The sequence below is a fragment of the Aliikangiella sp. G2MR2-5 genome (assembly GCF_015687155.1).
Classification (GTDB): Bacteria; Pseudomonadota; Gammaproteobacteria; order Enterobacterales; family Kangiellaceae; genus Aliikangiella.
The window spans coordinates 57,672-173,014 of sequence record NZ_JADPQF010000001.1 but is presented as its reverse complement, the minus strand read 5'-3'; the positions used below and the strand labels follow the sequence as shown (position 1 = coordinate 173,014).

Genomic DNA, 115,343 nt, shown 5'->3' with positions numbered 1-115,343 from the left:
GAACTCTTCCTGATGATGGCGGCGAACAGCGACGATGAGTTCATCGGGCATGTGCCAGTTGTGCATTAACCAGGCACCAATTTCTTCATGAGTGACACCCAGAGTATAAAATTCAATATCCTCTATAGAGAGATGGGGATTCGCTTCAATTGTGCGATTGACGATTTCAAATTGAGGCCGAAATATATGACCAAGCAGTAAATGCCCAAAATTATGGAGTAAACCACTAAGGTATATGAGTCCTCGTTCAGGTCTTTGTTTTATCGGCATGGCACGGCATAGCTTTTCTGATAAATTGGCGGAGTATATTGCCTGTTTCCAGAATTGCCTGATGCCTAAGGGTCCTTCTGCTGGAACTTTAAGTGACTTTCCTATCGAAATCCCCAAAGCCAGGTTCATAACGAGCTCAAAGCCAAGAACCCTGGCTATGGCCGTTTCAACCGAATCAACTTTTCCCTGATAACCATAATAGGGAGAACTAGCCCAACTAATGACTTGCGCCGCGAGCGATGGATCACGGCAAACTATTTCAGCCAATTTATGGGCATCCGCACTCGGATCAACTCGTAACTTCATTATATCCTGAGCAATTTCAGGCATAGCTGGAAGGTCAAAAGTTTCATCAACTCTTTGCTTCAAGCGAATAGGCGTAAAACTGGTATCCAGGTCTTTCTCTTTACACTCAACATTTCTTCCAGAATAGAGGCGCTCCGATGGCACCGAAAACTCTCCTCTATCAATCTCAGCAAATAGTTTCAGCAGGTTTTCGGGATCGAGGTGAAGAAGCGCTTCAGCGCCTGAATGAATCAACGCATGGGGCAGTTCAAAAATACTCTTATCTACTATAAGCCGACAATCGTAGACTTCAGGGAAAGTTGGTTCATAACCGGCTTTGCATCCCTTGAATAACTTATCCCGATCGGCTTCAGACATGTTTTCAAACTGTTGTTGAATCAACTTCTCGAACTCTGTCACATCAAGCAAAGAATCAAATGGTAAAACGGCAACAACAGGCCCCTCTCCAGTTTTCATAGGTACAGCTCTCAATAGACGACTTGATTCAGCGCCTAACTGGCGAGCAAGCTCGACTATCGTCAAGTTGGACTCGATTGCTTGTTCTGTATAGGAAACTTCTTTACTTTCAAGGACTTTTGAAATTGATTCTAAAATAGCCAATGGATTTACCTGCTCAGTAGTTGGAAGCCCGTAACTATTCTTTCGCCTTGAACCTTTTACCTACAAAGCAAACATACAGCAAAAGACAGTTTTAACTCCGCGGATTTAAGCCGAACCGAGGTGAAACCTCAGGCGGTACCACTCCATTAACTATAGTCAAATATTGGCTGTTAAGAGAACAAATAAGAGCAAAATGTGAGCTAATTCCAAAACATCGATTTTATATAACGCACTGAGATAAATAGATTTTTATCTGTTATCACATTAAATATCAAAGACTTCCCGGCATCCTACAATAGGAAAAAGAAACCAGCGAAAAATTGATGGCTTTGCAGTTACCAGGCAAGATTAGTTTTATGATGGTTCAGGCAGGTTAAGGGCAGCCATTTCTTCTTCTTCCCCCAGCTCAACCCTTTCAATTTTACTAAACCTTGAAGAAATTTTGCGTGCGGAAGTATGAACTTGCTCAACGTCCTTAGTTACCTGTCCAATATGTTTAGACAAATTATTCATTCTGGACTCAAATCGCACGAAATCTTTACCCAGGGCCGATAGGTGCTCTTTGATAATATGGACCTGTTGACGAGTTTGTTCATCCTTAATTACCGCTGATGCAGTAGTTAAGATTGCCATCAGTGTAGTCGGCGAAACCATCCAAACTTTGCGTTGATAGGCAAACTCGACTAGTTCCGGATTATGTCCATGTATTTCTGCGAAAACACTTTCAGCCGGAATGAACATCACAGCACCATCACTCGTTTCTGGCGGTAGTACATATTTGTCAGCAATATCATTAATGTGTTTCTTGATATCTTTCGAAAACTGTCGCGAAGCCTCTTTTCGGTCAGATTCACCTAATGATACATCCATCATGCGCTTATAACTTTCTAGTGGGAATTTAGCGTCAATAGCGATTTTACCCGTCGGCTCAGGCAACTCCAGCACGCAGTCCGCCACCTTGTCGTTGCTAAATCGATACTGCATTTTGTAATGGCTATCAGGCATTACATTACTTACCAAAGATTGAAGCTGAACTTCTCCAAATGCTCCACGGGAGCGCTTATCATTTAGTATCTCCTGCAAGCTAACAACATTGCTCGACAGTTCTGTTATTTTCTTTTGTGCGTCATCAATCAGCGCAAGCCGTTTGAGCACATCATTAAATGTTTTAGTAGTTTTCTCAAAGCCTTCACTCAGTCGCTTTTCAACCTGCCCACTAATATCCTTCAATCGATTATCGGTAGACTCGGTTAAACCCTGGATTGATTTTTCCACTGTTTCAGTCTGTAGTTTAAGGCTTCGATCCAAATCGGCTCTTAGGTCAGAAATGCCTTTTCGAATATTATCAGTGATTAGATCCCTTGTCTGTTTTTGGTAATTTTCAAGTGAGGATGAAATTTTCTCTGCAAACTCATTAACCGTGTTAGATACTCGTTGCTGGCCATCACCTAAAGACAATGCGGTAGCTCTTTGAAGGGTCTCAAATTTTTCCACCATCTGAGACTTAAATTCCTGAACATTATTGGAAAGAGTTGAGCCGGAATCAGCAAACCTTTTCTCAAGCTCGACTCGCAGTTCAGCGAGAGATTTAAGCTGGCGATCACGATCTCTCATTATCGTATCGATAATCTGTTGCTGGTCACGAGAAATCTTTTCATCCATTTGCTTCTGTCTTTCTAGCAACAGCGCTTCTTGTCTTTCCAGCTTTAGATTAAGTTCTGATAAATGAGTAAGGTAGGATTTTTGCTGAGCCGAGCGCCAACTCAAAAAGATCAATAAAAGTAAACTTAAAGATGCAATTGCAATCAAAATAAGATTAATTTCTGACTCGGAAATCCCCATTTACCACCTGCTTGCCATTTAGCTAACCTAATTAAATAATCTGATTAGGCTTAAATAATATTGTTTTTTTTGATACCTGCTCCCTCATGATATACCCGTAAACATGTGGTGCAAATGCACAAACAGTTACGCCTATGAAGAATATGCAAGTCCAACCTTTGCTGATTAGAGTTTGCGACATCATATCATCTAGAGGCTAAACAGAGTTAAAAATAATTAGACCTGTAAAAAGGTCAAAATGAAGTTGGTCCCGCTGAAAACAAAGAAAGTTTGTCAACACGGCAAGTTTGAGCATCCTGCCATCACGCCCCTGTGAATTTGTAGACCAGATAACTAAGCGGAGCCTTCCGGCGACGATAATCTTTTCTGTGGAGAAAATACCGGAGAAGCGGCTTTGGGCAGCAAACCCCTGCTACCAATGTCACTTCCTTTTGCCTAGATATCCTGTTAATCAATGTTACCAGCGGGGACAGATATACTAGCAACATCAATACTACTCAGTCAAGTAGTTATCAATATTAAATTCTACACATCCATTGCCCGACCAGTAATGACTAAACGCACTTTTCTTCGATCTTCTCCTGAGCGCCGATCTATACCACTACGCATATCTGGAACGGTAATCATGCGACCGCTCAGCTGACGACGATCAACACCTGAGCGCCGATCTTTTCCGCTTCTCGCTTTTTTGCGGGAAGTCCAAAGTACTTCATCTTCTAACGAGTCAATACTCATGTCGTCTTTAGCCATAGTTGTTTATCTATCCGTGTAGTGCCCTCGCCCAAAATCCCGCTTTAACAAGATATCTTACTGGACAGCATGGTGAACGTTTAATCTCAATTCAAAATGTTACGACTACCATAACCTATATCCTTAAAGTAAGTATAGATATGAATCATCCGATATCTCTTTTTTATTTGCTGTCATAGATTTTCGATATAAAAAATAGATTTTTTCTGGTTATTCAGTTTTAACTCAAAGTAGCCAGTCAATTAAGAAAGGTATTCGCACTGAAAATATTACGAATTTGTGCCAAACTCATTCAAAGTGCCTATTTCTGCGTTTTATAAAATGACAAAAAAGAAGTCCAGAAAACACCACTGGCCGGATAAACAAGAAGAGACTTTGGCTAGTGAAGAAACTGCATCCTTAATGGAGGATAACAGGGATCCGGTTACAACTATTGGACCCGAAGCAAATAGTGCGAAAACTCATAACCTGTTATTGCAAAGAACACTGAATCAACTCCTCGACAGTGCCCACAAGAATCAACAGACTCAGGAAAAATTTTTTCAGTTAGAACTCTATTTTCTCCAGGCTCTGTCATTCGAACAATTAATGTCCCGACTGTTACAAGACTTTAAGAGTCAGTTTAAAGTAGACCAGCTGGAATTATATCTGTTCGATCCAGACAATGACATTAGGCAGCTAATCAATGAAATATATGGTCAATTACCGCACATTAATTTGCACTATTGTGATTCTCTAAGCATAATACAAAGCTTTTATTCTACAGAACGAAATAGTCTGACTAACACTGACACTCAGCTTAAAACAACCTTGACGCAAAAAAGGGATATTATTAATCATCTGTTCACGCCAACAGCTTCAATTACTGACAGCACACAAATCCAACAGAGTGAGATTCAAGCCAGCAAAAGTGTTGCATTACTTCCACTAAAACGAGGCAAAATATTCACCGGCAGCTTACATCTGGGAAGTAAAGATCTGAATCGTTTTTCTCCTAACCTCGCCACCAATTTTCTAGACCACCTTGCCTCGATAATCAGCGTATGTATTGATAATTCAGTAAGTCAGGAAAGATTCAAGCATCTCAGCCTTGTAGATATGCTTACTCGAACCAAAAATCGTCGCTACTTTTTTCAGATTCTTGGCAAAGAAATCTCGAGAGCTAGTCGCTCCGCACAATCAGTCAGCTGCCTTTTTCTGGACATAGACCACTTCAAAAAGATAAACGACCGATATGGGCATGCAGCCGGAGACAGGGCGCTAAAAAGCGTTGCACGAACGATTCAGGCTCAGCTACGTCAATCTGACACACTCGCCAGATTTGGCGGAGAAGAGTTCACAGTATTACTTCCCAACACAGATATTCAGGGTGCCCGAGAAATTGCAGAAAGAATCCGGGGTAAAGTCGAACAACAACCGGTCGAATATGAAAAAGCAAAGTATCTAAATCTAACTCTTTCTATTGGTGTAAGCTGCTGGACGCCGGATAAAACTCAATCAGCAAAAAACGATATTTTGGAAAGTAGTACAAGCGAAATAAAAGATCTGCTGGTTAATCAAGCAGACAAGGCCCTCTACCATGCAAAAGAGAATGGCCGCAATCAAATTGCTCTGTTTTCAAACAGCCCCAACTTGCCAGGCACGCGATGAATCAAGCAGGAGCTTTGCTTCAGAAGTATGACAACTATCGGAAGTCCTCAGTATCCAGCCGGAATAATCTCTTCGCGGCAAACCGTTAGACTGAAGACCAAACTCCTGAACATAGTTTCGTCTTAAACTATCAAAAAAATGACCGAGATGTTTTTCTTGTGAAGTTTTATTGCTAACAAAATGCTTTAAGTGACTGCTATCCTTGACAATATCATACACGAGGAGAATGTTATCGAGTGTACGCCCAGCGGCCAGCAATACTTCATTTTTAGCAGGTAACAACTCATCCAGCGTAACCGTGCAAGGCAAGTCAAAATACTCACAAAAGCGCTGATATATCATCCAGCTACCGCGCGACTTTCCTTCTATAGTGTGACCGGCTATGTGCGGTGTAGCTAACAAACATCCTTCAACAAGCACTTGATCAATCTCGGGCTCGTTCTCAAAAACATCGAGTACAAATTGAGCAGAATTCCCTCTTTTCAAATAATCAGACAAAGCACAATTATCTATCACTGCGCCGCGAGAAGCATTAATAACCAACTGTTTATCAGTAAGAGTGCCGAGCCAGTTTTTGTCAACTAAATGATAGGTAGGATAGTTACCTTTGTGGGACATAGGCACGTGAAAAGTAACAACATCACAACCAGATACCTCGTCAAAACTCACAAAGCTTCTTGGGTCGCCCAGGCATTCTAATAAAGGATCACACAGCAGGTATTTAACACCGAACCAGCCCAGACAACGAGATAAGCTGGTACCCACATTACCGGCGCCAACGATTCCAACGCAAATATCTTCTAACCGTCTATTTTCATTTATCAGCCAATGAGCGATTGCACTCATAACATACTGTGCGACCGCGTCGGCATTGCAACCAGCGGCATTTGTCCAGCAAATTTGATTGTTGTCCATCCATTCTGTGTCCAGATGATCAGTGCCTATTGTTGCAGATCCTACAAACTTTACCGTTGAACTCTGCAATAAGCGGGCATTGATATCGGTAATAGAACGGCAAAGCAAGGCATCCGCATGCCTGACATCTTGGGCAGAAATCTGACGACCAGGCCTAAAAGAGATCTCAGCGTAATCGCCGAAAAGCGAGTCGATATGCGGCATATTTTCGTCTGCAACAATTTTTAACTTATTACTCAACTGATTATCCTTGGTCGATGAGGGAGGCATCGTTATGTTTCAGCAATAAGAATCTGAAAACTTGTCAGGTTATATCCATCTCAAGCGCGATTCAGATTCTATAGATAAGTACTAATCCAGTTATTGTAACGCCTTATCAGTGGATATGTTAATATCCGCTTCTTATGTACTTTGTCGCTCTCGCTGAAGAGTATAATAAGTGACGGGCTTTTTCGTTAACGGATCCTTTTAGCTTGCTTGACCTTACTCTACTTTCATTATTTATCCCCACTTTTATGCTGGTATCAGCTACCCCGGGTATGTGTATGACACTAGCCTTGACGCTAGGGATCACTCTGGGAGTACGAAAAACATTCTGGATGATGTGGGGTGAGCTCGTTGGCGTAGCAACTGTGTCCGTACTTGCCGTTATCGGCGTCGCTTCCATCATGTTGAACTTCCCTCTGACTTTTTTAGTCCTTAAATATTGCGGCGGAGCCTACCTGATTTACCTCGGCGTTCAGATGTGGTTGTCAAAGGGGAAGATGGCGATTAATCTGGACACGAAACAAACGACTCAAATCAGCGAAAAGCAGCTAATGACCCAGGGCTTTGTTACAGCAATTGCCAATCCAAAAGGTTGGGCATTTACCGTTTCCCTTTTACCCCCTTTTATAAACCCTGAACTTTCCATGGCTCCACAACTGGCGGCACTGGTTGCTATCATTCTAATTACAGAGTTTGTCTTCCTTACGCTATACGCTACTGGAGGCCGAACATTAGGAAAATTACTGCAAAACACCAGCAATGTTCAATTACTGAACAGACTTTCAGGTAGCCTGATGGTGGGCGTCGGACTTTGGCTTGCACTTGGCTAGAAGCGCAGGCTCATCTACAATAGTGGCCAAAAGCGCGCTTCGGAGAAAGAACTCAGTTTAAACTCCTGGCGCAGAGTAACAACTCAAGAGAAATCCAATGATTGACAAACTTACTGAAAACTATCAAAACATTTTGACTGCACTGGGCGAAGACATAAATCGAGATGGCTTACTCGATACTCCCAAACGGGCAGCTAAAGCCATGCAGTTTCTTACTCGTGGATACCATCAGGACCTCGATGAAGTTGTCAACGGCGCGATTTTTGAGTCAGACAATGATGAAATGGTTATCGTTAAAGATATTGAGCTTTACTCTTTGTGTGAACACCATATGCTGCCATTCATCGGCAAGTGTCATGTAGCCTACTTACCCACGGGTAAAGTTATCGGGCTTTCAAAAATTGCTCGTATCGTAGATATGTTCGCTCGCCGCTTGCAGATACAGGAAAACATGACCAAACAAATTGCAGAAGCAATTATGAAAGTTACCTGTGCTTCTGGCGTTGGCGTTATCATCGAAGCCAAACATATGTGCATGATGATGCGCGGTGTCGAAAAACAGAATTCCACTATGAAAACCTCGGTAATGCTTGGTACTTTCCGTTCAAAACCAGCAACACGAGCAGAGTTTCTAACCCTGGTAAAAGACTAGTCCTCGATTTCCTGCTTTTTCGTTTCAGATAAAAGAGAAAATAAGTCAATGAGCAGCGGATTCTTACGCCAATTCGATTCTGTTAAACCCGCAGACATCGAGTGGCGTAATGATGTTCCTTTTAGCCGAGAATTTGACGATATCTACTTTAACCCTGAAGATGGTCTGGCTGAATCTCGCTATGTATTTTTAGAAGGAAACCAGCTTCCCGATGACTGGAAGGTGACAAATCAGTCTTACTTTACTGTAGCGGAACTTGGATTTGGCAGCGGGCTCAACTTTTTAATGACAGCCGATTGCTGGCGTGACTTCATACAAGATCAAAGTGACAATAACGTTCGGCATCTTCATTACATTTCGATTGAGAAACGACCATTTCGCTCAAAGGACTTTTTAAGAGCGACTAAACACTGGTCAGAATTTAATGAGATTGCCGCTCAACTTTATCAAAACTATCCGTCATTAACCTTTGGTCGTCACCGCATTGAATTTCCCGAACTTAAACTATCACTGACGCTTTTTCTAATGCCGGTTGAAGATGCGCTAGAAGATTTAAATGAAGAGTTCAGCCACCAGCCTGATAAAAATAAAATAGATCACTGGTTCTTCGACGGTTTTGCGCCAGCAAAAAATGAAAGTATGTGGGGAGAATCTATTTGTAAACAGGTCGCTAAAATTTCAAAAAAAGGAACCCGCCTATCAACATTTAGTGTTGCCGCCGCAGTTAAAAAGCCACTGATAAACGCGGGCTTTACAATTTGTAAGCGTAAGGGGTATGGAAGAAAACGAGAGATGCTGACAGCAGTCTTCGCCCCGAATGAAGACAGCGACCATTTACCAAAATTTGTCAACTTAAAATACGAGAGTCCCTGGTTAACAATAAAAAACTCTCGACTAATGGTCGCAAAAACCAGGGTAGCAATCATTGGAGCAGGACTGGCAGGTTGTGCCACTGCCTATAAACTTGTTGAAAAGGGATTTAACGTCGACTTATATGAAAAAGAAAATACTATAGCTTGTGCTGCATCAGGCGCTGCAGCTGGTATTTATCATCCCCAGTTAACTTCCGATATGAACCTGAACAGTCAGTTTAACTGGCTAGCCTATTTATATTTGCTGCAATTCATCAATAGTTTGGAACCATCGAGAAAAGAGGGCTTGTTTTTAAGCGACGGACTCATTCGCCTTTTACCGGATGAAAAAAGCCAGCATCAATTACTGTCTCTCGCACAAAAATTGGGCTTGTCTGACTGGATAAAACCAGAAGAGTACTTCAACAATAAACGAGCTGTTCGCTTCCCACATTCGGCGGCATTGTCTATTCCAGAATACTGCAATACTCTGCTCTCTCTTTGCGATGACAAACTAGCTTTAAAAGTTAATCACACGATTGATTCAGTTATCAATCATGATAGCAAATGGATTTTGAATATTTCATTAAACAACTTGGATGAAGTAACACAGACCGAGTACTACGATCATGTCATTTTAGCAGGTGGCGCAAACTGTAAGTTGCTGGATCAATACCTCCACTACCCGACCAATATGAGTCGCGGGCAAACAGTTTTTATTTCTCACAAAAATCTTTCGCCAAATTTAAAAGAAGCTATTTGCGAAAAAGCTTACCTGATCAATCGCCCGGACAAAACTCTTCATATAGGCACTACATTTGAAAATTTTTTGAACGATGAGCTCGACCGCAATAGTCAGAATGATATTCTTAAGAATGCCATCGCTTTAACTCGAGAATTGGGAATTGAATTTATTGGAGAGGAAGAAGTTGAAGCCATTCCTCTTAGAGGCACACTGGGCTATCGCCGGCATGCAATTGATCGATTACCGATTATCGGAGCTGCAATCAACTTGGAAAAGCTCAGCTCTGACTTCGCAAATTTAGGTCAATCCAGATTAAGACGAGAGAATCTTAGCTATTATAACTTGCCTGGGCTCTGGCTCAACACAGCCTATGGTTCTCACGGTCTGGTTTATTCGCTATTAGGCAGTGAGTTTCTGGCCAGTCAGATTGCCGGCCAGATAAGTCCGATAGCAAGTACTCTTGCCAAAGTATTATTCCCGGGAAGATATGTCATTCAACAAATGAAACGCAGGTCTTCTGGAGCGGGAACAATATAGAAGCTACTTGCACTTTTTGTTAGCTAGCATTTCTTTCGCTTTATTTACATAGACTTTTGCAAACCTGGCTTCCATTTCATCTTTGCTGTTAACTTTTTTTTGAGCCTTTCGCATTTCACCTTTAATATAGCTACAAGATTGCATGTTGCCATAGTTTTTAGATGAGGAGCTCGATCTTGATGAGCTTGAAGTATTACTATTGCTCGTTTGAATAGGCTTTATTTTCGCTTTAACCGTTTTTGTTGTAGGAATTTCCTTGACTTCAACTTCCTGAGCTTTTTCACTTTGTGGTTTATCGGAATAGTGGACCTTCCCATCCTTATCAACCCATTTATAAACCTTCGCATAGGCATCTACCTGAGCCAACAGAATAACCAATCCCATTAAACCTTTTATAATAAGCTTCATTGCTTCTCCTTTTTCATCGGTAATAATATCCTGTAAAGCAGGATACGATTTACAGGCATCATACGCTAAGTTAGTTGAAATATCACCAAACAGGATAATTTCCCAATCTCACTCTTAGTTAAATATCTCTTCACTTTATTTTTACCCATTCTCTTTAAGTCTTCTTATTACTTTAAAGAATATGTCATATAAATCGCCTAAATTTTGAAGCTCTCATTCATTATACCAAGAGCCAGAAACATGCTATTTAAACGGATAATAATCGGACTGTTATTCCTGAGTCTCTCTAATCCAACGTTTGCCTACAAACAGGAAACTCACAAACGAATTGTCCTCGATGCAATCGCCTACATGAAAGCCCATCCAGAAACAACGGCATATAACAAATTGAAAGCAGTCGCACTAGCAGCAGGGATAACCGTTGAGGAACTTGCGCAAAGACTCGGTCAGGGAGCTTACGATGTAGACGATTTTGCGGATACTTTCATATGCGGCGCTGTTACCGGTGACTGTGTGAATGCACCGCTATGGGGAATCGCTGAAAGCATTGTTAATTATACCTCTTATTGGCACTTTCAGAATCATACCCAAGGAGTCGATGTTCACGGCAATGACATTGGTGGTTACAACTATGACAAGCTAACTGTTTGGGGAGATGTCGACAATATGGCAGCAACCTGGCTACGAGGAGACCATCTTGATGACGGTAGAGGAGGTCAAAAAGGCTGGTTTGGTGAAGATTCAGAATATGAATCTTACCAGATTACTGAAAGCAATTATCGTATTGATAGCTATTCAAACTACAGCATGTATAAAGATTTTGAGACCATCCCTTTCCAGCCTCTCGACAATCTGGCGCAATACTGGTATTCGAAGTTTTGGAATCAACCTAACATTCAATCACTGGGGTTCGTAATGCATGCGACAGATTTACTACAACCTCATCACACCTGGACAACCTCAGCTTTAAACCATTCTGGCTGGGAAGGATGGGTTAAAGACTATTATGAGTCGGAAAGACTAAACGACTTTGAGAAAGTAACAACTGCACTGGAAAGTTTTACCGTACTCGATCCTTCAAGTTCAGATATTCGCCCAATTCTCACCGAAGGAGGTGCTTTTTCCTATGCCAATGGAGGCGCAGTCCTTCATTCCACATCTCATGCCGATCGTCTGGTAGTAGCCCGAGAGGTCGTGCCTCACGCAATTGCAATGGTGGTTCATATCCTTAACCATGCAATGACTCGCTTTTAGATTGTTATGAAAGTCTTGAAAATAGCAAGTTACCTATCGTTGGGTTGGCTGCTGCTTGCAGTCTACCCACTCCACGCCTTTAACGGCAAGTACGCGATTAAGATTGGCAATCATTATATCGATCGGCTAACTTTTGACTGGCTCTATTCTCATTGGATACCAAACAAAGAGATCGACAAAACACGTTTTTCGGAAGAGCTGGTGGATAACAGGTTAATCTATCAGTACACGTTAGAAACGCAGCCACAACTGTTAAAGTTAAGTGAAGTTGATTACTCTCTAAGCTGGCATATTAATAGGCAGATAATTAACTTCTGTCATTCACAGTTTCCGCAAAACATACTAAGTTCGGAAGATGAAAATCCATCCAGGAAATTTACTCTACCTCAGTTAAAAAAACTGGTTGGTAATTTCAAACTGACATCGAGACTTGGATATGTATTATCCGACGAACAAAAGCACTCACTCGATAAAGTTATTCTTTTACCGCTCGATAAATATAAAAGATTTAGCCTGCTAACATTGTTTAATAATTTAAACATTCAAGATAAGCAAAGACTATTTGAAGGCGACCACCAAATTATTTCTCGAGAAATCGGCTTTCAAATCTCCTACAAAAAATACTGTAAGAACAAATCAGAGAGCGAACTTTCAATGGCAAAGGCTATTTTCAAATCCTTACATTTTAGAAATGTGTTACGAGACCATTACGGAATATCACTCAATCAACACGGCAATAACGATTCATTGAGAACTTTCAAGAAGCAGGTTACCAGCAAAGATATTGAAGATTTTTATAACGCTCATAGAGAGTCTTTCAAATTCAAGCAGAAGGTCAAATATGCTGCTTGGGAGTTTTCTTCCAGACGATTGAGCGAAACGTTTAAAGACCAGTTAGATAATGGTCAAGTAGAAAAAAAAACGCAATGGCATCTCAAAAATAATGAGTGGTTGAATAATTTAGCATTTAGTCTGCCTGTAAATAAAGTTAGCGAACCGATACTCTCTCCTGTCAAAACATGGACATTGGTTTCTGTAGTCGATGTCAAATATGACTACTATCCGCTTGAAAGCGAAACAGTACGATATATCGCGTCATTGGAAATTGCAAAAAAACATGCCAGAAAACGCTACGAATTTCTACTAAGAAAACTAAAAAAACAAATACGGATCACAATCAATGTATAAATTTTTGCTTAGTCTTTTTTTCGTTATAGCTAGCACATGTCTCTACTTGTTCACAAATGGTAAAAGTCCAGACCCAATTCCGCTAGACAGAGAAAATTTTTCAGCGAAGGATCCTAACATTTCCAATATTGCGAAACAAACAAGCGATAAAAATCTACCCAATTTCAAATCTGAATTGGAACTAGTCATCAAAGAAAAACAATTGGGAAATCAGATCAAACTTGACAATCAAGCGATTGCCAGCCTTGCACGTTCTATCAATGTCCCACCAGCCGACCTCCCCCAATTATCAGGTAGTTTCACTAACAATCGGGCATCTAAACAACAGATCGCCGATCATGAGCTATATGCTCAATATGAACAAGAATCCAGGATTCAACTCAAACGATCTTATATCATTGCTGCAAGAGAAAAAGTAGCAGAGCTCGACAGATTTATCGAACTAGGCAAGCAACGAGGTATCGAGCAAAGCTTGATAAATGAAGCAGTTCAAAAGCGTGAAGGTATAAAAAAACTAGCGCTGAAGTTTGAAAAAGAACTAAAGTGATCGGACAGATTTCTTTATAAGTTTCCTTTACAAGCATCCTCTTAACCAGAGCGTTTTTATGCAAAATTAAAATCTCAGTTTAAACAGGATGTTGATTATGCAGGTTGAATTTTTTTATTTTAAATCATCACTATTGTTTTTATTACTCAATTTTTAATCGACATACTTTTCTGAAGAATACTTATTGCAAAGCACAATAATCAAAACGGATTATATTGCATACAATGAACAACAAAGGTAATGCTATTAATCGAGTTAGCGATTGAGTTAGGAAGGAAATATAAGTTAATATGCGCCATATGAACAATATGAAACCTACATATGAAATTGCAGATCCTCTGATTAAACAGTTTGTGCAACCTCTATCAGCTGGAGACTTAGCCAAACCATTTGAATCACGAGATGAAGACGGCCGTATATTAAACCTGGCAGACGATCACCTGTCGGGCAGGCATTTAATATTAATATTTCTGAATAACACCAGAGAATCGACAGCGCTCGAAATTTTACGGTCATTTGCTGAAAACAATCAACGGCTAACCAATAGCAATGCCAGCGTACTAGCAATACACTCAAACAGTGACGCGTCTATTAATAAGAAGCTTAAAGAAGACTCGAGATTTGCTAACCCGGTACTTTCTGACTCTGGAGGTACAATACATGCTACTTACGGTCTTCATAAAAATCATGGACATCAAGTCAGAATTGTCTTACTTACCAGGCTTCGACAAATTCGCTCCTGGTTTGACGATCCTCAAGATATCAATGTAACAATTAGAGATATTATGGAACAAATTACACCTCCACAGCAAAGCGAGAATGAAAAGTGGTACCCATTTCATGCTCCCGTCCTGACAATTCCCAATGTATTTACACGTGATGAGTGCAAGATGCTTATTGACTCATTCGAAACCCAGGGAAACTTTTTTGTATCTGGAAGCCAAACGGCAGGTTTTACTACAGATTTTAAGATGCCTATTTACGAACATAACCGGCAAGATAGAGTTGATCAGGTAATTAGAGATAAAAAGTTGACTCAATTTATCGACCAAAGAACTCATCAACGAGTCAATCCCATGATTAAAAAAGCGTTTGCGTTTGATGTTACCCGACGTGAAGACCTGCATATTGCGAGATATGTCGGTAAACGCGGAGGCAATGAGATGGGACACAGAGATAATACCAACCCAAAAGTCGCGTACAGGCGCTTTGCGTTTTCAATGAACTTGAATGATGACTATCAAGGAGGGGGTGTTGTTTTTAAAGAATTTAGCGATCATCCCTATAGAGCAGAGCCTGGAACTGTAATGATTTTCTCTAGCTCACTACTACACGAAGTACAGGAGACGACTAGTGGAACTCGCTACAATTTAATCACTCATCTATTTAATGACTCGGCAATACAACAACCACAAAGAAGACAACCTGAATACTAAATTTACCGGATAAGAATTCGTGCAAGTTCGCGCTTTTATTTCGCGCGAACAATTAACCCAGGCGAATAGCAAAACAGCAGTACCATTCGAGCGCTTATAATCACTTCCCTACCACAGAATTATAAATATCCGTTAGCTGAATTAACCTGCTTTTTCTCAATCCAGCCTCGAAACATCGATATAAATCTAAAACTTTTTCCTTACTATTCAAATAGTTAATTTTATTTTGAATTTTTTGTGATTTTTTTGGCCGGATTTTCTGTGGTTCCTGTTATCTCCAGTTAGAGGAGTTCAATTTCCTCACTACTAACTAACATGGAGATAGAGTAATGAATAAAACGTTAATTTCTTTTACAGGGATACTACTCAGCTTAACAGCAGTATTTGCTGTCCCTGCTCAAGCAGGAAGCTCAAGTACAACAGATACAACTTTTACTACCACTACTATTGGCGGAATCGACGGCTGCCCGGAAGGCTTCTATCCGATACCTTCTGGCTTGGCCTGTGCAGCGGAAAACTTAACCATAGAACCCACCGCCGAAGCCCCCCCAGGAGAAGACTGTCCTCCCGGTTTTGAGCGTGTTCCCGGCGTGAGGTTCTGTGTAGCAACAAACCTGCAAATTCAAATTCCTGATAATATGATGCTTCTGGAAGGTGTTATCGGAGGTGATTGTCCTCCAGGATTTTCCCGTCCTGTAGGTTCTACCATTTGTGTAGCGGATAACCTGGTATTGGATACAATCGAGCGAGAAGTAAAGCTAGTCAAATTTGAGCCAGGTTGTCCTGAGGGCTTTCACCAACCGGTAGGGGTGCGTTTTTGTGTGCCTGAAAACTTTCTGGCTACCCAGCTACCGCTTCCTAATGCTTCAGATTGCCCACCTGGCTTCTACCGTCCACCAGGTGTACGCTTTTGTGTTGCATCAACAGTTGTCGAAGGTGGTAACGAACTAATTAACCCTCTAGCCGTTCCTGAAGGCGAGTGTCCAAAGGGCTGGTATAAAGGAGTAAATGGTTTTTGTATGCCTGAAAACAAAACCACAGCGTGCCACGATGAGTGTGGGAATCTGGATCCCAGTTTAACCAAGGTAGAAAACATCTTGAAATCTCGGGAATCCAGAACTTGCGCTAGCGATGAATACCAACTATGGTGGGACATGCCGGTATTCGACAAATCAGGAAAAATTGTCGGCTTTGTTAATACTCAAAGTTGCGCAGCCAAAACGGTTACCTATATGCCCAATGGCGTTAACTAATACTGGGAAAGGAAAAATTGCGCTCCATAAACGAGCGCAATTTGTTGTTACAAGGACGTTTAGAAAGGAGCAAATCATGAATTCACCCGGAGCACAACTCTGTACCTTCAACGCAATCATTCTTAGAGTTTTAATTCCATTTTGTGTCAGCCTGACGGTCAACTCAGAAACGAGTGAGAATTTGAGTACTTTTAACACAACTTCAGATTCTACTTATGATTCGACGAACTTGTCCGACTGCCCACAAGGTTTCAGGCAAAGCGCCGTCGCTAACGTTTGTATCGCGAATGAGTTAGCATCCTTGGTAGTATCAAACCTGTCTCGTGATGGCAAATGTGAAAAAAACTATGAACAGATTATCGGCACTCTATTCTGTACGGAAAAAAAACATTTTGTATCAGCAAGAGAAACAACCTATCTGATCGCAGGAAAATTCGAAAGCTACTGTCCAGAAAACCACTCTCGACCACAAGACTCTGATATTTGTCTTGATATAAAGCTCTCATTAATTAAACAGGACCAAATGCTAAAGCTTATCAATCCGGATGGAGGGGGAACCAGCGTGCCTCCTGATGAAGCTGTTGGTCTCTTTGCCGCACCGCCTATCGAGTGTGAGCCAGGTTTTATTAAACCTCCAGGTTTTCATTTTTGTATCGCAAACAACCTGGCACTAGTAGCAGAGCCGCAAGAAGAAGATTTTGAAATACCCCGCGGTGAGTGTCCGCTGAACTGGAGTAGAAAAATCGATGGCGGATTTTGTTTGCCGGACTACAACCTGCACATATGTGGAAGAGATTTTAACTGTGAGCAAATGCCTGGTGATAATTTTCGCATTTCTAAAGAACCACTGAGCTGTCCAGAAGGTTATTTAAAGAAACAGGTTAATATTCCTAGCTTCGATACTTCTAATCCGGATAACTTTACTACAATTCCCGCTTACGCCTGCGTACCACCCGATAAATTCGATCACTAGTTCATTGTCATTTATCGCCAGTCAAGTAGGGATAAAGCTATTTTTTCCCTACTTGCCTACTTTTCGATAATTTCTCGAGCCAGATCTAACAATAGTCGCCGATGACCATATTGATAGACTGAAAGCTTACTAAGTTGCTTATAAGTTTCTACGATGGATTTACTATTGTGCTTATCAGGGACTCTAGTTTCTTCAGCCTGTTTTCTAATTGAAAGATGCTGATTCAATAATCCATTTGTCAGTTTGGCTTCGGCAATTAAAGAATGACTGGCAGGTAACTTCTGCATCAGAATAGTCATTGCATTGGTTACCATTTCCTGTGCTTCGCTCAGTGCCTGCTTTGTAGAAACGAAATTAGTAGTTTTTGCAATGGAGTCATCTTGCTTTGCGGATAAATACAGAATCAACTGTGCGTAACCTAACTGACTAATGGCAAAATAGATACCATTATCAGGAAGACTTTCGATTGCATTTTGATAATAACTTCGAGCTTTCGACAGCTCTCCATTTAGTAGAGCGAGCTTAGCTAGCAGATGTAAACTTCTAGATACAACCCTCTCTCCAGCAGCAACATCCTGATAAACATTAAGCATCTTCTGGTAATAGTCGTCAGCAATTTCTAACGCTCCCAAGTCCTGTGAAACCTGTCCAAGCCTTGCGTAGAGGACAGCACGAATAAAGTTATTTTTTGAACTTGATTTCAGATTATTATCCAGAGCTTCTAAAAAATACTCCCTTGCCTTTGACAACTCTCCTCGCGCATGAGAAATCTTCCCCAAAGAACGTAAAGGCGCTGAAAAATAAGGATGATTGTTTGGCAAAATATTTTGTTGTATCTGATAAGCGCGTTTGCTATGAACTAGCGCTTCATCGAATCGCTCCATACTTATAAGGAGAATACTCAGGTTATTCAAATAGATTGTAAAATAGGTGTGCTCTGATCCCAGGACTTTTTCATGTATTCGAATTGCCTTTTTCATATTTTCCAAAGCAGCATTAAACTCACCGCGATCTTGCTGAATGCTCGCCAGGCCATTTAGCGCTACCGCCATTTGTTCATGCTCCTCTTCACCGACTTGGTTAATGGTATCGATAGCTTTTTGGTAAAGCTGAAGGGATTCTTTGGTATTTCCCTGTTTTCTTTTGAGCTGAGCGAGTGCTATATGAGCCTCGGCATACTCAATAGTCAGTTTATTTTCACCGTCATCAAGTAATGCTTGATGAAGCCTCAGGCTTTCATCAAATAAATTTTGAGCTTCTGACAATTTGTTGCTATTAACATAGCTAACGCCAAGATTGGTCAATGTATGCGCAAGCGTAAATGAGTCAGGCCTACTCTGTAGCCTTTGCTTTTCTAACGCTTCTTCTAGCAACTTTGTACTCTTGTCCAACTCTCCCTGACTGAAATATATCTCGCCCAAGTTAGTCAACATATGGGCTTGAATTAGTGGTGCAGAGTCTAGTTCATTGAGAATTTTCTGGTGTCCTTTTTGCAATAACTCATCGGCTGTTATTTTGTTAAGACCGGAGATATTGGGATCTGCCGCTTTAAAAATATCTAGCATGAAATCTGAAATTTTTTGGGCTTTATTTTTCTCAAGATTACTTTGTGCTAGCGCGGCTTGAATCTTTTCTGATTGAATTTTTAGCGTTGTTGTGTAGGCTGCTAGCATCGCAACAAATAATACCAGCGAGCCCACTCCTTTCCAGTGACGTTTTAGATATTTTTTTGACTGATAAACAAAAGTCAACTGTTGAGCGCTGATGGGGCGATTTTCAAAGTATGCTTCAATATCAGAACGCAATGCTGTCATCGACGAATATCTATCTTGAACTTTCGCATTGAGTGATTTAAGAATAATTGCATCTAAATCACCTTGCAGCGTATTTTTTAATTGAGTGGGTGTGGCCTGACGCGATTGAAAAATTTTGCTGTTTTCGCATATCCCAACCTTTTCATTGATGACGCTTGGTTTTGTAGGTGGTTCAGAGCACATAATTTGTGCCACTTCCAGCAAAGAGCCAGCAAGATCTTGAAATGCCTGTCGTCCAGTCAAAAGCTGATAGGTGACGAGACCTAACAAATAAGTATCAGTCGCGGTAGTAATCGGTTGGTCCAGCAATTGTTCTGGTGCAGCATAACCCGGCGTTAAAATCTGATTTCCAGTTTGAGTTAGTTGCTGCTCTTTTTCTTCGTCTATTAACTTAGCGATCCCAAAATCAACTAACCGAACCTTTCCTTCGCTAGTTACTAATATGTTCGAAGGCTTAATATCTCGATGGACGACCAGGTTTTTGTGGGCATAATCTAGCGCATCAACAATCTGTAAGATCAAGCGCAGACGAGACTTGATACTCAATTGGTTATTATCACAATAACTATCGATGGGCTCTCCTTCGATATATTCCATTACGAAAAATGGAGTTTGGTCACAAGAAATACCGCCATCAAGCAACCTTGCGATATTGGGATGTTCAAGCCTGGCCAAAAGCTTTTGTTCTTTTTCGAATCGCTGAACCAGGTGTTCACTTGATTTTCCGGTAGTCAAAATTTTTATAGCTACCAGTTTTTCAAATGAATCACTCAGAAGTCTAGCTTTGTAAACCTTTCCCATTCCACCACAGCCAACTTCTTCAACAATCTGGTACTTTTTACCCAGGTTTGGAAATCTTTGAGTTGCAGTAACTATTGCTGACTGTTCCTCCAGGGTTAAGGCTGACTCTTTTTCAGGCTCACCAGTCTTTTCACGATTTGATTCAACACTGATTGATTCTTGATTAAATAGATCTAACGCAGATTCTTCCAGTAGGTTTAACTGAGAAAGGTCTTCATCAAGCAACTGCTTCAACTCAAGATACAACGACATATCGTCACGATATTTTTCTATGTAGTTTAGTTGTTCTGATTGAGGTTGCTCTAGCACGTCGTCCAGAGCAGTTTGGATTTCTAGCCACCGAGATTTGGAAATTCCTATTGCCATTGTACTTTCCTTAACAGTTAGTGCCCAATAAAACAGGAACTTGTTTTAAACCTGACGATATTCATTACCGGTCAGAAAGGAAGATCTAATGTTGGTTCTGGGTTTACCTAACTAGTTCCGGCTACATCTAGTCAGTTCCCTTGTGTTGAATTTGATCCACTTAGCTCCATGCAGTCCCCCTCATCTAGGTGGATAGAGCTCGCGCCAACAATGCTTTTGCTTTTTGCCAGTTTCGCCGTACACTGCGTTCGCTTATATTCAGTATTTTTGCTGTTTCCTGCTCATTCAAGCCTGCAAAAAACCTTAACTCAACCAGTTTGACCAAATCAGGATCTAACGACTCCAACTCCCTTAAGGCTTCATCAATACTGATTATCTGCTCCAGCTTGCTATTTACAGACAATTCATCAATACTGGCAGTCGCTTGCCATTCTAATCCTCGCTTCAAGGTCTGCTTTTGTTTGGAATAGTTAATGAGAATTTGGCGCATGGCTTTTGCTGCTATCGCAAAAAAGTGACTACGATCGTTACTCTCAAGCTTTTTACTTCCCACTAACTTCAGGTAGGCCTCATTGACCAGTACGGTAGTACAAATGGTGTCAACCGACCAGACTTTACCAAGTTGTCTGTGAGCAATCTGTCTTAACTCCTTGTAAATGGCAGGAAACAGACTTTCCATTGCCTTTTCATCGCCTTTATTAACATCTGATAGAAGCTGAGTAATATTTTCGATCATATTATTTTTATTAAGAAGCGACTAAATTTAACTGCAATAGCCGAAAGATTATAGTTGGTTGTATTGTCGACTATAGTCTAGTTAGCTGTACTTGCCAATCATGCGATACTCAAAGCGAGATTTTGATATTATTATAAACAATACATCACCTTTCTTTTGTCATAAAATAAACATCATCGATAAAATATGCAAATTCGCCTGAATCAACAACTCTATGGTTGATCCCCACTGTCACACCTTGCGCGCCAGAGGCAGCTTCGATATCACCAACAGACAAGTTTTGCCAGCCATTAGTGAATTCAACCCTGTCTTCGACAAATCAGGCCTGGCTTCGACCACAGTCAACAAATGAAGAGATGATTTTATACATCTTAAAGATGATGCCTATCGTCATTATCAGGATGAAATACAAAAACAGTCGATATAGCTTATGTACTAAATTGCGGTATAAAAAAGCCGACGGTTAGTCGGCCTTTTTAATGGTTAGAGAGTCTATCTACTTTTGATACTTCATTTCCTTGTGGAATTTCTCAAAATCTTTAACTTCCCTCTCCCCCTTTATCGACGCAAACGGCTTGTCTTTAAACTTGCTTCCTCTTAACTGAATTGAGAGCCTTGCGTTAGATTGATTATTAATGGTTTCTTGATAAAAAGTCTTGATATCGTCAAGTGAAACTTTTTCGACTTCAGCAATTAACTTTTGTCGAGAATTAAAGTCCCATTTTTCCTGATACCAGTCATTCAACATAGGAGCCTGTTCTTCTCTTAGATTTTTAGGTTTCTCATTAAGCTCAACCAACACACTCGCTTTAAGTTTTTCAAACTCATCAGGAGTAATGGCATTCAATTTCGCTACATATTCCTTCTTAAAATCATCAAAGCGCGCCTGCATATCCACTACATTTTTCACAGGTGTCTGAATCGCAAATCCAATTCCAGTGTAATCCTTAACTTGAGTCGCCATTGCAGTAACTGCATAAGCTAGTTGTTCTTCCGTACGCAGCGTTTCAAAAGTCTGCGTTCTCAAGTGTGATCTTAACACTCGTCCACGAGCTTCCTGCGTCAGTGTAGGCTCCGGATGAAAGTGTGCATCGTAAATAGCGACATCAGCAACATCCAGATTCTGCTTCAACGAGATAACTTCCCCTTGCGAAGGTTTCCAGTGCTGAGTTCTTGTATACTCTGTAATCTTGCGTCCTTCAGGCAGACGTTCATTGATCTTTTTCGCAAAAAACTCTATGTCACTTTGATCATAGTTTCCGAAAGCAAAAGCACGGATCTGGTTGTTTTTCATCACTTTGCGCATAAAGTTTTTCAGATCTTCTGCTTTAAGATTTTCAGCCGCATTTATCAACTTATCATCGGAGTAACCTGCTTTGGTTGTTAATGCAGTCACTTTGCCAAAAAGCTGATAAATTGGAAACTGTTTGCCCTGATTCTTAATATTACGGATAAAACGGTCGACAGCTTGAGTAAACGCTTTATCATCAAAATCAAATATCATTGCAGCCAGTCCTTTTTCAAGTAAAAGGGCCTGTTTATCGGTAAATCCGCTGACCAGGAGTTCAAGTCCATTTGCATCATTCAGGTAGAGTCCCATTCCAGCAATCGAAGCTTCCGTCGCTAAAGCACTCTGACGCAAATTATACAGGTCACTCCAAAGAGAGAAGAGAATTTGTCCCTCAATACCCTGTTGTCTCTCCGGACTATTGAAATAGACGCGAAGAACACCTTTAGGTTGTGTTTTAAAAGCTTGAGAAGGATATTGCCAGACTTTGATTCCATTTTCGTTATAAACTACTTCAGGCTTTGTTTGCTTATTGTCTTCAGTTTTCAGATCGAAAGCCTCAGGCAATAGGGTATTCACTTTAGGCAAAGATAAAGCCAGGCCAGAAGAATCTTTCCATGAATCAATTTCACTTTGCGCTATATCGACAACTTTATATTTGCCATCATAAAAATGCATGCTCTTATCATGGGGCTCCTGTTTGCTAACATACCAGACTCTCAATCTTTCTGGAGTTAGTTGAGACAAAACTGAACGAATAGCCTCAGCATTAAAAGTCTCATATGTATATGGTGCTACAATCACATCTCTTGCAGAATAGGTTTGCATTTCATCGGTCAGGTTTGACACGTAACTGAAGGCATTACCTTTTTCCAGAAAGCGAAACTGATTGTTTAAAGACGTCTTGATTTCTTTAAAATATTTTTTATCAACGCCTTCTTTTTTGATTTTTTCGATATAGTTCATAACGACCGAAGTAATCATTTCTCGCTGCTTCATTCCGGCATCGGTCAAATCGATATTAATCGCCAGACGTCCATAATTACCATACATATCTGGAGTTGCAGAGGCATTTAAATTTGATATCAACCCCATTTTTTTCAATAGATAAGCTGGAGTTCCCGGCATTTCGCTACCGATCAGATAGGCAATATAGCGATTGGGCTTGGATTTATAGTCATCAACATTGTTTTCAATTGTAAAGTCGATAATCAGCTGCTTGATATCCTGGTTAGGGACATAGTGAATTTTCTTGCCACCAAACTCATCAAAGTTTAGCTTCTGTTCAACTTCCGGCTTTTCTATGGACTTATTCTTGATGTTCGAGAAGTATTTCTTAGCTAATAACTTCATCTCACTAAGCGGCTTATTTGAGACCAACGCAACTTTCATAATGTTGGCGGAATAATACCGGTTATAGAACTCGACAGTTTCCGGGTGAAGCTTTGAATTCTCTTTGTCGCCCAAAGTTTCAAGATTACCAATCAGGAAGCGATTTGCAGGGTGCTCCCCCATCATCGAGCGTCCTAACTTGAACATACCAAAGAAATCCATTTCTCGACGCATAGACCATTCAGCATTCACCGCATTTTTTTCTTTTTCTGTATATTCAGGATAGAGCTTTGGTGTTTTAAAAAAGTCAGAAAAACGGTCTAACGCTTCATCATAGGCGTCATTGTTAATCTCGAACATATAGTTGGTAATATCTAACCAGGTGTATGCATTTGAAGAGCCACCATTTTTTGACATAAACTCACTGTAGCCAGCAACTTCAGGATACTTATCAGTTCCCATAAATAGCATATGCTCAAGATAGTGCGCCATCCCTTGCTGGCTCATAGGGTCATTCAGCAGGCCGACACCAACACTCAAGGCAGCAGCAGACTTCTCTACACTGGGATCAGAAACCAACATTACAGTAATACCGTTTTCCAGAGTGACAGCTTCGTAACCGCGAGTATCGTTCGGACTGACAATAACACTACTATTATCGGTCAAACTTGAAGATTTCTGATTAATGCCAGCGCAGCCCGCCATAAGGACTGCCGCAGACAGAATGCTTATTGATAGTCGTTTCATAATCCTTCCATTTTGTGTATTACCCGACTTCGGATAGCCTTAAATATAGACATAAATCTCCCGAAGTCTTTATCAACATGATGCTCCAGGAGCCAACAGCGCCCGAGCTTCGATTGCTCGCTATTATAAATCAGAATTGGTATGGGAATGTCGCTCAAAATGTTGCTATTTGTTTACATCACAATATTTTACGCGTAAATATTATCTGAAATGCCCACTGTCCCCGATAATACTCTCGAAAAGATTCTTATTTAGATTGTATTTCAACTATCAACCAATAACATCAATTGACAAGAATTACAGGTCAATAAGTTTAAATGATGATCTAAATCAAAATTATCTGCAATTATTAATAAGAATGATTTGCATTTGTGTTCGAGATTACGTATATTTCGCCTGTTTTTAGAACTAACGCAGGCTTAAAGCCAGCAACGAATTGAAAATACTCGGGGAATACAATGAAATTTAAATTATCCGCACTTGCTGCAGCCCTTATCGCTTCAGGTACTGCAATGGCGGCAGAGCCAACAAATCAAGAACTTCTGGAGCTCATCGAAAAGCAGGAAGCTCAAATTAAAGAACTGAAAACAGCTGTCAAAAAGTCTCAAAAGCAAGTTGAGCAAACGGTCGAAGCAGTTGAAAGTAACATGGCTTCAAGTGGCTCTAAAACGACTATCGGTGGTTACGGTGAAGTTCACTACAATAATATTGAAGGCGCTGAAGAGATTGATTTCCATCGTTTTGTATTGTTTGCCGGCTACGAATTTAGCGACAAAATCCGCTTCTTCTCTGAGCTGGAAGTAGAACACTCAATTGCGGGCGACGGTAAAAATGGAGAAGTTGAGCTTGAACAAGCTTACATCGAGATGGACTTATCAAACGACACCAAACTTAAGTCTGGTTTGTTCCTCATCCCGGTGGGTATTTTGAATGAAACTCACGAACCAAATACATTCTATGGGGTTGAGCGCAACCCGGTAGAGAAAAATATCATTCCAGCAACCTGGTGGGAAGCTGGCGCGACAATCAATACTCAGTTTAGCGAAGGCTTTTCAGCTGATTTTGCAATTCACTCGGGTTTAAATACTCCATTGGATGGCGATAAAGCTTTTAATATCCGTAGTGGCCGCCAGAAAGTATCCGAAGCTGCAGCTGAAAACTTCGCGTACACTGCACGTGTTAAGTATACTGCTGTTCCAGGCCTGGAATTAGCCGCTACTATTCAGCATCAGACAGATATTACGCAAGGTGAGCTTGATGCTAGCGCCAACTTGATTGAAGCGCACGCTGTATACAATAGTGGCAGCTTTGGCTTACGCGCTCTTTACGCAAGCTGGGATATCGACGGTGACGAAGCAGCTGCATTCGGTCGTGACAAGCAATCCGGTTACTATATTGAACCAAGCTACAAAATTAACGAAAATTTCGGTGTATTTGCACGATTTGCGGCTTGGGATAACACAGAAGGCGATGCGCTAGACTCTGAAAAAGAACAAACCAATATCGGTCTGAACTACTGGCCACATGAAAATGTTGTTTTCAAATTTGACCTTGAGAACCGCGGCGGAACTCAAGATGGCGACGGCTTCAACGTTGGCGTCGGATACCAATTCTAATTTCTGGTTGTTAGAATAAGCTGTTAAATCAGTATGGTGGATTGGGAAAGGCAGGAGAATTCTTGCCTTTCCTTTTTAGATTTTGAAAGATAGGTAAAAAGAGAAAGCTGATTAATGAAACTGGCAAAATTCTTTTTTATTGGAGTCCTGGTTATTTGTGCTGTAAACGTGCAAGCCAAAACATACCTGACTAAAAAAGATTTTCTGGCCATGGCATTTTCTCAAGATAATACCTCAACCTCAGAGTCCGGCGAAACGATAGAACCGGAAAAGAAAACCCTCTGGCTGGACGATGAATTGCAGTCTCGAATACGGGCAATTATTGACCATAACTATCCAAAGCTTCGTCTTAAATACTGGCAAAAGAATAACCAGACGGTCTGGTTTCTCGATAAAATTGGCAAAGAGCGACCAATTAGCTTCGGGATCAGTATTCAAAATAACAAAGTCGACCTCATTCGTGTACTTGCATTTCGCGAAAGCCGTGGTGGCGAGATAAGAATGCAGTCATTTACCGAGCAGTTTAACAATATATCTATTGACGAAAATAATAAGCTGGATCAATCTATCGACGGTATCACTGGTGCTACAATGTCGGTTAACGCCATGAAAAAAATTACCCGTATGGCGCTAATGCTTGATAAACTAGTTAACCAATGAACGCCTATCAAAAAAAACAAAAACAAAAAAAGCGCAAAAGTATCTTTCGTAAATGGCATCGACGAATGGGCTTCGCCGCTTCGCTGTTTATACTCAACCTGGCCGTTACCGGTATTCTACTCAACCACTATGAGCAGTTGGGGTTACATAAATCCTTTGTTTCCAGTAGCTGGTTACTTGACCTTTACGGTGTAAAAGCCCCTGAAGATGTGCGCTGCTATCAGCAAACAAGCTTCACGGCTTGCCAACTGGGAAGACAGATTTTTATTAACCAGAGCTACTGGCAGGAAAGCGAGGATATGCTTTTAGGGCTTATTCAAACCGGAGACAGCCTGTATCTGCTAACGGAAAGCGAACGTTTTATCCTTAGTCCAAAACTACAGTTAATTGATCAGGAACTAATAGCTGAGTCTATAGGACAGAATATCGATGCAGTTTACTGGCCTCTTAACCAAGATAACAATGAGCCACTCATCGTAAGATCAGCAAATGATTTCTTTCGATTTGATTTAGAGCAGGAAGAGTGGGAGTCGATGCAAAAGCCGCAGGAGATACAAGAACAGCCAACTTTCTCTCCTGGCTCGGAATCAGTAGAATTATTACAATCGCTTTATCGAGAAAACCAGATCACTCATCTTCGCTTTGTGCAGGACTTGCACAGCGGCAGAGTCATCGGACTATCCGGCCAGACAACCAATGATCTTTCGGCATTCATTCTGATATTATTGGCAATTAGTGGTTTTATTACCTGGCAAAGAAGAAAAAACAGACCTACAAGCTAACACCTTAAGCAATCGCGACAGGTAACGACGCTACAGCTACCCCTTTTTCAAAAACTCCTGGACCGCATTGGATTTTGAAATTTTCACAGGTTCCATTTTAGCAACCGCTCGTTTGATAGCAGAACTCAATGACCAGATTTCAGCACTGGCCACTGGGTCCGTCCACTCGTAAACACTGCAACCTTCGGCAAAAGAATCCATATAGGCAACCCGAAAAGTTAGCTGATTTTTAAAAGCGGTTAATTTGGAATGCTTGCCAACAGACTGCATCACCTCTTCAGATGACTTAACGCGACGCCTGACCCTGTTCCAGCATATTTTGGTTTTCAAAGATTTATTAAGCGTTTCCGCCTTATAAAGCAACTCTTCAAAAGCTTCAAACGACCAGATTTCTACTGATGACGGTGCCAGCGGCACTAAAATCAGATTTGAACAAAGCATCATGGCACGAACAACCGGGTTTACATGCGGTGCACCATCAATCAGGATATAGCTGAAATCATCCTTATTTTTTTCGATAAGGTTCAATAACTGAGCAGGCGTAGAAGCTTGCTCAAGCACCAGCCCGGTATCTTCATAGAGATCGGTTCGAACCTTGAACCAGGCAGACAGGGAGTTTTGTGGTGGATCACAGTCAATCATCATGACCTTATCCGACTGGGAGAAAGTCACTGCCAGGTTAGCGCACATAGTGCTCTTGCCAACGCCTCCCTTAGCCTGCGCAATAGAAATGATTTTCGCTGCCATAAGCCTTCACCCAAACCAACCAGTCAGCAGCCAGTGTGGATGCTTCTGGAGTGTTTATTTTTTTCTATCTGACTGATAATTTAGGATTTTTTTACTAATAAAGCAAATTTTTAATAAACTGATTTTATATTCCTTTCTATAAGAATCAGGCAAGATTACTGGTGACCGGACACAAAAAAGCGGCCATTTAGCCGCTTTTCGTACAATTTATCGACAGTTTCGATTAATTTTCGAAGTATCTCGCTTTTGCTTCTTCATAGTTATTCACCAGCATATCAATACCTGACTGCTCGTAGGGGCGTAAGCCACTCATAATAATATGTTTTTCACCACTACCAATAGACTTGCCATCAGCCTGGATATCAAAATTCATGATAACCATACCGCGTTTGCCATCTACATCAAATCGCTTACTCTGAAGAACGACTTCGGGCGCAGTCTCAGCGAAACTGGTGAACTCTATTTTCATCAGATCGTAAATTACCATCGGACGTTCTGCGTTAAGCATCATGCCTTCCTCTTCCATCAGCTCGACCAAAATATGCGGAAAAGTCTTCCCAGAGAAAGCCACGTAGGAGCGGATGAGTCCTTCGATAAAAGCTTCATTAACACTAACATCACCAGTTCTGTCCACGGTAAGAAAAGTCTTCTCTTTCTCGTTCTGGATAGAAACCTGAGAACCCTCTTCAACAAAGTGAACAGGTGTGTCACTACCTACCATTCCCTGAAAATTAAAGCTCATCGCCTTGCTAACACCATATTTACTGAGGGTCAGGGAGAAAAGCAGATCACCGGGAACACAAAAGCGCTTGTTGTCAGGATCATGGATTGGATTAAAGTCACCCGCTATCGATTTAGCAAAATCGCTCGCCTGTTCTCGTGAGAACGAAAAAGTATCTTCAGTTTGAGTGTAATAACGCTCGACAAACATAAATTCTCCCATCCAGTGCAATCTGAATTTTTTCTATCTAAACCTGACAATTCAGATGTCAGATAACCCGCCATATCTGGGGCCATTTTAGTGTGCGCGCACTATACAGAGGATTAAATAAAATGGCCAGTTATTGCTGGTTGTACCTGTGTTCAAAAAACATTCAACTGGCGAGCTTTCTGCGCCGTATCAGACCGGTAGTTAACCCGGTTCCTAATAGTATTACAACACAGGCCAGTAGCGTTCTCGGCTCCAACGACTCATCCAGAATCAAACCTCCCCAGAGCAGGCCAAAAACAGGGATAAGGAAAGTAACCGTAGTCGCGTTAGCAGCACCGGCAGACTCAATCAGACGAAAATAGAGAATTTGCGCAAAGCCGGTACAGAGCAAAGCAAGTATGAGTACATTTCTCCAGGCTTCAAAAGACGGTATGGTCTCAGGCCACCAGTAAACAGTAAAAGGCAGCAGAATAACGGCCGCAGTTAGTTGACTGGCAACGGTCGAAACCATCGGGTCCACACCTGCCAGGTGTTGCTTAGTGTAGTTGGCTGCAATTCCGTAGCTAAAGGCGCCAGCGAGACCTGCAGCAATAGCCAGAGAGGTCGCCAGACTGGACTCACTCAATTGACCGGTTAGCTCCAACTTGTCCCATACCAGAATGATTACACCAATAAAGCCTACCAATAGACCCAAAACAGCCAGCATTGTGAGTCTGTGACCCAGCCAGACAAAAGCGATGACTGCTGCACACATGGGGGTTGCAGCATTAAGTACTGAAGCAAAACCTGCAGTAACATAGAGTGTTGAAAATGCAATCAAAGAGAAAGGCAAAGCAGAATTAAACAGGCCGACAATGGTCATTTCTTTAGCCTTTGACAGCATGACTCCCTGACGTTTCTGGATAAAAACAAAAGGCAGCAACGCCAACCCGGCCAGAAGTACCCGGAAAAACATCATGGGTGCGGCACCAAACTCAGGTACCGAAACTCGCATCAATAAAAAAGACGATCCCCAAATGGCCGCCAGTAACACCAGATTGGCGATATTGCGAGAGGTCATAGAATGATTTCTCCAAAGTGAGCGATTGGTTAGCCGGGGCGCAATTCTAGTCTTATTTTAAGACAATTTCCCCCGTTATTTAGATAAGAAGGCAGCTTAAAATAAAGGCGTTAGAGCGACGACTGCCAGTTGATATTGCCCTGCTCCAGTTCAAGCAGCCGTTGCTTACGCCAGATCCCGCCGCCGTAGCCGGTCAATTGGCCGTTTTTCCCTATCACCCGATGACAGGGAATCAGGATGCTGATGCGGTTATCGCCGTTGGCTTTGGCTACCGCGCGCACCGCTTTGGGGTTATTAATCGCTTCAGCCTGCTCCTGATAGGCGCGGGTCTTACCGTGGGGAATGGTTTGTAATTGAGCCCAGACTTTTTGCTGAAATTCAGTGCCGGGACAATCCAGCGGTACGGTGAACTCGGTACGTTGACCTGCAAAATACTCTTTGAGCTGCCGATCCAGTAAATCAAATAATGGATGACTTCCCGGAACAAATCGGGCGCTTAATAATTTGGTTAAACGGTCGATCTGGGTTTCCAGCATTCGCCTGTCGGTAAACTCAAGCAGACAGATCCCTTTATCGCTGGCTCCGGCGAACATGGGGCCGAGCGGCGTCAGTATTCGGGTAATGGTGATGATCGCCTGATGCTTGTTACTCGGCGTATTTCCGGTTACCCGCTTAAAGGCGTCATTAAACCCGCTTAAAGATTCAAAACCGCTATCCATCGCCGCGTCGATCACTTTCTCCTTGTGCTTGATGAGTCCGAAAGCGCGGTTTATCCGTGTTGCCCGGGCAAAAGCCTGGAATGTCATGCCATGATGTTTTTTAAACCAGCGGCGTACACGCACCGGATCCAGCCCTAACTCCCGCAAATCCTGATCCTTGATTTTTTCACTGCTCGCCTGCTCCATTTTTTGCAGCAAACCTTTCAGCCATTCGGGCTCCTCGCCAAAAGGTTTAAGCGGCTGACATACCTTGCAAGGACGATAGCCAAAACCTAGCGCCTGCTTCACGTTACTAAAATACTCGACATTCTCCGGCTTGGGCTTACGCGCATTACAGGTAGGCCGGCAACAGATCCCGGTAGTTTTTACGCCGACCACAAACACGCCTTCATAGGCAGAATTTTTGTCGACCAATGCCTGATACATGGTCAGCTGATCGGGTAAACTTACCTTTTCGGTCATGGGGTTTAATCCTGATATAATGTACTCACCGGACTTTCTACTTAAATCGGACTCTCTGTTTAAGTCAGACTCTCTGTTTAAGCCAGACTTGCAACAAATCGAGCGTGAAGAATTTACTATCATAAAATTGCCTTTAAACTGACGCAAACGAATCAATAACAAATATTATCCGGGTAGCAAAAAAACATTGCTTCCGAAAAATGGACAAGGAATTTTTTATGGATATTTCTCTTGAGCGCAACAGCAGAAATATGAAACCAATCCCCCTCTCTCAACCTGGTCCTCAGTGCACAGGACAAGGACTCGAATTATTAGCTATTGCCCTGCTTTGCTTCCCAGCGCTATTGCCCGGCTCCACCATCGCTGAAGAGTCTGAAACCTCTCAAAACCTGGCTACAAGCAGTATCTGGCTAGGAGGCTCAATCAGTCAATACGACTACTTCAGCCGCTATCCCAGTGAGACCAGACCTGACGGTTTTAGTTTGGGAGCCAGCCATTTTGTTAATGAAGACTGGATGCTTTCGGCGAGTATCAATAAGCAAAGCGCAAAAGAAGTCTGGCAAGTCGACTTTGGTGATCTTGGAGTTTTATCGAGCGGCGCAGAAACTGAAACCAAGGCCTACGCCATCGGCGTCAGCTGGTTTGCTGAAGATTTTGCCCTTTCGGCCACCTATAGTCAGATAGATACGGTGGAAAGAGCCCTATCTCGCGTACCGGCGATAATCGAATCGCTTGAAAGCGACGATTCTGCATTAAGTTTCTCCTATGACAGTTCAACAGGTATGGATAGCTGGATATTGGACTACAGTATTGGCATCCAGTATCTGGAAACTAAAAGTTTTAGCCGACAAGCTTTTATTGGAGAGCCGCCAACTGTAGCCGCAGCAGACTACGACCCGAAAAGCTGGAGTCTGTATCTGGATCTGACCATGAGCTACTGGATGGAACAGGACTCATTCAGCTGGGCGCCTTCTTTTTCCTTTGGCTGGACGGCGGAAGTTTCAACTGACGGCGAACCGGTAATTGTTATCGCAAGAGGCGAAGAAAGACGTTTGTTAACCCGCGTAAGCGACCAATTGCTGGACAGTTTTAGGATACCGGACTCGGGTTATCTGGAGTTCGCACTAAATTTTGACTGGGAAAATAACTGGAGTAGCAGTTTTTCGATTAATCAAACTTTATCATCGGAGCCGGATATTTTGAGTCTGGATATTGATGTTGGGTTTAGTTTTTAGTTGTTCTTGCTGAAAGTTAATATTTAAATCGGAGTGTCTAATCTTTCCTTTTTTGCCGCAATAACTAGCGAATATTCAAAAGATGGTGTGTATAAAATTTTTATTTTGGTATTGGACCTCTTAGACACAACATCATTAAATAACTTTTTACTTATTGCAATGGGAATTTTTTCACCGACATTGTTAAAAAAAGCTTCTGAATGGATGAAACCAGGCCATTTCGACTTACTTTCATACCCAGCGATCAGCTCACCCTCAAATATTGGAGAATAAATATATGCCACTATATTTTTGATGAATATATATAGATAAACACCCAAAAGACCTATGCCTATCACTCCTAGCTTTAATTCGTTTTGAGTTATTCCTGCTCCAATTAAAAATCCGACTATCAGAAATCCCAAAACAATCTTAATACTAGAAAAATCACTTTTTAATTGTTTTAGAATTATCTTTAACTTTCTATCTTTTCGAGACAGTAAGTCTGCATAAAACTCAGGGTCTTCGGACACCCATTCGGTCCCACCGATATCAATCATTATTTATTATTCCCTCCAGTTTAAATCAGTGATAAGTATCTGACACTCCAAATATATTCGTGTTAGGACTGAACCTAACTATAGACGGAGTCTACTGTTTGTGGGTAACTCGAATCTCTAACGCTTATTTAATTTGTAAGGCGATTTCTGCCGAATCAAATTCAAGTACTAGCTAAGTACCTTCATTGATTTCTTCAAAACTTTCATTCGCTTTATTTTCCAGCTTAATCGCGTAGTCGATGTCCTTCTCTACAAAACGACCAGAGCGATAATAATTTGCGAGTTTTTTACAGGCAATCATCTCGCCAACAGTATTTCCGCCTCGCATCAAGATCCCTTGGTATATGGACACAGCTTCTTCTTAGTTCCCTAACTTTGTTGCTCTTGAAGCCTTCCCGATGTCAGCACTAGAAAGTAATTCTTTACCAAATTGATTCGTTCGCTCAAACTTCAAAAGCAAGTTGGCGTATGCTCGCAACGTTTTAGATAAAGCTTTTCTGAACATTTTGAGTACCTAACGCATGTCTCAATTGAGGCGCTGTTGTTTTCTTGCCTTCAATTGCAGGCACTGGTTAGGAGCTTCAACCATTTGCAAAGTGCTCCAATACTTTATTAATTGGTAAACAATCATCATAGTGCCCTTCGTGGAATTTTTCATCAGGGCAAGCTCGAAAATCTGAATGAGGATAATACCCAAAACTAACGACGCACTGTAAGTTTTTGTTGTATGAGACTGGCGTCATCAAGAAATTAATACCGGTTTTTTTTGTAAATTCAAGTTCAACCCTTTGAAGAATGAAATATCCTTGCTCTCGATTATTTTGAGTCCAAAATACTCGCTGCCCTCCAGACATTCCCGCATAGATATCATTACCATAATAAGCACCAGACAAGCTATGAACATTTGAAAGCCTAACCTTATTTAAGAAAGCGTGATGTAAAATCTGTCTGCTTTTACAAGAGTCACCATAATATATATCTTTGTTATTGACTGGTTGTCCAAATGTGCAAAAGTCCCTGTACCAACCTGTGCTGTCCGACGACTTTGGAATGGCTCGAACAATGAGAGGGCCTTTGCTAGGAACCGGAACTGAGACGCAAGCACTAAGCATTAGCATAATTGAAATGATAGCAACGGCCCGTATCATTCTGACTCCTAACAGCTTATTATTGCGCACTGTGCGCGATATGCAAATTGTGCGTTATTGATTTTAAAGTGAACTCAAGTTATCCGTTTTTTCGAGGAAACTCAAGACCTCTAAGGATTATATTATTATTCAACCAGCAATAAGAGACTATTTGTTTTTGTTAATAACTCTAAATTTGCTCTTTGATAGAAAATATCTTTTCCCCTTAAAATCAAAAAGCTAGAAGTTCATAATTCGAATTATCGCGCATCATGCGCAACAACTCTGAAAATTAGGTTTCACTGAAAATCTTACTAATTCGCTAAAACTCGACTGGAAGTTTTAAGCTCCCTCCACTTTTCAATGGGGAGCTTAAAGTGAACTATTGAAATGGTGAATTTCTACTTTAGATATAGAGCAGAATTATCATTTGTTGTCAGACTTTATAAAACCAGGAATCAGAATGCATCAGTTCGAGTATAAACCGATAGAGTTTATTCCCTAGTTTAACTTTTCTAACAAGCTTTCAGCAGTGATCCGCTTTTTATATCCTTTATAGAAATACTTATCCTTTAGCTCTCCGTCTGGAGAAATCACCATGACACCCGGATAAGGTATCCCGTAATGTTTATCGCCTAATTTATAATCCTTATTAAGAACTTTGAACCGCCTAACCGTTTTTGCCTTTTGATCTGCCAGCAGTGGAAACGCGATATTCATCGACTTGCTAAAAGTGTTTAGCGTTTCAACCGAGTCGTAAGAAATGCCGACCATTTTATAACCTGCCTGCTCGATTTGCGGAACAATTTGATTGAGTTCAACTAAATGTCGCTTACAAAAAGGACACCAGTCTGCCGAGCGAAAAAAGACCACAACCACACCTTTTTCGCCATAAAAATCAGCCAATTTCACCGGCTGATTTTGCTGGTCGATAGCCATAATTTCGGGCACCTGTGAACCAATGGACGGCCCCACTCGAATGGATTTCAACGCTTTAGCATTTGCATTGACGCCAAAAAGCAGGCTCACAAAAAGAGAAATAGTAATCAATAATGCTTTTGTATTAAACATAGGACTCCCAAAAATGAACTTCATGGTTAAAACTGTAATCGGTAGCCTAATGACTGACACTTTCGTCTAATGTTACAAATAACCACAAGAAATAATTACGGGAAATTGGTTGAGCAAATCTGACTCTAGGAATGAATGATTTAACGCTGCACGCCAAAAGAAGTGAAATACATCGGATACAAATCCCCAGGATGGGTTACGCCAGGCTTCCCCCATCCTACAAAAGCCTCGCCTACCCTCTTCGCGACTTTTTGTGTTGCTGACGTTTTTTCATTCGTTTTAGAAACTGTTTCTTTTGCTCCGGAGACATTTTTCGAAACCTTTCCCTTAACCTGGCTTTTTGTTCGGGCGACATATTTTTAAATCGAGCAAAGGCTTTTCGCAAACGCTTTCGCTCTTCAGGCGGTAATTGTTTGAATTTTTCGAATCGATTATTCAGTTTAGCTCGTTGTTCTGGTGTCAGGGACTGCCACTTTTTAAAACGTTCGGAGGCCACACTTCGCTGCTCAGGCGTCATACTCAACCAACGATTGGCACCCGCCACCAGCTTTTCTTTTTTGGCATCCGGCATATCATCCCAGCGCTTTTCAAATGGCTGTAAAAGTTTCTGTACATCACCGTTTAAAGACTGCCACTCAGTCGAACTGGCAAAACTATTTAAGGAAGCCAGGGTCATCCAGCTAGCTACAATTAGAAAAAATAACCGTTTCATTATTTTTCCTCCTTGGCAGACTCTAACAAACTAGCCTCTGCCGGCATTAACTCTTCATCAATATCCATCATATCTAACGGATCCGTCATTTCATCATCAAGCTGCGCACTATCGGCTAAAAAACTCAAAAAGGCTTCATCCATTTCTACTGTTTCTTTCGATTTATTAGACACCATTGCCGCTTGCTCTTCCTCACCGGACGGAACAGAGTGCCTTTCGTCGCTTTCTGAGTGCCCACTATTATTTGGCTGAGCAGCGTATCCTGGAGTCGTTATTATCATGGCTGCAATCAGTGCGGCTTTTTTACAAGTTCGCACTTTCTTCCTCCTCCGCTAACCAATAAGCAAACTCCAGGTCATCCAACATTTCAATATCCTCTTCCAGCACTTCGGCAAAAGGCGTTAGGTTTTCCTCTGGCTGTTGTGTATAAAACTGGGACACCATAAGCACAGCAAAAGCAAAACTCACACCACCAGCCAGTTTAAGAAAAGGAAAACTCGCACCTTTCTTTTCTACGGCCTTAGCTCTTGCCTGATTTAAAGCGCGTCTAACATCAGGATTTAAACTGGAGACACTTTCATCCAGGCCTTCACAAACTCGCTGCTCGATAGAGTCTTTAGCCAAGATTTCTGGATCAGAATTTTCATTTGGATCATTCATTCTGCTTACCTCACTCTTTATTAGTGCGTAATTAGTCCGTACCTGACGACACTTCTTCAAGAGCCTGTTGCAATGCTTCTCTCGCTCTTGAATAATGGGTTTTTACGCTACCTTCACTACAATTCATTGCTAATGCAGTTTCCTTAACACTGAGACCTTCCCAGCTTCTTAGCAAAAAGCATTGCTGCTGGCGATGTGGCAACTTCTTAACGGCATCGATCACCAACTCAACATTTCTCTGCCCATCAAGTTCCCTTTCTGGAGTAATATAATCACTCGCCTGGTCAATAAGGTCACCGCTTTCCGACTCTTCTGATGTACTCCGCCAGAAAAACACTTTGGCCTGAAGTGTTTTCTTACGCAGATGATCAGTTATACGCGATTGTAGAATTCGATAAAACAAAGGCTTCCATTCTTCTGCCGGATTTCCAGCATACTTTTCGACAAGTTTAATCATGGTGTCCTGAACAATATCCAAAGCATCAGAAGAATTACCAGTCGCCAGCTGCGCCATACGGTAAGCTTTCTTCTCTACTTCCATTAAGAATTTCTCTATCGACAAATTCAATAACCCTTGTTCGCTTTTTAATCGGTGTTGCTGTGTGCTACCGGGATTAACCCCCCAGTGAAAACAGCCGAGTTCTTGCTCTTCCCAAATCATGCCTATCTCCTTGAGAATAACTGATAGCACCGCAGCAAAGCAACGCTGCTGTTTTTAAGAAGGCGATTGGCGGCGTACTGCCTATCCATTGTGATTAAAGATCTTGCACCGGGACTCATCATATCCTTCACCTTCTCAATCCATCTTTATCAGTGCAGTTTGACAGACAACTTGATGACATCCATCACTTTGCTATCGCTTGAAAAACCACCAATCGCGTGCATAGCATCGATCGACTCACCTTCATTGAGGCGTTGCTGCAACTCATTGGAAAAATCAAGAAAATCTGAGAAAGCCAGAACCATCTCTCCGCTGCGAATAGTATAGATCCCTCGCTCAGACTTAGGTGTCAGAGTTACCAAAGTGTCGAAGCTGGTCAAATCGGTTCGGATTCCGCCTTGTTGCAACTTGTAAACCCCTTCCTCTGGCGTATTGATTATCAGAGTAGATGCGGTGATTTCAGCAAAGGCAACCAGTTCATCACTATCAGGCCAGTTGATATATATCTGGCTTCCTGACTCGGCATAATTGGTCACGCTCATGGCGTCAAAATCAGCAGGAGCGGTGCCGAAGGGCGACACAAAACCACTCACTCGAACCGAATCACCTGACTCGGCATTGGTCACCATCAAGTCGGCGATTGAAATTTCATAGTTCTGAGGATCCGCATCAAAGCTGGCATCGACTCCGGTTCCGGAAAAATCATATTGCTCGGGAGAACGCGCCTGCAATGACTGCAAGTTCAAATCAATTTGTACAGCGTCTATTGCCACAGCATGACCCGAAGCATATGTCAGACGCATTTTTACTGCGCCATCAGTTGCATCCAGACTAGCATTTTCAGCTTCTTCGCTCGCCTCAATATAGGTACCTAAAACAGTGACCGCCTGACCAACAGATAAATCGTCGATGGTTAACACTTCATCGCTTCTTCTCCACTTTTTGACCGTGGTTTCCTCACCTATGGATACGCTGAGTTCATCTCTAAATGTAACCTCACCACTTTCACGAATAAGTGAAGCGCCACGCACAGTCAATTGATTGTCCTTGCGAGCGACAATAACCCCTTTAACCGCGTCCCTGTCAAACCCTGGAACACTAGAACCAGCCACAACAGTCGCTGCGGTAAAATGACGACTGGAATGCTCAAACAGACCTTGAGTCACTGTCGCCGTGCCTGCAGGCAATTCAGCCAGAACTGTTAACCCTGTGTCTCCCGAGTAGCTTTCACCGTTGATATCAAACTGGGTGTTTTCATCGACAAAGATTGGTGCGCCACCGAAACGTCCTTCTTTTCGATGAAATGGTCTTACCGCAATTTTAAAGGCTGACTCTTCTTCGTTGACTCGCACCAGCGGCCCACGAAGTCTGAACTCTTTACTCAGTACCGGATCGACTTCGGCAACGATGAAGGGTTCTGTGGTAACTGTGACAGGTTCTACCTCCAGATCAACCGAATGTGACGCCGCCAGATTAAAATCCAGCTCCAGCAAGGCAGCCCGCGTTCTGCTAATAACCAGCGGATTATCCGCATCCAGCGAAAGTGTCAAAGTTGCTTCAGTGATTGCCTGTCCCGACTCATCGACCATAGAAGCGACGACCGCTTCACCGGATTTCTCAACTTGTATATCCGCATTGGCGTAGTTGAGTCGAATGCTGCCTGACTCATAGACCCCGGTTGGAATGGTCGCAGCTGCCGCCAATTCACTTAGATCAACATAGTCAGCAAAATCGATAGACTGAGTCGATGGCATTACTGAAACTTCAGCGCCATCTCGGCGAATAAGCGACAAACCGGTTACCTCCACCTGATAGGTAAGAAAGTCACCATCAGCATCAGTCAGCCCAATAAGTACCGTGCCACAGTCGGCGCTACCATCTTCGTCTTCGTCAAAAAGCTCGCACTCCGCTGCTTCGGCGATAGGGAGGTTTTCTTCGGAGCTACCGCCACAGGAGGTCAATAAACTAATGCCAAACGCTAAACAACAAGCTGTTATCCAGAAGTTTCTCCCGGAATTTTCGGTTTTTGAACCTTCACCAATCAAATTCATTGTTATATCCTCGATTGTTATTTTGAATACCGTTATTTAGAACGTCGCTTGTTCAATCGTCGTTATAGTGACTAAAACGCACCAGCCTCCAGTAGGTTGACACAAGCACTAACAATTTTTTTGGCTGAAACGCCCAAGTTAGAACTTTTGACTCTTTCGAAATGGATTTTAATAAGGCATCATGGGCAGACTTTCTTTCAGCTGATATAAAATAAAGACTGTAACAATGACTATTGATTGCCGCCCGGTTGACTATGCGAACTCTGTTGACGCCAATAATTTGGTCGAGCTTCTTGATGATTACGCCAAAGATCCCATGGGTGGTGGCTCCCCGCTGAAACCGGACGTTAAAGAAAAACTCGTGCGAGCAATGGCAGAGCGAAATGATGTCTTCAGTTTTATTGCCTATGAGCAAGATGAACCGGTAGGTTTAGTCAATTGTGTTGAAGGTTTTTCAACTTTTAAAGCGAAGCCTTTGATGAACATTCATGATTTAACGGTCAAACGGAGTCATCGCGGTAAAGGCATTGCCAGATTGCTGATGCAGGCGGCTGAAGATTTGGCGAAGTCCAGACACTGCTGCAAACTCACGCTGGAAGTTCTCGAAGGAAACGAAGTAGCCAAACAGGCCTATGTTAATTTTGGATTTAAAGGCTATGAGCTTGATCCGGAAATGGGCAAAGCGACTTTTTGGGAAAAGCCTTTAACCTGACAACCCGGTATTCACGACCTGATATTAATTGAAACCAGAGTAAGCTATTGTTTTTTGCTTTCGTAATATTTTTTCTCATTCTTGGTGGGCTGGTCTACTGGTATAGCGTTCGCGTTCAGAACAAGGCCCACCAACATAAGTTAGAGATGATTAGAAAAAAGATTGACGAAAACGAAAAGAAAAAACAATTGAAAGTACTTGAAGAGCAATTCAAATCCGATAAAAAGAAAAACTCTGAATAACAAGTAGAGTTAAGATTGTAAGGACATTCCATGGAAGTTACTTTTGGGACTGCCAAACAAGCAGAACTAAATGCTATTGTCGAAATGCTGGTTGATGACCCGCTTGGTCAACAAAGAGAAGCGACTACGAATTCTGAATCGGCGACTATTTCAGAACCCTACTCAGTTGCTTTTTCTCATATTTCAGAAGACCCGAACAATGAGTTGATTGTCGCGCGAACAACGCCCAACACGGAATGCCCTTCAGGTGTGGTCGCGGTTCTCCAACTAACCTATATTCCATCGCTCACCTATCAAGGTGCATGGCGAGCGCAAATTGAAGGCGTCAGAGTTCATAAGAGCTGTCGTGGAAAAGGCCTTGGAGAGAAGGTGTTTCGATGGTCAATTTCTCGAGCGAAAGAGCGAGGTTGTAAAATTGTTCAGTTGACCAGCGATAAGAAACGTCCAGATGCGATTCGTTTTTATGAAAAATTGGGGTTTGTAGCCAGTCATGAAGGGTTTAAATTGCATTTTTGATTTGGCTGTTGATTGACTCTGAGGACAGCTATCTCACTAAAGGGGACCTTTTAGCTTTTTTATAAAAGCTAGGGAAAACTTAATTTAAGAGCGTTTCGCAGCGCTGCGCTTTCCTGCGAGTAACTTTTTGTCAAGAGCAACAAAAAGTCACCAAAAAATGCCCAACGCTCAGGCCACCGGGCCAGCGCAATTGACTCTTGATAAGGCCTTAGCACTTCCTGGTCGCCCACCAACAATTTGTATTCACTCCCCACCCTCTAGTAGGACCTCTCTATGAACCATGAATAATACATTTTGAGTTGTGACTATACTCGTTGACAGAACTACCTTTTTGGGTTAATAAAACCAGAACTGATCGAAATAAGTTAAAGGTTTGGATGGATTTTACAGCCTGAACTTAACTCAATTCGTAACCCCGGCGCGAAAGCAACCATGCCCAGCATTTGGCTGCAATCATACCGAGAGGGCGATAGCAATTATCAGTTTTATCTATGTTAAAGATTTAGGAGATATTAACGCGCTCATGTAAGAGTGCCAGCGCAGCGATAAAGGGCTTTTTTGCCTACTTTTGCAGCTCTTGGCAAAAGTAGGTCGCACGCAAGCGTAGCGGTGCGAAATTCTTTTAAATTAAAATTTTGCCAAGCTTTTAAAAAAAGCGGAAGTCCCCTTTAGATAAAAAGCTACCACCTTGATAACTGTCAGATTTCAGAACAACTAAAATTCGAATATGTCAGCTTTAGTATGAACCGACGTAACCGAATACATAATACTACGATATATTTTCTTATCGAAGTTCCTTGTGGTTCTTAAATTTATAGGTCGTATTATTCGCTATTATGAAGCATCACATTGTTAATGCTTGATCGATTAGTATTTTTGTCAAACATAGAAGGACGATAAAAGGTTTTAAGATCTCCGATAAACATCTAAACAAAATTCTAAGCAGTGAGCGTTCAACGCTGAAACCGAGCGAATAACGAAGATATTTTTATCCAGGTATTTTTCATACAAATCATTCAGAAACTTTTCATTCCAGAATTTGGGACAAAGCTTTAGCGTTTTTAAACTTGCAACAGTTCCCTTAAACACATTACTGCCTTCCGGCCATCCTTCCGGCTTTCGAAAAAGACTCATCACAAAGCGCTTGATCACCCATCGATAATGGACGCTATAGGGCAAGTCGATATAAATCAGCGTATCGGCGGCATCGAGTCTTTGATAAAATGATTCAAAGGTTCCAAGACCTTCAATAATCCAGCTTTGTGATTGTATAATTTCATCATGTTTTGCCTTATAGGTTTCAGCATCAACCCTGGTTCCATCAGCCAGATACTCGAACAAATCAAGCGGATACAGTGAAACCTCAAGTTTTTTTGCCAGTTGTTTACTAAAGGTCGACTTACCGCCTCCCGGTTTGCCGAATACTGCGATCCTTTTCATTGAAATAATCGTATTTTCATTAAATTAAACGTACAAAAAGCGCTAGCCCTCAAAGGCTTCTCGATGCTGCTTTGCTTCTCCACAAATTTCATCCCAGGGCGCCTTTGAATCTACCCAGATATGATGGGCCACTTTTAGGTTTTCATCGCCACTCATAATCAAACCGCAAGGCACGTACATGCGAGTTTCATCATTTGAGCCAGGTAAAGGTGAACCACAGTTGGAGCAGAAACTCATCTGCCAGTCATGCCCGGGCTTTTCCCAGGAACTTATCTTATCTTCACCCTGTATCCATCGAAAATGCTCATTTGCTATAACGATGACAGGAATACCATTGGTCCCCGTCGCCCGGCGGCAAATCGAACAGTGGCAGTAGTAGACGTCAGAAACTGACGTATCAACTTCAAAAGCAACCTGTCCACAGTTGCACTCTCCTTTTAGCATGCAGCTCTCCTAAAAAACGAAATATTGTCCACACAAAAGTATCAACTATTTATCGACAAAACAAATCCGGCCGGATCAGTTAGAAAAAAGGGAATCAGGCAAAAAGTTATTTTGCTGACTCCCAAGGGCTAACATTCAAGGTTTTGAAATTAGAAGGAAAACTGTCACTTTGGCAAACGCATTGGTTATTTTGAGACGGATTCTAAAGCCAGCGATTGTGTTTGATTGTAAGCCTGTAAATCACGTACTTCAGTTTTACGGGCGATGTAGGCAAGTACCAGTTCCGATTGATTCAGAGTCGCAAAATCAATCAAAGAAGCACCGCTACATTCAGCCACCGGATAAATTTGAGTTAAGTGGGTTCTAGAGTCTTTCAGTGTTTTTCGAAACCTGGCCAAATTATCCTGCTTTACTGACTGGCAAAGCTTTTCCACCAGTTTTTCCTGATAAAATCCATTTTCCTGGGCGCCTAGAGAGTGCTGAGAGAAAATCCCGGAGATAAAAAAAGCCATTAAAATCATAAACTTTTTGGCATAAGTAGCTGTATGGTTCATAAGTCACCTCAAAATCAGTTAATAAAATCTTAATTGCATCACCTCGATGCGAAATGATTAAACAATCAATCATTGATTAAAATCTTAGGCTTATCGCTTAATACTCACAAACGATTTAAAATTAGCTACACTTAAGTTATTCTTAAGCAAGAAGTCAAAGACTGGTAAGTGATAGGATTGCTCCATTGGAAGAAAACTACCCTCTCCCCCTTACAGGGCTCAGACACTTTTACTGGGCGGCAAAACTTGGCAGCTTTAAACAAGCCGCCGAGAAACTGTTTGTCAGCGAAGCAGCCATAAGCCAGCAAATACGCAAAGTTGAATCACAGCTGGGCATCGAATTATTCGAAAGGCAACATCAAAAAGTCATACTGTCTGCAGATGGGGAAAAACTTTTTCCTTATGTACAATCGGCCTTCACCAGTCTGATTCAGGGAATCAATTTGCTCGCAGAAGATCCCAATCCCAACCGGCTAAATATATCGACAATGCCTTCTCTAGCTACTCATTGGCTAATTCAACGATTGATATTCTTTAACGAAATTCATCCAGAACTGACGATAACCATGGATACTTCGGTAGAAAGAAAAAGCTTTGAGCAGGGTGAACTAGATTTGGCCATTCGTTACGGCCAGGGAGTTTATCCTGGCTTGAAAAGTATATTATTGATGAAAGACCCGACGGTTTTGGTGTGCAGCCCTCGCTTATTGAAAGGTCCGACTATCACCCGCAAGGATATTCTTTCGTTACCCATGATCGCAGGTATCACTGACGGAGTTCGTACCGCATTGAGAAATATTCAGCAGGCTTATGGTATAAAGGACAATGAGCTTTCTGAAACGCTTTTATTAAAAGATGGTAGTCTAGGAGCGGAAGCAGCACGAGCCGGACAGGGCATTTCATTGCAGCGCCTTAGCCTGGTTGCAGATATGATCGATGCTGGCGAACTCGTATTTTCCGATGATTTCGCCTTTCATGGATACAACTTCTATGCGGTCGCTCCGGAAAGCCACTTTGAAAAAGACAAAGTCAAAAAATTCATGGCCTGGCTCAGTGCTGAAATGAAGAAAACGGAACTGAGAATTCAGCCTTTGGTGGCGCAGCTCAAGTTTTAATTAGTCCCGGTTGCTGACATCCTCATCGGTCCTGAACGAGTTCATTTTACAAAGCATTCAATATCAGTATGATAGAGACTTTTCAATGATCTAAGGACATTCCATGGGTTATCCAACTCCAATTCGCGTCGAGAAGCTATCTCAGGTGCTTCAAGGCGATGACTTCGACGCAGTTATTCTGGTTTCACCATCTGCCAGCTATGCTGCCCTACCTGAAATCGACCAAGCCCTTTCCGCGGCTAAGAAAATCGACAACCGTATCGGAACCGAAACAGTCATGCTACATGCGTCTAAATTAGCGGGTGGCCGTCTAATTCACGCGTTTACCGGCAATCTCAAAAATGATTATGATGACGTCAGAAATTTTAGCGATGCAGCCAAACAGGCTATAGATATTGCCAAAGCGGCAGGTTCAGTAAAACCAGCAATCATCGTCGACGGCGCACCGCAATCCTCTGACTACCAATTCGCGCTGGAAGCAGCTTATCTGGGAGCCTGCCAAGGGTTATGGCAACCGTTGGAAGCAAGACAGGATTTGGGAGAAGACCTTGAACCAGTGCAGTCCATCGGACTTTATGATCCGGATAGTCAGGTTGATCTGGCCTATCTGTCAGCGACCGAAGCAGGAAAAAGACTAGCCAGAGATCTTTGTGGTACCGAGCCAGAGCGCATGGCACCTATTGGCTTTGCTCAAACCTGCGTCGAGTCTTTTGAGAACTCTGAAATAAAAGTTAACGTTATTAGCGACCGTGCCCAACTCGAAAAAGATTTTCCGGTATTTTCCGCAGTCGCCAGAGCCTCTTATTCTGTAGAAAGGCACCACCCTCGTATTATCGAGCTGGAATATCAGGGCAAAGGCGATATTAAAAACACTCTGATGTTGGTGGGCAAAGCTGTAACCTACGATACTGGAGGTGCCGACGTAAAAACGGGTGGCCATATGGCTGGTATGAGTCGCGACAAAGGCGGCGGCGCAGCTGTAGCCGGCTTTATGAAGACTCTTGCCGAACTGAAACCAGAAGGAATCAAAGTTGTTGCCAAGATTGCCGCTGTCAGAAACTCAATTGGCACTGACTGCTATGTTGCTGACGAGATTATCGTAGGTCATTCTGGCAAAAGAATTCGGGTCGGTAATACCGATGCTGAAGGACGCCTTGCGATGGTGGATAGTTTATCTCACATGCGCGCGCAAGCTTCACAGGAAGTTAACCCAGCATTATTTACCGTTGCTACTCTCACCGGTCATGCTGCATTAACTGCCGGTCCTTATACGATTCTGGTAGCCAATGGTCCAGCAAGAAACCAGAGCCTTGCTCAGGATATTGCTGCAGCAGGCGAGCAATGGGGAGATGGTTGCGAAATCAGTCGTTCACGCAGAGAAGACTGGAAAATTATTCGTCCTCGTAGTAAAGCTGACGACGTACTTTCATCTAACAATGGCCCGTCGGTTTCTGTCGCTCGCGGACACCAGTTTCCAATGGCGTTCTTATCTCTCGCTTCTGGTCTGGATGATCATGGCAACAGCAGCAGTACGCCGATTCCCTATGTACATATTGATATTGCGGGGAGTGGTGTTGAAAGCGGAGACTGGCAACATGATAAACCAACGGCTGCGCCTATTATGGCTCTAGCGGCAAAATACCTTAGATAAATGCTCCAATTTAAAGCTGGCAGACTCTCTGTAAACTCTTTTTAAAATGATACCTGCTAGCTTTTATCTCTTTCGCCTATTGATTAAGGTAAGCGGGAGTTTAGATTAAATTAACGAAAACGATAATTGAGAGAGTCACTGATGCAAAAGCTCACAATAATAATACTGGCGGCAATGCTTGCTGCTTGTTCAGGAGAAGCTCCTGAACAAAAGGAAGTGGAGAAAAAAGTCCCGGAAACACGAATCGAACCGGCAATGGAAAATCAGGTGTCTGGTATTAGCTATCCAAAAACTCGCAAAGGCGAAATTGTTGATACATACTTCGGTGCTGACGTCGCTGATCCCTACCGCTGGCTGGAAGATGATATGAGTCTGGAAACCGGTGAGTGGGTCAAAACTCAAAATAAAGTGACCTTCTCTTATCTGGAAAAAATTCCCTATCGTGAAAAACTGAAGAAAAGACTCGAGGAAATGTGGAATTTCGAAAAAATCTCGGCACCGTATACTGAAGGAAACTACACCTATTTTAGTAAAAATGATGGCCTCCAGAATCAGTCGGTTATCTGGCGGCAGAAAGGAAACGGTGAGCCCGAAATATTTCTCGACCCGAACAAGTTTAGTGAAGACGGTACAACTTCCCTTGCAACCCTCAGTTTTTCCAAAGATGGCTCAATTGCAGCTTATTCAATTTCTGAAGGCGGCAGTGACTGGCGCAAAATAATTATCATCGATGCAGAAACCAGGAAGCAACTCGAAGAGCCTCTGGTAGATGTGAAATTCTCTGGAATTTCATGGAAAGGAAACGAAGGCTTTTACTACTCAAGTTATGATAAACCTGAAGGAAGTGAACTCTCGGCGAAAACAGATCAACACAAGCTCTACTATCATAAGCTGGGTCAAAAGCAGTCTGAAGACAAAGTGATTTTTGGTGCAAGTGAAACAGAAAAAAGACGCTATGTGTCAGGCACAGTAACTGAAGATGACAACTACCTGATTATCAGTGGCGCTGTCTCTACTTCAGGAAATGATCTTTATCTTAAAGACTTAACTAAAGCAGATAGCCCTTTAGTTACCATCCTGGATCACTTTGACTCAGATACCTATATTCTGGACAACATTGGAAGCAAACTCTATCTGGTCACCAACCTTAATGCTCCCAATAAAAAAGTAGTGACCGTTGACACAAACTCTCCAACCCCGGATAAATGGGTCGACTTTATAGCGGAAACAGAAAATGTTCTGTCGCCTACAACCGGTGGTGGTTATATCTTTGCGGACTACATGGTGGATGCTTTGTCTAAAATCGTTCAGTTTGATTATGACGGAAATCAAATTAGAGAAATTGAATTACCTGGACCGGGTAGCGCATCCTCCCCTTCAGGTAAGAGTAGTGACAAAACTCTTTATTACTCGTTTACGAACTATAAAACACCATCAACCATTTTCTCTTTCAATGTAGAAAGTGGTAAATCAAGTATATATCGAAAATCGGGCGCAAAATTTAATAGCGATGATTATGAGTCCAAGCAGGTATTTTATACCTCAAAAGATGGCACCCGAATCCCGATGATTATCACTTATAAAAAAGGAATTAAGTTAAACGGCAAGAATCCGACAATTCTTTACGGATATGGCGGCTTTAACGTTAGCTTGACACCTTCTTTCAGTGTAGCCAATGCAGTGTGGCTGGAACAGGGCGGTATCTATGCAGTGGCTAACTTGCGCGGAGGTGGTGAGTACGGCAAAAAATGGCACAAAGCGGGTATTCAAATGAACAAACAAAATGTATTTGATGACTTTATTGCCGCCGGTGAGCATTTGATAAAAGAAAATTATACTTCGAGCAACTATCTTGCAATCAAAGGCGGTTCCAACGGCGGCCTGCTAGTTGGCGCGGTAATGACACAGCGTCCAGATCTGATGAAGGTAGCACTACCCGCAGTAGGTGTACTGGATATGCTTCGCTATCACACCTTTACCGCTGGCGCTGGCTGGGCCTATGACTATGGCACCGCGGAACAAAGTAAGGACATGTTTGAATATCTCAAAAGCTACTCCCCGGTTCACAATGTAAAAGCTGGCGTCAAATATCCGGCGACTATGGTAACAACTGGCGATCATGATGATCGAGTCGTTCCTGCTCATTCGTTTAAATTCGCTGCAGAGCTTCAAGCTAAACAAGCTGGTGCAGCACCAACCTTGATTCGAATTGAAACCAACGCAGGCCATGGCGCTGGCACGCCAGTTTCTAAAACCATTGAACAATATGCAGATATCTACGCATTCACATTATTTAATATGGGAGTCGAGTCGATCGACTAGTTGTTTTATCCAGATAAACTTAAAGCCCGGACAGCCGGGCTTTTTATTGTCTATTATTCAAGGAATGGATACACTGGTTAAAATAAAAGCAACGGCAATTGTATTATCCGTTAGTCATTCACCAAACGGTTAAACCAATGAAATGTAGTGAAAATCAAAAAGTCGATCTTAATGAGGTGGCTCGTCACCTATGGTTTTTTTGCCAACAGGAAAAGATCGAATTTGATTTATTTAGTCACTCTTTGCAGCAAGCTTACCTTCCACTATTAACTCAGCTTTATTCGAAATACCTCGAACATAGAGAAAACAATCCACACAAAGCATTTGTAGTGGGCATTAATGGTGCTCAAGGTTCCGGCAAGTCGACGCTGGCCAGATTGTTAAATATTTTGCTTAAATCCTGCTTTTCTCTTGAAGTCTTAAACTTTTCTATCGACGACCTTTACCTGTCAGGAGAAGACCGAGCCGAACTTGCCGATAAAATCCACCCCCTGTTAAAAAAACGCGGGGTACCAGGAACTCACAATGTTGCACTAGGGATCTCACTGCTTAGACAACTTAGCCGTACAGATAAATTCAAACCCGTGAAGTTGCCTCTTTTTGACAAATCCCGCGATGAGCCCTGTACTCCAGAACATCAACGACTGGTAACTGATGCCCCCCAAATCATTATATTTGAAGGTTGGTGCGTCGCTACTCCGCCTGAAAGTGACGACGCTTTAAGATGTCCGATAAATGAATTAGAAAAAACACAGGATCCCGAAGGTAAATGGCGCCGCTGGGTTAATCAACAATTAAAAGAAAACTATCAATCACTCTTTGTGATGATCGACTATTTAATATTTTTGAAGGCCCCTAACTGGGAAGTTATTGCGCACTGGCGAAACGAGCAGGAAGAAAAATTGATTAGCCAATTAGCTCGCTCTAAACAAACTGAAGGGTCAATAAAAACAATGAACCAACAGGAAATTATCCAGTTTATTTCTCTTTTTGAAAGGCTCACTCGACATTCACTAATCGTACTGGATGATCTTGCTGATATCACGATTACGCTCAACCAGTACCGCTCTCCTAAACCGATTGATTTTGAAAATTAATGCTTGTTTCTTCAAGTAATCTGAGAAGCTATCGCGAATTAATATCTAACAGAACCCCAATTTCTTTTACGTTCTCCTTTATTCGATTTTTCTCTTGACGAGATATTTCGTTAAAAATAACTGTAAATTCTTGGACATCTCACCTAACAAATTTGACAACGCTGTCATTTTTATGTGTAGTTGAATAAAAAAGCATCAATATAATTTTAAAATAACATGCAAGACAGCGTGATGGCTTTTTATTGTCTGTAAAAAATCACGACTAATTTTGAAAGCGACGAACTAACACCAATAAAAAATAAAACGCAATATTCTGAGGACTAAAATGATGAAAAATAAACTGTTGATTGCGGGCCTATTTTTATGGTCATTTGCAAGCTACACCCCGGCGGCTACTACGGCTCCCAGAGCCCCAAGCATTGACTGGATGCCGACCCAATATGAAGCACCAGTACAATATAAAGTAACCTGGAATATGTGGTGGGGAACCAATGGTAATCGTTGGCACTTGTTGGAAAACGGTCAAATAATCCATACTGCCGATCTTTCTCCTAATGGTCAAAACGGTCAGACAGGGTCCTTTACTGTTAATAAAAATAGCGGCGGCGAATTCAGCTATGTTGTGAAGCTTTGTATTGCCGATAATAGTGGTGAGGACTGTAGCCAAAGCGCAGCAAAAACGATATCAGTTAGCGGCGGCAATCCGATAAACCAACCACCTGTTGTGAATGCCGGAAGCGACTTGCAAACAGAAGTTAACCTGATCACGCAGCTAAATGGAAGCTATAGCGACGATGGTATCGCGACGCCTGTTAGTGCAAGCTGGCAGGTAGTTTCCGGTCCGGGCACTGTTTCAATTGCTAATCAAAACAGCGCAAAAACCAGTGCAACTTTTGCATCTGCAGGTGATTATGTTTTGCGACTAACTGTTAATGACACCGAGTTTACAGTATCCGATGAGTTAATAGTTACCGTCTCCACCGATGTTCCAAATCAACCACCGGTAGTAAGTGCCGGTAATGATTTGAGCGGAAATATCAATCAGTCTCTTCAACTTAGTGGCAGTTTTTCCGATGATGGTAAATCATCTCCGATAATCGAAAACTGGAAAAAAATATCAGGTCCTGGAATAGTCAATTTTAGCAACGCCACAAGCGGAACATCTAATGTAACTTTCGATGCTGTTGGCAATTATGTTCTCGAATATAGCGTGAACGATTCCGAATTTACTGTTAGCGATCAACTCATGGTTGCTATTAGTGACGGGCCGGCACCTGAAGCACCGGGAACGCCAAGTATTGCCTGGTTCGCCAACGAACTCGAGCTGATCAATGGCTCTGCTATTTTGAATGTTCGCTGGGATCTCTGGTCAGGCGTAAACGGTAACGAATGGCGCTTGTTGGAAAATGGGAGAGTTGTACATACAGCATCATTGGCTGCAGGTTCAGGTAGTCAATCTGGCAGCTATAGTCACAGCTTTAATGCAACAGGAAACTACGAACTAGTCGTTAGACTTTGTAATGTTTCTGGCGGCCAAGAGGCCTGTTCAGATAGCGCTGCCAAAAGTGTAAAGGTCTGGTCATCTAGTGGCTGGCCGAGCGACGCAGGGGATTACCCTCATCCGCTAAAGCAGAACAACGTTGCTTATGATAACTCTACAAAAAAAATGGTTGCGGCTTATTTTGTTGAGTGGGGCATTTATGGTCGTAACTTTCATGTAGCCGATATTCCTGATGATAACCTTACTCATATTTTCTATGGCTTTGTTCCTATTTGCGGCGCAAATGAATCATTACGCATCGAAGTACCCAGTTCGCATGCAGTTCTTATGCAGCAATGCCAGGGCAAGCAGGATTTTGAAGTTGTAGTGCACGACAAGTTTGCTGCACTGGAAAAGCTTTATCCGGGCGATCAGGACGGTAAAGGTATTGCTGGTATTTTCGGCCAACTTCACCGAATGAAATTAGCGAACCCGGCGATTAAGGTAATTCCTTCGGTCGGTGGCTGGACACTCTCCGATCCGCTATATGAGATTGGCATAAACCCCAACGCTCGAAAAATCTTTATCAACTCCATGATGCAGTATTTGCGTGACTACCCAATATTTGACGGAGTTGATATTGACTGGGAATTTCCTGGCGGCGGCGGTGCTAACAGCTCTCTCGGAACGCCCGAAGACGGCGACGGCTTTGCTGACCTGATGATTGAACTACGTGCGGCGCTTGATGCTTTGAGCGTGGAAACAGGACGGACTTATGAACTAACCGCGGCAGTGAGTGGTGGCGTAGAGAAGCTCGGTAAAATTAACTGGGAGCGAGCGCATGTACCGATGGATTACATCAACGTCATGGTTTACGACTATGCCGGTGCGTGGAACAACGAATTGGGTCATCAGGCGTCGCTGTATCAAAGTGACCTCTACTCAACAACCAATATCGGTTTTAATGGCCATGATGCAATTCAACACCTGATTGGCCGCAATGTACCACCAGGCAAAATTACCATGGGTGTAGCAATGTACGGTCGCGGCTGGCAAGGCGTAACCGGCGCTCAACCCGGAAACCCTTTTGCCGGCAGCGGAAACGGCGGTATTAAAGGCACCTGGCAAGACGGTATCGAAGACTACAAAAAGCTCGAAGCAGACTTTATGAATGGGCCAACGCAAGGCGCAAATGGTTTCGAGCTTAGCAGGGATCCGGTTGCCAAAGCCGAATATTTGTGGAACCCGCTGACAGGTACTCTGATCACGCTGGATACAGAACGCTCGGTCAAAGCCAAAGGCGCTTATGTGCTTCAGCATCAATTGGGCGGCGTATTTGCCTGGGAGATAGATGCTGACAACGGCAGAATTTTAAACGCCATGCATGAAGGTCTCGGTCACCCGAAAAAATAATTATCACTCTACGAAAAAATTCACTTTCCGTTCTACCAGTTCTGACCGAAGCGGAAAGTGAGTTTAACTCAACGATTGAGTCAATAAATTCAGGATTTTCAAAATGAAAATAAAGCATTCTATTTCATGTGCCGCAGCTCTCGCCTGTGCCATTTTATCTTACGGTATTTCGCCCACAGTGTTCGCCTCTCCGGCGACACCGCAAGCGCCAAGCATCGCGTGGATGCCAACACAATATGAAGCACCGGCAAAATTTACCATCACCTGGAATATGTGGTGGGGAACAAATGGAAATCATTGGCGATTAATTCAGAATGGAAAAGTTGTTCACTCGGCCAGCCTGACGCCAAATGGACAAAGTGCACAAACCGCGAGCTTTCAATTGAGTGACCTCAGTGAAGGTAGCTATGCGTTTGCAGTTAGCCTGTGTAATCTTGAAGGTAAAGATGAAGCCTGCGCAAACAGTGCGAATAAAACTATTCAGGTCGGCGCCGGTAGTGGCGGTGGCGAGTTAAAGAAGCCGGGAACACCTACCCTTGACAATATTCAGGGAAATCTGGACTTAAGCGTCGGAGAAGTCAGTCCGGAAATTAAATGGAATAAATGGTCCGGAGAGTCAGGAAGTATCTGGCATTTAAATCAAAACGGCATTCGAGTTTTCAGTGAAAATATTGCAGCGGCTTCTGCGCAATCGGGCTCACATAAAACGAATCTGACCAGTATCGGCGACTACCTGTTCAAGATTGAACTGTGCAACAAAAATGATCAGCAGGAAGTTTGTAGTGCCAGTGACAGTAAAACAGTTACCGTGATTAAGAGCGCTGGTAATCCTAACCCGGACAAGCCCAATCCGGTTCCCAAACCCGGTGGAGGCTACACACTGACCCAGGCTGAAATCGATGCGATGGAAGCACAACTAACTTCATCAGAACAGTTTCAGCTGGTCAAAGGCTCGATAGAAACTCGCGCCAATACGGAAGTGGAAGCGGTGCTCCCGGGCAGAGTCAATAACCCGGAAAATGTAAAGCGAGTGGAAGCTATTTTGAATGAAAGCCAGTGGAACTACACTTTTGCTGAAAGACATGGGGACTATTCCTACACCCGCTTTTTAAGAGCCGTTGCCAAATTCAAAGCTTTCTGCGGTACTTACACCGATGGCCGCGATAGCGAAGCCATTTGTAGAAAATCACTGGCGACAATGTTTGCTCACTTTACTCAGGAAACCGGCGGCCATAATCCGAACTCATCGATTGAAGAGTGGCGTCAAGGGCTGGTTCACTTAAGAGAACTCGGTTGTAGTGAAGAAGGTCCAGGTTGTGAATACAATGCAGAATGCTCTCCGACAACCTGGCAGGGACAAACCTGGCCTTGTGGAAAAAATTCCGATGGCAGTTTTAAGAAGTTTTTTGGGCGCGGCGCTAAACAGCTTAGTTACAACTACAACTATGGCCCTTTCTCTCAGGCCATGTTTGCTGATACCAGCGTGTTACTCAAAGATCCGGACAGAGTTGCTCGAACCTGGCTAAACCTTGCTTCGGCAGTTTTCTTTTTTGTCTATCCGCAACCCCCCAAGCCTAGCATGCTGCATGTGATCGACGGTACCTGGCAACCAAATGAACATGACTTGAGTCTTGGCATAACCGCAGGTTTTGGTGCAACCACCAACATCATTAATGGTGGTATTGAGTGCAATACGGCAAATGGAGAAGAGAAAGCACAATCGCTTAACCGGATTGCCTACTACAAAGAACATGCCGCTGCACTCAAAGTGCCAATCGCAGACAATGAAGTGCTTGGCTGTGCCAATCAGGGACGGTTCGATACCGAAGGTGCTGGCGCTATGTTAATCAGCCTCGATCAGGACTGGAGCTACCATGCTGACATGCCGGAGGGAAAAAGTTTTATGTGCAAAACTGTTGGTTATCAAACGGCGTATTCCTTGCTCATTCCCGGCGACTATCAAAAGTGTGTCGAAAAGCATTTTGATGTCGAAGTTCTCGAGTAAGTTTAAAAACAAAAATTATTACTCCTTTTCATCGCTTTGATCGGAGAGGAGAGAAAAAGAAAGCACGAGCAACATCCAGTCCACTCAAAACAATTAAAACGGATGGGAAAGAAATGAAACAAAAATCCAAACTGGCCAGAAATTTTATCTGGTCAATTCTGGCATCATCATTATTGATGAACTCTCCATTTGCTAGCGCCGCACCAGGAACACCGAATATAGCCTGGATGCCGACAACTTATGATGCACCCGCCGAATACACCATTCACTGGGATATGTGGTGGGGTAACAATGGAAACGTCTGGTACCTGCTGGAAAATGGCAATGTCATTCACTCCGCCTCACTTACCCCAAATGGTCAAAATCAGCAAAGCGCGGAGCTGAAAATCAAGCAGTCGTCAGGTGGCCAATATACTTATCAGGTCAAGCTTTGTGATGACAGAGTGTCTCCTGAGTCCTGTACACAGAGTGCCTCTAAAACTATCACCGTTAATGGCGGCGTAGTTAATCAACCTCCGATAGTTAATGCCGGTCCCGATCGTTCAATTGAGATCGGGAAAAGTGCTAGTCTGAGCGGAAATTATTCCGATGACGGTATATCAACACCCGTTACTTCAAACTGGACGCAAGTAACAGGCCCGGGAATAACAACCTTTGCCAACGCGTCGAGCGCGAATACCAGCGCGACCTTTTCTACAACGGGCAGTTACACTTTACGCCTTTCGGTCGACGATAATGAGTTTACGGTCAGCGATGAAATGGTTGTCAATGTTACCGAGCCTCAGGTTAATCAACCGCCGGTTGCAAACGCAGGAAATGATTTCAGTGCAGTGACTAATCAGTCGACACAATTAAACGGACGCTTTAGTGATGATGGAAAAAGTAGCCCGCTCACCGAACTTTGGAAAAAAGTTTCCGGACCGGGTAATGTAACCTTTGCTGATGTCAATAAAGGAAATTCATCTGCGATTTTTTCTGCAAAGGGTATCTACGTTCTTTCCTATATGGTTGATGATAGTGAGTTCACTTCAATCGATGAAGTTACGGTGACTGTTAGCGACGATCCTGTATCACAAACAGACTGCCGTCCTGATGGGCTTTACACAACACCGAGTGTTAAATCACCCTATTGCACACGTTACGATTCTGAAGGGCGTGAAAAAATGGGTGGAAAAACTCGTCGTGTAATTGGCTATTTTACCAGCTGGAGAACCGGCAATAATGGACCAGCCTATCTGGCCCACCAGATCCCATGGGAACACCTGACTCATATTAACTATGCTTTTGCCCATGTGGACGCTAACAACAAAGTGTCAGTTGGCGCCAACACGGCAAATAACCCGGCAACCGGAATGGAATGGCCGGATGTTATCGGTGCAGAAATGGATCCCTCTTATACTTATAAAGGGCATTTCAATTTGCTCAATAAATTCAAAAAACAATACCCGCATGTCAAAACCATGATTTCTGTTGGTGGCTGGGCCGAGACTGGTGGTTTTTTTGACGCCAATGGCAATCGAGTAGCCAGCGGAGGCTTCTACAGTATGACTACTAATGCGGATGGTTCAATTAATCACACTGGCATCAATACTTTTGCTAATTCAGCTGTCGACTTTATCCGTACTTATGGATTCGATGGCGTCGATATCGATTATGAATATGCCACCAGTATGAAAGATGCAGGAAATCCGGATGACTTTGCAATCTCCAATGGATTACGAGGGGGACTGAATGCTTCCTATGTCGAATTGATGAAAGTCCTCAGGCAAAAACTGGATGCTGCTGGAGCACAAGATGGTATTCATTACCTGCTGACCGTAGCAGCACCTTCTTCTGGCTACTTACTACGCGGTATGGAAGTTTATGAGTCAGCAAAATACCTCGACTATATCAACATAATGTCCTACGACCTGCACGGCGCCTGGAACCAGTTTGTCGGCCCAAATGCAGCACTGTTTGATAATGGTGAAGATGCCGAACTACTTGCATGGAATGCATACGGAGGTGCTTACGAAAATATAGGGTATTTAAATACCGACTGGGCTTATCATTATTTTCGTGGTTCGGTCCCGGCAGGTAGGATCAATATCGGTGTCCCCTACTACACTCGCGGCTGGCAAGGCGTTCAGGGCGGTACCAATGGTCTGTGGGGCTCGGCATCGTTACCGGATCAATCACAGTGCCCGCCGGGAACCGGCACCGGAGAAACCAACAACTGCGGCTATGGAGCAATCGGGATCGATAATCTGTGGCACGATAAAAACTCTCTCGGTGAAGAAATGGGTGCGGGTTCTAATCCAATGTGGCATGCCAAAAACCTGGAAACAGGAATTCTCGGAAGCTATGTAGAAAGTTACGGTCTGGATCCGGTTAACAACCCTGCCCACCAACTACAGGGAAATTATCAACGATTCTACAATTCGACCATGGTTACGCCATGGCTCTGGAACGCCGAGAAAAAAGTTTTTCTTTCAACTGAAGATCTCGAATCAATTAACCACAAAGCTGACTATGTTGTTGATAAAGGTATCGGCGGCATTATGTTTTGGGAACTCGCCGGTGATTTCCAATTCAATACCGCAAAAGGTGAATATGAAATGGGATCCAGCATGACTGAAGCTATCGCCAATAAGTTTGCGTCGGCGACGCCATATGGAAATAAGCGAGCTGAAATCACATTACCCACAAGTCAGATTGACGTACAGGTTTCTGTCAGAGGCTTTGCTCTCGGTGACAGTAATTATCCCATCACTCCTGAAGTAGTTATCAAAAATAATACCGGTGTTACGCTTCCTGGCGGCACTGAATTTTATTTTGATTATTCCACTTCTGCACCAGGATCGATGAATGACCAAAGTGGCGCCGGTTTGTCTGTCATCAACGATGGTTCAAACGCGGCGGGTAACAATATTGGCGGACTGGAAAACAACTTCCATCGAGTCAAATTTGCCTTGCCAGGTTATATGACGTTAGCCAATGGCGGCGAATGGGCAATCAAAGTCCGTTACTATCTCCCTGTATCGATGCTTTCAAACTGGACGGTAAAAATTAATGGTAAGGAGTTCGCCATCAAACAGGAACACCCGGAACTACCAAAAGGAGAACTTGATTCAGGCGGCGGAAATCCCGGCGGCGACACTTGTGAATCGATGAATATCGATCCAACCCAGTATAATGAATATCCCAACTGGACTCGCACTGATTGGGCGGGTAACCCGAATCACGCTGAAACCGGAGACCGAATGCGCTATCAAAGCACACTCTATCAGGCGAAATACTGGACCAGCGCTATACCGGGTTCAGGCGATAGCTGGACGCTACTTTGTAGTTATTAGGCGGTAAAAAACAAATAGTCCAACCCTGTAGAAGCATTACTGTTTCAGGTAATGCTTCTACAAATCCAGGCCGTCAAATTCATTCATATTTTCAAGCAGTAAAAACAAGTTCTGTTCTATAGATTCTCTATTGCTGGCTTTTGATAATTGTCGCATAGAATCAACAATAGCAATCCACCAGCGCATATGTTCTGCACTTAATTGAGCAGCCACCGGAATCATATCTCGTGCCAGAGAAAGTGTTGCTATCGACTCTTTTTTAAGAGAAGTCATTGCCCTTAAATTAAGTCGGTTGTCCTTTAACTCTTTCATATAATGGCCAACGATTTCTTTGTCTTCTTCCAATAATTTAGTCTCGGCAGGTTCCGTATTAGGCGAAAGAAAAGCAATATCTACATTGGATAAAATACCTCGCAATACGCCACGAAGAGAGAGCCAGAGTTCCTTTTTTCTCGCCCTTTCTCTTGAAGCCTGCACTAATGTTAATAGACCGACCAGAAAAAAACCTTCGAGACAAAAACCTAGCAACTCAGGTACCAGGTTGTCATGAAAGGCTCCTCCAGCCGGGGCATACATAAAGTATAGATAGAACCCTATTCCTGATAGTCCAAAAATGGCCATGGGTGCAACAAGAAGCATTCGACTATTATTGGTTACCATGCTTTATGCTTCCTCTGTAGCCAGAGCTTTTATTACTCTCGCAATCTTATCGGCTTCAGCCACTGTCAAATCGATTGGCAAATTCTGAACGTATATTGTTCTATCTTCGCGCAGAGGAATGGAAAAAATATCTGTAGCGCGTTCTGCTGTTGCCAGAGTAATATCCTCAAGTGCTTTTTCTTCAAATGACACTTCCTTTTCAGACATCTGATATCGTTTGTCTTTTCGGATATTATCTCCACCAATAGAAAAGAAAGACTTGGGATTTTCCAGCCAGGAAAAATAATCCAGTAGTGCAGCCTTCACTCTCTTGTTGTATAGCTCCAGTACTTCAGAACGAATACTACTGTCATGCAGCTTGTGAAAGCGTCCACATAGAACATCGACATCTACTTTACGTAAATCAAGTCGCTCTTCGTCGGTTAGCTCAATAAAAAGATTCTCTACTGCCTGTAGTCGGCTTTTTGCTACAGAAGGATTGAGCAAACCTTCTATGGTTGACTGACGCAAGAAATTAACCAGCATTTCTTCTTGGTAATCTTGATCTGCCATAAATACTCCAATAACGAATGAAAAGCCCAAACTCCATCGAGTGTTCGAAAGAGTCTGGGCTCGAAATATTGCCTAGTATAGCTTCTTGTATTTTTATTAGCTATCAAAGCCCCCTTATTTTCAAGCGAAATAGACACAGTCTGGCTAATTAAGTTTCTCACTCCGACTATTAATCCGTTACACTATAGAAAAACTGAAACAATTCTCGTATCTGTATTTAATGCACTATCAGATTAACCACTATATATTTGATTCCGAAAGCCTGACTTTGAAGAAGCAGGAGAGATTGGTTTCCATTCGCCATAACGAGGCCAAAGTCCTTTCCCTTCTGCTGGAAAACGCTGAACGAGTGGTAAGCAAAGATGAAATTCTTAATCTCGTATGGAAAGAAAAAGTAGTATCAGACCAGGCAGTTTTTCAGAATATCAGTCACCTCAGAGCTCTTTTTGGAACCAGCGCCATTAAGACTTTTTCCAAGCGCGGATATCAATGGCAATTACCCATTGCGGTAATACCCCCTTCTCCTTCTCTCACCTCACTACCCTGCAATGCGCTTGAAAACGAATACATTGAACACTGTGTCGCACCAGAAAAGACGGTCAATAAAGCAGAGAATGCTAAGCAACTACAGAGTAAGGTCATTCAAATTAGCAATGCAAATATGCCTTTCACGAAAAGGCTAGCGTGTCTGACTACAAATAGTCTCAAGCGAATATTTAATCAGACTTCACCTTTCGTTTTGCTAATAATCATCCTTTTCACTAGCATAGTGACCACTATCAGCTGGAAAAAATTTAGCCATTCCAAAGCTAGCAATAGCTACTCAACAAAAATATTGGTTCCCCCTTTCCGAGATGAGCATTCTACAAAAAGGCTAGATGCTATCATGCAATATTGGCTAAACAGCAACGAATTTTCTGTTTTAGAAAATAGAGAATTCAACAACCAGTCTATTTTCGACTCTCCATTCCAAACCTGGCAGACTGTAGCAGGAAACAATGAATCATTGCTGTTTGGTTACAAATTTCATTTATTGAATACCAGAGGTTCAGAAATACTATTTAGATTTTATCTACAAGGAGAATTTCGAGGTTGGGAGGGATATATAGTCGCTGAGAGCCCTGAAGCACTGTCTCAAAAATTCAGTAAGTTACTTACCCCGCTGATATCTTCAGGTTATTTTTCACTCAACTCATTCAATGCAGCGCTATCTCAAATTACTTTGCTTCACAATGCTAACCCTGAAGATCCGATAATTGCCCTACAGCTAATAAAAATGTACACGGAAATCGAAGAGTTAGAGCTAGCTGCAAACCTGGTGACCCTACAAGATAAAGCCGATCTTCAGCCAATCTACAAAGGGCTACTCAATTTAGCAAAAGCAGATATTGCTTCAAAACTAGGTCAATGGCCTCAATCAGGAGAAGCTGCGAACGAAGCGATGAAGATATTTAAAGATTTAGAACAATTGAATCTGGAGTCGAAAGCTCTTACACAAATGGCGTGGAGTGCTTTTGTAGCACAGGACTATCGACAAAGTTCTGAATACCTGAATACGGCGGCCAATAAAGCACGATTAGCAGCGGAGCCGTTACAGGAAGTCAAAGCTCATCTAACTCAATCCTTTATGGCTGCAAAAATTAACCAGAAAGCACTCGAACACTCACACTTAAACCTGGCTCAGCAATTGCTGGAGTTACACCAGCTAAATGAAGAACATCAGATTGGCGTTTTGAGTAATCTCGCCTGGAGTGCAAAAAACAAAACAGAAAAACTCGAATACTATTTGCGCATACTGGATGTTAATTACTACCCGCTTTACAAAAACGACTTCTATGTTGCAGCTGAACATGCTCGTGAAGCTTTGTTGGAAAAAAAAGATTATGAGGCAACTATGGCCACCATAAAACCCTGGCAGCGCTCATCATTTGCAATGTTGACCAGAGCGAAAATAAGTATTGCCAGAAAGCGATGGAAAGAGGGAGAGCAATTAAGCATGCTCACATATACATCCGCAAGGATGGCAAATGAAATTTACGATGCACTTGATGCAGCACTGCTGATTCTGGACAATAAAAATCACCTCTCAGAAACAATAAAATCAGAGGAACTAATTCAATTTATTGAACAAAATTCAACCGTGCGCTGGAAAAGGATGAATAAAAATAAACTATTTGAACTCGGATATTGGAATTAGGTGCAGAAACTGTATTGCTAAACGGATATTTTATATCAAAAGCTTTACAACTCAACCCGAGTAAATTTATCGCGCAATCGTCATTCCAATATTCTCCTGTCTTAGTAAACAGAATCGAAAGTAAAAATATGTAAAAGAGACTGAAAATAAGCCTGTGAGCGCAAAGCTCACAAGGCAATGACTTTTGTTTGTCACTAAATTTTTTTCAGAGAAAACCAGTTTAGCTTCCAGTGAGAATCAAGTGATTTGAAAGTTATCCTGTTTTTACCTTCCTTTAGTTTTAGCCTGACACCAGTTTGTGTTTGCCACTTGTGATATCCATCAGTTTTCAAAACAGGATTAGCACCATGCTTTTTGTTGTTTATATATACTTCGAAACCTTCTGTATCCTGAATTGATGCTACCCGGTATTCGAGAAGATAACTCCCAGCACTGTCGACATCTACATGGTAGGTGATAATTGCGGAATCTGAAATTCCTTCGCTTCCCGTTAAAACACTGCCTTTTCGTTCATTATCCGATGAAAAAGATACAGAGGCGCCTTCTATGCTGGTTGCCCACTCAGCTTCAATCTTTGACTCAATACTTAACCACCCGGAAGGTTTAGTGACGGGATCTGCATAGGCACTTTGCAAATGGTTTTTCACTGCTACTACGGTGTACTCATACCTGTGTTCGCCAAAATTTGCGTCAATAAAAGAGTTGCTTTTAATGTTTGTCGCTATCAGCTCGAACATTTTACCGGGAACCTGATTTCGGTAAATTCGATAACTATCAACCACTCCCTTTTCATCAGCATCCCAGGAAAGTTTGATACCTTCTTTAACATTTTCCAGTTTAAACCCGGTGACGGGATCAGGTAGCTTAGGAATAGCCTGCCGTCTTTTACGTTCAATAACTTGCGCTTCGCCCAGCTCTTTCAGAAAACGCCTTGTTGCGGTTGAAAGCTCGGGTGCCGCTCCATCCAGAGCCACTCGAAAGCCATCTACTCCGCCTGCAAAATCTTCCGAAATATTAGAGCGAAAGGCGTGTGGCCAGTGTGTCCAATGCCAGCTACCACCGCGAGTTGAGCGACGCTCACACTTTTCTTCGATTCTCGCAGAGCCATCTGTTGGCGCTCCCTCATAGCCACCGACATAACAATCAGCGGTAAACTCCAACACATTACTAACAATATCGTGAAGACCATAGGGGTTTGCTTTGTACATGCCTACAATACTGGCATAAGCAGAATGGTCGACACAATTTGCCAGACCGGAAGACCAGTTGAAGTAAGTTGTATTAGCTTCCATCTGCAAGATTGATTCACCATAGAGATCAGCAGTATTGGCATACTGACAGACCTCGCTCATTTCCTCGTCATCACCAAAAAAGTAATCGGTATCGGTTCCGGCTCTTGCAGCGTACTCCCACTCAGCTTCTGATACTAGCCGGTAAGGTTTTCCAGTTTCCTTCGCTAACCACTGAGTATATGCCTGCGCCGCCTTCCAGTTAATACATACCACCGGCTGAAACTGGCTTGAATTAAGCTTATTCACTTCCCAATTTCCTTTCGAATAGAGCTTAAACCAGCCATCCAGCTCGTGGCGACATTCAGTTGGCGCCGGATAATTGGTAGCTTTGATAAATTGACCAAATTCTTTAACGGTTACTTCATACTTACCCAGACTAAAAGTATTTAGTTCTACCTTGTGAACAGGTTGCGTACTTTGTCTGGCTAGGGAGCCCATTTCAAAACTCCCGCCAGGAATGGTAACCATTACCGGCTCAATAGGCTCTACCGCATATGAAGGCGCTGATACCATAGTTATTGCGGTCATAATCAAGTAGTGTTTCTTTTTCACTCAAAATTCCTCTTGTGTTTAACGTGGCAGTTAGAATGCATAAAAAGACACTAAAATTCCTTTAAAAAACCTATAGTTAATCGAAAATAGAAAAATTATAGATTTTTGATAATCCACAATATTCACCAATACAATTAATAATTGATTATTTTTCATCCATATATACTTGCGTAAAACAGTAATTTATTATTTAATTACACAATTGTTTAATTAAATAATACGTTTTTCATGAATACACCTCGAGGCAGGCCGTTTGATGAAGATCGGCACCAGGAACAACGTGGCAAGCTACTAAAAGCTGCGGCAGAATTACTGAAAGAGAAGTCTTATCGCAGTGTGACGGTGAGAGAAGTTGCTGAACGAGCAGCGCTTAATTCAGCAATGGTCCGTTATTACTTTAAAAACAAGGAAGGTCTTTTTGTCGCACTATTCGAAGAAATTTCACAACGTCAATTTGGACATATCCAGAATGTTTTGGAATCTGAAGATCCTATCCGCGCGTTTATCTCAGCCATGCTTCAGATGGCTACCAGAAACAGGGAGATGGTTCGTTTTATTCATGATGAAGTATTGGCGGAAGACTCGAAATTAAAGGAAGCCTTTTTTCAGGGAGTTCCTAGGCGAATTGCTAAATTTTTACCCGAATTAATCAAAACACAAATCAATCAAGGTCGTATGCGAAGCGATCTGGATCCTAAATGGGCAGCATTTTCACTGGTTGGAATGATCATGCTTCCAATTGTCATTGCGCCAATTCGTCAGGGAGTGTGGGACATATCTGACGAGCAAATTGATAAGCCTCAATGGGCCGAACACATTTATCAACTATTCATGACTGGCTGTCGTCAGGAGAAGGCATAACATGCAATTTAATCATTCACAATTTACCTTAAAAAGTCGCTGGTCTCTGATCCTTATAGTACTCCTGGGGTTATTGATCACTATAACCATTGTCGAACTTCAGCCCGACTTAAAGCATGAGCCACAGGCTCACGCTAAAACCTCAGTCAATACAATTGTTATCCAGCCATATCAGGTGGCGCCGAGCATTACCGGATTTGGCGTAGTTGAGGCGGACCATAAACTAGAAGCACGAGCTGAAATAAGTGGGAGAATAACCTACGTTCACCCTGAGCTAAAAAAAGGGGCGATTCTGCCGCAGGGAACATTGTTGATCAAAATTGATGATAAAGACTACGAGTTAGCACTACGTCAGGCAGAAGCCGATCTTCTTGCTAAACAGGCCAACCTGAAAGAAATGCAATTGACAATTGACAACAATGAGCTGGAGTTAAAGCTCGCCGTAGAAAAGCTCAAAGTTAGAGAAAATGAATTAAACCGCGTAAAAAAACTCCACAAAAGTGGCTCGGTTTCTCAATCACGTCTGGATCAGGAACAGCAAAACTACCTGCAACAAAAGCAGGAAGTTCAAAAACTGAAAAATCTCGAGACTACACTCCCCAGCGATATGGCGGTGGTAGAAGCTCAAATTGCAATAGCGGAAGCAAAGGTAAAACAGAGTTCACGCAACCTTGAGAGAACCAATATTACTCTTCCCTTTGATGGTCGTATTAGCCAGGTTTCTGTAGAACAGGAGCAATATGTGTCGCTCAATGCTCCTTTGTTTAATGCTTTTGGAATGGAAAAGATGCTAATTACTGCACAGTTTCCAGTCGATCAGTTTCGCCAAATCGCGGCAAGCTTTGATACAAGTAAGACACAAAATATGGCACAAATGCTAAACGGCAATATGAGCAACATTCTCAGCTCTCTGGGGTTAACCGCGCAAACCTATATTGCCGGGGAGCCTTCAACTGTTTGGGAGGCAAAAGTAGAACGACTTAGTGATAACCTTGATCCTCAAAGCCGTACAATAGGAGTCACAGTTAGTATCAGTGGTAGCTATAGACAAATGGTACCGGGAAAGCGCCCTCCACTTCTCGAAGGAATGTATATGGAGGTCAAACTGCAAGGTGCGACAAACGATTATATAGTTATTCCTCGACTTGCATTGCATAAAAATGAAATCTACCTGGTAGACGAAGAACAAAAATTGACACGTTATGAACTGGAAAACTACCAGCTACAAAATGAGATTGTTTTATCAAATTCAATGGCTTTAAAAGGAAAAACCTTGATTACCTCTGATGTGTTTCCCGCCGTCAATGGAATGGCGGTCAAGATACATCCTGACGAAAGAACAAGAGCATTACTGACTCAGTGGATGGAGCTAGCACAATGATTCGATTTTTTGCTGCTCATCCCACCGCAGGGAACTTATTGATGATTCTGTTTTTCGTTTTGGGGATTATTACTTTACCGCAACTCAAAAAAGAAACCTTCCCGCTGGTCAATAGTTGGCAAGTAGAAATTAAGGTTGTCTATCCCGGGGCGACACCACAGGACGTTGAACTCGAAATTTGCCAACCTCTTGAAGATGCTCTGGACGGAATCAGCTTTATTGACGAAAAAGTCTGCCAGGCTCGTCAGAGTATAGGAATCATGACGGTAAAAATGTTAGAGCAAGGCGACTTTAAAAACTTTAAAGACGATATACAATCTGCAGTAGATGGCATTAGTGACTTGCCAGAACAAGCAGAATCACCAAACATCAGTGAGTTGGGTCGAACTCAGAATGTGGTAGCAGTTGCGCTAACCGCAGAGCTTCCTTCGTCAGAGCTAAGAACCCTGGCAGAAGAAGTTAAACAAAATTTGTTGCAACATCCTGATATCCCTCTGGTACGAATTACCGGTTTCTCAACAAGACAGCTAAGAGTCGCTGTCAGTCACGAAAACCTTAGACGCTACGGCCTCAGTCTTGACCAGTTGACCAGAGTTCTCGGACAACAGGATATCAACTTGCCATCAGGCAGTATCGAAACCGCCACGCGTGAAACTCAAATACGTTTCAATGATGAACGTCAAACTGTCAACGCTCTAAAAGAACTGATAGTCCTGAAAGGAAGTGCTGGAAATGAAGTCCGTCTTGGTGATATTGCGACTATCGAAGATACTTTTGAACTGGCAGAAGAAAAAATTCGGTTTAATGGAAAACCTGCCGCTATTCTCTCGATAAATAAGAACACTATCGACGATAGTCTGGATGTTCTATCCGCGGTTAAAGCTGTAATGAATGAAGAAATGCGCAGACTTCCAGAAGGTATCTCACTTGATCTGACCCAGGATGCGACCAGCATTGTCAGTGACAGACTCAATATGCTCGGCACCAATGCCTGGCAAGGATTATTACTGGTATTCGGTGTCATGTGGCTATTTTTTACGATTCGATATGCTTTCTGGGTTGTTATGGGATTACCAGCGTCTTTCCTGGCCAGTTTCTATATCTTAAGCTTTATGGGAATTACCATTAATATGATTTCCATGGTGGCATTACTTCTTGCTCTGGGTATATTAATGGACGATGCCATTGTAATAGCAGAGTCGATTGGTAGTCAGATCAAGAAAGGGAAAAAACCTCTACAAGCAGCAATCGATGGAACCCAAATGGTAGCCGCAGGAGTATTCTCTTCTTTCTTAACAACCTTATGCATTTTTCTCGGTCTGGTATTTTTGGAAGGCGATTTGGGACAAATTCTAAAAGTCATTCCAATTGTATTGATCTCGGTTATCAGTGTTTCACTGATCGAAGCATTCTTCATTCTGCCAAGTCACCTGTTTCACTCATTGTCTCATGCCCAAACAAAAGAAGATTCCCAATTTCGAATCTGGTTTGAACAGAAGTTCGAAAATAGCCGCAGAAAAATACTGGCATTGGTCAAACGTCTAATCGAGTATCGCTATGCTTTTATTGGTAGCGTTACCGCATTCTTTCTTTTGACTTTAAGTCTGTTGATTTCTGGAATATTAAAATTTACAGCTTTTCCAGCCGTTGAAGGAGATATTGTTCAGGCTCGCCTGTTAATGCCTTCAGGCACACCATTAGTTCGTACAGAACAAATAGTAGAAAAAATTCTAACCGGTATAAATACCGCTGAGCAGAAGTTGTCACAAGGTGAACAGGAAAAATTAGTCAAATCTGTGAGTGTGAGTTACTCAGAAAATTCCGATGCGATGGAAACAGGACCACATTTGGCCACGATAACCGTCGATCTGCTAACCGCAGAAATTCGCGAAACAAAAATGCAGCACTTCATTGATGAGTGGAGAGCTTCAGTCGGTGAAGTGGTTGAGGCTACCAGCCTTTCGTACAAAGAACCTCAAATAGGTCCGAGTGGTCGCGCGATCATGATCCGTATTTCCGGTGATGATTTTGAGCAGCTGTCACGAGCATCTCATGAATTACAGAAATGGCTGAAGGGTTATCCCGGAGTGCAAAATATTCTTGACGATTTGCGCCCCGGAAAACCAGAGTTCACACTGAAGCTTAAGCCCGGAGCCTACAACCTTGGGCTTGATGCAAAAACGATTGCTAATCAGGTTCGTAGCGCCTATCAGGGTGCAAAAGTACTAGAAACCAATATAGGGTTTGAGACCTATGAAGTCACAGTAAAACTTGCACAAACTTCTCGAGATGAGTTCGTCGACTTCGATAATTTTGCAATAGTCAATCCTGCGACTGGCGCCTTAATCCCATTAAGCTCAGTGGTTGATATTGAGCCAACTCGTGGTTTTTCCAGAATCGGACGTGTAGATAATTTGCGTACCGTAACTATTTATGGCGACGTCAATACGCTCGAAGGAAATACCAAAGAAATATTAAATGACGTGCAAAAACGATGGCTACCAAAATTTGAAGAAAACTATCCTGAATTAACAATAAGCTTTGAAGGTGAAATTAAAAACGGTGCAGTTACTCAAAAATCAATGGCCCGCTCGTTTATTGTCGGAATTATTGGTGTTTTCCTACTCCTTTCTTTTCAGTTTAAAAGCTACGTCGAACCACTCGTGGTACTGGTGGCAATTCCTCTGGCATTGATAGGCGTGATCTGGGGGCATTTACTAATGGGTCTGAACTTTACGATGCCATCCGCACTTGGCTTCGTTTCACTAGCAGGAATAGTAGTCAATGACTCAATACTACTCGTTCAATTTGTCAAAAAGCATGTAGCTGAAGGGTTGACGGTTCACGATGCGGCTGCACAGGCAAGCTACGAACGTTACCGTGCAGTATTCCTTACTTCAATAACAACCATTGCAGGTATGACGCCTCTAATGTTTGAAACCAGTTTGCAAGCGCAGGTATTGATTCCACTCGCGGTTAGCATTGTATTCGGCATTGCAACTTCAACACTATTAGTTCTTTTCGTTGTCCCCTGCCTTTACTCAATACTGGAGGACTTTGGATTTGCTAAGGCTAAGGAGCATGCTGAAGAAAACCGAAGAAAGTTGACTGAAAGTGAAGCAATCAACTAGCTCAGGCATAAAAAAGCCTCGCAATAGTGCGAGGCCTTTTTTATGTAGAACCAGAAAAATATTTAGAAGAACAGGAAATTAGAAGCGGCCTGTTAAGCCAGCCATGATGACATCATCTCCATCAGTAGCGGTATAACCGACTTTTAAAGCAAATTGCTTGTTGAAGAAGTGTTCAAAATCTATTCTATAGTCAAAGCCCTCGTGACTAGCCAGAGTTAAGGCCACACTAGATTGAGGATTCCAGAAATACTCGCCTTTAACAGCAACATCGTTTTCTTCATCGTCGATAGATGCTTCAACATTGAAAAATCCGCCACTTGATAGCTTGGTAATGTATTTGGTTTTTAACCAGATTAGAGAGTCATCTTCATCTGTGGTCTCGATCGACATCAACCAGTTGTCTTCAAAGAAATAACCTACTTCACCAGAAACAACAGAATCGTCACCGTCGATATCGGTATAACCTAACGCACCATAAAAGTTGTTACTTCCTTGGCCATAAAACTCGCCTCTTAGCGTAATTGTGTTGTAATCACCGTCTAAATCAGTGTAATTCAGTGATACATTACTGTTCTTACCCATAAACGCAGCATCACCCCAGGCAGTACTATCCAGGCTCACTTGATCAAAATAGTAAGTTCCAGTGATGCTGGTAGCATTGAAGCTATCATAGTCATAGTAATCAAGGTCTACTTGTGTGTTGTAGTCATTTGCCATTGCCGCACTGGATGCTAAAGACATAGCTACGAATAATGCTTTTAATTTCATTTTTAATTCCCTAATAAATATTAAAATTTTAGACTGGTTAAAATCTGTTCCAATATATAAGTTACCTTAAGACTTAAGGCGCGCGAATTCTATGTAACAATCCTGTAATATACAAATTTTAATTATTAAAAAGTGTAAATTTATAACGCTTTTTTTGAAATGGTTCACACCGCATTTAAACTGTCTTTTGCCATTTGTAACATTTATTGTTCTTTGCACTCTTAGTAGTAAAAGCGATCAGTGGAACAGCAGATGGGTCAAATCAACTTCTCATTTCGATATATTTATATTGCGATACCAACAACACTCCTTTTTCTTTTTATATCGGAACAATCAAGTGCACGAGGTTACGAAGTAGATATTTTGCGTGAAACTTTTAAGTACTCGGCCCAATCAAAACGCTCTGTCAGTTTGCAAGATATTCATCAGGGCTGTGCAAAAGTCAACTGTATTCAGTCAATAGACAGCCCAGAGTTTGCCCGGGTTGACGAATATAATGAGTTTAGAAATCGAGATATTATGTTTGTTCTGACCTATCGTGGCGAAACCAAAATATATCCAAAGCAGATAATGCAGTTACATGAAGTAGTGAATGATAAATTTAATGGCGAGCCAGTAGTAATGACCTATTGTCCTTTGTGTGGCTCAGTTGTCGCGTTTATACCAAAGATAGAAAATCAATATACTCATTTGGGCGTTTCTGGTCTGCTACATAATAGTGATCTTATCTTGTACGATAAAATCACCTATAGTTTGTGGCAACAGGTAACGGGAAAAGCGATTGTCGGTCCACAAACCGGAAATCGTTTACCGATTATATCCAGCGGTATTGGAACCTGGGAAGAAGTCCAGCACAGCTATCCGAAAGCAAAGGTCCTTAAATTTCCTCCCGGTTCAAGAAAGCGATATCGAAAACCGCTTTACGGAAATTATGAAAACACCAACAAGTTAATGTTTCCGGTATCCGCTACTGATGCTCGCCTCGCAGGAAAGACCTTCGTCTATGGCATAGAAATAGAGGGGCGATATCTTGCTCTGGAAGAAACCTACCTTAAAAGAAAACGGTTTCATGTGGAAACTTTTGCTGATCGAGTTATCAGAGTGGAGCTGGAGAAAGGTCAGGTAAAAGCTTTCGAAGCAAAAACCCAGGAAGAGTTTAAAGTTATACGCTTATATTGGTTTGCATGGTTTGCATTTCATCCTACCACCGAGCTCAGAAAGACTCCACTTTAGATGGTACCGCAATTGACACCATCACCTTGAGTAGATCGACAAAAAGATCCCGCTACAATAATGGCAGCACGAATAACTGCGCAATTTAAATTACCGATGGGAATATGTACGTCGAATACTATCTAGCATACTTTCAAGTAGCTCCTTTTTGTATAAACGCCCACCTTTGATAACCGCCTGGATATCTCTTGTCGCGTCTATATCTTCCAACGGGTTATTATTTAAAATAAGTATATCTGCTGCATATCCTTTGGACAATTTTCCAACTTTTACGCCCATCCATTCAGCGGGGATGCGAGTCGCATTATTAATTGCTTGAGTATTGCTCATACCGGCATTCACTAAAGCGGCTAACTCCTGATGCAGTGAAATCCCTGGTATGACCAAACTAGTCATTGCATCAGTACCAACCAAAATAACGGTTTCATTTTTAATCAGCTCTCGCAGCACAACTTCATTCGCTTTGGCGAAAATGGACCACCACTCAATCAGGTGTGTATGATTTAGTGCAAAATCGTTTTTTTCAGGCATCCACTCTGTGACTCTTTCCGGATTGGTGAAAGACAAATCCAGTTCTTCGATTAAGTCGGGTAAATTGCTGACTTGCTCTGGAATGCTTTGCATATACCAGAAACTACTACTTACTGATATGTTGCGTTCTTTTAACTTTCCGGCAACTTCGCGACTACGCTCCTCAATAAATTTAAGAAAGTCATCACCATTTGCTGTTGTGAAATAACCAAACTCCCTGTTCATCATCTTAACTAGCTCTTCAATGTGAGCGATTTCGCCTTGTCCGCTTTCAAGAAACTCCTCAAAACTAACTGTGCCTGGTATATGCCCCGTAACACTCAAGCTAGTTTTTTTAGCAGCCTTGGTAATGGCAAAATACATTTCTTTGTTAATATCTGAACTAATTTTTGCATTGGCATAATTGTCATCTTTCAGAGATTCAGCTAGCGCCATTGCATCTTGCTCGCTTGAAATATTGATTCGAGTCCAAAAAAATTCATTGATTAAACCCCACAGTCCCGACTTGCTAGAAATTTTCTCCGATGAAACTTCAATTGAAGGAGCGACACGACCCTCGTTAATTTCCTCTCTCCATTTATGATGCTGGTCATTTCCTGACATTTCTCTAACATAGGTTATTCCGTGCGCCAAATAAACCAACAGGTCATTTTCAGAGTCCTGCAGGTGTACATGCGAATCGATTAATCCTGGTATTAGATACTTTTCTTGCCCGTCAATTACCAGTGCCGATTCAGAGCTAATAGCATTGACGGTAATGGCCGTTATCAGACCATTCTGAATTAAAACATTTTGATTAGGGAGCATAGCTCTTCCGTCTTCACTCAATACGTTGGTATTAGTAATTAAAATATCTGTTGCAGGTTGCTGAAATTTCTTATATTCGACGGATGATATGGAACTACAACTAGTAACAAAGAAAGTGAAACTGGTAATAACTGCAAAGATGTAAAGAGATCGAACTAAAGATTTCATAAACTGCTTTTCCGAATTGAACAATGCTATCCAGGACGTAGCATTAGTAAGTTAGTAATTCGAAATACTTTAGATAGAAATTGTTAAAAAACCTTCTCAATTCATGAAATGAGAGTATTTATTAGCGGATATTCTAGTCTGTTGATGCTTTTATGTACTGCGTAGGCGACTTGCCTGTATGCTTTTTAAATACTCGGTAGAAGCTTGCCTCAGAGTTAAATCCACATTCCATAGCCTGCGAAAGAATGGATATATTTTTATCTTTATTCGAAAGTAACAGCTTTTTGGCCATTTCAATGCGTTGTTGGTTAATAAAGTCTCTAAAAGTCAAACCAATGTGTCGATTGATAACCTGAGACACTGTACCTTGATTTACCCGTACCAGCTCTGACAACTCCTGAATGCTAAAAGTTGGATTCAAATGAAGTTTATTTTCTTCGACTATATTCTTAATCCTCGTTACGAGTTCTCTTGCTTTTGCGTCTTTGACTTCATCGATTTCTTCTTTTATTCGCGACGACTCTTTCTCTTGTCTCTTCAAAATTATAGGGGATTTTACGGCCTTAAAGCCGAGGTAGTAAATGACTCCCGCCAGATACAAAAAATAGATTTTCCAATGATTATTTGAATCCGACTGAGTCAACACTGTTCTATCCATGACCATATTAACAACTAGAAAAACGATGAGTACGAGCATCAAAATCTGGATATTTCTTAGCCACGAAAAAACACTATGGCTATTATCGGAAGTAAAGTTGTTAACTTGTAAACGGTATTTTTTCAACGCGGCAGAACCGAATGCCAGATATATCGCAATGGAAACCACGGTAAAATAGTCTTCAAATTCTTTTACTGTACTTAAATGATACAAACTTGATAGTGCCCCTTTTGCTTGATTTGTATCGACCAAAAGCACATTTGTATAAAAACAAACAGCATAAAGCATGAAAAGGCCAAATGGAGTAAAGTGCAGAGCTCTCGTTTTGGTCAGCTTAAATTTAGGATCGGTGAGAGATTCGCAATATAAATAAACCAAAGGAGGAATCGCTGTTTCAAACGCAAGAGGAATATGTCCCAGCCAATTATATTTATTTTCAAGACCGATAGAATAAATTGCCGTTTTAACACAAATTGCGGCGAATCCAAGTATCGCGAATCCAAGCAAGCGGTTCTGTACCCGAGAGTGACATTCTTTAAACAGTAGAAAACTGGTGACGCTGCCTTGGATGACACCGACAAATAGTAGTAACTCAAACCAGGAAAAAAGCATTTAATATGTAACTAAACAGTCAATTTGTCTCAATTATAACCCAGAATCAGGCCTGTATAGCTATGCAAGAGATTTTGTCCTCGAAGTCAAATAGTCTCTTTCAAATAGCCTGTTTCAATTATCAGGGTTGTACATTTTTTAACCTGCTTTTATTTTGTGATTGATGTATAATCCGCCCACTTTTTTCGCGGTAAGTGCTGCAGTAAAACTTCATGACAGTAGAAAAATTCACACCAAATCAAACGACTACCCTGGAAACGCCCCGGAAGGTACTAGCTGATAGCCAGCAGACAACTGAGAACAGTGGCGCTAAAGTAGGTTTTATCAGCCTTGGCTGCCCTAAAAATCTGGTGGATTCGGAGCGCATTCTGACCCAGCTTCGTACCGAAGGCTATGATGTAGTTCCCAGCTATAATGATGCACAACTGGTAATAGTCAACACTTGTGGCTTTATCGATTCGGCCGTTCAGGAATCACTTGATACGATTGGTGAGGCACTTGCCGAGAATGGCAAGGTTCTGGTGACCGGTTGCCTCGGTGTGAAAGAGAACGAAATCCGAGAACTTCACCCCAACGTCCTAGGGATAACCGGTCCGCATGCCTACGAAGAAGTTCTAAATCAGGTTCATGAGCATGTAGAAAAACCTCTACACAATCCCTTTACCGACTTGATCCCCGACCACGGAGTCAAACTGACCCCCAAACACTTCGCCTACCTGAAAATATCGGAAGGCTGCAATCACCGTTGTACCTTCTGCATTATCCCGTCCATGCGAGGCGATCTCGACTCTCGTCCGATTGGTGATGTATTAAGTGAAGCTAAACGTCTGGTGAATGCCGGTGTAAAAGAATTATTGGTCATTTCTCAGGATACTTCCGCCTATGGCGTCGATACCAAATATCGCACCGGGTTCTGGGAAGGTATGCCTGTTAAAACCAGGATGCTTGAGCTTTGCCAACAACTTGGCAAAATGGGAGTCTGGGTAAGACTCCACTATGTTTACCCCTACCCACATGTGGACGAAGTGATTCCATTGATGGCTGAAGGAAAGATATTGCCTTATCTGGATATTCCATTCCAGCACGCCAGCCCTCGAATTCTTAAATTGATGAAACGACCGGGTAATATTGATAAAACACTTGAACGTATTAAAAAATGGCGAGGAATTTGTCCAGAGCTGGTGATCCGTTCAACTTTCATTGTCGGCTTTCCTGGAGAAACAGAAGAAGAGTTTGAAGAACTCCTCAACTTCCTGCGTGAAGCCAAGCTCGATCGAGTTGGCTGTTTTAAATATTCACCTGTAGAAGGCGCTACCGCGAATGAACTTCCAAACCCTGTTTCGGAAGAAGTAAAAGAGGAAAGGCTTTCACGCTTTATGGCCGTGCAAGCTGAGATTAGCGCAGAAAAACTCAAACAGAAAATTGGCAACGAATATCAGGTATTGATTGATGAAGTCACCAGTGATGGTGCGATTGGACGAACCTATTGTGACGCACCAGAAGTTGACGGTGTCGTACATTTAACGGATGAGTTCGATGTAAAGCCCGGAGATAAAGTCTGGGTACAGATCATTCATTCTGATGAGCACGATCTGTGGGGTGTCAAAGTTGATGATGAAGAAGACGAAGAACTGGAAGACGAAGAAGAATAAACTTTATGTCAAAAATTATTCTCGCCACCCTCAACGCTAAGTATATTCACGCTAGTCTTGGCTTACGCTATCTCTACGCCAATTTGGGTGAACTCCAATCAAAATGTGAGATTAAAGAGTTCACCATCAAAACACGGGCTATTGATATCGTCGAACAGATTCTGGAATCCAACCCGAGCATTGTTGGCTTTGGTGTATATATCTGGAATGTGATTGAAACAGAGGCAGTTATCAGCCAGTTGAAAACAGTTGCCCCGCAGATAACAATTATTCTGGGCGGTCCTGAAGTTAGTTACGAAACCGAAGGTCAATCGATTGTCAAATTTGCCGACTATATTGTTACTGGTGCTGCGGATCTGAGTTTTAATAAACTTTGCAACGAAATTCTTGATGGCAAATCACCTGAGCAGAAAATTCTTCGTTCAAAGCCAGTTGAATTGAAAGATCTGCAACTTCCTTATGACCTTTATACTGAAGAAGATCTCAAGCATCGTCTTCTCTATGTCGAAGCTTCTCGAGGCTGTCCTTTTAAGTGCGAATTTTGTCTGTCATCGCTGGACAAGACCTCTTATCCATTCGAGCTGGAGCGCTTTCTCGAAGAAATGGATAAGCTCTATCAACGTGGAGCGCGCCATTTTAAATTTGTCGACCGCACCTTTAATTTAAAAATTAAAACCACTTTGCAGATCCTGGACTTCTTTCTCGAACGACTGGACAATGAGCTTTTTCTTCACTTCGAAGTTATTCCCGATCATTTACCGGAAAAACTGAAAGAAGCGTTACAAAAATTCCCTGAAGGTTCTCTTCAGTTTGAAGTCGGAATACAGACGTTCAATGAAGAGGTTCAGGCACATATCAGTCGCAAACAGAATAACCAAAAATCGAAAGACAATCTGGTCTGGCTGAAAGAGCAAACCACTGCCCATATTCATGCCGACTTGATCTTTGGTTTACCCGGAGAAACACTGGAAACATTCAAACAAAGTTTTAACGAGCTTTTTGTCTGTAACCCCCATGAAATTCAAATGGGTATTTTAAAGCGCTTAAAAGGCAGTCCGATTATTCGTCATACGGAAAGCTTCGACTTACGCTTTAACCCGCTCCCGCCATTTAATATCCTGTCGAATGACAGAGTAGATTTTACAACCTTGCAGAGAGTCAACCGATTCGCCCGCTATTGGGATATGATTGGCAACTCCGGCCGTTTTAAGTACTCCCTGCCGCATGTATTATCCGACCAACCTTTTGACGAGTTTATGGCTATTACTGACTGGATTTTTGAAAAGACTGGTCAGACTCATCAGATTAACTTGAAAAAGCTATACGAGTACGTCGCTCAAGCTGTGGAAGATCTCTTTCCTGAAAGATATACAGCGGTTACTCAGGCGCTTGAAAAAGATTATGCAGAGTCCAAATTGAAAGGTAATTTCCTTGGGCTAACACTGTCGACCCAGAACCAGGTAGAAAAAGTCTCTCAGCATAAGCGCTCGGCGAGGCAGAAGCGTCACCTATAACGGAAGTTGAAATAGTCGAAATTCAAACTCTCGTCATGTATTTTTACTTGACTCGTCAGCTTGTTTTTTTAGGATAGTTTCAATTTCTTCACGGTCACTATTGTGCTGTTGCCCGTCTTCACTGAGTTCCATCTGCTCTTTTTGTCTGGCTTCAATAACGTGTCTTTGGCCCGGGTTAAATATTGCGTCAATTTCTAATAAAGCCCCGCTGACAACATTTTGTTCTCCGCTCGATTTTTTCGTTGGCTTTTTAAACCAACTGAGATCAAGATATTTATAAGCGAAAAATGCACCAACTACAGGAACAAGCCAGACGACCAGCAAAAGTAGAGTCCTTTTCACTGGCGAAGGTTCCCAAGTCAAAATTTCTTTGGTCAATGTAGCATTAAATACGAGGAAAAGGAGTGCGACTACCGCACCGCCGAAAAGTTGAGGCTGTATTTCCATAACTTAAATCCTTACGAATTGCTAAAAAGAGCTGTTAATCCAGACGTTTCTTTTCGTACTCCGGTTAAATATCGAAGTTCTCTCTTTCATGTAGATCTGGTTTAATATGTGTCCAATTAATTATTGTAAAACCAAAGACAGAGAAGGAGTAGTTTTCGCAGTATAAGCACGATATTTGACAGAAAAGACCACTTTTGTTTCGACGCAAAAAATCCGCTAGCCGTTTATTCAGATTTGTTTTCACGTAATTTTTCGTTTTCTTTCCGCAACTCTTCGATTTCAGCCTGCAATTTATAGGTTTGTTCTTGAACTTTATCCAATGTATTTTGAATAGAATTCAACTTATCAATAACTTCTATTGTTCTAGCATTCCCAAAAATCAATATTAGTATTGCAATAATAAAAAGAGTCCCACCGGTTAGTTTCGATTTTTTTACATCATCCATATTTACTTTCCTTCTTTACAAATAAACATCCGTATATTAATTCAACTTTCGTAGTGATTGGTTAGATTCACAATACTCGAGTATAAAACGTAGATAACTCTGTTATATTCGCCAATGACGAGTGTTCCCACAAAAATAAATTATGCTTTCGTTATCCCATAATGCTCGCACAAATTAACATAGGTGACGTTATTTTAAACGAGTTCTTTTAGCGTATTTTTTGATTTTTTTATCCATTCACCATGGAGCGATTGATAGTGCTTGCCTTGAGTTGCTGACTTTTTTACAAGGATACTAAGCAATTCCTTTGCTTTCTGAGACTGCCCCAGCTCTCGAGACATCATCGCATAATGATAAGCTGACTCAGGGCTAGTGGTATAATCAACCAACACTTCATACTCTTTAGTCGCGCCGTCAGTGTCTCCAAGTTTTTCCAGGCTTCTCGCATAGAGCAAATGGCAGTCTGCATCCTTAAAATCCGGGTTTGCTTCTATAAGCCCATCTAGCATTTTTTTTGAACCATTATAATCGCCGGTTTCAAATTGAGCCCTGGCACATCGAGACATGATATAGGGATCAGTCTTATGAATTCCTTTTAAGCAACGCTGGTACAACTCAAGCGCTTCCTTAAACATTCCTTTTGTCATTAACTCATCCGCCAAGCGCATTGAGTTATCGACGGTGTCTGCTACTTCGAAATTGTCCGTGGCCTGATTGATGCTCTTATTTGGATTTAAGGTATTGACGATCTTTTTTGTCGCACTTCTTCCTGTCCTGCTTCTGGATAGGTTTGGAAGTACTTCCAAAAGAAAGTAAGCAATAGAGCCCGCCAAAGGCAACATTACGATTATCCAAATCCACGTCGTGCTTCTTCCTGTTTTAACGACATGAATTACAAAAGCGACTTGTATTAAGATCCCCAAAATAAAAATTGGCATACTACTATTTTCCTAAAGTTTTATTTAAAGCCTTACATGTAACTCAGTGGGTATCTTGTGCTTAAGCTCCTACTAATAGCTGTCAGGAGGCTATGCATTATCAGAGTCTCTCCAGCATAAAAAACTTAATAAAGACACATTTCATTACGTATAACTCCCACAAACTCACCGCTTTCAGAATGGAAAAGGTTGATTACAGTGACTTCTTATAATCCATTTTTACAGGGTCTTATGTGAAACTTAGAGCTATTTCCATTTTTTGGAATTGTATTTTTTCGATACCTACTTTTTAACCACTTTTAGTAAAGTAGAATTACTTTCAATAAATTCTTACTTTGTAGAAACTCTTCATAGTGTCGTAGTATAACTAAATTAATTAATAGCGCTAGCGCAGGTAAAAAATTAATTTCTTTCCAAAATTGTGATCTCAACATATCGTTATTTGGATAGGTTTATCTTGAATATCCCATGGTTGCTCCGAACCAAAATAACTTTATAAAACATAAAGTTATCTTCTAACCACTAAAATATTGAAGCTATCATATGCAATGATAGTTGGAGAAATCCAATTTTCGTACATTCATTACACAAAACAGGCTAATCGACTCAAGAAGACAATATTTACAATTTTTTTTACATTTTCCGACTTTATTCGATAGACTGACGTCCTAATTAATCGACATCCATCAGTCCAGAAAACGAATATTAGCCAAGCCCACTGATTTATGACTTTAACTCGACAATTATCTGAAGCCTTTTTCCACGCCCCGAAGTCCATTTTGCTTATTCGCAGTAAAACCTTCCAATGGCTATTTGTTTATCTTTTAGCCGGACTGGCGATATTCTCACTATTCACCTGGCAGCTACTGGAAAATGAGCAAAACCTGAAAAATCTGTTGCTGGATTATTTTTTCCCGACTTCCTGGCATGAAATATCCGAACAACTCGCGATGTTTCTTTATGACTCTCAAGCCAAAACAGTTGTCGCCAACGCCATTATGTCCGGCTCGTTAGTTCTTGCTTCAATGTTTCTTTTCCCGATTAAAGAACAATATTCGGCAGTTTTTGAAAGAGAATCAGGCCTGAGTGATGGCTCCGAGCGGGAGTTTCCGCTGATGATTCAGGCGTGGGAAGAAGTGAAGCTCTTTCTATTCTATCTTACCGCACAGTCAATTATTCTCTGGATTGGCTACTATCCTTATTCCTGGGCAAGCTGGCTTTCGATTATCCTCAGTTATTTATTTTTGTTTTATACATTCGGGATAGACTTTATATCCCCGACCTTACAGCGCCACCGAGTCGGTTACACGTTAATGCTAAAAGCTTTGTTCAAGCGTCCCTGGGTAACTTTAGGTTTTGGTGTACTCTTTTCATTACCAATTATTGGCATTGCTCAATTTGCTATGCGTTTTGAAGAGCTGACTTTAGTAGAGCTAACCGGAATACTTTTTATCGCCAATATATTCTTCCTGACTTTGGCCGTACCTGCAGGTACCCGCATTGCCTGCAGTTTAATGGGAGAAGTCAAGAATACCAGGCCTCCACGACAAAAAAATAAGGTGATCGCCTATTCCTGTATGCTGATCACATTAACCTTTATGCTTTTTTTACACGGTGGACTGGTAACCAGTTTGCACCATAAAAGCCAGCTACTAAAAGCTCAGTACGATGTCGATTGGGATTCTTTTGATTTTGACTTACCGAATTTTTCACAGCTGCTAAATGGTAAAGCATTGTCTAAGATGTCATTTAACGTAGAAATTAAAAACCCGACAGAATTTGATATCGTAATTGAGAACAGTGAAATTTGGGTTGAGAAAAAAGAAAAAGTCATCGCCCAAATTGATCTGGCCGGCTTCGAAATTCCTGCGGGCCAGACCCGACAGGTTAAGATAAAGCTCGACTCCAACTCAGATCTTGGAAAAATCACCAACTTTCGAGAAATACTGGAGCACTGGCGAGTAGATCTGCATCTGGAATTGTGGCCGGGAATTCCATTTATCGTTAATATAGCGGAATAGCTGTAGCTGACGAAAACAGGGACTTTATGAAACTAGCCGACATAGAACAGCTTTTAACTGTTTCTTATGCTGACTACAAATTGTCAAAACCAGAAAAACAGGCTTTTAAAACTCTTTTCGACAAGCTCCAGAACGAACCCGATCAACTTAATTTTGTTCGCAATAAAGCCTTTGAACTGGTGCGTGATAACTTTATTATCAACCAGGAACATTATCTGGACTCTCTAAAGTGGCTTGAAGAAATAGTTCGTTTGATTGCTCAGGTACAAAACCAGCATGAAACTTCTCTAAATCAGGCATATTTTAGTCCCGGAAAAGCGCCAGTTAAGAAAATTACATCACTAATAAAGCACGCAAAGAAACAGATTGATATCTGTGTTTTTACCATTTCTGATGACAATATCAGCCGTACTATATTAGATGCTTATCACCGTAAAGTTCAAATACGAATAATTACCGACAATGATAAAGCGGAAGATCTGGGAAGTGATATTTATCATCTGGCCAATAAGGGAATCGCAATTAAAGTGGATCGAAGTGCCAATCATATGCACCACAAGTTTGCGTTGATTGACCACAAGCATGTGATCAGTGGCAGTTTTAACTGGACCCGAAGCGCGACCGAATATAATCAGGAAAATATTATTGTTTCAAATGATAGAGCTTTAATAACTCAGTTTGAACAAGAGTTTATGTCGTTGTGGGATAAGTGCAAATTACTCTAGCTTAACCTCGATGGGGCAATAAAAAAGCCGCTCCCGATGCGGTGCGGCTTCTCTGTTTCTCTGTATTTGTATTCCTGAGAACAGCGCTTAAGCAACAATATCCAGAAGCTCGACATCAAAAACCAGAGTCGAATAAGGAGCAATCGCGCCGCCTGCACCTTGCTCACCATAAGCAAGCTCATAAGGGATTGTTAAACGCCACTTAGAGCCAACTGTCATCATTTGTAAAGCTTCAGTCCAGCCTTTAATCACTCCATTAACAGCAAATTCTGCTGGCTGACCTCGTTCATAAGAACTGTCAAAAACAGTACCGTCAATCAAAGTGCCATGATAGTGAGTACGCACAGTCGAGGTAGCGCTTGGCTTGTCGCCGCTTCCCTCTGTCAGGATTTCATACTGTAACCCGGACTCGGTCACATTAACGCCGTCTTTCTTCTCGTTTTCTTCGAGGAAAAGTCGACCTGCTTCAGCTGCTTCCTTTGAAAGCTGAGCCTGTTTCTCTTGCATAATTTTGCTGATATGCTGGAAAGCTTCTTCTAGATCAGGGTTACTTACCTGACTCTCTTTTTGCAAGAATGCGTCAATCAATCCTGCAGCAACCGCCTCAATATCCAGACCGTCAAACGGCTGATTAAGAAGTTGTGCGCCCATGTTACGGCCAACACCATAACTCGCTTTAAGTTCAAAGCTCTCGTATTTTTGGCTCATGAAATTACCCAATGTTTAAAAGCCGCCGATTGTAACACATCCAGCCAATAAATGTAGGAAACAGGAAAAATGGCAGCATAGCCCGCTAACGAGCTGGGCAGGTCTACTTAGCAACTAGCTCGACAAAGCTTTGCAAATTTTGTTCTGCATGTTGGCGAGTTTGATAAGGACCAAAAGATGCTCCCTGTCGAATAGTAAAAAACCAACCGTCATTGGTCTGGTAGAGTCTATCGGAGCGTTCAAAGTCATTTTTATCAGCGATACTAGAGCGATCTTCCTTACGCATTGTCGTAGCCTAATTTTTCTCGTTATTTAACCCTGAATTAAAGAAATTTCATTCCGCGATGGAATGTGGGCATATTACACTTTCAAACGAGCAATAAGAGTAGGAAATATCCCCACTTTTTGTGAGAAATCTCTTACAGAGAAGTGAGATTGTGACGACGTTCCAATTTTAACGCGTTATGAGATACAGGCTGATTTCCAGCATTCCTCGAAGAAGCGAAATGCTGGAAGCCAGAGCTAAATCCCCATATTTGATAGCAGAGTCGAAACTCGACCCACAATATTGGTGAATTTGGGATGGTTTGCTTCAAACTCTTCAGCTGCTTCCTTGAGCTTGGTAAGAAGATACTGATCTCCATTTAAATCTGCCTGTGGATCATCAAGCTTGATTTCGATTTCTTCAGCAAGAGCTTCCATTGTCTGGCGCTCATGCGAGTCAAGCGCCTGATTGTCCTCTAGCTCCTTTTTTAGATCGAACAGAATTTCTGCCATTTCATGCCGGTGCACACTAGTCTCCTTAAATCATGCTCTAACCTAAAGATTAGTCTAATGTGATTACCGGAACAAGTGTTGATCGATGCCAGGGCAGAATACTTTTTATTACCATTTTAGTGTTAAAGCCCCTTAAGCGGGTCCGATGGGTCTACCCCTTCCATAAATGGAAGCTTGGGATTTTTATTGGTCAGCTGGTACACTAGTCCGAGCCAATTATTAAAGGTCGACAACGCTGTGTCGCGCCAGGTATTGTCGAGCTGGTCCAGGAGCCACTCTTCCGGCCATTCTGGCCGTGCAGTCTCATTCTTTCTTGCGTTTTCCAATTCAACTTTAAACTTCTGCAGGTATTCAACCACAGGTTTCTCAAAATAATTTTCGGGAAATGGCGGATAATCAGCGCGCTCTCCACACAGCCAGCGGTCAATTTCTCGCTTATATTCCTTGAGCAGACTGAAGTCATCATATTCAGGATGTCCCTGGAAGAAAACCAGTCGAATACCATCCTCACTTGTCGCAAGATGGACACCAGCATCTTCACTCTGCGCCAATGTTCTTAATCCTTTGGCTTCCAGCTGTTCGCGTGTTATCTGATTATACCTGGAGTGAGGCACATCGAATTTTGTATTGGTATGGCGAGTTAGCGGGTGATCGGTTTTGGTCAGACGATGTCGGTAAACACCCCATTTTTTATTCGGCAATGGTTGACGGCATATTCCATATTTATACTGAACCACTGCATGAGTGGCCAGACAGGCACACAGCGTCGAAGTGACATTCTCTGCCGCCCAGTCAATAACTTCCGTCAGCATCGGCCAGAAACTCTCTTTTTCCAGCTCTGGATTGGCCGGGTTAGCGCCGGAAATAATCAAAGCATCCAGGCCATGCTCTTTGACCTGGTCAAAAGTTTCGTAGTATTGATCAATCCAGGCCTGAGCTTCTGTTGAGCGAGGTATATCAGGAATAGTAAACAGATGAACATAAAATTGAACAATCTGATTACAATCCCCTACCAGACGCATGAATTGACGTTCAGTTGCTTGCAAGGTCGCATCAGGCATCATGTTAAGTAAGCCCACATGCAACTCTCGAATATCCTGATGCTCAGCCTTATCCAGCGGTAGCACATCGTGGTGCTCCGCCATTAAGCGCTCAAATGTAGGAAGTGGGGAAAACGCCACTAAAGGCATGGCCTACCTCTCAAACGTCTAGCCATCTAAAAGGCCAAATATATCAGTCTGAATGTTACTTGTGAAGGATCCGGCTATAGCGGTTGGTTATGGAGGGTGCTTTGATAATTAGTGCTTATTAGTAAGTTTTCTTAGAGATAAAAGCGGGTATCTCACTAAAGGGGACCTTGCGCTTTTTTTGTAAAAGCTTGGCAAAAGTTTTTATTTAAAGGAATTTCGCACCGCGGTGCTTGCGTGCGACCCACTTTTGCCAAGAGCTGCACAAAGACAGATTTTTGCTCCTGCAAAATCTGCATTCCTTACATCCTTGTAAGTCTAGGCAAAAAAGCCCTTATCGCTGCGCTGGCACTCTTACATGAGCGCGTTTGTATCACCCAAATCTTTTGTATAGATAAGACTGACAATTGCTATCGCCCTCTCGGTATAATTGCAGCCAAAAAGCTGGGCATGGTTGCTTTAGCACCGGAATTACGAATTGAGTTAAATTCAAGCTGTAAAATCCATCCAAACCTTTAACTTATTTCGACCTGTTCTGGTTGAAGCTATTAAAGGGATTCTATTGCTTTACTTAGCTGTCTTAACGGACTCGTGGAATGGATGATTCTTCAGACAAGCAGGGTGAATGTTTGAGCGTAGCGAGTTTTTACCCTGCCTGAAGAATCGGCTTCAAGTTGGGTGTTGCCAAAGGCTTTGATTAAATTGAAAGTCAGTAGGGAATAGTTAACTCAGCGTAATGACCTTTTGGTTTCTTTTGGGGCATTGGCCAAAAGAAACTCGCAGGAAAGCGCAGCGCTGCGAAATGCTCTTGAACTAATAATTTTGCTAAGCTTTTAAAAAAGCGGAAGTCCCCTTTAGATAATTTCCTGTCTTCCCTGAAAAAGATTTCCAACTACTTAATTTCCCCATTAACCTCCTGATAAGCCCTCTCAAAAAAACCTGGAATAAAATGTCCAAAAGCCCTCTCCCCTGTCGCATCCAGCGGTCCCAGGCGCTCTTTATAAACTTGCAAATCGATACTCTTTATAAAGTCTTCTTGGGGCACTTTATCATTGAGCGCAGACTTGGCCTGGTCGAGCGCATCTTCAAGTAGACTGATTATGGCATTTAGTCGGACTTTACCTTTTTGCAGAGCGCCATGTCCGGGAACAACGCTATCAAAATCGAGCTTTTCGATTGACTTGAGTGTATGTAGCCACTCTGAAGGGTATCCATGTCCCGCGTAAGGCAACTGATCGAACAAGTCACCGGAGAGTAATAGCTTTTGCTCAGGCAAATAGACAATAGTATCGCCTTCGGTATGTGCACGTCCAAAATTGAGTAGTTCTATCTTAGGCCCTTTGAAATCAAGTAGCATGGAATGTTCAAAGGTAATCGTTGGTTTGGGGATATCCAGTTGCTTGAACTCGGCGACGAGCTGTTTGGCGTTTTTAATCTTTTGTGCCAGCTCCTTGTCTTCAGTTCCCGCGGCAAGCTCTTTCTCCGCTTTTTCTATCGCGACAATGTATCTTTTAATTTTTTCTTCTAGCTGCGGAATAGTTTTGTTTTCGATAAGTTCAGGGAGGTTCTGATGTCCAACAAAAGCACGAATCTGGGGAAATGACTGTTTGTAAATCGCGTTTGCCAAGGTATGGTCGCTGTGCCAGTGAGTATTAATCACATACTCTATCGGTTTACTGCCAAGCCTCTCGCTCAGGGCTTTGACTTCCTCCACTAGCATGCGAGCATTTTCAAGATTGTCGTTCGCATCAACAATAACCAGCGAGTCGTCACCCTCAATAATAATCACATTACTATCGTTAAAACGTAGCGCTGTTTTTTGAAATGCGACATAAACTTGAGCATTAACTTGCTTTAGAGCAGATGATTTTTCCTCTAACGCGAAAACTGATGACGAAAGTAATAGCCAACAACTAGTCCCAAATAGTATCAATAGTTTTTGCGTTAGCCCCTTACACATTTTTCCAGAAACATACGCAAGAAATTTATCACTGTTTATTATCATTGTTCCTAATACCCATTCCCAATTCGTTTGATTATTAGCTGATTTCTCACTTATAGTGTCGTCAACAATCGATTTTGTCACTAGCTTAACGATATACTCAATGTTAGGCGATATCTGCCCGATTATTTATCGATGATGAAAAAGTGATTATTAACCAAATCAATAAGTTAGACTTGAAATCAGGGAGTTTTAGAATTGTCATCTGGTGCTGAATTTCAACTAGCCGACTGCCGAATTAATACCGAACTTCTCACAGTAGAACGAGGTGAAGAAGTTTATCGTATCGAGCCCAGGCTAATGGAAGTGCTTGTTTTTTTGGTGGAGCATCAGCAACAGCTGGTGACCAGGCAGATTCTGGTAGACAAAGTCTGGCGCGGAGCAGTTGTCAGCGACAATGCAATAAACCGCACCATTACCCAGCTTCGAAAGATACTAGGCGACTCTGCTCAGTCTCCGAAAATCATTCAAACCATCCCTAAAAAAGGTTATCGGTTAATCAGTGAAGTTCAACCCGTATCCCGTAAAGAGATCAGGCAAGACTTATCGAATATCAGAACAGCTCACAGTGTAATCAGAAATGAGCAAACTCCGATTTCTACGAGAGCTTTTTCCAGAAGGATTGGCGTTTATATAGGCGGCATCAGTATTATTCTAGCCCTAATGTTATCAACGCTGCTTTTTGACTCATCATTACTCAACATTTTATCTTCAAATGATGAAACTCCCCCAAGATCAAAGAACTCAGAAACGCATCATCTGTCGTTTTCTCCACTGACTAGCGCTCCTGGCCTGGAGGCTTATCCAGCCTATTCATTCGATGGCCATTATCTCGTTTATAGCCGGCAACCAGAGAGTTCATCGAACTGGCATATTGTTTTGAAAAACCTTGAAACTCAGAGCGAACAGACCCTGGTTAGTTCTGCCGCCTTGAACATAAACGCCAGTATTTCTTTCGGAAACGATAAGATTGCTTTTGTGCGATGGGATAATTTAAACGAACGCAGCTGTAGCATCTGGCTGAAAACCGTCCCAGGAGTTCAGGAAAGTGGAAATAGCGATGAGATTCGACACTTACTAAATTGCGGTACCCGCAGTTTGCCTAAAATTAGTTGGCTTGCGAATCAAAATGCCTTTGTTTTTTCGGATAGACCTTCTCTTAACGAGCCTTATACCATCTATAAATATCATCCTGATACAGGACAAAAGCAACAGGTGACTCTTCCACCACAAAGTGAACTTGGCCATTTCTGGGTTGAAGCGTCGCCGAATGGCAAGTACCTGGCTGTTCTCAACTATCTTGACGAAACAGCGACAGAAGTGTTGATTATCAATGAAAAAACATCAGAACCTATGTACCAGTATCAAATTGATCAACGCCTGGTCAGAGTTTTATGGAAAAACTCATCTGAGTTATTACTCTTCAGTCAGGGCAAAGTAGAACAGGTTAGTATTGATGGAGTTGCGAAGGAAACATTTGCTTTTGATCCACGGTTAACTCAACCAACTTATTCACCGACTCAAAACCGACTATCGGCAGTCGAATTAATACGTGAGCAGAATATATGGTTCGCAACATTGGGTTCGTTTCAGTCCAGTAAACCCCCGTCACCTATTGAGCGAAAAGCACTGATCAAGTCTTCGCGGCAGGACTTATCACCTCGCGCAGCACATAATAAGAAGCAAATCGTATTTTTTTCAAATCGTAGTGGTAAATCTCAAGTATGGCTACATGATGAAGAAGAACAAGAAAAACAGTTAACGTTTTTTGATGAAGGAGTCGATTTTTCTCCACTACGCTGGTCACATGATGATTCTCAACTACTCTTTCGACACAATAAAAAGCTTTACCGACTGTCACTGGAAAGCAGGGAGCTAACGACAGTAGTCGACGAAAACTTTGACGCCTACAATTATACTTTTATGGCAGATAATAGCGATTTAATTGTTTCCAGTAAAAGGAGTGGTGACTGGCAGCTCTGGAAGGTCAGTCTAGCTCAAAAAGGCGGTTATTCGTTTCAACAACTAACAGAAAAGGGAGGCTATGGCCCTCGGGCTTCATATGACGGGCGCTGGATTTATTTTACAAAATTTCATCAGGACGGATTATGGAGAATCCCTGCCAGCGGTGGAGAAGAGTCACTAATACTCTCCGAGTTCAACAAAATAAACTGGCTGCATTGGCAGCTGACATCCAGGGGAGCTTACTACATCAGAATTAATACACAAGTACCGGGTATTTATTTCTACGACTTTGAAACAGGACAGTCGAAACTTGTTCTCGAAAAAACAGGTACCCAAACTAATGACTTCACTATATCTGAATCCAGCAAAAGAGTCATTTATAGCCAAGTTGATTCGGAAATTGCAGACATTTATCAAAGTGTACCTCTTCATTAAGTACTTGAATTAGAAAAAATCACTTTTTCATCATCTATTTGAAATTTATTCAGAGAGAAAAAACGTTGTAATAGCCACTCCCGTAACAGAAGGAGTGGTGTAATGCTTCGCTCGCTTTTACCTAAAAGCCATAAACTAGTTTCTTTTCTTTTTCTTATTCTTTTTTTTAGTGGTTGTAATATAGATGATTCTGGAAGTGATTCAGGATATGACATGGCTTCAGCTCCTCCAGCAGATTTTGAGCTCTTGTTTATAGGCAACAGTCATAGCGAGGTAAATAACCTGCCGGGACTAGTTGTGAAATTAATTGAGACTGGAGAAAAAGATAAGTCAGCACTTAGCTTTAATGCTCCTGGTTGGAAATTTTTAGATGAACGCGTTGGAGACGGAGTCACTCAGGAAAGTATCGAAGCGAGAAACTGGACACATATTATTTTGCAGGCACAAAAATACTCTACATCCGGTCTCTATTCTTATCCTACCGATGCTGCGGAAATGTGGATCAGACAGATCAAAATGAGGGGGGCTATCCCGATTCTGTTTCCAGAGTGGCCACGTAAGGGAGATACAGAGGAAGGCATGAGAATCCACCAGCTCCACTTAAGTATTTCTGCAACAGAACCTGCCTGTGTAGCACCGGTAGGTCTGGTCTGGAATGAAGTCATTGCTCGGCATCCCGATATATCTCTACATGACAGTGATGGTAATCATTCAAATCCCAAAGGCGCTCTTTTGACAGCGTACGTTTTTTATGAGGTCATTACCGGGAAAGAAGCTCGTAATTTACCAGATTTAGATGGTGTAGGTGCAAGCGCTGAAGAACAGTCAATTTTTAGAAATATTGCAAGCGAAGTGATTGCAAATAATCCTCCTTGTCCTTGAATGTAAAGTTTTAATTATGGCTTTGCTGGAGTTGACTAATTTCTAATCACTCAGCTGCTTTTTAATAAGTTTCCACAACTTTAGATATTCTCTGAATTCCTGGAAGCATTGTTTATTTTCAATCTGATTTTGAAAGTGACGACATAAACGCTCCACTTGCAGTCGATTTAATGGTTTGTTTTTTAGATTTCTCGCTAGACGCTCTCGTATAAAGCCTGAGTAGGAACCAAAATAATTTAATTCAATGTATCTTACCGCCAGCTCAAGACATGCTTTATCGCAAGATTTAACGCCTTCAGCAATTTTATACAAAGTTGCTCGATATTGTAGCCAGTTATAGCGGTCTGGTAACCAAGAAGGAGCCCCCGGTTCAGAGATTTCTCCAGGACTTATATCAAACTCTCCGCCCAAAGCAAGGTGAGTTTTAACTAACTCATCTTTGCTCCATCCTTTCGGCACTCCATGATATTCTTCTAACGGCGTGTTCGCAGATATCTTTCTATCCATTTAGAATTAATCTTAAAAAATTTAGCATGTTTCTCAAATTATGGTCAATTTCAGAGAGTTTTCAGACTATTCAAAAACGACCTAAACTGCTCATTAATCAAAGGTATTGACTCTGACAACCTGTGGTCATCCGCCACCAGCTGAATGGCCAGTTGATACTCCTGCGCAAACTGAATGGCTTTTTCTACCGGAATAATTTCATCATTCCAACCGTGAATAATGGACGTCGGTAAATTCTCAAAGCTCATCCCCTCTACTTCGTATCCGGGAAAATGTACCGCAGGTGCCAATAAAAACAGTCCAATAACATTTTTCAACTTTTGGCTGGCGACAAGACTCACATAAGCTCCCATACTGGAACCGACAAGAACGATTTTTTCATCCCGACATTCTTGTTCAATGTATTCGAGTAACTTTTCAACTCGCGTCTCTACAGTTTCGAGCCCTCGATAATCCAGACTTTCCGTTTCAATGTTAAGCTCAGATGCAACGGTTTGCATGGCTGTGATTTTAGTTGCCTTAGGGCCGCTCTCTTTACCGTGACTGAAAATAATTTTCATGGAGCTCTCATTGTTTTTATTTGGTATTTTTTTGCAGGTTCATCCTGAACATAAAAAATGCGCATCAATGGATGCGCATTTTCTTAAAACTTAATCTGCGATTATCTTATCCCTGAGGTTTCATATGCGGGAACAGGATAACATCTTTAATAGTAGGTGAATCAGTGAAGAGCATAACCAGGCGATCAATACCAATCCCTTCACCGGCAGTTGGTGGTAAACCATACTCAAGGGCGTTTATGTAATCAGCGTCGTAATGCATCGCTTCATCATCACCGGCATCTTTCTCTTCAACCTGCTTACGGAAACGTGCCGCCTGATCTTCAGCATCATTAAGCTCCGAGAAACCATTGGCGATTTCACGTCCGCCAACGAAGAACTCGAAACGATCGGTAATGAAAGGATTGTGGTCATTACGACGCGCCAAAGGCGAAACTTCCCATGGGTATTCAGTGATAAATGTCGGCTGAATCAGTTTGTGCTCTGCTGTTTCTTCAAAGATTTCACAAATGTATTTACCGGGTCCCCAAACGCCTTCAACGTCAGGCTCTTTGACATGAAGCTGCTTGGCGTATTCACGAATTTTTTCGAAATTTTCTTCCGGATTACGGAATACAGACTCGTCGAATTCAGGATTATATTTAAGGATTGCATCAACCATGGACAAGCGCTCAAACTTGCTACCGAAATCATAGGTAATTTCTTCGGTCACATTGCCTTCAGCATCTTTTACAGTATTGATAACGGTAGTCGTCCCCAACACATCCTGCGCTACTGTACGCAACATTTCTTCGGTCAGATCCATCAAATCGTTATAATCTGCGTACGCCTGATAAAACTCTAACATGGTAAATTCCGGATTGTGACGAGTTGATAATCCTTCGTTACGGAAGTTACGGTTAATTTCAAATACGCGATCAAATCCACCGACTACCAAGCGTTTCAGGTAAAGCTCAGGCGCGATTCTTAGGAACATATCAATATCCATCGCGTTGTGATGAGTCACAAACGGACGAGCAACCGCACCACCTGGAATCACCTGAAGCATCGGCGTCTCCACTTCCATAAAATTTCGCTCAACCAGAAAACGGCGGATACCTTCGACCACTTTGCTACGCATCAGGAAGTTTTTGCGGGTATCTTCGTTGATGATTAAATCAACATAACGCTGGCGATACTTCATTTCCTGATCAGCAAGACCGTGGAATTTTTCGGGCAGCGGACGAAGCGACTTGGTGAGTAAGGCATACTCGTCCATGCTGACAAACAGATCACCCTTACCCGAAAGTTTAAGCTGACCTTTAACACCGATGATGTCGCCAATATCGAGACCGCCCCAGCGTTCTTTCATGTCTTTTTGCGTATCTTTACTGGCGTATGCCTGAATGCGACCGCTCATATCCTGCACCACAAAGAAAGGACCACGTTTAGCCATGACACGACCGGCGATACTGACAACTTTGTTCAGCTCTGCGATGGTTTCTTTATCCTTATCACCAAATTCCTTTTGCAAATCATCAGCGTATTGCTCCGGTTTAAAATGGTTCGGGTGAGCATTGGCCGGACAGTTTTCTCGGATATTTTCAAGTTTCGAACGACGCTCAGCAATTAACTTGTTATCTTCAGTTGCCGCTTCATTCACTTGTGGTTGATTTTCTTGATTGCTCATGATTTTTTCTTTGCTTCAGTTTTAAAATTAATAAATTGGTTCTAAAAAATTATTGCTCTTAGCCCGTTGCTCGAAACCAGGCTTTACAACCCGGCCTTCAAACTTTCTTCAATAAACCCGTCCAGATCGCCGTCAAGCACAGCCTGAGTATTGGTCGACTCATAGCTGGTCCTCAAATCTTTTATTCGAGACTGATCGAGTACATAGGAGCGAATCTGGCTGCCCCATCCAATATCCGATTTGGAATCTTCCATCTGTTGCTTTTCCGCATTTTGCTTTTGGATTTCCAGCTCATAGAGCTTTGCTTTCAAAAGTTTCATCGCCTGATCTTTGTTCTTGTGCTGCGAACGATCATTTTGGCACTGTACCACAGTATTCGTTGGTATATGGGTAATACGAACCGCCGAATCGGTTTTATTAACGTGCTGCCCACCGGCCCCACTGGCACGATAAGTATCAATTCGTAAATCCGCCGGGTTTACTTCGATTTCGATATCGTCTTTCACTTCCGGATAACAGAAAACGCTGGCAAATGAAGTGTGGCGACGGTTGCCCGAGTCAAACGGAGATTTTCGAACCAGTCGATGAACTCCGGTTTCGGTGCGTGTCCAGCCGAATGCATATTCACCCTTGACGTAAATCGTCGCGCTCTTGATACCCGCGACTTCTCCATCGGACTTTTCGATCAATTCAGCATCAAAGCCTTTGCTTTCACACCAACGCAAGTACATGCGCAGTAACATATCAGCCCAATCTTGCGCTTCGGTACCTCCAGAACCCGCCTGAATATCGATATAGGCGTTCTGGGTATCCATTTCGCCACTAAACATCCGGCGGAACTCCAGCTTGGCCAGTTCCTGATCCATGGTATCGAGATCGCCGAGCAAAGCATCGACCGTATCCTGATCATTTTCTTCGACCGCCATTTCCAGAAGATCGTCTGCATCGTCCAGCCCTGCGTCAAGGTTTTCAATGGTTTTAACGACAATTTCGAGACTCGAACGCTCCTTGCCCAGGGCTTGCGCTCGCTCAGGCTCATTCCACACGTCAGGCAGCTCTAATTCTCTCTCTACCTCTACCAGGCGCTCTTTTTTGACATCATAGTCAAAGATACCCCCTAAGCGTCTCTTTGCGCGCCAGAAGGTCTTTAATCTGCTCTTTTATGGATGTTACTTCGATCATCGTAAAGTCTTGCTATTTTTGCTAGGATGAAAAGGCGGTATTCTACTAAAAGTCAACGCTTTAGCCCAGTACTAACTTGGGATCGATATCAATTGGAAATAAAGGGGAGCCTATGAACTACAAAGCTTTAAACCGAGCACTGTTAAGTCTCGTAGCCCTTTGCCTTTCAGCTTGCAGTTCAATTCCGGTTGAGCAGGTGGAAAGCCGAATCAGTGCCTGGAAGGGGCAGCATATTGATGAACTGTTCAAGTACTGGGGTCTGCCCAGCAGGCAACAGCATGTAGGCGACAGGCACTATGCTGAGTGGATTAATCAAAGTAGCGAACCCGGCAATGCTGCGGTTTCTATCGGCACAGGCACGCGCAGCCGTCATACCGGCATAGGTATCGGACTTACGCTTTTCGATCTCGGCGGAAAAGATGACGAATGCTCGCGACTGGTAACTTATGACAGTAACAGCATTGTTAATCAGATTACCTGGCAAGGCACCAATGATTATTGCTATGAGGTAACCCCGAGTCTGGAGCAGATTCAGCAAAACGCGCAACGAATTCAACATTAGAGTATACGGTAACCGAGATTAAATAGCCGAAATCGAATAGTCGGAGCTTAGTATGTGCAATAGTACTAAACATTCGAATCTATCTGTAACTGGTTTTCGGGCCTTTGAAAATACGCTTTTAAAAACTCCGTAAAAATCTTTACCTTAGCCGGAACCAGTCTTTTATGCGGATATATAGCGACAATTTCTCTTTGGTTAAAACTCCATTCTGGAAGCAGTACCCTGAGCGAGCCGTTCAGGACTTCAGTCTGAAGATAGTAGTCCGGTAAATAAGCTATCCCCAACCCTCTTTTTGCTACAGCTCTTAATGCGAGACCACTATTACTGCGCCAACGACTTTTCACTTTCAAAAGACACTCAGATTGATCATTGCTTCGCTTTAGTCGCCATGGCTTGCTGCGACCTTTCTCCATAAAAAGAAGACATTGATGATTCTGCAGATCTCGTGGCGAGGTAACAGGCTTATGCACTCGCTGAATGTAATCTTTACTGGCAACCACATAAAAACGCGTCTGACTTAGAGGAACGTTGACCACGTTCACGTCCTTGCGAGCACCTACCTGAAGTGCAACATCATGATCATTTTCCAGCAAATCCACTCGACGACTAGTAAACTCAATTTCCAGTTCCAGTTCAGGGTATTCAAGCATGAACTCTGAAATGGCTGGTACCAGAAAAGTTTCACCAAGTAGAAACGGCGACGCTATCTTCAGAGTTCCCTTAACGGATTGATGAAGCTGAGTTACAGAAGTTTCAGCCTCATCCATAGCTTCTACAATGTGACTACATTTTTGATAAAAAGCTTCACCGACTTCAGTCAAACTTAACTTGCGAGTCGTACGGTGCAGCAGACGACTACCGAGCCTCTCTTCAATCCTGCTGATCTGTTGACTGACATGACTCTTGGAAATCCCCAAAACCTCGGCCGCGGCGGAGAAGGAACCGCTATTAACGACTTCAACAAATTCTTCTACGCCTTCCCAGCGACTCATCGAAACCTCCGCCAATTGTTCTCATATAAAAACAATATTATCACAAATAACATTATTATCATTCAATTGAAAACAATATAAGATCTCTACTGCCAACAAAAACATGAGGATCAAACAATGGAATCAGTCGATTTAATCAAGGCGGCAAGCTTGATTGCAACAGCCATCATTATCGCCGGCGCGGCTATTGGCTCAGGCCTTGGAATTGGTAAAGTTGCGGCGAAATTTGTGGAATCAGCAGCTCGTCAACCATCGCTAGCTAAAGACCTGCAGGTAAAAACAATGATAATGGCTGCCTTTCTGGACGCAGTCCCTATGATCGCGGTGGGAATCGGTTTACTGATACTGTTTACTAGTGCCTGAGCCTCCAGATGACCCAGTCTTAGCCAAATAAAAGCTTCTCCACCACAGGCTGATTAGCTTCCGGAAATTTGAAGTCTGTCAGCTTGCTTTTGCTAGCCCAAAGAACGGGCTGGCCTTCGACGCCATGTGGCTCTCCTTTGAACTGTTCAACGATGAAAAATTCAAGGGAGACTTTTTTTTCTGGATATTCAAAATCAACAGTAGTGAAAGGCCGCGCGGACTGAATATGAATATTCAACTCTTCGAAGATTTCTCTCTTAAGAGCTTCAACCGGAGATTCTCCGTTTTCAATTTTTCCACCGGGAAATTCCCAGTAGCCACCTTTGTGCTTATCAGCAGGACGCTGAGCAATTAAAACTTTATCGTCCTGCAGAATAATAGCTGCAGCTACCCGGATTATTGACATCTTATTTTTAAAGTTACTTTAATTTTCCGTGACACTGCTTGTATTTCTTACCTGAACCACAAGGACAGGGCTCATTACGGCCAACTTTGTCACCATCTCGCTTATAGGGAGTGTGTGCATCATCTGCTTCACCGCCCTGGTGCATCGCTGACTCCTGGTCGTGCTGATAGCGAACATCGTGTGATTGCGCTTCACGTCGACGTTGCTCTTCAATCGCTTCAACATCTTCTGAATCACGCACCTGGACTTTTGACAAAATACCAATAACGTCAAACTTAATGTTTTCCAGCATTTCGGCAAACAACTCAAAAGCTTCTCTTTTGTACTCCTGCTTGGGATTCTTTTGCGCATAGCTACGCAAATGAATGCCCTGACGCAAATGATCCATAGCTGCCAGATGCTCTTTCCAGGCGCTGTCGAGATTCTGCAACATAACCGATTTTTCGAAGTGACGAATGACTACTTCTCCAACCAGCTCTTCTTTACGCTGATATTCTTCAGATAAAGCATCAATGATCTTTTGACGTAAATTCTCTTCATGCAGATTATCGTCTTCATCTAACCATTTCTGGACGGGCAATTCGATAGCAAAATCAGCACGCAGACGATCCTGCAGCCCCTGAACATCCCACATATCTTCAATACTTTGTGGTGGAATATACTGAGCAAATACGCTGGAAATGACGTCATATCGTAATGACTCGATGGTTTCTGATACGTCTTCGGTCGACATTAAGTCAGCACGCTGTTCATAGATAACCTTACGCTGATCGTTGGCAACGTCATCATATTCAAGCAGACTCTTACGGATATCAAAGTTGCGACCTTCGACCTTACGTTGGGCATTTTCAATAGCACGAGAAACCCATTTGTGTTCGATTGCTTCACCTTCTTCCCAGCCCATTTTTTGCATCATCGATGCCATGCGCTCAGAAGCAAAAATTCGCATCAGATCATCTTCCAGTGAAAGGTAGAATCGGCTGCTTCCCGGATCACCCTGTCTGCCAGAACGACCACGAAGCTGATTATCGATACGACGAGACTCATGACGCTCAGTACCGATAATTGCCAGACCACCAGCATCCAGTACTTTTTGATGGCGCTCTTCCCACTCAGCAGTTAGTTTTGCAACCTGCTCGTCGCTTGGATTTTTAAGCGCGGCTAAATCAGCTTTAAGATTTCCGCCTAGTACGATATCGGTACCGCGACCAGCCATGTTAGTGGCAATAGTGACATTACCGGGACGACCAGCTTCAGCAATAATATCTGCTTCTTTGGCATGGAACTTAGCGTTAAGCACCTGATGTTTGATTTTTCTCTGCTTTAAAACATTAGACAAAATTTCAGAAGACTCAACTGAAGCGGTCCCAACCAGGACTGGCTGACCATTGGCAGTACGTTGCTCAATCTCTTCGATAATGGCCATATATTTTTCCTGCTTGGTAAGGAAAATCAGGTCACCGTGATCAATACGCTGCATCGGACGATTAGTTGGAATCACGATTACTTCCAGACCATAAATTTGATTAAGCTCAAATGCTTCAGTATCGGCCGTACCGGTCATACCGGAAAGCTTTCCATACAAACGGAAAAGATTCTGGAATGTGATAGAAGCTAATGTCTGATTTTCATTTTGAATATCGACACCTTCTTTGGCCTCAACCGCCTGGTGCAATCCATCTGACCAACGACGTCCGGGCATTGTACGACCGGTGTGCTCGTCAACGATAACCACTTCGTTATCTTTAACGATGTAATCTACATCTTTCTTAAATAAGGTATGAGCTCTCAGTGCGGCATTAACATGATGTAGTAGAGAAATCGAACTGGCATTATAAAGCGATGTTCCTTCAGCCAATAGACCGGCAGCGAGCAATAGCTCCTCTACTTTTTCCTGTCCTTGTTCACTCAGGTGAACCTGCTTGGATTTTTCATCAACAGTGTAGTCACCACTTTGCTGATCTTCCGGATCAGTTTGCGGCTCAAGTTTTGGAATCAACTTGTCAATCTGACGATACATGTCGGAGCTGTCTTCAACCGCTCCGGAGATAATCAGTGGAGTTCTTGCTTCATCGATCAGGATAGAGTCGACCTCATCGATAATTGCGTAATGTAAATCTCTTTGTACTTTCTCTTCAATAGAGAAAGCCATGTTGTCTCTCAGGTAGTCAAAGCCAAACTCATTATTGGTACCGAAAGTTATGTCACAAGCATAGGCTGCGCGCTTGGTTTCATGATCCTGGCCAGAAAGAATTACGCCAACACTCAAGCCTAAGGATTCATATAGTGGTCCCATCCAGTCAGCATCACGCTGCGCCAAGTAATCGTTGACCGTTATAATATGAACGCCTTTACCACTTAGCGCGTTTATGTAGGCAGCCAGCGTCGCCACCAGTGTTTTACCCTCACCGGTACGCATTTCCGCAATTTTTCCTTCATTCAGGACCATCCCACCAATCATCTGTACGTCAAAGTGGCGCATATTAAGGACTCGCTTACCTGCTTCACGCACAACGGCAAAAGCGTCTTCCAGGATATCGTCCAGAGTTTCGCCGTTCGCCAGTCTTTCTTTGAAAGCAGTGGTACAGGCGGTTAACTCCTCATCACTTTTTTGCTGGTAGATTTCTTCCAGCGCGTTGATTTTAGCCACACGTTTATTTAGCTGTTTGACTACTCGGTCATTTCGGCTACCAAATATTTTGGTTAGGATATTCCCAAACATGGATTATAACTTCCTGATATTTTTATAAATTTTATTAGTCTCAACTTTGAGACAGAAAAATAGCACTGTTTGGCGGCTGTGCATTACCTGCCCCCAAAAGCTATTTCAAACACTCTTGTGAAAAAATGAACCGCGGAATTGTACCTTGGATAGATTGACAACTCTACCGCAAATATGACCGCGTTCGTTCATTGATGGGGACAAATCGGCAAAACTCAAGCAAATAACCATAATTTCAATAATGTGACACTAAGTTTTCAACAAAGCTCGGCCACTAACTTGATTCGACCCTTATAGATCAATTACTCTCCCAATATTCCATTACTTGCTTCAGGATTATTGAAAATCAAAGCACTTTTTCCCGCATTAAAGCACTCAGAGCAGGTCTATCTGGACAGCGCCTCCAGCTGTCAGTTGCCAGAAGAAGTAATCAAGGCGATGAGTAGATACCTATCACAAGGGCATGGAAACCCGCATAGAGGGATGTATTCTTTTAGTGAAATGGCGGAAGAGCTTCTTAGCAAAACCAGAACTCAGTTATCAAGCCGGTTTGGCGGCTCTCCTGCTCAATATATTTTTACCAGCGGAACAACTGAATCGATAAACCTGGTGGCCAACCATTTTCAGGGATTAGCTAATTCAAACCATTCTATTCTGGTTACCCAGCTAGAGCACCATGCAAACCTGCTTCCCTGGATGCGACTTGCAAAAACTACCGGCGCAAAACTGAACATTCTTCCGCTCAAGACCGATGGCGCCCCGGATCTGGAGAAACTGGATACTTATCTGTCTCAAAACTGTCTTCTATTCGCTGTTAGCCATGAAAGTAACTTAACGGGACTCAAATTACCACTAAATAATATGATTCAGAGAGCCAGAGATTATGGAGTAAGCACCCTGGTCGATGGCGCCCAGGCGGTTTCAGGCAGTAAGCCTCAATTTACTGAACTCGATTGTGATTTTTATGCATTTTCCGGACATAAACTCTACTCGCCTGCGGGCATCGGAGCACTCTACTGTCGTGAACCGGAAAAACTGACCCCTTTAAAACTCGGCGGCGGAATAGTTAACCGGGTCCAGGCTGATCTGACTAATAGCAATTATCAGTTAGTTGAGGATATTAGCCGTTTTGAAGCAGGAAGTCCGAATATGCCTGGTATTGCCGGTTTAAGTGCGTGCCTTTCATTTCTGGCAAGGATTAATCTGGAAGAAGAAGTCTGTAGACAAAAGCAACTCATTCAAAAGGCATTATCACATACCCGCTCTTTAGGCTTTACTGTAATCTCTGATCCGGAAAGTCATCATATACTGTCTTTTACCAGCAATCAGTTTCACTCCCATGATATTGCCAGTATTCTCGCAAGCGAAAATATTTCGGTAAGAGCAGGCCATCACTGCGCTCAACCCTACCTGAAAGCACTCGGTCATAAACACTGTGTTCGAGTATCTCTCGGCCTCTACAATGACGAAGAAGATATTTCCCGGCTTCAACATGGATTAAGCCAGGTTATTTCGATATTGGGATAATAATCAGGCCTGTTTTTGTAAACCAGGTAGTTCAAGGTCTACACTTTGGTATAGATCCGAACATTAATCGCTGGCTATCCGCTAACTGGAGATATCTTGAATATAGAATTCATCAGTCCTTTTCTCTCATCAATGTCAAATGTACTGGTGACTATGGCTAGCCTCAAACCAAGGGCCTCCGGCTTCCAACTGGAGCCAACCAACCTGCCCGAAGGAGATGTCACCGGGATAATCCCTCTATCCTCACCTCAGGCCTCAGGCACTATCGCATTGACCTTTTCTAAAGCGGTTATATTGCACATTGCAGAAAAAATGTTGGGAGAAGAGTTTGATGAATTAAATGACAAAGTAGCGGATCTTGTTGGTGAGCTGGCTAATATGGTCGCGGGAAACGCGAGAGAACTGCTGGAGGACAAGGGCTACACATTTGAAATGGGTATTCCCAAAGTCATTCGAGGTCCAAACAGAGAGCTTACTCGACCACAAACTTCAAATTTGGTTATTGTCCCTTTCTCAACCGAAGCAGGCGAATTCTATGTCGAAGTAAGCATCAATTCGCTCGAGTTTTGAATGGAGTTTAACTAAATCGTGAATTCTTAGGCAGCTATCTACAAATTTCACTCTTAGATATTGATTTGTTGATTCCATAAAAAAACCAGAACCCTAAGGTTCTGGTTTTTAAAAGACATCGGTAGTTAGGTGATACTAGGAAAATATCCGCAAATTTTCAGTATCCAGTTGCTCTTCAATAGCAAGCACTTGCTTGAAAACTCGCAAATCTGAACGAGCTTCCTTTTCGGTCTCAAATGGACCATTTAGGCGACCACCTCTAACTTTATAGAAAAAGCCCTGATCATTGACGACCAAACGTGGACTTTTCTCAAACTGACTATTTATTGGATCCGATTTCCGGTAGATACTTCGACTCATTCTAAAAATCCCTTTGACTGCAGCCATAGTAAGTATAATCTCAATAGAGGTATTCTGGCGATACGAAATCGCTTAATATGATGTAAGCATTATCCTACAAAAGAGCCAATCCTTCAGACAAATCTTAAAATTTATCACTAGCGCCAATAAAAACTAAGCGCTAGAGTATTTTACGGCATCGGCAATAAGGGTGGCTTGCCTGGTTATTTGGCAAGCTCCTCATCAATAAGCTCTTTAAAACTATCGAGGGGAAGAGCCCCCTTGATAAAACGCCCGTTTATAAAAAATGCAGGGGTCGACTCAACACCTAGCTCCATTCCTTCTTTCAGGTCCAGCTGGACCAATTCGCTATTTTTTCCTGATGTCAGGCAGCTATTAAACGCTGCTGGTTCCAATCCAATATTCTTAGCAAAATCCTTAATTTGACCGACGGTCAGGCTTCTGAAGTTTTCAAACAACACATTGTGTAGTTCCCAGAATTTTTCCATTCCCTGCTCTTGCGCACAGATTGTAGCTTCTGCAGCTTTTTGCGCCATAGGATGAATACTGGAAAGCGGAAAATGCTTATACACAATTTTTATTTTGTCACCGTAAATATCCTGTAATTGATAGAGTGTCTCGTTGGCGCGAGAGCAGTAAGGACACTCAAAATCAGAAAACTCAACAATGGTAACCGGAGCATTAACATTACCCCGATAGGCAGAATGTTTAATATTTACCTCAAAACGCGGCTCCAGTGGCTCTTTTAGATTGACGACAATTTTGTACTTCTTTTCCTGTTGCTCTACCCATTGGTCAATCTGGCCTGCGATTTCAGATTGCAATAGAAACCGTCTCACCTGTTCTTTTAAGTTGGTGTTAATCTTACTCTTTGGAATATTTCTGGACTGGATAAAAGCGTCAACTTCCTGATCACTTATTTCACGAGGCTTAATAACGTTTCGGCTCAGATACTGATCTTCCGTCATTCCTTTGGAAGCAGGGTCCAAGGAGATGAGTTTCTTTATTAGTAATGAGCGAAGGGAGGCATACTGCAAATCATAAAGTGCTTTTTCAGCATTATAGATCTCAAGACGATTGCTCTTTCGAATCATATCCAGGTCAATAGTTTCCCCATTGACAGAGGCAACGATATCGGAGCTGGACCAAGCAGCTGCATACGAAGAAAAGGCCTGCTGAATGAGGATGAATACTAGATAAAACAAAAAGGTCTGTCGCCTGCTCATATAATCGAACTCTCTTATTTAGGGGGCTTTGTGTAAAAACGGCAGTCAATACTATAGGCTAATTGAAATCCAATCAACGCCACCTATTAAACTTCTATGCACTAGTAATGACCCGGCGTGGCAGGAAAAAATTACAAATCATTAAGAAAAGTCCGGTTAGACTGAGGTCAGAGCTATTTGACTACTCTGCCTCAGTTGTATTAGGCAGGAAAAGAAAATGATATAACGCTAAAGATACTCGATAACAGCTAGCGTAGCGTCTTTGGTAGATGTATCGCTATTTTTATCAAGATCGCGAGTTAATACCCCGTTTTCAATAGCACTGTATACCGCAGCCTCCACCGCTTTAGCTTCATTTTCGAGACTCAACCAACGCAGCATCATTGCTGCACTTAATATTGATGCATATGGATTAGCAATCCCCTGCCCCGCAATATCCGGTGCACTGCCGTGAATCGGCTCGAACAGTCCGCAATCCTCGCCAATTGAAGACGAAGCAAGAAGCCCCATTGAACCAGCCAGGACACTCGCTTCATCAGATAGAATATCACCAAACATATTTTCGGTAAGAATTACATCAAAATGAGCAGGATTCTGGATCATTTTCATTGCACAAGAATCTACCAGCTGATGCTCTAGCTCTATTTCTGGATAGTTTTCAGCTACATAACCAGAAACAACATCTCTCCACAATCGAGAGGTTTCGAGTACATTCGCTTTGTCTACAGAAGTTAATTTTTTATTGCGCTGTATCGCCAGTTCACAAGCGACCTTAGTTATCCGTTCGACTTCCTGAACAGAGTAACGACATTCATCGGTAGCAAAATCTTTACCTCGAGTCTTCTCGCCGAAGTAGATTCCACCTGTCAGTTCCCTGACTACAACAAAGTCGACTCCTTTTAATACTTCTTCTTTCAGCGGTGAAGCACTTAGAAGTTTTGGAAAAACGGTTAATGGACGAATATTTGAAAAGACGCCTAACTCACTTCGAAGTTTTAATAACCCTTGTTCAGGTCTGACAGAGGCATTTGGGTCATCCCACCTGGGTCCTCCGATAGCCCCCAAAAATACAGCGTTAGCTTTTTTACACGCATCAATTGTTTCCTGTGGTAATGGACTACCTGTTTCGTCGATCGCACAACCTCCGATTAAATAACGTTCAACTTTGATATCTTGATTAAATTTTTTTGCAACAGCTTCCAGTACTGTCTCTACCGACTCAGCGACTTCAGGACCTATACCATCACCAGGCAAGCAGGCAATTTGAATTGTCATTATTTTTCTCCAAATGTTAAATATATTGTGCTTGTCGGCTTTCGAAGTTACTAATCAAAGTTTCTTGACTAAATAGAAAATCAAGCTGATCCATACCATTTAAAAAGCAATAACGAGCAAATGGCTCAATCTCAAAGTTAATAATTTTTCTATCCACGAGTATTTTTTGCGAAACGAGATCGACAGCAATAACTTTTGCATTTTGCTGCAGTAAAAACTGATGCTCAGCTTTATCAATAACTATTGGCATTAAGCCATTTTTAACTGCATTATTTCTGAAAATATCTGCGATTGACGAACTGATGACCACCTTGATTCCAAAATCCAACAGGGCCCAGGGAGCATGCTCTCTTGACGAACCACACCCCAGGTTTTCACCCGTAATAAGAATTTCCGCATTTTTTGTCTCTGTTTTATTCAAAACAAAGTCAGGGTTAGCACTTCGTCCACTATTTGAATTTCCAGAATAACGCCAGTTCGAAAACAAATGCTCTCCGAGTCCTTCTTTATTGGTTATCTTCAAATATTCGGCAGGAATAATCTGGTCGGTATCAATGTTTTCGATGTCTATTACCGCTGCCACTCCTTCGACTTTTTTAATAGGCTCTCTTGAAAAAATCTGCGACTGCTCAGTAGCAAAATTCGATGTTCCATTTATAGTGTTGTCATTTTTCATCAAGCAACCTCTCCTTGCCATTCATTAGCAACTTTTTCTGTATATTTAACGGGATCCACTACTTTACCAGCGACTGCAGAAGCTGCAGCTGTTGCCGGACTTGCTAATAATGTTCTTCCACCAGGACCTTGTCGTCCTTCAAAATTTCTATTGCTGGTACTAACGCAAATTTGTCCTGGTTGAATAATATCCCCATTCATACCCAGACACATAGAGCATCCAGGTTCACGCCACTCTGCGCCGGCTTTTATAAAGATTTGATCCAGACCTTCATTTTCAGCTTGTTCTTTTACTTCATGTGAACCGGGAACAATCAAAGCTCGTACTCCAGGCGCAACCTGATTTCCGTTAAAAATTCTAGCGGCATCTTTCAGGTCTGATAAACGAGAATTGGTGCAACTACCGATAAATACAACATCGATATTTTTACCAATCAGTGACTCTTTGGAAGCAAAGCCCATATAATTAAGTGCGTGCTTTGGTGCATTTTCAGGAATGACTTCAGTAACCGGAATCGCCATTTCCGGATTTGTACCATAGGTAATCATTGGCTTAACTTGTCCTGCATCTATCTCTACTAGCGAATCAAATTCTGCTCCCAGATCTGTGAAAAGCTCTGACCAGTCAGCGACAGCCCGTTGCCACGCATCTCCTTTTGGTGCATACGGACGACCTTGCAAGTAATCAAAAGTAATCTGATCAGGCGCGATCATTCCTGCGCGAGCGCCGGCTTCAATAGACATGTTACAAATAGTCATGCGCTCATCCATGCTCATATTTTTAATCGCTTCACCAAAATATTCGATCACATGTCCGGTAGCTCCACCAATACCTATTTTTGCTATAATAGCCAAAATAAGGTCCTTGGCTGACACTCCAGAATTGAGCTTTCCGACTACTTTAACTCCCATAGTCTTAGGCTTTCGCTGGGGAATACATTGCGTCGCAAAAGTATATCCCACTTCACTGGTACCAATACCAAATGCTAGCGCACCAAATGCACCATGAGTTGATGTATGACTGTCACCACAAACAATTGTTTTACCGGGTTGTGTTATTCCTTGTTCAGGCCCGACGACATGCACAATTCCTTGCCGTTTATCTCCTAGCTCAAATAGGGAAATACCGAACTCCCGGCAATTTTTTTTCAGCTGCTCGACCTGATTTTTCTCTTTCTCACCACTAAATTCATACTCGCCTTTTTCATTAGGTTTAGTCGTCGGAGTAGAATGATCCATTGTCGCAAAAGTGCGATCGGGACGACGAACCTTGAGTCCCTTTTCTCGCAACATATTAAATGCTTGCGGAGAAGTAACTTCGTGAATAAGGTGAGTGTCAATATAAAGTACTGCGGGTGTCTCCTTCGATTCAGGTGAGACAATATGTGCTTCCCAGACTTTTTCAAAAAGTGTTTTTTTTGTCATTTATAAATTCCTTAGTTTTATCTTTCCCGAGCTTAACTACCAGCGCCTTCCGCCAAGGTACTGAGTTGCTTCTTCCGGGACACGCTCTTCTTTTTTCGGACTATCTGCTTGCTGATCTAGCAACTTAAATACATCTTCATCAGAAACAGATTTTTGAATGTCGCTTAGCGCTTTAACGCGATGAGACAAGGCGATTGTTTCCTGCTCGTTCAGTTGAATATTGTTTTTTTCCAGCCATAATTTTATTGCGTGCTTTCCGCTATGCTTTCCTAGCACAATTTCGTTACTGGCAAATCCAACATCCTCAGCCCTCATGATTTCATAGGTTTCACGCTTGGCAATTACTCCATGTTGGTGAATTCCTGCCTCGTGTGCAAAAGAGTTTCTTCCAACAATGGCTTTGTTCGGCTGAACATTGATACCGGTAATTGATTCGACCATTCTGCTGCTGTTAACCAATTGACGAGTTTCTATTCCGGTTTCTACTGAAAACTTGTCCTGGCGAGTTTTTAACGCCATTACAACCTCTTCCAGAGCACAGTTTCCTGAACGTTCTCCAATTCCGTTAACGGTACATTCGATCTGTCGCGCGCCGTTTGCAATTGCTGACAAGCTATTTGCAGTGGCAAGCCCCAGGTCATTATGGCAGTGCACTGATAGTATCGCTTTACCAATATTTCTAACTCTGGATTTCAATTCTCCAATCAATTCTCCGAACTCTGCGGGTGTAGCATAACCAACCGTATCAGGAATATTAACAGTAGTAGCCCCGGCATCGATTACGGCCTCAATCACTTGAACCAGAAATGACAAGTCGCTGCGAGCAGCATCTTCCGCAGAAAACTCAATGTCATTAACATATTGCTTCGCTTTTTTGACTGCAGAAACCGCTTTTAAAATAACCTGTTCAGGTGTCATTTTAAGCTTGTGTTCCATATGGATATCACTAGTCGCTATGAACACATGGATACGTTTATTCGTGGCAGGCTCTACTGCCATAGCCGCAGCTTCAATATCTTTATCTACGGCTCTTGCCAGTGCACATATAGTCGGCCCCTGTACCTCCTCTGCTATTTGACGTACAGCCAAAAAGTCACCTTCAGATATCACTGGAAAACCGGCTTCAATAACATCTACACCCAAATTTTTTAGTTGATGAGCCATTTGTACTTTTTCGTCAATGGTCATACTTGCTCCCGGAGATTGCTCTCCGTCACGCAAAGTTGTATCAAAAATAATTATCTTCTCTTTTTTGGAACTCATGGTCCTTACCCGTCTCAATTTAAGTTTTATATATTTGCTTTCAAATTAAACCACTGATTAATTGCTGTAATTTCGCTCTCCAGGCGAGAAGGTGAGTCCAAACAGGAGCAGACTGCAAACCAGAAAATGAGCAGTATTTAAAAGTAAGATCAAATAGTTGTTCCGTTTAACTCTTTCTTTTATATGTTTCATCTGTTCCACCCTGGGACTATGCAATGTATTTCCTACCGACAATTTCGTTAGCACTGAACAAATAGGAAATTTGTCAAAAATAGCTCACTGCAATGGACAGCGAGCAATAAAAAACCCCGAAGCTTTCACTTCAGGGTTTTCGAATTCTTTACCAGCAACACAAAAACCCCATCAATTGATGAGGAGGAGGATTAAACCAAGAGTATTTTGAGTTTGTGTCGCGTTCATAAGGTCGAATTTAGGGAATCATTCGAATGGGGTCAACAGGATATAACTTTAAATTATGTTATTTGACGTTACGGCAACAAGGGCTTCAAGGCGTAAGCTTCTATCAACTTGTAACTCTGGAGTGCATTATTCTGCTGAATCTAAGGGAATTCTCCACTAGAGCATTTAAATAAAAGGAAAAACAAACTAATGGCCTAATTGAATTGCAGTTAAGGCCATTTAAAACAAAAGTTGATGCTACAAGGCCGGTTAATTTGCAGGTAAAGACAAAAAGCAGAACTACTTTAAAATACTACTTTCAGTAACCCGAGACATTTACACTAAAAGAAGCTTTAACCATATTGTTTAAGCCCTCATCAACAATCGGATTTCATCAGATCCAGAACTAGAATGTCCTGCTCGAAGAAAAAAAGGAACATCAAGATAACTTTTAATGACCTTAATTTACAACCCTCTCTGCGCTAATCTCTATTAATCGAATTTAGCTTTCGATTGCAAACTTCTCTTCTCAACGAACTTCCCTATCAAAGATAAGACTTCCAAATAAAAAGGCCCGCTGGAAGCGGGCTTTTTCAAAACATCTATGAGCATTTAGCCCTTTGCACGTCGATTTACATAAGGCAAAGGATTCACATTTCTTCCTTTTTTAAGCACTTCATAGTGAACATGCGCTCCGGTAGACCGCCCGGTATTGCCCATCTTACCTATTGCTTGCCCCTTACTAACAACATCACCCTTTTTTACTAAGGCTTCTTTATTATGGCCATAGCGTGTTACCAGACCGTCTCCATGATTAACTTCAATCAACAGTCCGTAACCATATCTATCACCAACCCAGGAAACCACCCCTGCGGCTGTAGAAACTACATCAGCCCCCTCTTTTCCGGCAAAGTCTACTCCACCATGCCATGCGGGTTTACCGGTAAAAGGGTCATTTCTTTCGCCATAATAGGAAGACATCCAGCCTTTACGAATAGGTCGACCAGAAATATAACGTTCAACCCCCATATGTTTATCCATTAAAAGGGACTCAAGAACATCAAGTTGTTGCTCTCTGGAATCAAGCTGACCGTCTACCAGATTTAACGCAGCAAATAAGTCTTCTATTTTCGCCGCTTCAGCAGTCGGTTTGCTCTCTGGCCCACCAATTGCCGGAGTATCGCTGAAATTAAATTCTTTGGCATCCAAACCGGCGACACTCACAATTCTTTCTCCTGCGGCATCCAGACGTCGAATATGTGCCTGCATCATACCCAGTTTTGCAGTCAATGCATTAATTTGCTGCTGGGATGCTTTCTTTGCCATTTCCAGATCTTTCCACTGGCTGGCTAGCTCTCTTTTCCAGTTATCAATAGTTACCTGATCAACCTCAGCAACCTGAGCTCGCTTCATCGCATAAAAGTAACCACTCACTCCTGCTGCAGCTGGCAACAAAAAAAGCAAAGCAAAAATACTGTAGAGATAGCGATTCTTTAATTTTACGCTTCTCATCCCCTGTGGGGAACGTTGTAAAATAGTAATACTCATAGACTAATTATTAAACCCGTGATTTTTTATCATTACCCTGAGAGTCCAGTAAATTATGGGAGTAACACAATTACTTTAAACTCCTGTTTAATCAACTGAATTTGTTATAATCTTTTTAATTGTTATTATCTTATCCTCGTCTGATCAGATAAATATTGACTTGAGTCTATATAAATCAATCAGTTAACTACCAAAAGGTAGGCATATTCCCTATGAGTCGCTACTCGCCTAAAAATCTGAATAACCTAATTTCCGAGCCATCAGACCAGATCAAATCACTTCTTGATCAACTGGCTAAAATTCAGACGCTAAACAATACCTTACAAAGCAAACTTAATGCAACACTTTCAAAGCACTGTCGAGTAGTAAATATACGTAAAAGTACTCTGGTAATAGCTGTTGACTCCGCAGCCTGGGCCAATAAACTCAGATTTCAACTACCTGAACTGATTGATCACTTTCGGCAATCAGGCTATTTTGGTCTGGCGAACATAGAAGTTATCGTCCAACCCCGCTAGTTCTTGAGCTTTTTAGGGCCGGAATTAGATAAAATAGGGCTCAAGGTCACAAAATTTAACTGCGATTTTTCTTTGGTAGTTAAATAGCTAGTGCCACTTTTTGAATGTTCAGAACCACCTATGCGTACAACTTGCAGTGACTAAAAACGCAAAAACCGGGTTTCCCCGGTTTTTAACTCAAAGTCACTCACTGATCACACTGCCAGACCAGGCTTCATAATATAAGATATTGGTGCAGCATCAGCATCTTCGAAAGTCACTACTTCCCAAGCTTCTTTATCTGCCATCAAAGTTCTCAACAATTTATTGTTAAGTGCATGTCCAGACTTAATACCAGTAAAGGCTCCAACCAGGCTATTACCTAAAAGATACAAATCACCAATCGCGTCTAGAATTTTATGCTTAACGAACTCGTCATCATAACGAAGCCCGTCTTCATTTAGTACTCTATATTCATCAAGAACAATTGCATTATCCATACTTCCGCCCTGAACCAGATTCTTTGAGCGCAAGTACTCGATATCATTCATGAAACCAAAAGTACGAGCACGGCTGACCTCTTTAACGAAGGAAGTTGCTGAGAAGTCGATTTCAGAATATTGAGAACCAGCAGTAAATACTGGGTGATCAAAATCGATACCAAAAGATATTTTAAAACCGTCGAAAGGCTCAAAAATAGCGACTTTATCGCCTTCTTTGACTTCTACACGCTTCTTAATTCGAATGAATCGTTTGGCTTTATTTTGCTCTTCCACACCTGCTGACTGCAGCAGGAATACAAATGGGCCTGCACTGCCGTCCATAATTGGCACTTCTGGTGCAGATACATCAATGTAGGCATTGTCGATACCCAAACCAGCCATAGCAGCCAGTAAGTGCTCAACAGTGGAAATTCTTACGCCATCCTTGACTAAACACGTAGAAAGCGTGGTATCTCCCACGTTTTCTGGCGCCGCACAAATCTCAACTACAGGATCAAGGTCAACACGTCGAAAGATAATGCCCGAGTCCACTGGCGCCGGGCGCAGTGTTAAATAGACTTTATCTCCGGTGTGCAAACCAACGCCAGTAGCGCGAATTGCGGTCTTGAGGGTACGCTGTTTAATCATTTGTGAATATTTCTCCAATTGATTACTGCTCGTCTTGCCTTCAAAGGCCGGATTGAACAAATTTTAAACTCATCGGATGAGTTACACCAAAATTTGCCGCATATTAGCACAAACTACAAGTTTATGACACATTCAAGTGTCGATTATTTATTCAAATCTGCTTATCAGGTCTCAACAGGGCAAAGCTTTATCTTAATAATTACCCTGTTTTTTCCTCAAACTTATCAAATAATTCATCAATAGTTTGCATTTCTGGCCGGCCACCCTAAACCAAGTGAAGGGGGGCTCGGTCGTTAAATGACCAGCCACAATACCTAATCAAGCGGCTATTAGTTAGCACTCACAAACTAACAACTCAATGGATATACCCTCCGGTCAGGAGCGAAATCCCCTGTTTATTTTAAACAGCTTAATTGGACTAAACCGTCAGGCTAGTCAGCCTGTTTGCGCAAAAACGCAGGTATATCCAGATAGTCCAGGTCGCTTCCAACTGCCTGCTTAGGTTGGCTGGCTTGTTGGCGCAAAATGGTCGGTCTATCAAGCTCAGGGTAGTTATTGGTACCATCTGCTTTTTTGGTATTATCTACTTTAACCTGTGGTGCTTGTGCTGGCTGACCACCAATTCCTGTGGCAACTACTGTGACACGGATTTCGTCTTTGAGTTCAGGGTCAATCGCGGTTCCGATTACAACAGTTGCATCATCTGCTGCAAAATCCTGAACCACACTACCGACTTCAGAGAACTCATCGATACTCATATCTTCTCCAGAAGTAATGTTAACCAAAATGCCTTTAGCACCAGCTAAGTCAACATCTTCCAATAATGGACTGGATACTGCCAACTCTGCAGCTCTACGAGCACGATCTTCACCGCTGCCGACACCATTCCCCATCATAGATGTACCTTTCTCTGACATTACAGTTTTAACGTCAGCAAAGTCGACATTGATTAGGCCAGGACAAGTCATTAGTTCTGCAATTCCCTGAACCGCGCCATGAAGAACATCATTTGCAGCTTTAAAAGCTTCAGTCAGCTTTTTGCCTTTCATGACATTAAGAACTTTGTCATTAGGTACGATAATCAGTGAATCAACATGTTGACGAAGCTCCTGAATACCCTGTTCGGCAACAGCCATACGCTTTTTCATTTCAAAGAAGAAAGGCTTGGTCACAACTGCTACCGTAAGCACTCCCATTTCTTTAGCTACCTCAGCAATTACCGGTGCAGCGCCGGTACCTGTGCCCCCACCCATGCCAGCAGTAATAAAAACCATATCAGTATCAGTCAAAATTTCCGCGATACGATCGCGATCTTCAATTGCTGCCTGACGGCCTACTTCCGGATTTGCTCCAGCCCCCAATCCTTTGGTTATTTGACTTCCTAACTGGATGGTTGTTCGAGCGGCAGAGCGATTAAGTGCTTGTGCATCAGTATTCGCACAGACAAATTCCACCCCGTCAATACATGCTTTTAGCATGTGCTCAACAGCGTTGCCGCCGCCTCCACCGACACCCACAACTTTGATCACCGCATTGTCACGGCAGTTATCGACTAGTTCAAACATATTAGCCATTGTATTTCCCCTTCTTGTTGCTAACAGATTTAAAAAATAAATAAAAACTTCATAAAATTTTTTGTCGGAGCAATTCCAACATTAGAATCCGCTAAACCACTGCTTCATCTTTTTCAACATTCTTCCAAATCCGCCTTCGGATTCTTCATAGTAATTCTTGGATTCATTTTGCTGTTGGCCATAAAGCAGCAGACCAACGCCAGTTGCATGAATCGGATTCCTGACAACATCAACCAATCCTTGAACTCCTTGAGGTACGCCCAAACGAACAGGCATATGAAAAACTTCCTCAGCTAACTCAATTAAACCTTCCATTTTTGATGAACCTCCGGTCAGCACTATGCCGGCAGGTATTATTTCTTCAAAGCCACTTCGACGCAGTTCAGCCTGAATCAAAGTGAATAGTTCCTCATAGCGTGGCTCAACAACTTCAGCCAGAGTTTGTCTCGACATTTTTTTCGCTTCTCGATCGCCTACTCCAGGAACTTCAATCGTATCCTCCAATGAAGTTAATTGTCTCAAAGCACACGCATATTTGATTTTAATTTCTTCAGCATGCTGCGTGGGCGTGCGTAAGGCGACAGCAATATCATTGGTAACCTGATCTCCAGCAATAGGAATCACTGCAGTATGTCGAATTGCGCCTTCAGTAAATATTGCAATATCTGTAGTCCCTCCGCCGATATCAACAATACAAACACCTAACTCCTTTTCATCATCAGTAAGAACAGAATAAGAAGACGCTAGTTGCTCCAGAATAATATCGTCTACTTCCAGGCCACAACGTCGAATACATTTGACAATATTTTGCGCGGCACTAACTGCACCAGTCACCATATGAACCTTGGCCTCTAATCGTACGCCCGACATACCTATCGGCTCTCTAATTCCTTCCTGATTATCAATAACAAACTCTTGCGGTAGTATGTGCAAAATTCGTTGATCAGCAGGAATTGCGACAGCTTTCGCTGCATCAATAACGCGTTCAACATCCCCCGCATTTACTTCGCTGTCTCTAATCGCAACAATTCCATGCGAGTTCAAGCTTCGAATGTGGCTACCTGCAATTCCGGCGTAAACAGAATGAATTTGACATCCCGCCATTAGCTCAGCTTCTTCAACAGCTCTTTGAATGGACTGCACAGTCGACTCAATATTAACGACAACGCCCTTTTTTAATCCCGTAGAAGGATGGCTACCAATACCGATTATGTCGGTAGTTCCTTCCGCACTAATTTCACCGACAATAGCAACTACTTTGGAAGTTCCTATATCCAACCCTACAATCAATTTTTTATCTGATGTCTTAGACATATTTTTGGCTCACTTTCCTTATATTAAGGATCAACCTTCTTGTTCTGCTTCTTTTTTCCATTCAACGGCAAAGCCATTGTTATATCGTAAATCTATTCTCGCTAGTTTATTCTTCGGCTTTACTGAAGAATAAACATTGACCAATCGTTCTACTCTGGAAAGGTGATCTTTTCTTCCTAAGTTGATCTCAAGTCCATTCGTAAATGTCAATTTCCAGTTATTAATCGTATCCACGTGCAAGGTATATAACTCCAACTCGATTAGCTCAAAGTTTAAACGAAGCTGTTTATACTCTTGCCAAATGTCTGCATAAATGGCCGTACTCAGCTCTTCTCTTTCGGCTACCTTTATTTCAGGCAAGCCCTTAAATTTTTGAATATTTTCATTTACATTTATCAAGGTATTTGACTGAGTCAATACCAGCGAATCAAACCTGGCCACAGGTTGATGCTCTATAATGTTTAGGCTCAACTGATCTGGCCATATTTTTCTTATCTCAACACTTCTTACCCAGGGCAATTCCACAACAAGATCCTGAAGCTCTTCAATATCAATTGCCCACATTCCACGAGGAGACTGGTTATCGATAAGCTTCAAAATATCCTTTTTATCCAGATAAACCGGTTGATGCTGAAATGCTACTTTATCTATTGGCCACGCGGTTTGATACCAACGACTTGAATAGTAAAAAGTAGCAAAAATGAGTGCAAAAAAAGCTAACAAGCCGGTACTTCTAAAAACGGCTTTGCTCGCACGCGGAAATTCAAAACTAAATTTCCGCTGTTGCTTCTTAATCGCCATTTTTTTTCTAGCCACGATATTTGCTATCTCACATCAAAACTGGTTTCAAGAATATTCAAAACCAACTGTTCAAAACCTAACCCTACAGCTTTCGCAGCTTTGGGTACTAATGAAGTCATTGTCATTCCTGGAACGGTATTGGCTTCCAATATCAGGAACTCTCCAAATTCTCCATCGCGAATAAAGTCAACTCTTCCCCATCCACTACATCCAAGTGCCCCAAATGCTTTAAGCGCTAATCTTTGTAAAACTGTTTCATCGTCATCGCTCAAGCCACTTGGGCAAAAGTATTTTGTCTGGTTTGACTGATACTTGGCTTCGTAGTCATAAAAGTCTCTTGGAGTCTCCATACTTATACTCGGCAAGGCTTTTCCTCTTAAAATAGAAACAGTGTATTCTTTGCCACTTGTAAAAGTCTCAACCAGGGCCTGATTGTCATATTGGTGTGCGAGTCTAACACCTTCAACCAGACTTTTTTCGTCAGAAACTTTTGACATGCCGACACTAGAACCTTCTTTAACAGGCTTAACAAAAAGTACGGGGCCCAGTTTGGCGAATAATCGCCGAGCTTCTATTTCGGTAAACTTTTGTCCTTTTTCCACTGAAGAAAAATGAGCAGTCGGAATCCCCATCTGTTTCCATAATCGCTTGCTTATTAATTTGTCCATAGACATTGCTGCGCTAACTACATTAGAACCTGTGTACGGAATTCCCATCGACTGCAAACATCCTTGAACAACACCATCTTCACCTTCCCGTCCATGTAGAGCGATAAAAACCCGCTCGATACTTTTGTCAATCAGCTGATTTATTAATCCATCCTTGGGGTCAACTTTTACAGCATCTACTCCACTCTTAATCAATGCAGAAAAGATCGCCTCACCAGACATCAATGAAATATCTCTTTCCGCAGAATTTCCACCTAAAAGAACAGCGACTTTTCCATACTCTTGAGGCTTTCGACTGATTTCAAAATTCATTTTCTGTGCCTGCTTCCCACTTCACCAATCGTAAAAATATTGTGCAATACTTCTAATAACTCATTTCCAACAAAACTAACACGACAACTAGTCAGTATTTTTGTCGATAAACACCATTTTATCTTCCGCCCACTCTTTAGCTATTGCGCCAACATTTCCTGCACCTTGAGTGACGATTAGATCTCCATCAGCCGCTATGTTTGCCAGTGTCGTCTTCAACTCTTGTTGATTCTCTACAAAAATAGGATCCAACTTACTTCGCTGACGAATAGAGCGACAAAGAGCGCGACTATCAGCCCCTGCAATTGGCGACTCTCCTGCGGCATAGACATCTAGCATAATCAGTACATCGACCTTAGAGAGCACCGAAGCAAAATCATCAAATAAGTCGCGAGTTCGAGTATATCGATGAGGCTGAAACACCATTACTAGCCGGCGTTCCCCCCAACCTTCTCTAACAGCATTAATTGTTGCAGCGACTTCTGTTGGATGATGTCCATAATCATCGATTAACTCTAATTCTCCAACTTTAGTCTTAAACTTTCCGCAAAATTGGAAACGTCGGCCGATACCACTGAAATTTTCCAACGACTCAACTAGCGCCTTAGCTTTCACGCCATCTTCATTGGCAACTGCGAAAGCGGCTAGTGAGTTGAGTACATTGTGCCTACCAGGCATATTCAAATTTATTTCCAGTAAACCAGGCTTTCCTTTTCGCTTGATTTTATAATGACTAACTCCGCCTTGCTGTCTGAATTCTACAGCCTTATAGTCAGCGTCTTCGCTAAAACCATAAGTAACATATGGACGCATCAAAGAAGGAATTATGTCCTTAACTCCTTCGTCATCAATACACAAAACAGCCAAACCGTAGAAAGGCATGTTATGCAAGAAATCGACAAAAGTTTGTTTAACATTTTCGTAGTCTCCATCATAAGTATCCATGTGATCCATATCGATATTGGTCACAATCGAAACCATGGGTTGAAGATGCAAA

Annotated in this window: 97 protein-coding genes (2 of these 97 cut by a window edge); 39 read left to right on the top strand and 58 right to left on the bottom strand. The window is 42.2% G+C overall.

The window, feature by feature from the left end; genetic code table 11:
- The 3 genes from IYN84_RS00700 to IYN84_RS00690 form a co-directional block, all read right to left on the bottom strand.
- Positions 1-1,176, bottom strand: partial view of an HDOD domain-containing protein gene (locus IYN84_RS00700; protein ID WP_196137255.1) — the 5' portion only. The gene continues 210 nt to the left of window position 1, outside the view; 1,176 of the gene's 1,386 nt are visible here — the first part of the coding sequence; its start codon is at positions 1,174-1,176; the stop codon falls past the left edge of the window.
- A 354-nt stretch (positions 1,177-1,530) separates the two neighbouring features.
- Positions 1,531-3,018, bottom strand: a complete 1,488-nt coding sequence (gene rmuC / locus IYN84_RS00695; RefSeq protein ID WP_246722557.1) for a DNA recombination protein RmuC — start codon at positions 3,016-3,018, stop codon at positions 1,531-1,533.
- A 525-nt stretch (positions 3,019-3,543) separates the two neighbouring features.
- Positions 3,544-3,768: a hypothetical protein gene (locus IYN84_RS00690; RefSeq protein ID WP_196137254.1), complete on the bottom strand. Its 225-nt coding sequence runs from the start codon at positions 3,766-3,768 to the stop codon at positions 3,544-3,546.
- 321 nt (positions 3,769-4,089) lie between these two features.
- Here IYN84_RS00690 and IYN84_RS00685 point away from each other — a divergent pair, with 321 nt between their 5' ends.
- The gene (locus IYN84_RS00685; protein ID WP_196137253.1) at positions 4,090-5,418 is read left to right on the top strand and encodes a sensor domain-containing diguanylate cyclase; all 1,329 of its coding nucleotides are present in this window, start codon (positions 4,090-4,092) and stop codon (positions 5,416-5,418) included.
- Here the strand turns inward: IYN84_RS00685 and IYN84_RS00680 are convergent.
- On the bottom strand, positions 5,386-6,573 hold the full coding sequence (locus tag IYN84_RS00680) for a 4-phosphoerythronate dehydrogenase (protein ID WP_196137252.1): 1,188 nt from the start codon (positions 6,571-6,573) through the stop codon (positions 5,386-5,388). The two genes, IYN84_RS00685 and IYN84_RS00680, sit on opposite strands and share 33 nt — an antisense overlap.
- Before the next feature lie 233 nt (positions 6,574-6,806).
- On the opposite strand from IYN84_RS00680, the gene IYN84_RS00675 reads away from it, so the two are divergent.
- The 3 genes from IYN84_RS00675 (at position 6,807) to mnmC (ending at position 10,215) form a co-directional block, all read left to right on the top strand.
- Positions 6,807-7,430, top strand: a complete 624-nt coding sequence (locus IYN84_RS00675) for a LysE family translocator (RefSeq protein WP_210330243.1) — start codon at positions 6,807-6,809, stop codon at positions 7,428-7,430.
- Between the two features lie 97 nt (positions 7,431-7,527).
- A complete protein-coding gene (folE, locus tag IYN84_RS00670) occupies positions 7,528-8,082 on the top strand; it encodes a GTP cyclohydrolase I FolE (RefSeq protein ID WP_196137251.1) in 555 nt (184 codons plus the stop codon).
- 48 nt (positions 8,083-8,130) lie between these two features.
- The gene (mnmC, locus tag IYN84_RS00665) at positions 8,131-10,215 is read left to right on the top strand and encodes an FAD-dependent 5-carboxymethylaminomethyl-2-thiouridine(34) oxidoreductase MnmC (RefSeq protein ID WP_196137250.1); all 2,085 of its coding nucleotides are present in this window, start codon (positions 8,131-8,133) and stop codon (positions 10,213-10,215) included.
- 3 nt (positions 10,216-10,218) lie between these two features.
- Here the strand turns inward: mnmC and IYN84_RS00660 are convergent, their stop codons facing one another.
- Positions 10,219-10,623, bottom strand: coding sequence for a DUF4124 domain-containing protein (locus IYN84_RS00660; RefSeq protein ID WP_210330242.1), 405 nt, complete (start codon positions 10,621-10,623; stop codon positions 10,219-10,221).
- A gap of 240 nt (positions 10,624-10,863) precedes the next feature.
- On the opposite strand from IYN84_RS00660, the gene IYN84_RS00655 reads away from it, so the two are divergent.
- The 6 genes from IYN84_RS00655 to IYN84_RS00630 all read left to right on the top strand — a co-directional run bounded on the left by IYN84_RS00655 (position 10,864) and on the right by IYN84_RS00630 (position 17,274).
- Positions 10,864-11,877, top strand: coding sequence for a phospholipase (locus tag IYN84_RS00655; protein WP_196137249.1), 1,014 nt, complete (start codon positions 10,864-10,866; stop codon positions 11,875-11,877).
- A 6-nt stretch (positions 11,878-11,883) separates the two neighbouring features.
- Complete coding sequence (locus tag IYN84_RS00650) at positions 11,884-13,065, top strand: peptidylprolyl isomerase (RefSeq protein ID WP_196137248.1); 1,182 nt, start codon at positions 11,884-11,886, stop codon at positions 13,063-13,065.
- A complete protein-coding gene (locus IYN84_RS20915; protein WP_210330241.1) occupies positions 13,058-13,612 on the top strand; it encodes a hypothetical protein in 555 nt (184 codons plus the stop codon). Before IYN84_RS00650 ends, IYN84_RS20915 begins: the two co-directional genes overlap by 8 nt.
- 290 nt (positions 13,613-13,902) lie before the next feature.
- A complete protein-coding gene (locus IYN84_RS00640) occupies positions 13,903-15,048 on the top strand; it encodes a redoxin domain-containing protein (RefSeq protein WP_196137246.1) in 1,146 nt (381 codons plus the stop codon).
- Positions 15,049-15,377: 329 nt separating this feature from the next.
- Positions 15,378-16,301, top strand: coding sequence for a hypothetical protein (locus tag IYN84_RS00635; protein WP_196137245.1), 924 nt, complete (start codon positions 15,378-15,380; stop codon positions 16,299-16,301).
- A gap of 76 nt (positions 16,302-16,377) precedes the next feature.
- Positions 16,378-17,274 carry a hypothetical protein gene (locus IYN84_RS00630; protein WP_196137244.1) on the top strand — a complete coding sequence of 299 codons (897 nt, stop codon included), beginning with the start codon at positions 16,378-16,380 and terminating at the stop codon, positions 17,272-17,274.
- Positions 17,275-17,330: 56 nt separating this feature from the next.
- On the opposite strand, the gene IYN84_RS00625 is transcribed toward IYN84_RS00630, so the two are convergent.
- The 3 genes from IYN84_RS00625 to IYN84_RS00615 form a co-directional block, all read right to left on the bottom strand.
- A complete protein-coding gene (locus IYN84_RS00625; protein ID WP_196137243.1) occupies positions 17,331-20,255 on the bottom strand; it encodes a serine/threonine-protein kinase in 2,925 nt (974 codons plus the stop codon).
- Positions 20,256-20,439: 184 nt separating this feature from the next.
- Entirely contained in the window at positions 20,440-20,991 is a 552-nt protein-coding gene (locus IYN84_RS00620; protein ID WP_196137242.1) for an ECF-type sigma factor, read from the bottom strand.
- Between the two features lie 496 nt (positions 20,992-21,487).
- On the bottom strand, positions 21,488-24,358 hold the full coding sequence (locus tag IYN84_RS00615) for an insulinase family protein (RefSeq protein ID WP_196137241.1): 2,871 nt from the start codon (positions 24,356-24,358) through the stop codon (positions 21,488-21,490).
- Between the two features lie 458 nt (positions 24,359-24,816).
- Here IYN84_RS00615 and IYN84_RS00610 point away from each other — a divergent pair, with 458 nt between their 5' ends.
- The 3 genes from IYN84_RS00610 to IYN84_RS00600 all read left to right on the top strand — a co-directional run bounded on the left by IYN84_RS00610 (position 24,817) and on the right by IYN84_RS00600 (position 27,416).
- Positions 24,817-25,974: a porin gene (locus tag IYN84_RS00610; RefSeq protein ID WP_196137240.1), complete on the top strand. Its 1,158-nt coding sequence runs from the start codon at positions 24,817-24,819 to the stop codon at positions 25,972-25,974.
- Positions 25,975-26,088: 114 nt separating this feature from the next.
- The gene (locus tag IYN84_RS00605) at positions 26,089-26,634 is read left to right on the top strand and encodes an FMN-binding protein (protein ID WP_196137239.1); all 546 of its coding nucleotides are present in this window, start codon (positions 26,089-26,091) and stop codon (positions 26,632-26,634) included.
- Complete coding sequence (locus tag IYN84_RS00600; protein WP_196137238.1) at positions 26,631-27,416, top strand: PepSY domain-containing protein; 786 nt, start codon at positions 26,631-26,633, stop codon at positions 27,414-27,416. Before IYN84_RS00605 ends, IYN84_RS00600 begins: the two co-directional genes overlap by 4 nt.
- Before the next feature lie 36 nt (positions 27,417-27,452).
- Here IYN84_RS00600 and IYN84_RS00595 read toward each other — a convergent pair whose 3' ends face one another.
- The 4 genes from IYN84_RS00595 to IYN84_RS21520 form a co-directional block, all read right to left on the bottom strand.
- Positions 27,453-28,163, bottom strand: coding sequence for a ParA family protein (locus IYN84_RS00595; protein ID WP_196137237.1), 711 nt, complete (start codon positions 28,161-28,163; stop codon positions 27,453-27,455).
- A gap of 223 nt (positions 28,164-28,386) precedes the next feature.
- Entirely contained in the window at positions 28,387-29,094 is a 708-nt protein-coding gene (locus tag IYN84_RS00590) for a DUF3581 family protein (protein WP_196137236.1), read from the bottom strand.
- A 163-nt stretch (positions 29,095-29,257) separates the two neighbouring features.
- Complete coding sequence (locus tag IYN84_RS00585) at positions 29,258-30,154, bottom strand: DMT family transporter (protein WP_196137235.1); 897 nt, start codon at positions 30,152-30,154, stop codon at positions 29,258-29,260.
- Positions 30,155-30,264: 110 nt separating this feature from the next.
- A complete protein-coding gene (locus tag IYN84_RS21520; protein WP_196137234.1) occupies positions 30,265-31,335 on the bottom strand; it encodes a bifunctional transcriptional activator/DNA repair enzyme AdaA in 1,071 nt (356 codons plus the stop codon).
- Between the two features lie 218 nt (positions 31,336-31,553).
- Between IYN84_RS21520 and IYN84_RS00575 the strand changes: the two genes are divergently transcribed.
- The gene (locus IYN84_RS00575) at positions 31,554-32,570 is read left to right on the top strand and encodes a hypothetical protein (RefSeq protein ID WP_196137233.1); all 1,017 of its coding nucleotides are present in this window, start codon (positions 31,554-31,556) and stop codon (positions 32,568-32,570) included.
- Between the two features lie 23 nt (positions 32,571-32,593).
- Here IYN84_RS00575 and IYN84_RS00570 read toward each other — a convergent pair whose 3' ends face one another.
- The 9 genes from IYN84_RS00570 to IYN84_RS00530 form a co-directional block, all read right to left on the bottom strand.
- A complete protein-coding gene (locus IYN84_RS00570) occupies positions 32,594-33,109 on the bottom strand; it encodes a hypothetical protein (protein WP_196137232.1) in 516 nt (171 codons plus the stop codon).
- A 172-nt stretch (positions 33,110-33,281) separates the two neighbouring features.
- On the bottom strand, positions 33,282-33,461 hold the full coding sequence (locus IYN84_RS00565) for a hypothetical protein (RefSeq protein WP_196137231.1): 180 nt from the start codon (positions 33,459-33,461) through the stop codon (positions 33,282-33,284).
- A gap of 229 nt (positions 33,462-33,690) precedes the next feature.
- Positions 33,691-34,257 carry a hypothetical protein gene (locus tag IYN84_RS00560; RefSeq protein ID WP_196137230.1) on the bottom strand — a complete coding sequence of 189 codons (567 nt, stop codon included), beginning with the start codon at positions 34,255-34,257 and terminating at the stop codon, positions 33,691-33,693.
- A 480-nt stretch (positions 34,258-34,737) separates the two neighbouring features.
- Positions 34,738-35,307 carry a peroxiredoxin family protein gene (locus IYN84_RS00555; protein WP_196137229.1) on the bottom strand — a complete coding sequence of 190 codons (570 nt, stop codon included), beginning with the start codon at positions 35,305-35,307 and terminating at the stop codon, positions 34,738-34,740.
- 232 nt (positions 35,308-35,539) lie between these two features.
- Positions 35,540-36,019 (bottom strand): DUF3106 domain-containing protein, encoded by a 480-nt coding sequence (locus IYN84_RS00550; protein WP_196137228.1) that lies wholly within the window; start codon positions 36,017-36,019, stop codon positions 35,540-35,542.
- Complete coding sequence (locus IYN84_RS00545; RefSeq protein ID WP_196137227.1) at positions 36,019-36,336, bottom strand: hypothetical protein; 318 nt, start codon at positions 36,334-36,336, stop codon at positions 36,019-36,021. The genes IYN84_RS00550 and IYN84_RS00545 overlap by 1 nt, the downstream gene beginning before the upstream one ends.
- Positions 36,323-36,679: a hypothetical protein gene (locus tag IYN84_RS00540; RefSeq protein WP_196137226.1), complete on the bottom strand. Its 357-nt coding sequence runs from the start codon at positions 36,677-36,679 to the stop codon at positions 36,323-36,325. Before IYN84_RS00540 ends, IYN84_RS00545 begins: the two co-directional genes overlap by 14 nt.
- Positions 36,680-36,710: 31 nt before the next feature.
- Entirely contained in the window at positions 36,711-37,340 is a 630-nt protein-coding gene (locus IYN84_RS00535) for an RNA polymerase sigma factor (protein WP_196137225.1), read from the bottom strand.
- Between the two features lie 149 nt (positions 37,341-37,489).
- Positions 37,490-39,391, bottom strand: coding sequence for a hypothetical protein (locus IYN84_RS00530; protein ID WP_196137224.1), 1,902 nt, complete (start codon positions 39,389-39,391; stop codon positions 37,490-37,492).
- 226 nt (positions 39,392-39,617) lie between these two features.
- On the opposite strand from IYN84_RS00530, the gene IYN84_RS00525 reads away from it, so the two are divergent.
- Positions 39,618-40,103 (top strand): GNAT family N-acetyltransferase, encoded by a 486-nt coding sequence (locus IYN84_RS00525; protein WP_196137223.1) that lies wholly within the window; start codon positions 39,618-39,620, stop codon positions 40,101-40,103.
- Positions 40,104-40,375: 272 nt separating this feature from the next.
- A complete protein-coding gene (locus IYN84_RS00520) occupies positions 40,376-40,861 on the top strand; it encodes an N-acetyltransferase (RefSeq protein ID WP_196137222.1) in 486 nt (161 codons plus the stop codon).
- 906 nt (positions 40,862-41,767) lie between these two features.
- Here the strand turns inward: IYN84_RS00520 and IYN84_RS00515 are convergent.
- From IYN84_RS00515 to IYN84_RS00505, 3 genes are all read right to left on the bottom strand, one after another.
- On the bottom strand, positions 41,768-42,301 hold the full coding sequence (locus IYN84_RS00515) for an adenylate kinase (RefSeq protein WP_196137221.1): 534 nt from the start codon (positions 42,299-42,301) through the stop codon (positions 41,768-41,770).
- A gap of 42 nt (positions 42,302-42,343) precedes the next feature.
- Positions 42,344-42,745 (bottom strand): GFA family protein, encoded by a 402-nt coding sequence (locus tag IYN84_RS00510; protein WP_196137220.1) that lies wholly within the window; start codon positions 42,743-42,745, stop codon positions 42,344-42,346.
- A 185-nt stretch (positions 42,746-42,930) separates the two neighbouring features.
- Complete coding sequence (locus tag IYN84_RS00505) at positions 42,931-43,299, bottom strand: DUF3718 domain-containing protein (RefSeq protein ID WP_196137219.1); 369 nt, start codon at positions 43,297-43,299, stop codon at positions 42,931-42,933.
- Positions 43,300-43,484: 185 nt separating this feature from the next.
- Between IYN84_RS00505 and IYN84_RS00500 the strand changes: the two genes are divergently transcribed.
- The 7 genes from IYN84_RS00500 (at position 43,485) to IYN84_RS00470 (ending at position 57,717) form a co-directional block, all read left to right on the top strand.
- Entirely contained in the window at positions 43,485-44,414 is a 930-nt protein-coding gene (locus IYN84_RS00500; RefSeq protein WP_196137218.1) for a LysR substrate-binding domain-containing protein, read from the top strand.
- A gap of 103 nt (positions 44,415-44,517) precedes the next feature.
- Positions 44,518-46,065 (top strand): leucyl aminopeptidase family protein, encoded by a 1,548-nt coding sequence (locus IYN84_RS00495; RefSeq protein WP_196137217.1) that lies wholly within the window; start codon positions 44,518-44,520, stop codon positions 46,063-46,065.
- Positions 46,066-46,206: 141 nt separating this feature from the next.
- Entirely contained in the window at positions 46,207-48,387 is a 2,181-nt protein-coding gene (locus IYN84_RS00490; protein WP_196137216.1) for a prolyl oligopeptidase family protein, read from the top strand.
- A gap of 137 nt (positions 48,388-48,524) precedes the next feature.
- Positions 48,525-49,484, top strand: a complete 960-nt coding sequence (locus tag IYN84_RS00485; protein WP_196137215.1) for a P-loop NTPase fold protein — start codon at positions 48,525-48,527, stop codon at positions 49,482-49,484.
- Positions 49,485-49,809: 325 nt separating this feature from the next.
- The gene (locus tag IYN84_RS00480; protein ID WP_196137214.1) at positions 49,810-52,377 is read left to right on the top strand and encodes a glycosyl hydrolase family 18 protein; all 2,568 of its coding nucleotides are present in this window, start codon (positions 49,810-49,812) and stop codon (positions 52,375-52,377) included.
- 103 nt (positions 52,378-52,480) lie between these two features.
- A complete protein-coding gene (locus tag IYN84_RS00475) occupies positions 52,481-54,382 on the top strand; it encodes a glycoside hydrolase family 19 protein (protein WP_196137213.1) in 1,902 nt (633 codons plus the stop codon).
- Positions 54,383-54,495: 113 nt separating this feature from the next.
- Positions 54,496-57,717, top strand: a complete 3,222-nt coding sequence (locus IYN84_RS00470) for a chitinase C-terminal domain-containing protein (protein WP_210330240.1) — start codon at positions 54,496-54,498, stop codon at positions 57,715-57,717.
- 57 nt (positions 57,718-57,774) lie between these two features.
- Here the strand turns inward: IYN84_RS00470 and IYN84_RS00465 are convergent, their stop codons facing one another.
- Together IYN84_RS00465 and IYN84_RS00460 are read right to left on the bottom strand one after the other, a co-directional pair.
- Positions 57,775-58,377 (bottom strand): hypothetical protein, encoded by a 603-nt coding sequence (locus tag IYN84_RS00465; protein ID WP_196137212.1) that lies wholly within the window; start codon positions 58,375-58,377, stop codon positions 57,775-57,777.
- Positions 58,378-58,380: 3 nt separating this feature from the next.
- Positions 58,381-58,929, bottom strand: a complete 549-nt coding sequence (locus IYN84_RS00460; RefSeq protein WP_196137211.1) for a hypothetical protein — start codon at positions 58,927-58,929, stop codon at positions 58,381-58,383.
- A gap of 220 nt (positions 58,930-59,149) precedes the next feature.
- Between IYN84_RS00460 and IYN84_RS00455 the strand changes: the two genes are divergently transcribed.
- Positions 59,150-61,126 carry a winged helix-turn-helix domain-containing protein gene (locus IYN84_RS00455; protein WP_196137210.1) on the top strand — a complete coding sequence of 659 codons (1,977 nt, stop codon included), beginning with the start codon at positions 59,150-59,152 and terminating at the stop codon, positions 61,124-61,126.
- A gap of 194 nt (positions 61,127-61,320) precedes the next feature.
- Here the strand turns inward: IYN84_RS00455 and IYN84_RS00450 are convergent, their stop codons facing one another.
- Positions 61,321-62,970 carry an SUMF1/EgtB/PvdO family nonheme iron enzyme gene (locus tag IYN84_RS00450; protein WP_210330239.1) on the bottom strand — a complete coding sequence of 550 codons (1,650 nt, stop codon included), beginning with the start codon at positions 62,968-62,970 and terminating at the stop codon, positions 61,321-61,323.
- 228 nt (positions 62,971-63,198) lie between these two features.
- Between IYN84_RS00450 and IYN84_RS00445 the strand changes: the two genes are divergently transcribed.
- The 3 genes from IYN84_RS00445 to IYN84_RS00435 are packed head-to-tail and all read left to right on the top strand — an operon-like array spanning position 63,199 to position 68,343.
- Complete coding sequence (locus tag IYN84_RS00445) at positions 63,199-63,831, top strand: TetR/AcrR family transcriptional regulator (RefSeq protein ID WP_196137209.1); 633 nt, start codon at positions 63,199-63,201, stop codon at positions 63,829-63,831.
- Between the two features lies 1 nt (position 63,832).
- Positions 63,833-65,212: an efflux RND transporter periplasmic adaptor subunit gene (locus tag IYN84_RS00440; protein WP_196137208.1), complete on the top strand. Its 1,380-nt coding sequence runs from the start codon at positions 63,833-63,835 to the stop codon at positions 65,210-65,212.
- A complete protein-coding gene (locus tag IYN84_RS00435) occupies positions 65,209-68,343 on the top strand; it encodes an efflux RND transporter permease subunit (RefSeq protein WP_196137207.1) in 3,135 nt (1,044 codons plus the stop codon). The genes IYN84_RS00440 and IYN84_RS00435 overlap by 4 nt, the downstream gene beginning before the upstream one ends.
- Before the next feature lie 78 nt (positions 68,344-68,421).
- On the opposite strand, the gene IYN84_RS00430 is transcribed toward IYN84_RS00435, so the two are convergent.
- The gene (locus IYN84_RS00430) at positions 68,422-69,111 is read right to left on the bottom strand and encodes a putative porin (RefSeq protein ID WP_196137206.1); all 690 of its coding nucleotides are present in this window, start codon (positions 69,109-69,111) and stop codon (positions 68,422-68,424) included.
- A 252-nt stretch (positions 69,112-69,363) separates the two neighbouring features.
- On the opposite strand from IYN84_RS00430, the gene IYN84_RS00425 reads away from it, so the two are divergent.
- Positions 69,364-70,344 (top strand): DUF3179 domain-containing protein, encoded by a 981-nt coding sequence (locus IYN84_RS00425; RefSeq protein ID WP_196137205.1) that lies wholly within the window; start codon positions 69,364-69,366, stop codon positions 70,342-70,344.
- A 90-nt stretch (positions 70,345-70,434) separates the two neighbouring features.
- Here the strand turns inward: IYN84_RS00425 and IYN84_RS00420 are convergent, their stop codons facing one another.
- Both IYN84_RS00420 and IYN84_RS00415 read right to left on the bottom strand, forming a co-directional pair.
- Positions 70,435-71,850 (bottom strand): amidohydrolase family protein, encoded by a 1,416-nt coding sequence (locus IYN84_RS00420; protein WP_196137204.1) that lies wholly within the window; start codon positions 71,848-71,850, stop codon positions 70,435-70,437.
- 133 nt (positions 71,851-71,983) lie between these two features.
- Positions 71,984-73,120, bottom strand: coding sequence for an AraC family transcriptional regulator (locus IYN84_RS00415; protein WP_196137203.1), 1,137 nt, complete (start codon positions 73,118-73,120; stop codon positions 71,984-71,986).
- Positions 73,121-73,332: 212 nt separating this feature from the next.
- On the opposite strand from IYN84_RS00415, the gene rimO reads away from it, so the two are divergent.
- Both rimO and IYN84_RS00405 read left to right on the top strand, forming a co-directional pair.
- Positions 73,333-74,772 (top strand): 30S ribosomal protein S12 methylthiotransferase RimO, encoded by a 1,440-nt coding sequence (rimO, locus tag IYN84_RS00410; protein WP_196137202.1) that lies wholly within the window; start codon positions 73,333-73,335, stop codon positions 74,770-74,772.
- 5 nt (positions 74,773-74,777) lie between these two features.
- On the top strand, positions 74,778-76,286 hold the full coding sequence (locus IYN84_RS00405) for a B12-binding domain-containing radical SAM protein (protein WP_196137201.1): 1,509 nt from the start codon (positions 74,778-74,780) through the stop codon (positions 76,284-76,286).
- A gap of 33 nt (positions 76,287-76,319) precedes the next feature.
- Here the strand turns inward: IYN84_RS00405 and IYN84_RS00400 are convergent, their stop codons facing one another.
- The 3 genes from IYN84_RS00400 to IYN84_RS00390 form a co-directional block, all read right to left on the bottom strand.
- A complete protein-coding gene (locus IYN84_RS00400) occupies positions 76,320-76,733 on the bottom strand; it encodes a hypothetical protein (RefSeq protein WP_196137200.1) in 414 nt (137 codons plus the stop codon).
- 224 nt (positions 76,734-76,957) lie between these two features.
- The gene (locus IYN84_RS00395) at positions 76,958-77,179 is read right to left on the bottom strand and encodes a hypothetical protein (RefSeq protein WP_196137199.1); all 222 of its coding nucleotides are present in this window, start codon (positions 77,177-77,179) and stop codon (positions 76,958-76,960) included.
- A 194-nt stretch (positions 77,180-77,373) separates the two neighbouring features.
- Complete coding sequence (locus IYN84_RS00390; protein WP_196137198.1) at positions 77,374-78,117, bottom strand: tetratricopeptide repeat protein; 744 nt, start codon at positions 78,115-78,117, stop codon at positions 77,374-77,376.
- A 725-nt stretch (positions 78,118-78,842) separates the two neighbouring features.
- Between IYN84_RS00390 and IYN84_RS00385 the strand changes: the two genes are divergently transcribed.
- Together IYN84_RS00385 and IYN84_RS00380 are read left to right on the top strand one after the other, a co-directional pair.
- Positions 78,843-80,138 (top strand): hypothetical protein, encoded by a 1,296-nt coding sequence (locus tag IYN84_RS00385; protein ID WP_196137197.1) that lies wholly within the window; start codon positions 78,843-78,845, stop codon positions 80,136-80,138.
- 26 nt (positions 80,139-80,164) lie between these two features.
- Complete coding sequence (locus tag IYN84_RS00380; RefSeq protein ID WP_196137196.1) at positions 80,165-80,863, top strand: phospholipase D-like domain-containing protein; 699 nt, start codon at positions 80,165-80,167, stop codon at positions 80,861-80,863.
- Positions 80,864-80,950: 87 nt separating this feature from the next.
- On the opposite strand, the gene IYN84_RS00375 is transcribed toward IYN84_RS00380, so the two are convergent.
- The 5 genes from IYN84_RS00375 to IYN84_RS00355 all read right to left on the bottom strand — a co-directional run bounded on the left by IYN84_RS00375 (position 80,951) and on the right by IYN84_RS00355 (position 85,540).
- Entirely contained in the window at positions 80,951-81,571 is a 621-nt protein-coding gene (locus IYN84_RS00375; RefSeq protein ID WP_196137195.1) for an FKBP-type peptidyl-prolyl cis-trans isomerase, read from the bottom strand.
- A gap of 103 nt (positions 81,572-81,674) precedes the next feature.
- Complete coding sequence (locus IYN84_RS00370) at positions 81,675-81,857, bottom strand: DUF6316 family protein (protein ID WP_196137194.1); 183 nt, start codon at positions 81,855-81,857, stop codon at positions 81,675-81,677.
- A gap of 236 nt (positions 81,858-82,093) precedes the next feature.
- Positions 82,094-82,363, bottom strand: coding sequence for a DUF4404 family protein (locus IYN84_RS00365; protein WP_196137193.1), 270 nt, complete (start codon positions 82,361-82,363; stop codon positions 82,094-82,096).
- A gap of 107 nt (positions 82,364-82,470) precedes the next feature.
- Complete coding sequence (locus IYN84_RS00360; RefSeq protein ID WP_196137192.1) at positions 82,471-83,538, bottom strand: homoserine O-succinyltransferase; 1,068 nt, start codon at positions 83,536-83,538, stop codon at positions 82,471-82,473.
- Between the two features lie 889 nt (positions 83,539-84,427).
- The gene (locus IYN84_RS00355) at positions 84,428-85,540 is read right to left on the bottom strand and encodes an MBL fold metallo-hydrolase (RefSeq protein WP_196137191.1); all 1,113 of its coding nucleotides are present in this window, start codon (positions 85,538-85,540) and stop codon (positions 84,428-84,430) included.
- A 195-nt stretch (positions 85,541-85,735) separates the two neighbouring features.
- Here IYN84_RS00355 and IYN84_RS00350 point away from each other — a divergent pair, with 195 nt between their 5' ends.
- Together IYN84_RS00350 and IYN84_RS00345 are read left to right on the top strand one after the other, a co-directional pair.
- Complete coding sequence (locus IYN84_RS00350) at positions 85,736-87,937, top strand: winged helix-turn-helix domain-containing protein (protein WP_196137190.1); 2,202 nt, start codon at positions 85,736-85,738, stop codon at positions 87,935-87,937.
- 102 nt (positions 87,938-88,039) lie between these two features.
- Entirely contained in the window at positions 88,040-88,819 is a 780-nt protein-coding gene (locus IYN84_RS00345) for a hypothetical protein (RefSeq protein WP_196137189.1), read from the top strand.
- Positions 88,820-88,861: 42 nt separating this feature from the next.
- Here the strand turns inward: IYN84_RS00345 and IYN84_RS00340 are convergent, their stop codons facing one another.
- From IYN84_RS00340 to prfB, 4 genes are all read right to left on the bottom strand, one after another.
- Complete coding sequence (locus IYN84_RS00340; protein ID WP_196137188.1) at positions 88,862-89,326, bottom strand: hypothetical protein; 465 nt, start codon at positions 89,324-89,326, stop codon at positions 88,862-88,864.
- Between the two features lie 50 nt (positions 89,327-89,376).
- Positions 89,377-89,913: a YqiA/YcfP family alpha/beta fold hydrolase gene (locus tag IYN84_RS00335; RefSeq protein ID WP_371734814.1), complete on the bottom strand. Its 537-nt coding sequence runs from the start codon at positions 89,911-89,913 to the stop codon at positions 89,377-89,379.
- 79 nt (positions 89,914-89,992) lie between these two features.
- Positions 89,993-91,555, bottom strand: coding sequence for a lysine--tRNA ligase (gene lysS / locus IYN84_RS00330; RefSeq protein ID WP_196137186.1), 1,563 nt, complete (start codon positions 91,553-91,555; stop codon positions 89,993-89,995).
- Positions 91,556-91,638: 83 nt separating this feature from the next.
- Positions 91,639-92,737 (bottom strand): peptide chain release factor 2 gene (gene prfB, locus IYN84_RS00325; protein ID WP_196137185.1). Its coding sequence is split into 2 segments (ribosomal slippage): positions 91,639-92,661 and positions 92,663-92,737, totalling 1,098 coding nucleotides; the frame shifts between segments, so codons are not numbered across the junction.
- A 112-nt stretch (positions 92,738-92,849) separates the two neighbouring features.
- Between prfB and IYN84_RS00320 the strand changes: the two genes are divergently transcribed.
- Positions 92,850-93,299 carry a hypothetical protein gene (locus IYN84_RS00320; RefSeq protein WP_196137184.1) on the top strand — a complete coding sequence of 150 codons (450 nt, stop codon included), beginning with the start codon at positions 92,850-92,852 and terminating at the stop codon, positions 93,297-93,299.
- A 65-nt stretch (positions 93,300-93,364) separates the two neighbouring features.
- On the opposite strand, the gene IYN84_RS00315 is transcribed toward IYN84_RS00320, so the two are convergent.
- Positions 93,365-94,291: a LysR family transcriptional regulator gene (locus IYN84_RS00315; RefSeq protein ID WP_196137183.1), complete on the bottom strand. Its 927-nt coding sequence runs from the start codon at positions 94,289-94,291 to the stop codon at positions 93,365-93,367.
- Positions 94,292-94,408: 117 nt separating this feature from the next.
- Between IYN84_RS00315 and atpE the strand changes: the two genes are divergently transcribed.
- Positions 94,409-94,654 (top strand): F0F1 ATP synthase subunit C, encoded by a 246-nt coding sequence (atpE, locus tag IYN84_RS00310; protein WP_196137182.1) that lies wholly within the window; start codon positions 94,409-94,411, stop codon positions 94,652-94,654.
- A 19-nt stretch (positions 94,655-94,673) separates the two neighbouring features.
- On the opposite strand, the gene mutT is transcribed toward atpE, so the two are convergent.
- Both mutT and secA read right to left on the bottom strand, forming a co-directional pair.
- Entirely contained in the window at positions 94,674-95,060 is a 387-nt protein-coding gene (gene mutT, locus IYN84_RS00305; protein ID WP_196137181.1) for an 8-oxo-dGTP diphosphatase MutT, read from the bottom strand.
- Positions 95,061-95,073: 13 nt separating this feature from the next.
- Positions 95,074-97,782, bottom strand: a complete 2,709-nt coding sequence (secA, locus tag IYN84_RS00300; protein ID WP_196137180.1) for a preprotein translocase subunit SecA — start codon at positions 97,780-97,782, stop codon at positions 95,074-95,076.
- A 339-nt stretch (positions 97,783-98,121) separates the two neighbouring features.
- On the opposite strand from secA, the gene IYN84_RS00295 reads away from it, so the two are divergent.
- On the top strand, positions 98,122-99,309 hold the full coding sequence (locus IYN84_RS00295) for an aminotransferase class V-fold PLP-dependent enzyme (RefSeq protein WP_196137179.1): 1,188 nt from the start codon (positions 98,122-98,124) through the stop codon (positions 99,307-99,309).
- 96 nt (positions 99,310-99,405) lie between these two features.
- Positions 99,406-99,879: a chemotaxis protein CheX gene (locus tag IYN84_RS00290; protein ID WP_196137178.1), complete on the top strand. Its 474-nt coding sequence runs from the start codon at positions 99,406-99,408 to the stop codon at positions 99,877-99,879.
- Between the two features lie 135 nt (positions 99,880-100,014).
- On the opposite strand, the gene IYN84_RS00285 is transcribed toward IYN84_RS00290, so the two are convergent.
- The 7 genes from IYN84_RS00285 to IYN84_RS00255 all read right to left on the bottom strand — a co-directional run bounded on the left by IYN84_RS00285 (position 100,015) and on the right by IYN84_RS00255 (position 108,050).
- Complete coding sequence (locus IYN84_RS00285; protein ID WP_196137177.1) at positions 100,015-100,239, bottom strand: DUF6316 family protein; 225 nt, start codon at positions 100,237-100,239, stop codon at positions 100,015-100,017.
- Between the two features lie 203 nt (positions 100,240-100,442).
- The gene (locus IYN84_RS00280; protein ID WP_196137176.1) at positions 100,443-101,465 is read right to left on the bottom strand and encodes a thioredoxin domain-containing protein; all 1,023 of its coding nucleotides are present in this window, start codon (positions 101,463-101,465) and stop codon (positions 100,443-100,445) included.
- Between the two features lie 228 nt (positions 101,466-101,693).
- Positions 101,694-102,740: a 3-isopropylmalate dehydrogenase gene (gene leuB, locus IYN84_RS00275; protein ID WP_196137175.1), complete on the bottom strand. Its 1,047-nt coding sequence runs from the start codon at positions 102,738-102,740 to the stop codon at positions 101,694-101,696.
- 16 nt (positions 102,741-102,756) lie between these two features.
- Positions 102,757-103,416 carry a 3-isopropylmalate dehydratase small subunit gene (leuD, locus tag IYN84_RS00270; RefSeq protein ID WP_196137174.1) on the bottom strand — a complete coding sequence of 220 codons (660 nt, stop codon included), beginning with the start codon at positions 103,414-103,416 and terminating at the stop codon, positions 102,757-102,759.
- A complete protein-coding gene (gene leuC, locus IYN84_RS00265) occupies positions 103,416-104,840 on the bottom strand; it encodes a 3-isopropylmalate dehydratase large subunit (protein ID WP_196137173.1) in 1,425 nt (474 codons plus the stop codon). Before leuC ends, leuD begins: the two co-directional genes overlap by 1 nt.
- A gap of 36 nt (positions 104,841-104,876) precedes the next feature.
- Positions 104,877-106,103 carry a 2-isopropylmalate synthase gene (locus IYN84_RS00260; RefSeq protein WP_196137172.1) on the bottom strand — a complete coding sequence of 409 codons (1,227 nt, stop codon included), beginning with the start codon at positions 106,101-106,103 and terminating at the stop codon, positions 104,877-104,879.
- Between the two features lie 1,011 nt (positions 106,104-107,114).
- Positions 107,115-108,050 carry a M23 family metallopeptidase gene (locus IYN84_RS00255; RefSeq protein WP_210330238.1) on the bottom strand — a complete coding sequence of 312 codons (936 nt, stop codon included), beginning with the start codon at positions 108,048-108,050 and terminating at the stop codon, positions 107,115-107,117.
- A gap of 212 nt (positions 108,051-108,262) precedes the next feature.
- Here IYN84_RS00255 and IYN84_RS00250 point away from each other — a divergent pair, with 212 nt between their 5' ends.
- Positions 108,263-108,568 (top strand): DUF721 domain-containing protein, encoded by a 306-nt coding sequence (locus IYN84_RS00250; protein WP_196137171.1) that lies wholly within the window; start codon positions 108,263-108,265, stop codon positions 108,566-108,568.
- 194 nt (positions 108,569-108,762) lie between these two features.
- Here the strand turns inward: IYN84_RS00250 and lpxC are convergent, their stop codons facing one another.
- From lpxC to murC, 6 genes are all read right to left on the bottom strand, one after another.
- Positions 108,763-109,677 carry a UDP-3-O-acyl-N-acetylglucosamine deacetylase gene (lpxC, locus tag IYN84_RS00245; RefSeq protein ID WP_196137170.1) on the bottom strand — a complete coding sequence of 305 codons (915 nt, stop codon included), beginning with the start codon at positions 109,675-109,677 and terminating at the stop codon, positions 108,763-108,765.
- A gap of 431 nt (positions 109,678-110,108) precedes the next feature.
- Positions 110,109-111,242, bottom strand: a complete 1,134-nt coding sequence (gene ftsZ / locus IYN84_RS00240; protein WP_196138512.1) for a cell division protein FtsZ — start codon at positions 111,240-111,242, stop codon at positions 110,109-110,111.
- Between the two features lie 90 nt (positions 111,243-111,332).
- Positions 111,333-112,565, bottom strand: a complete 1,233-nt coding sequence (ftsA, locus tag IYN84_RS00235) for a cell division protein FtsA (protein ID WP_196137169.1) — start codon at positions 112,563-112,565, stop codon at positions 111,333-111,335.
- A 30-nt stretch (positions 112,566-112,595) separates the two neighbouring features.
- The gene (locus IYN84_RS00230) at positions 112,596-113,381 is read right to left on the bottom strand and encodes an FtsQ-type POTRA domain-containing protein (RefSeq protein ID WP_196137168.1); all 786 of its coding nucleotides are present in this window, start codon (positions 113,379-113,381) and stop codon (positions 112,596-112,598) included.
- 8 nt (positions 113,382-113,389) lie between these two features.
- Positions 113,390-114,346: a D-alanine--D-alanine ligase gene (locus tag IYN84_RS00225; protein WP_196137167.1), complete on the bottom strand. Its 957-nt coding sequence runs from the start codon at positions 114,344-114,346 to the stop codon at positions 113,390-113,392.
- Between the two features lie 87 nt (positions 114,347-114,433).
- Positions 114,434-115,343, bottom strand: partial view of a UDP-N-acetylmuramate--L-alanine ligase gene (murC, locus tag IYN84_RS00220; protein ID WP_196137166.1) — the 3' portion only. The gene runs 554 nt beyond the window's last position; 910 of the gene's 1,464 nt are visible here — the last part of the coding sequence; its start codon lies beyond the right edge, outside the window; it ends in the stop codon at positions 114,434-114,436.

Excerpts from the sequence above, each read along its gene's own strand:
- IYN84_RS00370 (WP_196137194.1), bottom strand. The coding sequence starts at position 81,857 with ATGCGTAAGGAAGATCGCTCTAGTATCGCTGATAAAAATGACTTTGAA.
- IYN84_RS20915 (WP_210330241.1), top strand. The coding sequence starts at position 13,058 with ATGTATAAATTTTTGCTTAGTCTTTTTTTCGTTATAGCTAGCACATGT.
- IYN84_RS00225 (WP_196137167.1), bottom strand. The coding sequence starts at position 114,346 with ATGAATTTTGAAATCAGTCGAAAGCCTCAAGAGTATGGAAAAGTCGCT.
- IYN84_RS00490 (WP_196137216.1), top strand. The coding sequence starts at position 46,207 with ATGCAAAAGCTCACAATAATAATACTGGCGGCAATGCTTGCTGCTTGT.
- leuC (WP_196137173.1), bottom strand. The coding sequence starts at position 104,840 with ATGACAAAAAAAACACTTTTTGAAAAAGTCTGGGAAGCACATATTGTC.
- IYN84_RS00505 (WP_196137219.1), bottom strand. The coding sequence starts at position 43,299 with ATGAACCATACAGCTACTTATGCCAAAAAGTTTATGATTTTAATGGCT.
- IYN84_RS00570 (WP_196137232.1), bottom strand. The coding sequence starts at position 33,109 with ATGATTGATATCGGTGGGACCGAATGGGTGTCCGAAGACCCTGAGTTT.
- IYN84_RS00620 (WP_196137242.1), bottom strand. The coding sequence starts at position 20,991 with ATGATCGAAAATATTACTCAGCTTCTATCAGATGTTAATAAAGGCGAT.
- IYN84_RS00530 (WP_196137224.1), bottom strand. The coding sequence starts at position 39,391 with ATGAATTTGATTGGTGAAGGTTCAAAAACCGAAAATTCCGGGAGAAAC.
- IYN84_RS00360 (WP_196137192.1), bottom strand. The coding sequence starts at position 83,538 with ATGCCTTTAGTGGCGTTTTCCCCACTTCCTACATTTGAGCGCTTAATG.
- IYN84_RS21520 (WP_196137234.1), bottom strand. The coding sequence starts at position 31,335 with ATGACCGAAAAGGTAAGTTTACCCGATCAGCTGACCATGTATCAGGCA.
- IYN84_RS00425 (WP_196137205.1), top strand. The coding sequence starts at position 69,364 with ATGGGTCAAATCAACTTCTCATTTCGATATATTTATATTGCGATACCA.
- mutT (WP_196137181.1), bottom strand. The coding sequence starts at position 95,060 with ATGTCAATAATCCGGGTAGCTGCAGCTATTATTCTGCAGGACGATAAA.
- IYN84_RS00635 (WP_196137245.1), top strand. The coding sequence starts at position 15,378 with ATGAATAAAACGTTAATTTCTTTTACAGGGATACTACTCAGCTTAACA.
- IYN84_RS00430 (WP_196137206.1), bottom strand. The coding sequence starts at position 69,111 with ATGAAATTAAAAGCATTATTCGTAGCTATGTCTTTAGCATCCAGTGCG.
- IYN84_RS00415 (WP_196137203.1), bottom strand. The coding sequence starts at position 73,120 with ATGCTTTTTTCCTGGTTTGAGTTACTACTATTTGTCGGTGTCATCCAA.
- IYN84_RS00515 (WP_196137221.1), bottom strand. The coding sequence starts at position 42,301 with ATGAAAAGGATCGCAGTATTCGGCAAACCGGGAGGCGGTAAGTCGACC.
- IYN84_RS00475 (WP_196137213.1), top strand. The coding sequence starts at position 52,481 with ATGAAAATAAAGCATTCTATTTCATGTGCCGCAGCTCTCGCCTGTGCC.
- IYN84_RS00445 (WP_196137209.1), top strand. The coding sequence starts at position 63,199 with ATGAATACACCTCGAGGCAGGCCGTTTGATGAAGATCGGCACCAGGAA.
- IYN84_RS00420 (WP_196137204.1), bottom strand. The coding sequence starts at position 71,850 with ATGAAATCTTTAGTTCGATCTCTTTACATCTTTGCAGTTATTACCAGT.
- IYN84_RS00595 (WP_196137237.1), bottom strand. The coding sequence starts at position 28,163 with ATGGCAGCGAAAATCATTTCTATTGCGCAGGCTAAGGGAGGCGTTGGC.
- IYN84_RS00685 (WP_196137253.1), top strand. The coding sequence starts at position 4,090 with ATGACAAAAAAGAAGTCCAGAAAACACCACTGGCCGGATAAACAAGAA.
- IYN84_RS00555 (WP_196137229.1), bottom strand. The coding sequence starts at position 35,307 with ATGTTTAATACAAAAGCATTATTGATTACTATTTCTCTTTTTGTGAGC.
- IYN84_RS00540 (WP_196137226.1), bottom strand. The coding sequence starts at position 36,679 with ATGAATGATCCAAATGAAAATTCTGATCCAGAAATCTTGGCTAAAGAC.
- ftsA (WP_196137169.1), bottom strand. The coding sequence starts at position 112,565 with ATGTCTAAGACATCAGATAAAAAATTGATTGTAGGGTTGGATATAGGA.
- IYN84_RS00340 (WP_196137188.1), bottom strand. The coding sequence starts at position 89,326 with ATGGATAGAAAGATATCTGCGAACACGCCGTTAGAAGAATATCATGGA.
- IYN84_RS00440 (WP_196137208.1), top strand. The coding sequence starts at position 63,833 with ATGCAATTTAATCATTCACAATTTACCTTAAAAAGTCGCTGGTCTCTG.
- IYN84_RS00395 (WP_196137199.1), bottom strand. The coding sequence starts at position 77,179 with ATGGATGATGTAAAAAAATCGAAACTAACCGGTGGGACTCTTTTTATT.
- IYN84_RS00465 (WP_196137212.1), bottom strand. The coding sequence starts at position 58,377 with ATGGTAACCAATAATAGTCGAATGCTTCTTGTTGCACCCATGGCCATT.
- IYN84_RS00495 (WP_196137217.1), top strand. The coding sequence starts at position 44,518 with ATGGGTTATCCAACTCCAATTCGCGTCGAGAAGCTATCTCAGGTGCTT.
- atpE (WP_196137182.1), top strand. The coding sequence starts at position 94,409 with ATGGAATCAGTCGATTTAATCAAGGCGGCAAGCTTGATTGCAACAGCC.
- mnmC (WP_196137250.1), top strand. The coding sequence starts at position 8,131 with ATGAGCAGCGGATTCTTACGCCAATTCGATTCTGTTAAACCCGCAGAC.
- IYN84_RS00535 (WP_196137225.1), bottom strand. The coding sequence starts at position 37,340 with ATGATTTGGGAAGAGCAAGAACTCGGCTGTTTTCACTGGGGGGTTAAT.
- IYN84_RS00255 (WP_210330238.1), bottom strand. The coding sequence starts at position 108,050 with ATGAGTATTACTATTTTACAACGTTCCCCACAGGGGATGAGAAGCGTA.
- IYN84_RS00280 (WP_196137176.1), bottom strand. The coding sequence starts at position 101,465 with ATGAGCAGGCGACAGACCTTTTTGTTTTATCTAGTATTCATCCTCATT.
- IYN84_RS00625 (WP_196137243.1), bottom strand. The coding sequence starts at position 20,255 with ATGGCAATAGGAATTTCCAAATCTCGGTGGCTAGAAATCCAAACTGCT.
- IYN84_RS00390 (WP_196137198.1), bottom strand. The coding sequence starts at position 78,117 with ATGCCAATTTTTATTTTGGGGATCTTAATACAAGTCGCTTTTGTAATT.
- IYN84_RS00630 (WP_196137244.1), top strand. The coding sequence starts at position 16,378 with ATGAATTCACCCGGAGCACAACTCTGTACCTTCAACGCAATCATTCTT.
- leuD (WP_196137174.1), bottom strand. The coding sequence starts at position 103,416 with ATGAAAAATGACAACACTATAAATGGAACATCGAATTTTGCTACTGAG.
- IYN84_RS00655 (WP_196137249.1), top strand. The coding sequence starts at position 10,864 with ATGCTATTTAAACGGATAATAATCGGACTGTTATTCCTGAGTCTCTCT.
- IYN84_RS00435 (WP_196137207.1), top strand. The coding sequence starts at position 65,209 with ATGATTCGATTTTTTGCTGCTCATCCCACCGCAGGGAACTTATTGATG.
- IYN84_RS00600 (WP_196137238.1), top strand. The coding sequence starts at position 26,631 with ATGAACGCCTATCAAAAAAAACAAAAACAAAAAAAGCGCAAAAGTATC.
- IYN84_RS00550 (WP_196137228.1), bottom strand. The coding sequence starts at position 36,019 with ATGAAACGGTTATTTTTTCTAATTGTAGCTAGCTGGATGACCCTGGCT.
- IYN84_RS00660 (WP_210330242.1), bottom strand. The coding sequence starts at position 10,623 with ATGAAGCTTATTATAAAAGGTTTAATGGGATTGGTTATTCTGTTGGCT.
- IYN84_RS00520 (WP_196137222.1), top strand. The coding sequence starts at position 40,376 with ATGGAAGTTACTTTTGGGACTGCCAAACAAGCAGAACTAAATGCTATT.
- IYN84_RS00605 (WP_196137239.1), top strand. The coding sequence starts at position 26,089 with ATGAAACTGGCAAAATTCTTTTTTATTGGAGTCCTGGTTATTTGTGCT.
- leuB (WP_196137175.1), bottom strand. The coding sequence starts at position 102,740 with ATGACAATTCAAATTGCCTGCTTGCCTGGTGATGGTATAGGTCCTGAA.
- IYN84_RS00485 (WP_196137215.1), top strand. The coding sequence starts at position 48,525 with ATGAAATGTAGTGAAAATCAAAAAGTCGATCTTAATGAGGTGGCTCGT.
- IYN84_RS00260 (WP_196137172.1), bottom strand. The coding sequence starts at position 106,103 with ATGAGTTCCAAAAAAGAGAAGATAATTATTTTTGATACAACTTTGCGT.
- IYN84_RS00650 (WP_196137248.1), top strand. The coding sequence starts at position 11,884 with ATGAAAGTCTTGAAAATAGCAAGTTACCTATCGTTGGGTTGGCTGCTG.
- IYN84_RS00690 (WP_196137254.1), bottom strand. The coding sequence starts at position 3,768 with ATGGCTAAAGACGACATGAGTATTGACTCGTTAGAAGATGAAGTACTT.
- IYN84_RS00315 (WP_196137183.1), bottom strand. The coding sequence starts at position 94,291 with ATGAGTCGCTGGGAAGGCGTAGAAGAATTTGTTGAAGTCGTTAATAGC.
- IYN84_RS00525 (WP_196137223.1), top strand. The coding sequence starts at position 39,618 with ATGACTATTGATTGCCGCCCGGTTGACTATGCGAACTCTGTTGACGCC.
- IYN84_RS00405 (WP_196137201.1), top strand. The coding sequence starts at position 74,778 with ATGTCAAAAATTATTCTCGCCACCCTCAACGCTAAGTATATTCACGCT.
- rimO (WP_196137202.1), top strand. The coding sequence starts at position 73,333 with ATGACAGTAGAAAAATTCACACCAAATCAAACGACTACCCTGGAAACG.
- IYN84_RS00455 (WP_196137210.1), top strand. The coding sequence starts at position 59,150 with ATGCACTATCAGATTAACCACTATATATTTGATTCCGAAAGCCTGACT.
- IYN84_RS00480 (WP_196137214.1), top strand. The coding sequence starts at position 49,810 with ATGATGAAAAATAAACTGTTGATTGCGGGCCTATTTTTATGGTCATTT.
- IYN84_RS00250 (WP_196137171.1), top strand. The coding sequence starts at position 108,263 with ATGAGTCGCTACTCGCCTAAAAATCTGAATAACCTAATTTCCGAGCCA.
- folE (WP_196137251.1), top strand. The coding sequence starts at position 7,528 with ATGATTGACAAACTTACTGAAAACTATCAAAACATTTTGACTGCACTG.
- IYN84_RS00610 (WP_196137240.1), top strand. The coding sequence starts at position 24,817 with ATGAAATTTAAATTATCCGCACTTGCTGCAGCCCTTATCGCTTCAGGT.
- IYN84_RS00640 (WP_196137246.1), top strand. The coding sequence starts at position 13,903 with ATGCGCCATATGAACAATATGAAACCTACATATGAAATTGCAGATCCT.
- IYN84_RS00355 (WP_196137191.1), bottom strand. The coding sequence starts at position 85,540 with ATGATAATAAACAGTGATAAATTTCTTGCGTATGTTTCTGGAAAAATG.
- lpxC (WP_196137170.1), bottom strand. The coding sequence starts at position 109,677 with ATGATTAAACAGCGTACCCTCAAGACCGCAATTCGCGCTACTGGCGTT.
- IYN84_RS00380 (WP_196137196.1), top strand. The coding sequence starts at position 80,165 with ATGAAACTAGCCGACATAGAACAGCTTTTAACTGTTTCTTATGCTGAC.
- IYN84_RS00320 (WP_196137184.1), top strand. The coding sequence starts at position 92,850 with ATGAACTACAAAGCTTTAAACCGAGCACTGTTAAGTCTCGTAGCCCTT.
- IYN84_RS00385 (WP_196137197.1), top strand. The coding sequence starts at position 78,843 with ATGACTTTAACTCGACAATTATCTGAAGCCTTTTTCCACGCCCCGAAG.
- IYN84_RS00590 (WP_196137236.1), bottom strand. The coding sequence starts at position 29,094 with ATGTTTGTCGAGCGTTATTACACTCAAACTGAAGATACTTTTTCGTTC.
- lysS (WP_196137186.1), bottom strand. The coding sequence starts at position 91,555 with ATGAGCAATCAAGAAAATCAACCACAAGTGAATGAAGCGGCAACTGAA.
- IYN84_RS00575 (WP_196137233.1), top strand. The coding sequence starts at position 31,554 with ATGGATATTTCTCTTGAGCGCAACAGCAGAAATATGAAACCAATCCCC.
- secA (WP_196137180.1), bottom strand. The coding sequence starts at position 97,782 with ATGTTTGGGAATATCCTAACCAAAATATTTGGTAGCCGAAATGACCGA.
- IYN84_RS00460 (WP_196137211.1), bottom strand. The coding sequence starts at position 58,929 with ATGGCAGATCAAGATTACCAAGAAGAAATGCTGGTTAATTTCTTGCGT.
- rmuC (WP_246722557.1), bottom strand. The coding sequence starts at position 3,018 with ATGGGGATTTCCGAGTCAGAAATTAATCTTATTTTGATTGCAATTGCA.
- IYN84_RS00345 (WP_196137189.1), top strand. The coding sequence starts at position 88,040 with ATGCTTCGCTCGCTTTTACCTAAAAGCCATAAACTAGTTTCTTTTCTT.
- IYN84_RS00375 (WP_196137195.1), bottom strand. The coding sequence starts at position 81,571 with ATGAGCCAAAAATACGAGAGCTTTGAACTTAAAGCGAGTTATGGTGTT.
- IYN84_RS00560 (WP_196137230.1), bottom strand. The coding sequence starts at position 34,257 with ATGATACGGGCCGTTGCTATCATTTCAATTATGCTAATGCTTAGTGCT.
- IYN84_RS00510 (WP_196137220.1), bottom strand. The coding sequence starts at position 42,745 with ATGCTAAAAGGAGAGTGCAACTGTGGACAGGTTGCTTTTGAAGTTGAT.
- IYN84_RS00285 (WP_196137177.1), bottom strand. The coding sequence starts at position 100,239 with ATGAGTCGAAGTATCTACCGGAAATCGGATCCAATAAATAGTCAGTTT.
- IYN84_RS00615 (WP_196137241.1), bottom strand. The coding sequence starts at position 24,358 with ATGAAACGACTATCAATAAGCATTCTGTCTGCGGCAGTCCTTATGGCG.
- IYN84_RS00585 (WP_196137235.1), bottom strand. The coding sequence starts at position 30,154 with ATGACCTCTCGCAATATCGCCAATCTGGTGTTACTGGCGGCCATTTGG.
- IYN84_RS00400 (WP_196137200.1), bottom strand. The coding sequence starts at position 76,733 with ATGGAAATACAGCCTCAACTTTTCGGCGGTGCGGTAGTCGCACTCCTT.
- ftsZ (WP_196138512.1), bottom strand. The coding sequence starts at position 111,242 with ATGTTTGAACTAGTCGATAACTGCCGTGACAATGCGGTGATCAAAGTT.
- IYN84_RS00470 (WP_210330240.1), top strand. The coding sequence starts at position 54,496 with ATGAAACAAAAATCCAAACTGGCCAGAAATTTTATCTGGTCAATTCTG.